This window comes from Pseudomonas sp. BS3782 TE3695 (genome assembly GCF_050435305.1).
Taxonomy (GTDB): domain Bacteria; phylum Pseudomonadota; class Gammaproteobacteria; order Pseudomonadales; family Pseudomonadaceae; genus Aquipseudomonas.
Map to the genome: position 1 here is coordinate 5,471,256 of NZ_JBNDKB010000001.1, position 115,343 is coordinate 5,586,598.

At 55.4% G+C, this 115,343-nt stretch carries 85 protein-coding genes, 4 tRNA genes, 5 pseudogenes and 1 riboswitch (1 of these 95 only partly in view); of the genes and pseudogenes, 38 read left to right on the plus strand and 56 right to left on the minus strand.

What is annotated here, in order from left to right:
* Positions 1–404 precede the first annotated feature (404 nt).
* The gene (locus ABH909_RS24700) at positions 405–3,299 is read left to right on the plus strand and encodes a ribonucleoside-diphosphate reductase subunit alpha (RefSeq protein ID WP_429438108.1); all 2,895 of its coding nucleotides are present in this window, start codon (positions 405–407) and stop codon (positions 3,297–3,299) included.
* A 280-nt stretch (positions 3,300–3,579) separates the two neighbouring features.
* On the opposite strand, the gene flgE is transcribed toward ABH909_RS24700, so the two are convergent.
* The 6 genes from flgE to ABH909_RS24730 all read right to left on the minus strand — a co-directional run bounded on the left by flgE (position 3,580) and on the right by ABH909_RS24730 (position 8,656).
* Entirely contained in the window at positions 3,580–4,893 is a 1,314-nt protein-coding gene (gene flgE, locus ABH909_RS24705) for a flagellar hook protein FlgE (RefSeq protein ID WP_429438110.1), read from the minus strand.
* 29 nt (positions 4,894–4,922) lie between these two features.
* Positions 4,923–5,612: a flagellar hook assembly protein FlgD gene (gene flgD / locus ABH909_RS24710; RefSeq protein ID WP_429438113.1), complete on the minus strand. Its 690-nt coding sequence runs from the start codon at positions 5,610–5,612 to the stop codon at positions 4,923–4,925.
* 15 nt (positions 5,613–5,627) lie between these two features.
* Positions 5,628–6,071 carry a flagellar basal body rod protein FlgC gene (gene flgC, locus ABH909_RS24715; RefSeq protein ID WP_008071781.1) on the minus strand — a complete coding sequence of 148 codons (444 nt, stop codon included), beginning with the start codon at positions 6,069–6,071 and terminating at the stop codon, positions 5,628–5,630.
* Positions 6,072–6,074: 3 nt separating this feature from the next.
* A complete protein-coding gene (gene flgB, locus ABH909_RS24720; protein WP_429438116.1) occupies positions 6,075–6,482 on the minus strand; it encodes a flagellar basal body rod protein FlgB in 408 nt (135 codons plus the stop codon).
* A gap of 367 nt (positions 6,483–6,849) precedes the next feature.
* Complete coding sequence (gene cheR, locus ABH909_RS24725) at positions 6,850–7,677, minus strand: protein-glutamate O-methyltransferase CheR (RefSeq protein ID WP_008071786.1); 828 nt, start codon at positions 7,675–7,677, stop codon at positions 6,850–6,852.
* 46 nt (positions 7,678–7,723) lie between these two features.
* Positions 7,724–8,656 (minus strand): chemotaxis protein CheV, encoded by a 933-nt coding sequence (locus ABH909_RS24730; RefSeq protein ID WP_429438119.1) that lies wholly within the window; start codon positions 8,654–8,656, stop codon positions 7,724–7,726.
* A gap of 81 nt (positions 8,657–8,737) precedes the next feature.
* Here ABH909_RS24730 and flgA point away from each other — a divergent pair, with 81 nt between their 5' ends.
* The 4 genes from flgA to ABH909_RS24750 all read left to right on the plus strand — a co-directional run bounded on the left by flgA (position 8,738) and on the right by ABH909_RS24750 (position 11,345).
* The gene (gene flgA, locus ABH909_RS24735; RefSeq protein ID WP_429438122.1) at positions 8,738–9,499 is read left to right on the plus strand and encodes a flagellar basal body P-ring formation chaperone FlgA; all 762 of its coding nucleotides are present in this window, start codon (positions 8,738–8,740) and stop codon (positions 9,497–9,499) included.
* Between the two features lie 169 nt (positions 9,500–9,668).
* A complete protein-coding gene (gene flgM, locus ABH909_RS24740; protein WP_008071796.1) occupies positions 9,669–9,995 on the plus strand; it encodes a flagellar biosynthesis anti-sigma factor FlgM in 327 nt (108 codons plus the stop codon).
* 47 nt (positions 9,996–10,042) lie between these two features.
* A complete protein-coding gene (locus ABH909_RS24745) occupies positions 10,043–10,510 on the plus strand; it encodes a flagella synthesis protein FlgN (protein ID WP_429438124.1) in 468 nt (155 codons plus the stop codon).
* An 88-nt stretch (positions 10,511–10,598) separates the two neighbouring features.
* A complete protein-coding gene (locus tag ABH909_RS24750) occupies positions 10,599–11,345 on the plus strand; it encodes a flagellar brake protein (protein WP_429438127.1) in 747 nt (248 codons plus the stop codon).
* Positions 11,346–11,552: 207 nt separating this feature from the next.
* Here ABH909_RS24750 and ABH909_RS24755 read toward each other — a convergent pair whose 3' ends face one another.
* From ABH909_RS24755 to ABH909_RS24770, 4 genes are all read right to left on the minus strand, one after another.
* On the minus strand, positions 11,553–12,947 hold the full coding sequence (locus ABH909_RS24755) for an MFS transporter (RefSeq protein WP_429438130.1): 1,395 nt from the start codon (positions 12,945–12,947) through the stop codon (positions 11,553–11,555).
* 71 nt (positions 12,948–13,018) lie between these two features.
* The gene (locus tag ABH909_RS24760; RefSeq protein ID WP_429440091.1) at positions 13,019–14,260 is read right to left on the minus strand and encodes a glutamine synthetase family protein; all 1,242 of its coding nucleotides are present in this window, start codon (positions 14,258–14,260) and stop codon (positions 13,019–13,021) included.
* A gap of 410 nt (positions 14,261–14,670) precedes the next feature.
* Positions 14,671–15,363, minus strand: coding sequence for a sensor histidine kinase (locus ABH909_RS24765; protein ID WP_429438133.1), 693 nt, complete (start codon positions 15,361–15,363; stop codon positions 14,671–14,673).
* Entirely contained in the window at positions 15,360–16,964 is a 1,605-nt protein-coding gene (locus ABH909_RS24770; RefSeq protein WP_429438136.1) for a response regulator, read from the minus strand. The genes ABH909_RS24765 and ABH909_RS24770 overlap by 4 nt, the downstream gene beginning before the upstream one ends.
* 384 nt (positions 16,965–17,348) lie before the next feature.
* On the opposite strand from ABH909_RS24770, the gene ABH909_RS24775 reads away from it, so the two are divergent.
* Entirely contained in the window at positions 17,349–21,485 is a 4,137-nt protein-coding gene (locus ABH909_RS24775; protein WP_429438139.1) for a CheR family methyltransferase, read from the plus strand.
* Positions 21,486–21,498: 13 nt separating this feature from the next.
* Here ABH909_RS24775 and ABH909_RS24780 read toward each other — a convergent pair whose 3' ends face one another.
* A complete protein-coding gene (locus tag ABH909_RS24780; RefSeq protein ID WP_429438142.1) occupies positions 21,499–22,038 on the minus strand; it encodes a hypothetical protein in 540 nt (179 codons plus the stop codon).
* 509 nt (positions 22,039–22,547) lie between these two features.
* Here ABH909_RS24780 and ABH909_RS24785 point away from each other — a divergent pair.
* Both ABH909_RS24785 and ABH909_RS24790 read left to right on the plus strand, forming a co-directional pair.
* Complete coding sequence (locus tag ABH909_RS24785; RefSeq protein WP_429438145.1) at positions 22,548–28,826, plus strand: VCBS domain-containing protein; 6,279 nt, start codon at positions 22,548–22,550, stop codon at positions 28,824–28,826.
* A 154-nt stretch (positions 28,827–28,980) separates the two neighbouring features.
* The gene (locus tag ABH909_RS24790; protein ID WP_429438147.1) at positions 28,981–30,348 is read left to right on the plus strand and encodes a lysozyme inhibitor LprI family protein; all 1,368 of its coding nucleotides are present in this window, start codon (positions 28,981–28,983) and stop codon (positions 30,346–30,348) included.
* Positions 30,349–30,382: 34 nt separating this feature from the next.
* On the opposite strand, the pseudogene ABH909_RS24795 reads toward ABH909_RS24790, so the two are convergent.
* A pseudogene (locus tag ABH909_RS24795) lies at positions 30,383–30,627 on the minus strand (transposase); the annotation flags it as partial.
* 202 nt (positions 30,628–30,829) lie between these two features.
* On the opposite strand from ABH909_RS24795, the gene ABH909_RS24800 reads away from it, so the two are divergent.
* On the plus strand, positions 30,830–31,864 hold the full coding sequence (locus tag ABH909_RS24800) for a hypothetical protein (protein WP_429438150.1): 1,035 nt from the start codon (positions 30,830–30,832) through the stop codon (positions 31,862–31,864).
* Positions 31,865–33,535: 1,671 nt separating this feature from the next.
* Here ABH909_RS24800 and ABH909_RS24805 read toward each other — a convergent pair.
* The 4 genes from ABH909_RS24805 to ABH909_RS24820 all read right to left on the minus strand — a co-directional run bounded on the left by ABH909_RS24805 (position 33,536) and on the right by ABH909_RS24820 (position 40,685).
* On the minus strand, positions 33,536–34,138 hold the full coding sequence (locus tag ABH909_RS24805; RefSeq protein WP_429438152.1) for a hypothetical protein: 603 nt from the start codon (positions 34,136–34,138) through the stop codon (positions 33,536–33,538).
* Between the two features lie 9 nt (positions 34,139–34,147).
* Positions 34,148–37,465, minus strand: a complete 3,318-nt coding sequence (locus tag ABH909_RS24810) for a hypothetical protein (protein WP_429438154.1) — start codon at positions 37,463–37,465, stop codon at positions 34,148–34,150.
* The gene (locus tag ABH909_RS24815; RefSeq protein WP_429438157.1) at positions 37,462–38,850 is read right to left on the minus strand and encodes a tyrosine-type recombinase/integrase; all 1,389 of its coding nucleotides are present in this window, start codon (positions 38,848–38,850) and stop codon (positions 37,462–37,464) included. Before ABH909_RS24815 ends, ABH909_RS24810 begins: the two co-directional genes overlap by 4 nt.
* Before the next feature lie 1,424 nt (positions 38,851–40,274).
* Positions 40,275–40,685: an antitoxin Xre-like helix-turn-helix domain-containing protein gene (locus ABH909_RS24820; RefSeq protein WP_429438159.1), complete on the minus strand. Its 411-nt coding sequence runs from the start codon at positions 40,683–40,685 to the stop codon at positions 40,275–40,277.
* A gap of 157 nt (positions 40,686–40,842) precedes the next feature.
* Between ABH909_RS24820 and ABH909_RS24825 the strand changes: the two genes are divergently transcribed.
* The 3 genes from ABH909_RS24825 to ABH909_RS24835 all read left to right on the plus strand — a co-directional run bounded on the left by ABH909_RS24825 (position 40,843) and on the right by ABH909_RS24835 (position 46,788).
* Positions 40,843–41,085 (plus strand): type II toxin-antitoxin system PrlF family antitoxin, encoded by a 243-nt coding sequence (locus ABH909_RS24825; protein ID WP_429438161.1) that lies wholly within the window; start codon positions 40,843–40,845, stop codon positions 41,083–41,085.
* Between the two features lie 311 nt (positions 41,086–41,396).
* Positions 41,397–45,947, plus strand: a complete 4,551-nt coding sequence (locus tag ABH909_RS24830) for an ATP-binding protein (protein ID WP_429438164.1) — start codon at positions 41,397–41,399, stop codon at positions 45,945–45,947.
* A gap of 478 nt (positions 45,948–46,425) precedes the next feature.
* Positions 46,426–46,788 (plus strand): hypothetical protein, encoded by a 363-nt coding sequence (locus ABH909_RS24835; RefSeq protein WP_429438167.1) that lies wholly within the window; start codon positions 46,426–46,428, stop codon positions 46,786–46,788.
* Positions 46,789–47,553: 765 nt separating this feature from the next.
* On the opposite strand, the gene ABH909_RS24840 is transcribed toward ABH909_RS24835, so the two are convergent.
* Positions 47,554–48,372 carry a hypothetical protein gene (locus ABH909_RS24840; RefSeq protein WP_429438169.1) on the minus strand — a complete coding sequence of 273 codons (819 nt, stop codon included), beginning with the start codon at positions 48,370–48,372 and terminating at the stop codon, positions 47,554–47,556.
* Between the two features lie 340 nt (positions 48,373–48,712).
* Here ABH909_RS24840 and ABH909_RS24845 point away from each other — a divergent pair, with 340 nt between their 5' ends.
* The 6 genes from ABH909_RS24845 to ABH909_RS24870 all read left to right on the plus strand — a co-directional run bounded on the left by ABH909_RS24845 (position 48,713) and on the right by ABH909_RS24870 (position 55,881).
* The gene (locus ABH909_RS24845; RefSeq protein ID WP_429438171.1) at positions 48,713–49,141 is read left to right on the plus strand and encodes a hypothetical protein; all 429 of its coding nucleotides are present in this window, start codon (positions 48,713–48,715) and stop codon (positions 49,139–49,141) included.
* 327 nt (positions 49,142–49,468) lie between these two features.
* On the plus strand, positions 49,469–51,031 hold the full coding sequence (locus tag ABH909_RS24850; RefSeq protein WP_429438173.1) for an ATP-dependent nuclease: 1,563 nt from the start codon (positions 49,469–49,471) through the stop codon (positions 51,029–51,031).
* Positions 51,016–52,050: a DNA helicase UvrD gene (locus tag ABH909_RS24855; protein ID WP_429438175.1), complete on the plus strand. Its 1,035-nt coding sequence runs from the start codon at positions 51,016–51,018 to the stop codon at positions 52,048–52,050. Before ABH909_RS24850 ends, ABH909_RS24855 begins: the two co-directional genes overlap by 16 nt.
* A 429-nt stretch (positions 52,051–52,479) precedes the next feature.
* Entirely contained in the window at positions 52,480–53,739 is a 1,260-nt protein-coding gene (locus ABH909_RS24860) for a phosphoribosyltransferase-like protein (protein WP_429438177.1), read from the plus strand.
* Between the two features lie 162 nt (positions 53,740–53,901).
* Positions 53,902–55,068, plus strand: coding sequence for a reverse transcriptase family protein (locus tag ABH909_RS24865; protein WP_429438179.1), 1,167 nt, complete (start codon positions 53,902–53,904; stop codon positions 55,066–55,068).
* A gap of 189 nt (positions 55,069–55,257) precedes the next feature.
* On the plus strand, positions 55,258–55,881 hold the full coding sequence (locus ABH909_RS24870; RefSeq protein ID WP_429440094.1) for an exonuclease domain-containing protein: 624 nt from the start codon (positions 55,258–55,260) through the stop codon (positions 55,879–55,881).
* A 206-nt stretch (positions 55,882–56,087) separates the two neighbouring features.
* Here the strand turns inward: ABH909_RS24870 and ABH909_RS24875 are convergent, their stop codons facing one another.
* The 9 genes and pseudogenes from ABH909_RS24875 to ABH909_RS24915 form a co-directional block, all read right to left on the minus strand.
* Positions 56,088–56,849: an SDR family NAD(P)-dependent oxidoreductase gene (locus ABH909_RS24875; RefSeq protein WP_429438181.1), complete on the minus strand. Its 762-nt coding sequence runs from the start codon at positions 56,847–56,849 to the stop codon at positions 56,088–56,090.
* Positions 56,850–57,078: 229 nt separating this feature from the next.
* Positions 57,079–57,882 (minus strand): hypothetical protein, encoded by an 804-nt coding sequence (locus ABH909_RS24880; protein ID WP_429438183.1) that lies wholly within the window; start codon positions 57,880–57,882, stop codon positions 57,079–57,081.
* A 101-nt stretch (positions 57,883–57,983) separates the two neighbouring features.
* Positions 57,984–58,157 (minus strand): annotated as a pseudogene (locus ABH909_RS24885) (transposase domain-containing protein); the annotation flags it as partial.
* 82 nt (positions 58,158–58,239) lie between these two features.
* The gene (ltrA, locus tag ABH909_RS24890) at positions 58,240–59,469 is read right to left on the minus strand and encodes a group II intron reverse transcriptase/maturase (RefSeq protein ID WP_429438185.1); all 1,230 of its coding nucleotides are present in this window, start codon (positions 59,467–59,469) and stop codon (positions 58,240–58,242) included.
* Positions 59,470–59,982: 513 nt separating this feature from the next.
* Positions 59,983–61,350, minus strand: a pseudogene (tnpC, locus tag ABH909_RS24895) (IS66 family transposase); the annotation flags it as partial.
* Positions 61,351–61,411: 61 nt separating this feature from the next.
* A complete protein-coding gene (tnpB, locus tag ABH909_RS24900) occupies positions 61,412–61,747 on the minus strand; it encodes an IS66 family insertion sequence element accessory protein TnpB (RefSeq protein ID WP_429438187.1) in 336 nt (111 codons plus the stop codon).
* Complete coding sequence (gene tnpA, locus ABH909_RS24905; protein ID WP_429438189.1) at positions 61,744–62,076, minus strand: IS66-like element accessory protein TnpA; 333 nt, start codon at positions 62,074–62,076, stop codon at positions 61,744–61,746. The genes tnpB (ABH909_RS24900) and tnpA (ABH909_RS24905) overlap by 4 nt, the downstream gene beginning before the upstream one ends.
* A gap of 153 nt (positions 62,077–62,229) precedes the next feature.
* On the minus strand, positions 62,230–63,300 hold the full coding sequence (locus tag ABH909_RS24910; protein WP_429438191.1) for a nucleotidyl transferase AbiEii/AbiGii toxin family protein: 1,071 nt from the start codon (positions 63,298–63,300) through the stop codon (positions 62,230–62,232).
* On the minus strand, positions 63,269–63,688 hold the full coding sequence (locus ABH909_RS24915) for a DUF6088 family protein (RefSeq protein ID WP_429438193.1): 420 nt from the start codon (positions 63,686–63,688) through the stop codon (positions 63,269–63,271). Before ABH909_RS24915 ends, ABH909_RS24910 begins: the two co-directional genes overlap by 32 nt.
* Before the next feature lie 345 nt (positions 63,689–64,033).
* Here ABH909_RS24915 and ABH909_RS24920 point away from each other — a divergent pair, with 345 nt between their 5' ends.
* Positions 64,034–64,867 (plus strand): DUF6602 domain-containing protein, encoded by an 834-nt coding sequence (locus ABH909_RS24920; RefSeq protein ID WP_429438195.1) that lies wholly within the window; start codon positions 64,034–64,036, stop codon positions 64,865–64,867.
* A gap of 299 nt (positions 64,868–65,166) precedes the next feature.
* On the opposite strand, the gene ABH909_RS24925 is transcribed toward ABH909_RS24920, so the two are convergent.
* Positions 65,167–65,940 carry a ParA family protein gene (locus ABH909_RS24925; RefSeq protein WP_429438198.1) on the minus strand — a complete coding sequence of 258 codons (774 nt, stop codon included), beginning with the start codon at positions 65,938–65,940 and terminating at the stop codon, positions 65,167–65,169.
* A 318-nt stretch (positions 65,941–66,258) separates the two neighbouring features.
* Positions 66,259–67,479, minus strand: a complete 1,221-nt coding sequence (locus ABH909_RS24930; RefSeq protein WP_429438200.1) for an alpha/beta hydrolase — start codon at positions 67,477–67,479, stop codon at positions 66,259–66,261.
* A 387-nt stretch (positions 67,480–67,866) separates the two neighbouring features.
* On the opposite strand from ABH909_RS24930, the gene ABH909_RS24935 reads away from it, so the two are divergent.
* The gene (locus tag ABH909_RS24935; RefSeq protein ID WP_429440096.1) at positions 67,867–68,184 is read left to right on the plus strand and encodes a DUF7693 family protein; all 318 of its coding nucleotides are present in this window, start codon (positions 67,867–67,869) and stop codon (positions 68,182–68,184) included.
* A gap of 78 nt (positions 68,185–68,262) precedes the next feature.
* Entirely contained in the window at positions 68,263–68,472 is a 210-nt protein-coding gene (locus ABH909_RS24940) for a hypothetical protein (protein ID WP_192351914.1), read from the plus strand.
* 183 nt (positions 68,473–68,655) lie between these two features.
* On the opposite strand, the gene ABH909_RS24945 is transcribed toward ABH909_RS24940, so the two are convergent.
* The gene (locus ABH909_RS24945; protein WP_429438204.1) at positions 68,656–68,871 is read right to left on the minus strand and encodes a hypothetical protein; all 216 of its coding nucleotides are present in this window, start codon (positions 68,869–68,871) and stop codon (positions 68,656–68,658) included.
* A gap of 413 nt (positions 68,872–69,284) precedes the next feature.
* Here ABH909_RS24945 and ABH909_RS24950 point away from each other — a divergent pair.
* Positions 69,285–70,251: pseudogene (locus ABH909_RS24950) on the plus strand (NAD-dependent epimerase/dehydratase family protein).
* Here the strand turns inward: ABH909_RS24950 and ABH909_RS24955 are convergent.
* Positions 70,237–70,629 carry a MerR family transcriptional regulator gene (locus ABH909_RS24955; protein WP_429438206.1) on the minus strand — a complete coding sequence of 131 codons (393 nt, stop codon included), beginning with the start codon at positions 70,627–70,629 and terminating at the stop codon, positions 70,237–70,239. The pseudogene ABH909_RS24950 and the gene ABH909_RS24955 overlap by 15 nt on opposite strands.
* A gap of 380 nt (positions 70,630–71,009) precedes the next feature.
* Here ABH909_RS24955 and ABH909_RS24960 point away from each other — a divergent pair, with 380 nt between their 5' ends.
* The 3 genes from ABH909_RS24960 (at position 71,010) to ABH909_RS24970 (ending at position 73,179) form a co-directional block, all read left to right on the plus strand.
* Positions 71,010–71,465 carry a VOC family protein gene (locus tag ABH909_RS24960; protein ID WP_429438208.1) on the plus strand — a complete coding sequence of 152 codons (456 nt, stop codon included), beginning with the start codon at positions 71,010–71,012 and terminating at the stop codon, positions 71,463–71,465.
* Between the two features lie 68 nt (positions 71,466–71,533).
* On the plus strand, positions 71,534–72,499 hold the full coding sequence (locus ABH909_RS24965; protein ID WP_429438211.1) for an endonuclease: 966 nt from the start codon (positions 71,534–71,536) through the stop codon (positions 72,497–72,499).
* Positions 72,500–72,573: 74 nt separating this feature from the next.
* A complete protein-coding gene (locus ABH909_RS24970; RefSeq protein ID WP_429438214.1) occupies positions 72,574–73,179 on the plus strand; it encodes an exonuclease domain-containing protein in 606 nt (201 codons plus the stop codon).
* A 134-nt stretch (positions 73,180–73,313) separates the two neighbouring features.
* Here ABH909_RS24970 and ABH909_RS24975 read toward each other — a convergent pair whose 3' ends face one another.
* Positions 73,314–73,904: a TetR/AcrR family transcriptional regulator gene (locus ABH909_RS24975; RefSeq protein ID WP_429438217.1), complete on the minus strand. Its 591-nt coding sequence runs from the start codon at positions 73,902–73,904 to the stop codon at positions 73,314–73,316.
* 108 nt (positions 73,905–74,012) lie between these two features.
* Between ABH909_RS24975 and ABH909_RS24980 the strand changes: the two genes are divergently transcribed.
* The 5 genes from ABH909_RS24980 (at position 74,013) to tnpC (ABH909_RS25000) (ending at position 78,605) form a co-directional block, all read left to right on the plus strand.
* A complete protein-coding gene (locus tag ABH909_RS24980) occupies positions 74,013–75,092 on the plus strand; it encodes a sugar phosphate isomerase/epimerase family protein (RefSeq protein WP_429438220.1) in 1,080 nt (359 codons plus the stop codon).
* A complete protein-coding gene (locus ABH909_RS24985; RefSeq protein WP_429438223.1) occupies positions 75,093–75,983 on the plus strand; it encodes an alpha/beta fold hydrolase in 891 nt (296 codons plus the stop codon).
* A 345-nt stretch (positions 75,984–76,328) separates the two neighbouring features.
* Positions 76,329–76,646, plus strand: a complete 318-nt coding sequence (gene tnpA / locus ABH909_RS24990; RefSeq protein ID WP_429438226.1) for an IS66-like element accessory protein TnpA — start codon at positions 76,329–76,331, stop codon at positions 76,644–76,646.
* Positions 76,643–76,978 carry an IS66 family insertion sequence element accessory protein TnpB gene (tnpB, locus tag ABH909_RS24995; protein ID WP_429438229.1) on the plus strand — a complete coding sequence of 112 codons (336 nt, stop codon included), beginning with the start codon at positions 76,643–76,645 and terminating at the stop codon, positions 76,976–76,978. Before tnpA (ABH909_RS24990) ends, tnpB (ABH909_RS24995) begins: the two co-directional genes overlap by 4 nt.
* A gap of 61 nt (positions 76,979–77,039) precedes the next feature.
* Positions 77,040–78,605, plus strand: a complete 1,566-nt coding sequence (tnpC, locus tag ABH909_RS25000) for an IS66 family transposase (protein ID WP_429438232.1) — start codon at positions 77,040–77,042, stop codon at positions 78,603–78,605.
* On the opposite strand, the gene lgt is transcribed toward tnpC (ABH909_RS25000), so the two are convergent.
* Positions 78,602–79,411, minus strand: a complete 810-nt coding sequence (lgt, locus tag ABH909_RS25005) for a prolipoprotein diacylglyceryl transferase (RefSeq protein WP_429438234.1) — start codon at positions 79,409–79,411, stop codon at positions 78,602–78,604. The two genes, tnpC (ABH909_RS25000) and lgt, sit on opposite strands and share 4 nt — an antisense overlap.
* Before the next feature lie 690 nt (positions 79,412–80,101).
* On the opposite strand from lgt, the gene istA reads away from it, so the two are divergent.
* Positions 80,102–81,601 carry an IS21-like element ISPpu27 family transposase gene (gene istA / locus ABH909_RS25010; protein ID WP_429438236.1) on the plus strand — a complete coding sequence of 500 codons (1,500 nt, stop codon included), beginning with the start codon at positions 80,102–80,104 and terminating at the stop codon, positions 81,599–81,601.
* The gene (gene istB, locus ABH909_RS25015; protein WP_429438237.1) at positions 81,594–82,391 is read left to right on the plus strand and encodes an IS21-like element helper ATPase IstB; all 798 of its coding nucleotides are present in this window, start codon (positions 81,594–81,596) and stop codon (positions 82,389–82,391) included. The genes istA and istB overlap by 8 nt, the downstream gene beginning before the upstream one ends.
* 572 nt (positions 82,392–82,963) lie before the next feature.
* Here the strand turns inward: istB and ABH909_RS25020 are convergent.
* Positions 82,964–83,035 (minus strand) — tRNA-Arg (locus ABH909_RS25020).
* 587 nt (positions 83,036–83,622) lie between these two features.
* Here ABH909_RS25020 and ABH909_RS25025 point away from each other — a divergent pair.
* Positions 83,623–83,856, plus strand: coding sequence for a hypothetical protein (locus tag ABH909_RS25025; protein ID WP_429440098.1), 234 nt, complete (start codon positions 83,623–83,625; stop codon positions 83,854–83,856).
* A gap of 25 nt (positions 83,857–83,881) precedes the next feature.
* Positions 83,882–84,061, plus strand: coding sequence for a PA3371 family protein (locus ABH909_RS25030; protein ID WP_052966533.1), 180 nt, complete (start codon positions 83,882–83,884; stop codon positions 84,059–84,061).
* Here ABH909_RS25030 and phnN read toward each other — a convergent pair.
* Positions 84,036–84,609, minus strand: a pseudogene (gene phnN, locus ABH909_RS25035) (phosphonate metabolism protein/1,5-bisphosphokinase (PRPP-forming) PhnN). The gene ABH909_RS25030 and the pseudogene phnN sit on opposite strands and share 26 nt — an antisense overlap.
* 388 nt (positions 84,610–84,997) lie before the next feature.
* Here phnN and ABH909_RS25040 point away from each other — a divergent pair.
* The gene (locus ABH909_RS25040) at positions 84,998–85,324 is read left to right on the plus strand and encodes an Arc family DNA-binding protein (protein ID WP_003178899.1); all 327 of its coding nucleotides are present in this window, start codon (positions 84,998–85,000) and stop codon (positions 85,322–85,324) included.
* A gap of 105 nt (positions 85,325–85,429) precedes the next feature.
* Here the strand turns inward: ABH909_RS25040 and mgtE are convergent, their stop codons facing one another.
* Positions 85,430–86,872, minus strand: a complete 1,443-nt coding sequence (gene mgtE, locus ABH909_RS25045; protein WP_095630443.1) for a magnesium transporter — start codon at positions 86,870–86,872, stop codon at positions 85,430–85,432.
* Between the two features lie 321 nt (positions 86,873–87,193).
* Between mgtE and ABH909_RS25050 the strand changes: the two genes are divergently transcribed.
* Positions 87,194–87,709, plus strand: a complete 516-nt coding sequence (locus ABH909_RS25050) for a cell envelope protein SmpA (protein WP_429438241.1) — start codon at positions 87,194–87,196, stop codon at positions 87,707–87,709.
* Between the two features lie 19 nt (positions 87,710–87,728).
* Here ABH909_RS25050 and ABH909_RS25055 read toward each other — a convergent pair.
* The 7 genes from ABH909_RS25055 to ltaE form a co-directional block, all read right to left on the minus strand.
* A tRNA-Arg gene (locus ABH909_RS25055) sits at positions 87,729–87,805 on the minus strand.
* A gap of 71 nt (positions 87,806–87,876) precedes the next feature.
* Positions 87,877–87,953: transfer RNA gene (locus tag ABH909_RS25060), tRNA-Arg, on the minus strand.
* Between the two features lie 108 nt (positions 87,954–88,061).
* Positions 88,062–88,152 (minus strand) — tRNA-Ser (locus tag ABH909_RS25065).
* A 62-nt stretch (positions 88,153–88,214) separates the two neighbouring features.
* A complete protein-coding gene (csrA, locus tag ABH909_RS25070) occupies positions 88,215–88,403 on the minus strand; it encodes a carbon storage regulator CsrA (protein ID WP_002554426.1) in 189 nt (62 codons plus the stop codon).
* A gap of 186 nt (positions 88,404–88,589) precedes the next feature.
* A complete protein-coding gene (locus tag ABH909_RS25075; protein WP_008071826.1) occupies positions 88,590–89,831 on the minus strand; it encodes an aspartate kinase in 1,242 nt (413 codons plus the stop codon).
* A 90-nt stretch (positions 89,832–89,921) separates the two neighbouring features.
* Entirely contained in the window at positions 89,922–92,543 is a 2,622-nt protein-coding gene (gene alaS / locus ABH909_RS25080; RefSeq protein ID WP_429438244.1) for an alanine--tRNA ligase, read from the minus strand.
* Positions 92,544–92,689: 146 nt separating this feature from the next.
* Positions 92,690–93,694 carry a low-specificity L-threonine aldolase gene (ltaE, locus tag ABH909_RS25085; RefSeq protein WP_429438247.1) on the minus strand — a complete coding sequence of 335 codons (1,005 nt, stop codon included), beginning with the start codon at positions 93,692–93,694 and terminating at the stop codon, positions 92,690–92,692.
* Positions 93,695–93,987: 293 nt separating this feature from the next.
* A riboswitch (FMN riboswitch) is annotated at positions 93,988–94,157 on the plus strand.
* Between the two features lie 115 nt (positions 94,158–94,272).
* Here ltaE and ABH909_RS25090 point away from each other — a divergent pair.
* Positions 94,273–94,782 (plus strand): 6,7-dimethyl-8-ribityllumazine synthase, encoded by a 510-nt coding sequence (locus ABH909_RS25090; RefSeq protein ID WP_429438250.1) that lies wholly within the window; start codon positions 94,273–94,275, stop codon positions 94,780–94,782.
* A 138-nt stretch (positions 94,783–94,920) separates the two neighbouring features.
* On the opposite strand, the gene astE is transcribed toward ABH909_RS25090, so the two are convergent.
* From astE to ABH909_RS25125, 7 genes are all read right to left on the minus strand, one after another.
* The gene (gene astE, locus ABH909_RS25095; protein WP_429438252.1) at positions 94,921–95,931 is read right to left on the minus strand and encodes a succinylglutamate desuccinylase; all 1,011 of its coding nucleotides are present in this window, start codon (positions 95,929–95,931) and stop codon (positions 94,921–94,923) included.
* 12 nt (positions 95,932–95,943) lie between these two features.
* On the minus strand, positions 95,944–96,234 hold the full coding sequence (locus tag ABH909_RS25100) for a hypothetical protein (protein WP_007904718.1): 291 nt from the start codon (positions 96,232–96,234) through the stop codon (positions 95,944–95,946).
* Between the two features lie 54 nt (positions 96,235–96,288).
* Positions 96,289–97,635 (minus strand): N-succinylarginine dihydrolase, encoded by a 1,347-nt coding sequence (gene astB / locus ABH909_RS25105; protein ID WP_429438254.1) that lies wholly within the window; start codon positions 97,633–97,635, stop codon positions 96,289–96,291.
* Between the two features lie 167 nt (positions 97,636–97,802).
* Entirely contained in the window at positions 97,803–99,272 is a 1,470-nt protein-coding gene (astD, locus tag ABH909_RS25110; RefSeq protein ID WP_429440101.1) for a succinylglutamate-semialdehyde dehydrogenase, read from the minus strand.
* On the minus strand, positions 99,269–100,294 hold the full coding sequence (astA, locus tag ABH909_RS25115) for an arginine N-succinyltransferase (RefSeq protein ID WP_123495822.1): 1,026 nt from the start codon (positions 100,292–100,294) through the stop codon (positions 99,269–99,271). Before astA ends, astD begins: the two co-directional genes overlap by 4 nt.
* An 87-nt stretch (positions 100,295–100,381) precedes the next feature.
* Positions 100,382–101,401, minus strand: a complete 1,020-nt coding sequence (aruF, locus tag ABH909_RS25120; RefSeq protein ID WP_095634598.1) for an arginine/ornithine succinyltransferase subunit alpha — start codon at positions 101,399–101,401, stop codon at positions 100,382–100,384.
* 224 nt (positions 101,402–101,625) lie between these two features.
* Positions 101,626–102,846, minus strand: a complete 1,221-nt coding sequence (locus tag ABH909_RS25125; protein ID WP_007904683.1) for an aspartate aminotransferase family protein — start codon at positions 102,844–102,846, stop codon at positions 101,626–101,628.
* A 305-nt stretch (positions 102,847–103,151) separates the two neighbouring features.
* Here ABH909_RS25125 and ABH909_RS25130 point away from each other — a divergent pair, with 305 nt between their 5' ends.
* Entirely contained in the window at positions 103,152–108,197 is a 5,046-nt protein-coding gene (locus tag ABH909_RS25130) for a dermonecrotic toxin domain-containing protein (protein ID WP_429438257.1), read from the plus strand.
* Between the two features lie 24 nt (positions 108,198–108,221).
* Here the strand turns inward: ABH909_RS25130 and ABH909_RS25135 are convergent, their stop codons facing one another.
* The 7 genes from ABH909_RS25135 to acs form a co-directional block, all read right to left on the minus strand.
* Positions 108,222–109,202, minus strand: coding sequence for a GlxA family transcriptional regulator (locus ABH909_RS25135; protein ID WP_095634595.1), 981 nt, complete (start codon positions 109,200–109,202; stop codon positions 108,222–108,224).
* 237 nt (positions 109,203–109,439) lie between these two features.
* Positions 109,440–110,204 carry an ABC transporter ATP-binding protein gene (locus ABH909_RS25140; RefSeq protein ID WP_007904680.1) on the minus strand — a complete coding sequence of 255 codons (765 nt, stop codon included), beginning with the start codon at positions 110,202–110,204 and terminating at the stop codon, positions 109,440–109,442.
* Positions 110,205–110,231: 27 nt separating this feature from the next.
* Complete coding sequence (locus tag ABH909_RS25145; protein WP_429438260.1) at positions 110,232–111,344, minus strand: M14 family metallopeptidase; 1,113 nt, start codon at positions 111,342–111,344, stop codon at positions 110,232–110,234.
* A 1-nt stretch (position 111,345) separates the two neighbouring features.
* The gene (locus tag ABH909_RS25150; RefSeq protein WP_429438263.1) at positions 111,346–112,044 is read right to left on the minus strand and encodes an ABC transporter permease; all 699 of its coding nucleotides are present in this window, start codon (positions 112,042–112,044) and stop codon (positions 111,346–111,348) included.
* Complete coding sequence (locus ABH909_RS25155) at positions 112,041–112,730, minus strand: ABC transporter permease (RefSeq protein WP_007904805.1); 690 nt, start codon at positions 112,728–112,730, stop codon at positions 112,041–112,043. The genes ABH909_RS25150 and ABH909_RS25155 overlap by 4 nt, the downstream gene beginning before the upstream one ends.
* A gap of 90 nt (positions 112,731–112,820) precedes the next feature.
* Complete coding sequence (locus ABH909_RS25160; protein ID WP_008009943.1) at positions 112,821–113,594, minus strand: ABC transporter substrate-binding protein; 774 nt, start codon at positions 113,592–113,594, stop codon at positions 112,821–112,823.
* A 644-nt stretch (positions 113,595–114,238) separates the two neighbouring features.
* Positions 114,239–115,343, minus strand: the 3' portion of a protein-coding gene (acs, locus tag ABH909_RS25165; protein ID WP_429438266.1) for an acetate--CoA ligase. It continues 851 nt past the right edge of the window; the window shows 1,105 of its 1,956 coding nt (coding positions 852–1,956); the start codon falls outside the window, past its right edge; it ends in the stop codon at positions 114,239–114,241.

Below are 115,343 nucleotides of genomic sequence, written 5' to 3' on the forward strand. Positions count from 1 at the left end.
ATCTTGTACCTCGGCGCTAAAAAAACCCTACATGTAGGGTTTTAGCTTAAAAGCCCAACCACATTTCAGACCAGAAACTCAAGCGCTTTATTGCCTGTTTATGGTTGAACCAAGCACGATTTTACAAGCCCAAACCGCATGCGCGGATGGCACCGTTTTTTCAGGCCAGAACAGCCAGAACGGTACGGGTGTTGCAGTCAAAACTGGCACCCCCAGAAAGGAATCCGGTTTCGAGCCCAGGCTCGCGGCCAAAGACTTCGGCAAGGAAGCGGCATCATTAGCCTTTTTCCTACTGTCCCGAAGTTGTTATGCCCGACGCCACGTCGGTTGTAGTGCTTCAGGACAGAACGGTGGGCACCGTGATGGTGCCCAAACAAACATAGAGAATGTGGAGACAACCCCCCATGCAAACCGACACAACTCGCGAGAACCCGCAGGGCACCTTGCCGCAGGCCGCCGATTCGACTTCGGATCTGTCCGCCACCGCGCCTGGCCAGCTGCGCGTGATCAAGCGAAACGGGACTGTCGTTCCTTACACCGATGACAAAATCACCGTCGCCATCACCAAAGCGTTTCTTGCAGTTGAAGGCGGCACCGCTGCCGCTTCGTCGCGCATCCACGACACCGTTGCCCGCCTGACCGAACAAGTCACCGCCACCTTCAAGCGTCGCATGCCATCGGGCGGCACCATCCACATCGAAGAAATCCAGGACCAGGTCGAACTGGCCCTGATGCGTGCCGGCGAGCAGAAAGTGGCCCGCGACTACGTGATCTACCGCGACGCCCGTTCCAAGGAGCGCGCTGTACGTGCCCCTGCCGAGGATGCGGTACAGGCTCACCCGTCGATCCGCATCACCCGCGCCGATGGCAGCCTTGCACCTCTGGACATGGGTCGTCTGAACACCATCGTCACCGAAGCGTGCGAAGGCCTGGAAGAAGTCGACGGCGACCTGATCCAGCGCGAAACCCTGAAGAACCTGTACGACGGCGTGGCCCTGACCGACGTCAACACCGCTCTGGTGATGACCGCCCGTACGCTGGTCGAGCGCGAGCCGAACTACTCGTTCGTGACCGCCCGCCTGCTGATGGACACCCTGCGTGCCGAAGGCCTGAACTTCCTGGGCGTCGCCGAGAGCGCGACTCACCACGAAATGGTCGACCTGTATGCCAAGGCGCTGCCGGCGTACATCGCCAAAGGTATCGAATTCGAATTGCTGAACCCGGTTCTGGCGTCCTTCGACCTGGAAAAACTCGGCAAGGCAATCAACCACGAACGCGATCAGCAGTTCACATACCTGGGCCTGCAAACCCTGTACGACCGTTACTTCATCCACAAGGATGGCGTGCGTTTCGAACTGCCGCAGATTTTCTTCATGCGCGTGGCCATGGGCCTGGCAATCGAAGAGAAGAACAAAGAAGACCGTGCGATCGAGTTCTACAACCTGTTGTCGTCCTTCGACTACATGTCGTCGACCCCGACCCTGTTCAACGCCGGTACTTTGCGTCCACAGCTGTCGAGCTGCTACCTGACCACCGTGCCGGATGACCTGTCGGGCATCTACCACGCGATCCACGACAACGCCATGCTGTCGAAATTCGCTGGCGGCCTGGGCAATGACTGGACGCCGGTTCGTGCGCTGGGCTCGTACATTAAGGGCACCAACGGCAAATCCCAGGGCGTTGTTCCGTTCCTGAAAGTGGTGAACGACACCGCCGTCGCCGTTAACCAGGGTGGCAAGCGCAAAGGCGCTGTGTGTGCCTACCTGGAAACCTGGCACATGGACATCGAAGAGTTCATCGAACTGCGCAAGAACACCGGTGATGACCGTCGTCGTACCCACGACATGAACACCGCCAACTGGATCCCTGACCTGTTCATGAAGCGCGTCTTCGATGACGGCAAGTGGACCCTGTTCTCGCCGTCCGAAGTGCCGGACCTGCACGACCTGACCGGCAAGGCCTTCGAAGAGCGTTACGAGTACTACGAAGCACTGACCGAGTACCCAGGCAAGGTCAAGCTGTTCAAGACCATCCAGGCCAAAGACCTGTGGCGCAAAATGCTGTCCATGCTGTTTGAAACCGGCCACCCATGGCTGACCTTCAAAGACCCGTGCAACCTGCGCAGCCCGCAGCAGCACGTAGGCGTGGTTCACAGCTCGAACCTGTGCACCGAGATCACCTTGAACACCAACAAGGACGAGATCGCCGTTTGCAACCTGGGCTCGATCAACCTGCCGAACCACATCACCAACGGCAAGCTGGACACCGCCAAGCTGGAACGCACCGTGAACACCGCCGTTCGCATGCTCGATAACGTTATCGACATCAACTACTACTCGGTGCCACAAGCGAAGAACTCCAACTTCAAGCACCGTCCGGTCGGTCTGGGCATCATGGGCTTCCAGGACGCTTTGTACCTGCAGCACATCCCTTACGGTTCCGACGCTGCCGTCGAGTTCGCCGACAAGTCGATGGAAGCGGTCAGCTACTACGCGATCCAGGCGTCCTGCGACCTGGCCGACGAGCGCGGCGCCTACGAGACGTTCCAGGGTTCACTGTGGTCCAAAGGCATCCTGCCGCTGGATTCGCAACAGATCCTGATCGAACAGCGTGGCCAGCAGTACATCGACGTTGACCTGAACGAAACCCTGGACTGGGCACCGGTTCGTGCCCGTGTGCAGAAAGGTATTCGTAACTCCAACATCATGGCCATCGCACCGACCGCGACCATCGCCAACATCACTGGCGTATCGCAGTCGATCGAACCGACTTACCAGAACCTCTACGTGAAATCGAACCTGTCGGGCGAATTCACCGTGATCAACCCGTACCTGGTTCGCGACCTGAAAGCTCGCGGCCTGTGGGACTCGGTCATGATCAACGACCTGAAGTACTACGACGGTTCGGTACAGCAGATCGAGCGCATCCCGCAAGAACTCAAAGAGCTCTACGCGACTGCGTTCGAAGTGGACACCAAGTGGATCGTTGACGCGGCCAGCCGTCGTCAGAAGTGGATCGACCAGGCCCAATCGCTGAACCTGTACATCGCCGGCGCTTCGGGCAAGAAGCTGGACGTGACCTACCGCATGGCCTGGTACCGTGGGCTGAAAACCACTTATTACCTCCGTGCCCTGGCCGCGACCAGCACCGAGAAGTCGACCATCAACACCGGTAAGCTGAACGCTGTTTCCAGCGGCGGCAACCACGGCGACGACTCGGTCCTGGCAGCCCCTGCCGGCCCTGCTCCTGTGCCGAAGGCGTGCGCCATCGACGAGCCGGATTGCGAAGCTTGCCAATAAGCTGAGCCGGTGAGCGCTGAGAGGCGCTTACCTCGATAACCCCCGATCAGTCCTCTGGATTGGTCGGGGGTTTTCTTTTGCCTGCTTTAATCAAAAGATCGCAGCCTCTTAAGATCAAAAGATCGCAGCCTCGCTTCGCTCGACAGCTCCTACGTTAGTCCCTGTAGGAGCTGTCGAGCGAAGCGAGGCTGCGATCTTTTGATCTTGAACTGTATCTACCATCCATAAAAAAGCCCCTTTTGCGAGGGGCCCTTTGTGAAACGCTATTCGCTCACCAACATCAGGTCATCTGAATGATGGTCTGCATGATGGTGCTCTGGGTGGAGATGGTCTTGGCGTTTGCCTGGTAGTTACTCTGGGCCTTGATCAGCTCGACCAATTCATTGGTCAGGTTGACGTTGGACTCTTCCAGGGAGTTAGACACGACCGAACCCAGCGTGCCGGTCGTCGGCGCATCGACACCCGCCACGCCCGAGGCGAAGGTTTCTTTCCAACGAGTACCACCGATCGGTTGCAAGCCTTGCTCGTTAGCGAAGCTGGCGACTCCAACCTGGCCGATGGCCTTGGTTTGCTGGTTGCTGAAGTTGGCGGTCATGACGCCAGTGGCGTCGATCGTCAGGCTGGAGATCTGGCCGGTGGCGTAACCATCTTGGAATTGGGCGGTACGAGCGGTTGGCGAGTTGTAAGAGGTGGTCAGCGCCATGTTGAACGCGATACCGCCAGCGGCAGCGACGGAACCGTTCGGGCCCCAGGTCACAGGAGTCGTTGCGGCGTTGGTAATGGTACCTGGCACCCAACCGGTCATGGTCAACGTGTTGCCAGTCTGGGTCCAGCCAGCACCCGCCGTCAGCGTATTGATGCTGCCATTGGAGTTGAATGTGATGTCGGCAGTGATCGCCACTGGTGGCGTGGTCGCGGGGTTGGCCGGGGAACGACCATCCATGTAGGTGTGGACACGCCAGGCGTTGGTACCCGTTTTCACGTAGTACTGATCCATGGTGTGCTCGTTACCCTGGCTATCGTAGACCTTGGTGGAAATGGTCTTGTTATAGCTGTTGGTATCGGTCGGGCTGAACGTGGCCACGGTCGGTAATGTTTCCGCCGAGTTCAGGTTCATCGTCTGATCAACCTTGGTAGTCGGGTTCGGCTTCAGGCTCGAGGTATCGATCTTCAAATCCGTCAACACACCGTTGATGATCTTGCCGTTGGCATCAACGCCATAACCCTGCAAACGGTTGCCGTTGTTATCAATCACATAGTTTTCAGCATCCGTCTTGAACGCACCGGCACGGGTGTAGCTCAGGGAGCCGTTGTCGCTGAGAATGAAGAAGCCGTTGCCCTGGATGCCCATGTCCAGCACGTTGCCGGTGTTGTTCACGTCGCCCTGGCCGAACTGCTGGGACACGTTGGCCAGACGCACGCCGTTGCCGACGGTCTTGCTGCCGGTACCCAGGCGAGTGGCCGAGTACACGTCTTCGAATTCTGCACGGGAGGATTTGAAACCGGTGGTCGCGACGTTGGCGATGTTGTTGCCCGTCACGTCCAGTTGTTTGTTGGCTGCATAGAGACCGCTAAGGCCGATATTGAAAGACATATTCCACTCCTTGTGCCGTGTAGTCGGCTCTATATACCAATGGTTTGTACTTTGGACAGGGCAACGCTGCCCATGCCTGCCAGGTTCAGCATCAACTCACCGCCGGTCTGGCTGATGGTCACGCTGTTAACGGTGGCTGGCAGATAAGTAATCAGTGATGTCGCCTTGCTGTCGATGGTGGTCGTTGCGCCGAAGGTGTAGGTACCCGCCGGTGCCACCGCGCCCGCATCGTCCTTGCCGTCCCAGATGAAACTGGCGTTACCGGCACTTTGACTGCCCAATTCGAGCGTACGGATGGTCTTGCCTTCCGAGTTGGTGATCTTGACGGTGGCGGCGGAAACCGAGGTAGGCACCACGACGGTTCCGTTAAGGCTCTTGGAAGTGTCGACCAGGGTTTTGTCGGTCTGCGCAATGACGGAGCGCCCCACCAGCGAAGAAGCCTGCAAGGCTTGCGAGGAGCTGTAGCTGCTGGCAAGGCCGCTGACCGTATCGTTCAGCGTGGTGATACCTTCCAGGCTACTGAACTGCGCCAGCTGTGCCACGAACTCGCTGTTATCCTGAGGATCGAGCGGGTTCTGGTTTTTCAGCTGAGTCACCAACAGTTGCAGGAACGCGTCCTTGCCCAGCGCCTGGCCGCCGGTAGCGGCGGAAGTCAGGCTGTCTTTGTTGGTCGGTGTCTGGACCGAAGAATTGGCCAGAACATCGCTGATAACGCTCATATGAATCGCCCCTTATCACTGACCCAGGGTCAGGACCTTCTGCATCATGGTTTTGGCGGTGTTCATCATTTCGGCGTTGGTCTGGAACGAACGGCTCGCGGAAATCATGTCGGCCATTTCTTCGACGACGTTGACGTTCGGGTAGTAGACGTAGCCCTTGCCATCGGCAGCCGGATGGTTCGGTTCGTAGCGCGCTTCAAGGTTGCTCTGGTCTTCGACCACGCCCAGCACTTGCACGCCTTGACCGGCAGCGTCCTGGTTCTGGAACAGCGAATCGCTGCCGCCGCTCTGGCCGCCCTGGAACATGGTGGCGAATACCGGGTGACGGGCACGGTAGGTCTGGTCGATGCTCGACGAGACGGTCTCGGCGTTGGCAATGTTCGAGGCGACGGTGTTCAGACGAGTGGTCTGGGCACTCATGCCGCTACCGGCAATGTTGAAAACACTGGCAAGGGACATGACTTACTCTCCACGCAGGGCTGATACCAGCCCTTTGAATTTACTGTTGAGCAGGGTGAAGCTGGCCTGGAAGTTGACCGCGTTTTCCGCGTAATTCGACTGTTCCAGCTGGGCGTCCACGGTGTTCTGGTCGATCGACGGTTGCATCGGCGTGCGATACATCAGCGACTCGTTGCCATTGCCCATGCCTTCAGCTTCGATGTGACGGCTGTTGGTCATGTTCAAGGCGAACTTGCCGTTTTTGGTTTTCTCGTTCTGCTCGGCGAGCACTTTCGAGAAGTCCAGATCCCGAGCCTTGTAGTTCGGGGTGTCGGCGTTGGTGATGTTGTTGGCCAGGACTTCGGCACGCTGAGCGCGGAAGCCCAGGGCTTGTTCATGGATACCGAGCGCTTTATCGAAGCTGATGCTCATGTCGGGAAACCTTCGGGTGACCTGATTTTTCGTAACAGGGAGATAGCAAGCGCCGTGCCAATTCAAAAAAGCCCGTAAACCGGGGCTTTGCGCGCGGTGGCAAGCCGGCAATGCCAGAAAAGCGGCAACCGATTTCCGCCGCCTGCCGCTTTTCTGCCGCTTATCACAGTAGAAAGAACACCACCTGACCCTGTGGGAGCGGGCTTGCTCGCGAAAGCGGTGGGCCAGTCAAAGCTGATGTCGACTGACACGACGCCTTCGCGAGCAAGCCCGCTCCCACATTAGATCGTGGTGATGCCGGAAAATCATCAGGCACAAAAAAACGGGAGCCCCCTGAGGACTCCCGTTTTTTTATGCCATCAACGAATCACTTCGCCTGGTAAATGATCCCCGGGCTGCACTGGACCATCTGGTAATGGTCCGGCAAACCGTTCAGCGCCTCGGACGCGCCAAGGAACAGATAACCGCCCGGCTTCAGCGTGCTGTGGATGCGCAACAGGATGTCTTTCTTCACCTCGGCGGAGAAGTAGATCAGCACGTTGCGGCAGAACACGATGTCGAACTTGCCCAGGCTCGCGTAGCTGTCCAGCAGGTTGAACGAGCGAAATTCCACCCGACTCTTGATCGGCGCCTTGATCGCCCAACGTCCCGGCCCTTTCGGGTCGAAGTAACGCTGAAGCCGCTCGGGCGACAGACCGCGGCCGATGGCCAGGCTGTCGTACTCGCCGGTCTTGCAGTTGGTCAGCATGGTGCCGGACAGGTCAGTGGCAACGATCTGCACCCCCATCTTCAACTGACCCATGTTGACCCGCTCGAACTCATCGATGGACATCGACAGCGAATACGGTTCCTGACCCGACGAACATGCCGCCGACCAGATCCGCAGGCGCTGGCCGGGGCTTGCCTTGATCGCTGCCGGCAAGACCTTGTTCTTCAAGACTTCAAACGGATAGGTATCACGAAACCACAGGGTTTCGTTGGTGGTCATGGCATCCACCACCATCTCGCGCAAACCGCTGCGCGGCTGGGTCTGGATGCGCTGGACCAGCTCACCCAGCGATTTGATGCCCTGCTGTTCCATCAGTTTGTTGAGACGGCTCGAGACCAGGTATTGCTTGTTTTCACCGAGCAAAATGCCACAGGCTTTTTCCAGGAAGACCCGGAACTGTTCGAAATCCAAATTACCCGTAGACAAAGATGCCGCCTCTTAAATCGTGTTGACCGCCAGGGGCAGAAGGCCCCTAGCTGTTATCTGCTGCTTTGATCCGGTCGACTACCCGGGATGCCAGGTCATCAGGACGGAATTTGGCCAGGAAGTCATCGGCACCGACTTTCTTGACCATCGCCTGATTGAACACACCCGACAACGAAGTATGCAGGATGATATGCAGCTTTTGCATGCGTGGGTCGTTGCGGATCTCGGCCGTCAGGGTGTACCCGTCCATCTCCGGCATCTCGATGTCGGAGATCATCATCAGGAACTCTTCTTCCGGCTTCTTGCCCTCGTCGACCAGCTTGCGCAGGTAATCCAGCGCTTGCCGACCGTCGTTCAACGCCACCACTTCGACGCCGATGGTTTGCAGGCAACGGGTCACCTGCTTGCGCGCCACCGATGAGTCATCGACCGTCAGCACGCGCAAGGACAATGCCTTGTGCTGAGTCTCGACATCCACCACGCCCACCGAAATCGCTTCCGGTGTCGGTGCCACTTCCGCCAGCACCTTCTCGACGTCGATGATTTCGACCAACTGATTATCGACCCGAGTCACCGCCGTCAGGTAGTGATCGCGCCCGGTGCCCTTGGGTGGCGGATGAATCTCCTCCCAGTTCATGTTGACGATGCGCTCCACCGACCGAACCAGGAAACCCTGGGTCTTGGTGTTGTACTCCGTGATGATCACGAAGGGATTGCTTTGATCTTTAAGCGCTCCGGAACCGGTCGCCATCGCCAGATCCAGAATCGGAATGGTCGCCCCCCGAATATTCGCCACACCGCACACGACAGGACTGGACTTGGGCATCAGGGTCAGTTTGGGGCATTGCAGCACCTCACGAACCTTGAACACGTTGATCCCATACAGCTGCTGGCCGTCGAGACGGAACAACAACAGCTCAAGACGATTCTGCCCCACCAGTTGCGTGCGCTGGTTCACCGAATCCATTACACCAGCCATGCCCAGACTCCTACACCAACGCTAAGTGTGTTGCGACGCACATTCTTCACTAAACGGCACGGCGCTTGCTTTTTAACTCTTATGAACACAGAACCGACATTTTCCCGACGCTTGACATTAACGTATCGCAGATTGCTCTGCGCGATGTCGGCCGTTTGCCTGTTCAACGCTGGCAGCCCTGCCCTTGCTGACGCGGTTACCTTGCCTGACATGCTTATCGGCGTCACTCAGGGCTTTCTTGAATTCACCGTAGAAGACTATCTGGCCACCAGCCAAACGCAAGGACGCTACGAGATCGAGGTCAACCAGCTCGATCCGCGCCTGCGCATGCCGATGTGCGACAAGGAATTGACAGCCACCCTTGAGAGCCCCGCGAGGCCTCTGGGCCGGGTTACGGTCAAGGTTCGCTGCGACAGCGCTTCGCCCTGGACAGTCTTCGTACCCGCTCAAGTACGGCTGTTTCGCGACATCGTGACCACCACCCGTCCGCTCAAGCGCACAGGGATTATCGAACCTCAGGACGTAACCCTGCGAGAGCGCGATATCAGCCTGATAAATCAGGGTTTTCTGACTTCCGTCGATCAAGCGATCGGACAAAAACTGACCCGACCAATGGTCGCTGATCAGGTGATTACCTTGGTGCATCTCGAACAGGCGGAAGTCATTCGCAAGGGCGATCAGGTGGTGATCACCGCCCGCAGTGGTACGCTCAGCGTACGCATGCCGGGTGAAGCGCTGTCCAATGGCGGCATGAGCGAACAGATTCGCGTGAAAAACCTGAACTCCCAGCGGGTCATCAAGGCGCAAGTCACCGCACCCGGCCAGGTGGAAGTTTCCATGTAAGCGGCCATGTAGTTTGTGAAGAGATGGCGCGCCACTGGGCTGTTGCCTAAACTGTGCCGCATGCAGGACACACGCTGGCGCATGCACGCTCATTGATAAATGGGCCTAAAGTTTTCACAGCAAGGGCCGAAAACATGGCAAGCGTCCAAATACCCAGAGGTTTTTTGTCATGGTCATCGATTTCAGTCGTTTAAACAGCTCCTCGTCACTTACGGGCAGTACACGTACCAGCGCCGCGAAGGAAACCGCCGAAGCCGGCCAATCCACGCCGCTGAATACCCCGGCCGAACAGGCCAGTACCACCAAAAGCGGGGAGTCGGTACACCTCAGCAATGAGGCTCAACAGTTGCAGAAGGTCACTGACAAGCTGCGCGATCAGCCTGCCGTCGACAACGCCCGCGTGGCCGAGTTGAAAGCAGCGATTGCCGATGGCAGCTATAAAGTCGACAGCAACCGTGTAGCCAGCAAACTGCTCAACTTCGAAGCCCAGCGCTAGGCCACGGCCGCGCCAGGCTTTTGGACGCTTAAAACCCAAGGCCAGCCATGCACGACACTAATTTACTGCAACTGATCATCGACGACTTTGCCCCGGCGCAACACTTGCTGGAGCTGCTGCAAACCGAGTCCCTCGCGCTGCACGGTCGCGACATGCCATTGCTCGAAGAGATTCTGGCGCAGAAACAGGCATTGATCATTTTGCTTGAGCAGCATGGCCGCAAGCGCAGTGAAATCCTCGCCGCTCTCAACCTGCCGACCAATCGCCAGGGCCTGGAGCAACTTGCCAGCCATTCGAGCATTGGCGATCAGTTGCTGGCGCAGAGCGATGTGCTGACCGACCTCCTGGCCCAGTGCCAGGCCGCCAACGTCAACAACGGCCAGTCGATTCTGGTGCAGCAGGCCGCCACGGCCAACCAGTTGAAAATCCTTACCGGCGGCGAGCCGCCAGCGCTCTATGATGCCCGCGGTTCAACCTCCATGCTCGCAAAGCCACGCCCGCTCAGTCAGGCTTGAGCCTTTCAATGAGCCCGCTCTATCAAGACGCGAAACATGCTGGCAGAATGCTAGCCAGTAGTCATATTTGTCTGGAGATTGATGCCCCGTGTTCAATGCCTTAAACGCGGAAGATGCTCCGCAGCCACCCAAGGTGCTCACTACGCCCCTGGAAATCTCCGGCAATCTGCGTCAGCTGCAAGACAGCCATGACCCGCTGATCATCACGTTCCATGAGCGCAGCCAGCGCTTCCAGAGTTATCTGGTGGACATCGATCGTGACAGCAACATGATCGCCCTGGACGAAATGATCCCGCGCGATGGCGAACGTTTTCTGCTGGCTGGCGAACCGTTCAAGGTTGAAGGTTTCCACGACGGCGTGCGCATCGCCTGGGAAAGCAATGGCCCGCTGACCATCGACGACTCCGGCGATGGCCGCTGCTACCGTGGCGCGCTGCCCGATGAGGTGGTTTATCACCAGCGCCGCAATGCTTTCCGCGCCGCGTTGAAGCTGGCTCAACTGGTCGATGTCGACTTGGGTGGCGACAAACTCAAATCGGCCATCAGCGGCAAACTGCTGGACATCTCCGCCACCGGCTGCAAGTTGCGCTTCGAGGGCGACATCACCGCCAGGCTGCAACTGGGCCAGGTCTACGACCGTTTCGTCGCTGCCCTGCCCTTCGGCAGCATGACGGCACCGGTCGAACTGCGTTACCTGCACTTCGAAGAAAAGATCAACACCACCTTCGCCGGCGTGCGTTTTCACAACATGAGCGGGCTGGTGCAGCGCCAGGTCGAGCGGTTCGTCTATCAGCTTCAGCGCGAAGCGCGGCGTTTCGATAAAGACGACTTCTGATACGCCACGTCCATTAAAAACGGGCAGTCCCTTGCGGTGACTGCCCGTTTTTTTGGGTGCTGCAAACTGCTTTTGTAGGAGCTGCCGCAGGCTGCGATCTTTTGATCTTAAAAGATCGCAGCCTGCGGCAGCTCCTACAGGGAGATTAGTGTCCGGTCATAAAAAATGCCCTCGCTCGTGGAAGCAAGGGCGTTGTCCATGCCTTGGTCAAGGCCGCGCTTCGGTAAAGCTTTGCTCGCGACCTGTGTCAGGGTCTTCTGATTCCGTTTCTGTTTCAGCTTCCGTTTCAGCGGCTGACTCGGGCTCGGCCTCCGGATTGAAATCACCCTCCGGATTGACCGGGTTCTGCATCTGCTCCTGCACTACCTGTTCATCGACTCGTGGGTCCAGGCAAGCGACCAATGGCGAACTCGACATACTGTCCGGCATGGCCACGTGATGCAGAGGAGCATCGTCCACCTGATGCAGGTTGGTGACCGCTTTCGGGCGAATTCGCCACACCAGCACCAGCGCGAAGAAACTGAAGAAAGCATAGAGCATCTGACTGCCGAACAGCTTCATCAATACCCCGGCTACCAACGGTCCGATACTCGCGCCGACACCGTAGGTCACCAGCAGCATCGCCGTCAGCGACACGCGACGATCACCCTCGACATGGTCGTTGGAGAACGCCACCGCCAACGGGTACAGGCAGAACTGCACCAACGAACAGAAAAAACCGGCGATGAACAGTACCTCCAGCGGCACTTTCTGCATGATTGCCAGCGGCAACGCAGCCAGCGCCAGGCTGAATGCGAAACAGCGGATCAACAGCGCCCGGTCATAGCGGTCCGACAGCCAACCCAACGGCCACTGCACCACCAGACCGGCAAAAATGCAGCTACCCATGAACAGACCGACCTGTTCGGTGGACAGCCCTTGCTGCGAGGCATACAGCGGCGCCAGACCGTAGAACGAACCGACGATCAAACCCGACCCCAACACCGTGCTCAACGACTGCGGCACGCGCTTGAGGAAGAAGCGTGGTTCCATCGGTGCCGGGTGCAAAGGCGCCGGGTGAATCCGCCGCGTCAGGGCCACCGGCACCAGGCACAGGGCGAAACACAGGGCGACCAGCATCAGCAATTCCAGACCCAGGCCCGGGTGCATGACCAGAATCAGCTGACCCAGCACCAGCCCCAGGTACGAAGCGATCATGTAGCCGCTGAATACCACGCCACGCTTATTGGCTTCCGCCTGCTCATTGAGCCAGCTTTCGATCACCATGTACTGGCACATCATGCCCAGGCCGACGATCACCCGCAGAAATAACCATGCGGGCAGCCAGTCCACCAGACCATGGCCCAGCACTGCCGCGCCGACGATCCCGGCGCAGGCTGAATAGGCTCGAATATGCCCGACCCGGGCAATCAGCCGATGGCCGATCTTGCCGCCCAGCACCAGGCCGAAATAGTTGGCCGCCATCAACGCACCGACCCACAGGCTGTCGACTTTATCGGCCGCCAGGCGCAAGGCAAGGTAAGTACTCAACAAGCCCGAGCCGATCAACATCATCAGCGAGGCGAAATACAGCCCCCGAAAAGATTTCAAGATTTGGCGCATCGGCGTTCCGAGCGGCTCCTTGCAGTGAGTATCGGGCTATCGACAAACGATAGCCCGACGGCGACGGGTCGTCAGGCCTGGGCTGCTAGAACACGCCGTTCCCAGGGAGTAATTTCATCGAAGAAGCTGGTCAACTCCATGGTCTTCGAAGCGATGTAGCCTTCGATGAACTCCTTGCCGAACAGTTCCTTCGCCAATTGGCTACGTTTCAGACGTTCAAGAGCGGCATGCAAGGTACACGGCAACGAAAGATTATCCGGCACAACGAACTCACCCTGGATCGGCTCGCTCGGCTCCAGTTTGTTCTCGATACCGTACAACCCCGCGGCCAGGCTCGCGGCGATCGCCAGATACGGATTGGCATCAGCCCCCGGCAAGCGGTTTTCGACCCGACGGGCGACCGGTGAACTGGCCGGAATGCGCAGCCCGGCCGCGCGATTGTCGTGGGACCAGCAGGCATTATTTGGCGATGCGAAAGGATGGCACAGGCGCTGATAAGAGTTCACGTTCGGCGCAAACAGCGCAGTGAAATCCGCCAGACCGGCCTGCAGGCCACCGATGAAATGACGGAAGATCGCGGTCGGCTCGCCGGCCTTGTCGCTGAACACATTACGCCCGGTGCCGATCTCAACGATGCTCTGGTGAATATGCATCGAACTGCCCGGCGTATGCGCCAACGGCTTGGCCATGCAGACCACGGTCAGGCCATGCTTGAGCGCCACTTCCTTGAGCAGATGCTTGAACAGCAAGGTCTGGTCGGCCAACAGTAGCGGATCGCCGTGCAGCAGGTTGATCTCGAACTGGCTGACACCCATCTCGTGCATGAAGGTATCGCGTGGCAAGCCCAACGCCGCCATGCATTCATAGACTTCATTGAAGAACGGCCGCAAGCCGTTATTGGAGCTGACGCTGAACGCCGAATGACCGTCCTCGCGACGACCGTCCAGGCCCAGGGGTGGCTGGAAGGGTTGCGTCGGGTCAGGGTTGGGCGCGAAGACGAAGAACTCCAGCTCGGTCGCCACCACCGGTGCCAGACCGAGGGCGGCATATCGAGCGATCACTGCCTTGAGTTGACCGCGGGTCGACAATGGCGAGCTCTCGCCAGTCAGCTCGTGCGCATCGCAAATGGCCAGCGCCCGAGGCTGCGAGCTCCACGGCAAGCGGTGGATCTGCGCGGGATCAGGCACCAGCGCCAGGTCGCCATCATCGCTGCCATAAAAACGCGCCGGCGGATAACCGCCCATGATGCATTGCAGCAGCACGCCTCGCGCCATCTGCAGACGCCGCCCTTCAAGAAATCCATCGGCGGTCATCACCTTGCCGCGGGGTACGCCGTTCAGGTCCGGCGTGACACATTCAATCTCATCAATGCCCGTCAATCGCTGCGCGAGTGAACGATGGCCATCGGTTGTCATGACGCAATCCTTGTTGTTGTACGAGCCGCGAACGGCGACCCGTACAAAATAGGCTTCGGCTGTTCGGAATATCAAGCAGCGTCAAACAAAAAGGTGGAGGAACCGCAGAAGGCTGCGTTCCTGGCCTGAACAGCATGGTCCCCGTAATCACGCCCTGACAACACCGTCCCTGGCCTGAACAACACCGTTTCTTGCCTGACAACACCGTCCCTGTAGGAGCTGCCGAAGGCTGCGATCTTTTGACTTTGCTTTTTAAAGGCAAGATCAAAAGATCGCAGCCTTCGGCAGCTCCTACGGGGGAGTGTTGTTCAGGGGAGATAGAGGCTGAACACGCCACCGCCCAACGGGCCGCCATTGCTGATTTCTGTGCGTCCGCCCACGCCGTTGCGCTGATGCAAGGCGGCAATCCGTCCGGCAAAGTACAGGCCAAGGCCGGTGCTGCCACTGCTGTGGTTGATGCCCTGCACGTAATCGGCCTGACGCTCGATCATCTCGGGCGGATAACCCTCGCCATCGTCGTTGATGGTCAGCACCAATTGCCCGGCTTCATCGCTGACGCTGATCAACAAGGCATGGCGGGCGTAACGCATGGCATTGTTGATGCAGTTGGCGAGTACCGAGGCAATCAATTCCCGGTCGAAGAAACCCAGCGGGCTCAACGGATCCACTTCATAGCTCGCGATAATGCCGCGGCTGGCAAATACTTCCTGATGAGCCGCGAGTTGCGCCTCGATGAAATCATCCAGCTCATGGTAGGCCGGCTGCAACGGCATCTGGTTGACGCCGAGTTTGTACAGCCCCAGCAATTGCACCAGCATGCCATTGAGGTGGGCGAACTCGAAGTCGATCACGCCCTGCTCCGGGGTGTGTTGCTCGGGATCGGGCAAGCGCGCCAGCCATTGGCTGTGCGCCTGCATCAGCATGGCCAGGGAGTTCTTCATGTCATGCACGGTGGAGGCAATCACCGTGGAAAAGTCGAGTGACGGTTCGCTGTCGATCATTCGCCGAACGCCTTGATTTTCAGTTTTTGGTAGCGCGGATAACGCGCGTCGGTATCGGGCATCAGGCCGACGGTTTTCAGGCAGGCCCGGCATTCTTCCAGTTCGGCCGACGGCACGCTGGTGTCAGTGCCATGCAACAGCGACTGCGCCATGTTCAGGGCAATACTGATGTTCTTCGGCTGCAACGCCAGGGCTTTGCGGAATACATCCCGGGCTTCCACCAGGTTGCCGGTCTTGTACACCCGCACGCCCTGACGGTTAAGGTCGGCGGCCGCGTTACCGGAGTTGAGGATGGTCGGGTCGTCGGTCAGTTTGGCGATGCCTTTCATCACGGTCGGATCGTCGCCGTAGATTTCCGCACAGTTTTTCAGCATCGAAGCGCCGGCACTCGCCTGCCCCAACATTTGCAGCTGCTTGGCCACCAGCAGCGCCGCGTCGGCGCTCATGAACTGCTCCATGCCATCGAGGCGCATCATCGCCTGCTCGGTGAGCTTCTCGGCGGTTTCGGCATCGTTGAGCAGCAGACTGGTGGCTTTCATCAGGCGCGCACGAATCTGCAGGCCGGGGTCGGAAGGGTTCTCCTTCGCCACCGCACTCAGCGTGGTATTGATTTCGAGGCGGGTCCGGGTGTCCAGGCCTTTCTCACTGCCCTTGCTGATCAAGGCATGGGCCAGGCCGAGGTTGCTTTCCGCATCCTTGAAACGTGACTGCGCCCCTTGGGCCACCGCCTGGCGATAGGCTTTGGAAGCGGTATCGAAATCCTCGTTGGCCATTGCCAGCTTGCCCAGCAACGCTTGCCGGCGCACCGCCAGCGGCGACAGGCGAATAGCCTCTTCCAGAACTCTCTGCGCGCTCTTGGTGTCGCCTTCGGCGACCAGCACATCGGCCATGCCGTCGTAGAGAGCCGGCATCATCGGGAAAACTTTCAGAGCCTTCTCATAAATGCCTTTGGCCTGGCTGACCTGGCCGCGCTTGAACAGCAACTGGCCCAACCCGGCAAACGCCCAAGGCAAAGGCCGATCAGCGATGATGCTGTCGTACAGCCGCTCCAGCGCTTCGTTCTGGTTCAAATCGCGCAACGCATCGGCGCGGTAACGCAGGCACAGCGGCGAATACCGAATGTCCTGTTTGCACAGGGCGATACAGGCATTGAGCACTTCAACCGGTTTGCCCCGATCAAGGGCTTGCAGGATTGGTTTGAGCAACGTCTTGCGCTGCTCCAGCCGTTCCAGGCGCTGGGCCAGGCCGGAACGGTTGAACGGCTTGGTCAGGTAAGCATCAGGCTCGTGCTCCAGTGCGCTGAGCACCATGGCCTGGCTGGTTTCGGCAGTGACCATGACAAACACGCTTTCATGGCTGATCAGTTTCTCGATCATCAGGTCTTCGAGTACCTGCTGACCGTTCTTCTTGCCGTCGCCCAGGTGGAAATCCTGCAGGATGAAATCGTAGGATTTCTGCGAGCACATACGCAGCGCCTGCTCACCGGTGTCGGCGGTGTCCACGTCCTTGACGCCCAGCTCCCGCAGCATGGACCTGACGGAACTGCGGAAATCCGAGAAATCATCGACGATCAGGAAGCTTTTTTGGTGATACGACAGCATCGAAGATTTCCAGGCAATTTAAGAAGAACAACCTAAAGGCAGTGACTCGGGTGAACTCAGCGTCGCAGCCGTTTTTCGGGCGCGCAGATGATAGCGAGAGGCCATAGGCTATCAAGCGATTTCGCACAATTGCGTGATTACACTTGCCGGCCGTCAGCGACGAAACTCACACGCCCGATCGGGTTATCGGCCAGTAGTCGCGTTCCCTTGAAGCGACGGGAATGCAATCGTACGTTTGGTGGTCAAAAACTTATATAACCCTACAAATGCGCGCTAAATAATTGAAGGCCTTATTGAAAAACGGGATTATTCTGATTTTATGAAGCGCGTTTTTATATCCGCTTGAACTCAGTGCGCTTTACATCGCCAGCAAAGGCAGAAGAAATGACCACCAACCCCAAGCACTCGGCCACCGCTTCTGAGCAAAAGGCCCTGAGCCCCAGCACCCTGGACTTTCCGGTGGTGGGCATTGGCGCGTCGGCGGGCGGGCTGCAAGCCATTAAATTGTTCTTCGAGAACATGCCTAATGATAATGGCATGGCGTTTGTGATCATTCTTCATCTGTCGCCCGACCACCAGAGCATCGCAGACAAGATCATTCAGGAATCGACCCGGATGCCGGTCCTGCAGGTCACCGAAACTGTGCCAATCGAAAAAAACCGGGTGTACGTCATCTCACCCGCGCAGCGGCTGACTATGAATGACGGCAACCTTGAGGTCAGCGAAAACGATCCGCAGTTGGGACGCCACGCCTCCATCGATCTGTTTTTTCGTGACCTGGCCGAAGTCCATAAGGAACGCGCCTTTTGCCTGGTGCTCTCCGGCAGCGGTTCCGATGGCGCGGTCGGCTTGTCACGTATCAAGGAACACGGCGGCATCACCATGGCCCAGGTGCCGGAAGACGCCGAATTTGACGGTATGCCACGCGCAGCCATCGAGACCGGCATGGTCGATCTCGTATTGCCAGTGGTCGAAATGCCGCAAAAATTGCTGGATCTATGGCATAACTCCCAGGAAATCAGCTTGCCAATCGCCAACGACCCGGAACTGCAAACCATCGCCTCGGTGTCCGAGCGTGATGCAGCGCTCGCCGAACAAATGCTGCATGACGTGCTGATCCAGTTGCGCACTGGCACTGGTCATGATTTCAAGCACTATAAACGCGCGACGGTATTGCGCCGGATCGAGCGCCGGATGCAGGTCACGGCCCAACCAGACCTGGTGGCTTACTACCGCTACCTGCAAAGCAATCCCGAAGAAACCAAGGCGCTGCTGGGGGACATGCTGATCGGCGTGACCAACTTCTTCCGCGATCGCGAAGCCTTCGAAGCGCTGGAGCGCGATATCGTGCCGCAACTGGTCAGCGCCGCGGTCTCGGCGCAGCCTGAGAAAGAAGAAATTCGAGTGTGGTCAGCTGGCTGCTCCACCGGCGAAGAAGCCTACAGCCTGGCGATGCTGGTCAGCGATCAGCTGCAACTGGAGTCCAGCAAGGCCTCGCTGCAAGTTTTCGCCACCGACATCGACGAGCGCGCCATCAGCTTCGGCCGGGCCGGCCTGTACCCGCAAGCGATTATCACGGATGTGCCGCCAACACGGCTGCGGCATTACTTCATCAAGGAAGATGACCACTATCGGATTCGCAAGGAAATCCGCGAGAAAGTGCTGTTCGCCAAGCACAGCCTGTTGTCCGACCCACCCTTTTCGCAAATCGACCTTATCGTTTGCCGTAACCTGCTGATCTATCTGGATCGCAGCGTGCAACGCGAAATTCTGCAGATGTTCCACTTTGCATTGCGGCCCGGCGGCTTCCTGTTTCTGGGGTCTTCCGAAAGCGCGGACGCTTGCCATGAGCTGTTCACGCCCGTAGACAAACGCAACCGGATCTTCCGCGCCAAGACCGGCACCGCCAATAGCCGACGCATGCCGACCGTGCCGCGCGGTGGTTATGTGCGCAGCAACGTTTCCCGGCAGACACCGCAAAATGCAGCACCGCGCAAGCTGTCCTTCGCCGACATCCACCAGCGCGCCCTCGAGCGCGCCGCCCCGCCGAGCATGATTGTCGATGCCAACGCGGATATCTTGCACATGAGCGAAAGTGCCGGGCGCTTCCTGCGGCATGTGGGCGGTGAGCTGTCACGCAACTTGCTGACGCTGATCCTTCCGGAGCTGCGCCTGGAGATCCGCACCACGCTGTTCCAGGTCCAGCAAAGTGGCCTGGCCGTCAAATCCCGCGAGGTGCCGATCAAGCGCGAAGATCGGCGTTACAAGGTCAGCCTGGAGGCGCAGCCTTACAAGGATGAAGAATCGGACGGCGAGTTCGTCCTGGTGATTTTCGAGGAAGTCGAAGTCGACCCTTCGCAGGTGACGACCACGACCCTGCTGCAAACCGAGAGCCAGGTACTGTCCAACCTGGAGCGTGAACTGCAACGCACCAAGCTGCACTTGCAGGACACCATTGAGCAATCGGAAATTTCCAGTGAAGAACTGAAAGCCTCCAACGAAGAAATGCAGGCGATCAACGAAGAATTGCGCTCGGCCACCGAAGAGCTGGAAACCAGCAAGGAAGAGCTGCAATCGATCAACGAAGAGTTGCTGACGGTCAACTACGAGCTGAAAACCAAAGTCGAAGAAACCGACAAGATCAACGACTACCTGACCAACCTGATCGCCTCCACCGACATTGCCACGGTCTTTGTCGACCGCAGCATGCGGATCAAATGGTTCACCCCGCGCGCCACCGACATTTTCAGCATGTTGCCGATGGATACCGGCCGTTCACTGCTCGACATTACTCATCGCCTGTACTACGACGAGCTGGCCAGTGATGCCGCCCAAGTGTTCGAATCATTGAACATGATCGAGCGCGAAGTCAGCAGCACCGACAAGCGCTGGTACATCGCGCGCCTGCTGCCCTACCGCTCCAGCGAAGACCATATCGACGGCACGGTATTGACCTTCATCGACATCACCAAACGCCGCGCGGCCGAAGAAGAACTGCGCCTGGGCGAAGAGCGCATGCGCCTGGTGGCCGAAAGCACCCGCGACTACGCGATCATTACCCTCGATGAGCAAGGCGTGATCACCAGCTGGAACAAAGGCGCCGAGCTGATCTTCGGCTACAGCAAGGCCGAAGCCGAAGGCGCTTACTACGACTTCATCTTTTCGGCCGAAGACCGCGCCTCCGGCGTGCCCGAAACCGAGCTGCAAGGAGCACGTACCCATGGTCGTTCCGAAGATGAACGCTGGCACCTGCGCAAGGACGGCAGCCGTTTCTATTGCAGCGGCGAGGTAACCCTGCTCAGCGGTGACAACCTGCGAGGTTACGTGAAAATCGCCCGTGACCTGACCGGCCACAAACGCCAGCATGAGGAACAGAGCCAACAACTGGCCGAGACACTGAACACCAATTACCTCAAGGATGAGTTCTTCGCGGTCATGTCCCACGAACTCAAGCATCCACTGAACCTGATCCAGCTCAATGCCGAACTGCTGCGGCGCTTGCCGGTAACCAAGTCTGTTGCACCGGCCGCCAAAGCCGTCAGCACCATCTGCGATGCCGTCAGCAGCCAGTCACGGATCATCGATGACCTGCTGGACGTCGCCCGCGTCCGTACCGGCAAGCTCAAGCTGAAACCGGAGGCCGTGGACCTGGCCACTGTGCTGCGCGATATCCACACGGTCGTGCTCAATGATCGGCACAGCACCACCGTCGAGTTGCAAATACCGTCGGAGCCGTTGATGGTCTGCGCCGATCCGACGCGCCTGGAGCAGATCATCTGGAATCTGGTGAACAACGCACTGAAATTCACCCCACCCAACGGCCACGTGCAACTGATCGCCCGGCAGGCCGGAAATATGGCGCGCCTGGACGTCAAGGATGATGGCATTGGTATCGCCCCTGAGCACCTCGAACACGTATTCGACCTGTTTGGCCAGGCAGAAACCCAGCACGCCAACCACCAACGCGAGGGGCTGGGCATCGGTTTATCACTGGTCCGCCAATTGACCGAGGCCCAACGGGGTACGGTAGAGGTGAGTTCGCCGGGGGTCGGGGAAGGCTGTACCTTCAGTGTCTACTTGCCACTGGCCAGCACCAAAGGCAAAACCCAAACCGAGGCTCAAATCGACGATGTGTCAGGAAAACTGAGCGGCTTGACGATTCTGCTGGTCGACGACTCTGCCGAGGTACTGGAAACCCTGAAAATGCTGCTGGAAATGGAAGACGCGGAAGTCATAGCTTTCGATCGTCCGGTGGCCGCTCTGGACGCAGCGAAGAGCACTCGTTTCGACCTGATCATTTCGGACCTGGGCATGCCGGTCATGAACGGTCATGAGCTGATGAATGCATTGCGTCAGTTGCCGCTTGCCAAGGATGTGCCCGCCATCGCCTTGACCGGCTATGGCGCCAGCAGCGATATTCAGAAGGCCCGCCAATCGGGTTTTGACCAGCACATTGGAAAACCGGTGTCCTACGATGACCTGATCGCAACCATCGAAAATCTACGGCAATCCCAGCCCTGAGGGCCTTGATCACTCAGCGTAAATAGCTGCGTTGCACACAGACGCGCCGGTCAATCGCCTGTCTCAGACGCTCCTTGTGGTCTGCCCAGATCTTTGGATCGACTTTAGGCGCGCGCATGAGGTTCAACATGGCCGCTTTGGCGGCCAGGTATTCCGACCAGGCGTCTTCGCAACTGACCTTGAAACGCTCACGCTCGCTCATTTCCATGCGCCGCAGCGCCAGCACCGACTCATCGGTGATGACCGGGCTTAGCGTCAATTGCACCCGATGCGGTGCGACGAACCCTTGCGCGTCCGCCATAATATCCCTAGCGCGCTGAGCGCCCCATTTCAACGCCGCGCAGTAAGACTCATCGCGATCCCTGTCGTGAAACTCCTCGCACAGCATGATCCCATGGTCATCGTAAATACCGATGAACACTTGGGTGACACCTTCGGGATTCACCCGCGCACGAACCTCCACTTGCACCCCATCGCTGAGCACTTCTTCATGGATGTGCAGAGATAACCGATTGTCGGTCCATAACCAGAACTGCGCGCCTCTGTGTCGCATGGCTTGGCTCCTTGTGGAATGAGCAGTAAGGCACAGCAATGACTGACTTTCCATGTAGGTCGTCGGCTGGTTCGAGCGTAATAAAATCGCCAGAGCACAGGCGCTGGCGGAGGTTTTCTAACAGGTGAGCACAGATATTTAATCCGTAGCTCAACACCATATGACGCAGCCGGCCCAAGCCCCACGGGGGTTTCAGCTCATTCGGGCCAAGTCACTATTGAGTGCCCATGGCCTCTTCGCCAAAAACAAATCGACATAATATTGACACCGAAATACCCGCCTGTCGGAATATTGGCACATCGTACTGTTAGCTGCGGTTAACACCTTTACAAAGCCTGCCCCCACAACTAAACACACATCAAACTGATATCAGGAAAGGCCGTATCCCTGAGTCGGTGCTCTCTCAAAACACGTCCTGAACAATCTGAACGGTGCAAGGACAGGATTTCGTCCTGTCAGCAATTCCTGGCAACTCCAAAAATAAAAAACCGCCCTCTCGGGAGACAGACATGACTACCACCACAACGACCAGCGGCGGCACCGTTACTTCGCTTTCCAACACTCCGCAGGCGCAGGATGACATTTTCACGACCGGTGTGATTGGCACGAGCACCACTGCCATCACTGAAGACTTGCTGGGGGTCGTGTACCTGAACGTCATGTCCAATGACCTCGGCGGCAGCGCAACGACACTGTGGTCACTCGATGATGCGACCAGCCTTTCGACGGCCACCAAGGTGTATGCGCCGGCCGACCTCCTGATACAGGACACCGGCAGAATTGAGGCGACGAGTACTGACACCAGTTTCAATGGGGCAAAGATCTGGATTACCTCGGATGGCAAAGTCGGCTACGACGCCGCAACGTTGTCGACGGCTTTCAAGGCACAACTTCAGTCGCTGGCGGGTGGAGGAACCCTGACGGACACCTTTACCTATGCGATTCGTCTCGGCAACGGCACGCTCAGTTGGGCCACTGCGCAGGTGCAGTTCGCTGGCATGAATGACAGTGTGACTATGAGCATCGGCGTTCAGGCGGGCACGGTAACCGAAGATGCGACCACGACATCGAGCCCGACCGACTCGCTGAGCGCGACGGGGGTGATTGCGTTTAGCGACGTAGATCTGAGCGACACGCATACCGCCTCTTTCGTCCCTGCGGCAGGCAATGCCACCGCGCTGGGCAACTTCACCCTTGCATCGGTAACTGAAGCCGCCAACGCTGCCGACGGCACGGTTAACTGGACTTACACCCTGAACAATGCGGCTGCCCAATCCCTGGCCCAGGGACAGACAGTGACTGAAACCTATGTGGTCACCATCAGTGACGGGCATGGTTCGTCGACCACGCAGAATGTGACGATCACCATCGCCGGCACCAACGACCAGGTGCAGATCACCAGTGGCGTGCAGGCCGGCGATGCCGGAGAAGACAGCGGCGACTACGCAGCCAGCGGCAACATCACCTTCACCGACGTCGACCTGATCGACATCCATAGCGTCAGCGTCACACCGGGTGCTTCCGGCTATCTGGGCAATTTCACCACCGATCCCCTAAGCGACAGCACCGGCACGGGCAGCGGTTCGCTGGGCTGGAACTTCGCGGTAAACAACGCCGCGCTGCAGTTCCTCGGCGAAGGCCAGATCGTCACCCAAACCTACAACGTGGCGATTGGTGACGGCGCGGTGCAGACCGTCACCATCACGATTACCGGCACCAACGACCAGCCGACGCTGACGATTACCGACACCACCGGCACGATGAACGAAGGCAACGGCACGGCCACCCTGAGCGACAGCGGCGCACTGAGCTTTGCCGATCTGGACAGTACCGACACGGTGATCGTGTCGCAGACCGCCAATGGCGACATCGCCTGGAGCGGCGGCGCGCTCAATGTCGGTGTGGCCTCGGCACTGGTGGCTGGTTTTTCGGTCGACCAGAACAGCTGGGACTACAGCAGCAATCAGAACCTCGACTTCCTCGGTGCGGATGAAACCATCACCTTCTCGTACGCGGTGGTCGCCACCGACGACAGCGACGCGGCTAACGCTGTCTCGGCGACGCAGACCGTCACCATCAGTATCACCGGCACTAACGATGCGCCCGTGCTCAGCTTCGTGACCGGCAATGATGCCGGCGCGGTAAAGGAAGACACCACGCTCAGCGTGAGTGGCCAGTTCAGCTCGTCCGACATCGATCACGATGCCACGACCAGTTGGAGCATTGTCGGTAGCAATACCGGCAGCTACGGCTCGATCGCCGTCGACAGCACCGGCCAGTGGACGTACACCCTGGCCAATGGCACCGACGGTGTCGCCAGTGCCGTGCAATCGTTGAAGGCCGGCGAGAGTCACAATGAAGTGTTCACCGTGCAGGTCAGCGATGGCCTCGGCGGCATCGATACTCAGCTGGTGACCGTTACCGTCAGCGGCACTAACGATGCGCCCGTACTCAGCTTCGTGACGGGTAACGATGCCGGCGCGGTAAAGGAAGACACCACGCTCAGCGTGAGTGGCCAGTTCAGTTCGGCCGACATCGATCACGACGCCACGACCAGCTGGAGCATTGTCGGTAGCAATACCGGCAGCTACGGCTCGATCGCCGTCGACAGCACTGGCCAGTGGACGTACACCCTGGCCAATGGCACCGACGGTGTCGCCAGTGCCGTGCAATCGTTGAAGGCCGGCGAGAGTCACAATGAAGTGTTCACCGTGCAGGTCAGCGATGGCCTCGGCGGTGTCGATACTCAGCTGGTGACCGTCACTGTTACCGGTAGCAACGACGCCCCGGTACTCAGTTTCGTGACGGGCAACGATGCCGGCGCGGTAAAGGAAGACACCACGCTCAGCGTGAGTGGCCAGTTCAGCTCGACCGACATCGATCATGCTGCTACGGCCACCTGGAGCATCGCGGGTACGAATACCGGCACCTATGGTTCGATCGCGGTGGATAGCACTGGCAAATGGACTTACACCCTCGCCAATGGCATCGATGGCATTGCCAGCGCGGTGCAATCGCTGGGGGCTGGCGAAAGTCATAATGAAGTGTTCACCGTGCAGGTAAGCGATGGCCTTGGCGGCGTGGACACTCAGCTGGTGACCGTTACTGTCACCGGTACTAACGATGCCGCCGTGTTGTCCGCCGACATCGCCAATCTGACCGAAACCAATGCCCCACTGACCACCAACGGCACGCTGACCATCAGCGATGTCGACAGCGCCGCGACCTTCGTCGCCCAATCCAACACCGCCGGCAGCTATGGCCAATTCTCCATCGGCACCAATGGTGCCTGGAGCTATGTCGCCAATAGCGCCCACAACGAGTTCGTCGCCGGCACCACCTACACCGACACTTTCTCAGTCAGTAGTGCCGACGGCACCCTCACTTCGGTCACCGTGCATATCCTCGGCACCAACGATGCCGCCGTGTTGTCCGCCGACATCGCCAACCTGACCGAGACCAATGCCCCACTGACCACCAACGGCACGCTGACCATCAGCGATGTCGACAGCGCCGCGACCTTCGTCGCCCAATCCAACACCGCCGGCAGCTATGGCCAATTCTCCATCGGCACTAATGGTGCCTGGAGTTATGTCGCCAATAGCGCCCACAACGAGTTCGTCGCCGGCACCACCTACACCGACACTTTCTCAGTGAGCAGTGCCGATGGCACCCTCACTTCGGTCACCGTCCATATCCTCGGCACCAACGATGCCGCCGTGTTGTCCGCCGACATCGCCAATCTGACCGAAACCAATGCCCCACTGACCACCAACGGCACCTTGACCATCAGCGACATCGACAGCGCCGCGACCTTCGTCGCCCAACCCAACACCGCCGGCAGTTACGGCCAGTTCTCCATCGGCACTAATGGTGCCTGGAGTTATGTCGCCAATAGCGCCCACAACGAGTTCGTCGCCGGCACCACCTACACCGACACTTTCTCAGTGAGCAGTGCCGATGGCACCCTCACTTCGGTCACCGTGCATATCCTCGGCACCAACGATGCCGCCGTGCTGTCCTCAGCCAGCGTCACGCTGACCGAAACCAATGCCCCGCTGACCACGACTGGCACTCTCACCATCAGCGATGTCGACAGCCCGGAAATCTTCCAGGCCCAATCCGGTACCGCCGGCGCCAACGGAACCTTCGCCATCGATGCCGCAGGTAACTGGAGCTATACCGCCAACTCGGCCTTCGACGCACTTAATGTCGGCGACAACCTGAACGACACCTTCACGGTACTCAGTGCCGACGGCACCGCGACTGCGGTGACGGTGACCATCAATGGCAGCAACGACTCGCCAATAATCACCTCCAACAGCGGTGGTGCGACGGCTTCGGTCAACGTGGCGGAGAACACCACGGCGGTCACGACAGTAACGGCGACCGATGCTGATCTGCCGGCACAAACCTTGAGCTACTCGATCCTGAATACGGCCGGGACGGACTTCAGCAAGTTCTCGATCAGTTCAAGCGGGGTGCTGACGTTCAATTCGGCGCCGGATTACGAGAGTGCCCAGGATGTCGGTGGTGCTGACGGTGACAATGCCTATGTTGTGGACGTTCAGGTGGCGGACGGTAATGGCGGAACCGACACGCAGACAATTACGGTGAATGTGCAGAACGTAGTTGAGACTCCGGTTGATATCATGGCACCGACGGTGGTAGTGACGGGGACCGCGTTAGGGAATGCGATCGGCTCAGTGTCGACAGTCACTTTCCAGTTCAGTGAGGCAGTAAGCGGTTTCAACCTTTCGGACGTCACGGTAAGCGCATCGGGGCCAACCCCTCGCGGAACCTGGAGTAACTTCACGCAGGTAGACGGCGATACCTACACGGCGACGCTGACCAGAACGCTGATCGGTAGCGTAAAAGTCGACGTTACAGCGAACAGCTACGCCGATCTGGCGGGTAATACTGGCGCTGCCGGGAGCAGTGCAAACCTTCCGGCAGGCGTTGCCGGCGAACCTATCAATCTAGCCCTCGCTACTCCGTCGAGCGATATCAGCGGCCCGATAACGGTTTCAATCAGCGGTGTTCCCTCGGGATGGATATTCAATGCGGGAACCGACAACGGCGACGGCACCTGGACCGTGCAGACCAGCGATCCCGGCGCATTGACGGTGACAACCCCAAGCGACTTCGCGGGAGCGTTGGTACTTGATGTCAACATGTACTGGAGCAATAGTGACGGCAGCGACGGTAGCGCTTATGTGTTCAACAACATCGAAGTCTATGCCCCCGACGCACCAATCTTCGCCTTGTCCGCTGACGACAACCTGACTGGCTCGTCGGGTGCCGACACTTTCATCTTCGCCCAGCCGATCGGCAACAACCAGATCTACAGCTTTGACGCCACGGCGGACAAGATCGACTTGATCGGCTTCCCGGGCATCAACAGCTTTGCTGACTTGAACATCACTAACGACGCCAACGGCAATGCGCTGGTCAGCATCGGCGCCGGCCAGTCGGTCACTCTGAAAGGTGTCGATGCGACTGACTTGAGCGAAGCGAACTTCCAGTTCGATGTGGACCCGGTCATGACCAATACCGGCACCCTCACCATTGCCGACGGTGCGATCATGCCGTTCGGTGGCAGCATTCATAACAGCGGCACCATCGAACTCGGCTCCATCGGCAGCGAAACCGAGCTGGAAATTCTTTTCCGCGGTGCGACCTTGACCGGTGGCGGCCAGGTACTGCTATCCGACAGCGCGCAAAACGTGATTTTCGGTGGCAGCGCCGACACCGTCCTGACCAACGTCGACAACCGCATTTCCGGCGCTGGCCAGTTGGGCGCCGGGCAGCTGGTGCTGGTCAATGCGGGGTTGATCCTGGCCAGTGGACTGAACAGCCTGGTGCTCGACACCGGCACCCACATCATCACCAACAGCGGCGTGCTGGAATCCACGGGCGCAGGCGGTATGACGGTCGCCAGTGCGGTCGAAAACTCCGGTCACTTATGGGCTAACGGCGGCGACATGCGCCTGCTGGCCGACGTGATGGGCAACGGCAGCGCCACCATCGACGGCGACGCGACCCTGACCTTTTCCGGCGCCGCCCACGGCTCCGTTGCCTTCCACGGCGACGGTGCGGGCACGCTGGTGATCGCACAGGCCGAAGCGGCGGGCTCCTTGGTCGGCATCCTCGGTCTGGAAAGCGATGACATGCTGACCTTCGGCGATCTCGCCTTCGGCGCCAACACCCAGCTCAGCTACAGCGCCAACGCCTCTGGCAGCGGCGGCCTGCTGACGGTGGACGACGGCATGCACCGGGCCGAGGTGAACCTGCTTGGGCACTACACAGTAGAGGACTTCCAGGTCACCGACGGCGAGGCCGGTACCCAAGTCAGTTACAACGGCGCATCCAGCGGCACACTGGTGGGCAGCATGGCGGCAGATACACTCAGTGGCGGCGACGGCAACGACATCCTCGCAGGTCGTGGTGGGGAGGACACGCTCAGCGGCGGCGCAGGAGCCGATATGTTCGCCTACCTCAACGCGGCGGAAGGCGGGGACACCATCCTCGACTACAACTTCGCCGAAGGCGACGCGCTCGACCTCTCCGCACTGCTCAGCGCCAACTTCGTTAGCGGTATCAGCCAGGCGTCCGACTTCGTCCAACTGGCGCAATCAGGCAGCGACATCACCGTGAAGGTGGATGCCGATGGGGCAGCCAATGGTACGAACTTCGCCGATGTGGCGGTCCTTGCCAACACGGGCACAAGCGGTACCGATCTGGTGCGTACCTGGTTTGGGGAGGCTGACCATACGCTGACGGCTTGAGGTGTTGGGCTCGCGTTGAGTAGTTAATGATAGTGGTGCCTCAGGGCTGGTCGAACCATTATCTGGCTACTCAACTCCTTCGCTCAGGGTTGATGCGAACATCTGGACGGCATCTCGTAGTTTAATATGCACCTCCCTGGAAAAGGATTTCATCGTGTACATCAAAGGACGCTACATCGTGTCCGCCTGCGCGCTGCTGTTTCTCCAGCACGCACTGGCGGCCGGAATGGACTGCACAAAAGCGGCAAACGCTGTCGAAAACACAATTTGCGCGAACAAAGGGTTGTATGAACTGGATACGCAAATGGGTTCGGCCTATCGAACGCTGATGAACACCGCTTCACAGGCGCAGGTTGAACTGAAGAGATCCCAGCGCCAGTGGTTGAAAGTGCGCAATGAATGCGTCGAAAACGTCGTCTGTCTGGACCAACACTATCGCGAACGCTTGCAGGCATTGCACGCGCAATGGGTCGACACCGCTGCCTATCAACCCGACGACGTCGATAAACAGGTGATGGCCGATTTGCAACAACGCATCCAGGACCTGAGCAAAGACAATCCGGAGTTTGCGCTGGAGCGAGCACTCGACTCTATGGCGTTCGACAGCGGCGCAACGTCATTCTCTGGCGACTTGGGTGAGGATGAGCAGCCCCTCTTTCCCAAGACCATTCCCCAAGACGTCACGGAGGACGAGTGGAAGGCACTGAAAGCGTCCAACATCGACGGCGCCGCTGAATCCGGGCAGACCACATACACGCTGATGGATATGGATGGCGACGGACAGCGTGATCTCATCGTTGAAACCTATTCCGGCGGCACCGGGATGTTTCGTTACACAGAAACCTACCGTCGCAGTGAAGATCGGTTCATCAGCACAACATCGGGGCCAGCCCATGAATCCGGCTCACTTTTCTATACCAATGATCGCGGCGCCAACCAATCCGTGAACTGGATCAAGGTTCGCGGAAAAATGTACTTCGCCTACCGAAACGGTAGTTACGGCGTTGACCAGGTCTTTCTTCTCAATCCCCTGAAGATCAATAACAAAGTGCCCACACTGACCGTTCGTTACGGCTACCAACTGACAGTGCCTCACACTCAATATCTGGAGGACGGCACCACCCCTTTCGAACTGGAGCCTGCCCTGCAAAAGGTACTCGCGAAAGCCTTGATCAAAGTGAATGCAAATGAAGCTCTGGAAACTGGCCAGCAGAAAACCCCGATCTGCCCCATCCCCTCCTCAGTACAAGGCAGTGATGACTATTACAGCTTCGGGGCGAGTTATTACGCGGTCGAACCCGTCGCCGATATGCCGGTGGTCATCGACAACGAGTGCTTCATTGCAAGACTGATTAATTGGTACGGGAGCTACGGCGAAAAGGACGGACTGTTTGCACTACTAGCGTTGCGCAAACCGGGATCTGAAGACCAGACACGCAGTTATTCGGTCAACGGACGTCGACACATCACACGAGTGAGCACATCGATTGGCAAGGCCGAAGGTGGGGCTGAATATTTTTAGTCCACCCGCTACAGACAGCCAAAAAAAAGGTTCATCACGGATTGCCGGGAAAGACGCTCTTGATCTTCATGAAAAAAATTCGCTATCCCGGTAACCGTACGCCATCCGCTTGATGACCTTTATTCGATTGTTTATTCCTTCCAACTGACCGGTGTGCATCGGCCAGCGAACCCGGTTCACGATGCCCCGCCAGTAACCCTTTAGCCGTTTGGCGAACTGGATCAGAGCTGGTATTTCGCTTTCATGCGCATGACACAGCCATTGCTTCCAGGCCGACCGGAAGCAGCCCTCGTCAAACGTTTGCGACTACTGCCAGGGGCCCCGGCAGGTTTGGGAGGGAGCTGCCCACCTGACCAAGTGGAAAAACCCGAAGGCACTCGTTCACCATGCCAGACAACATATGGACGAAGCATATAGCCATGCATCATTCTCAGCTTTGGCTTGTTGCCCATTCGTCCTCGGCCATAGGTGCCCTCAACAAATGTCCAAACATCTGCTGACTCCAATGCTGGTCCAATACTTGGTAGGTCTTTGCTGCCTTAAATGGGACCCAGATGCCGTTGATGTCACTATCGGCGACATGGTGTACGACCCTGCTGCTGATAAAGAACGAGACGTCGATATAACTGTCACCGTTGTTGAACCGGGTGGATCAGTTCACGCTTTCAAGGCGTACGAGGTGAAGCGCGAAAGGAAGCCGCTTGATGTGGCGGATGTGGAACAGCTTTGCATCAAGCTGATTGATATGCCGTCGGTAACTCACCGGGCGATCGTTTCGGCCTCAGGCTACACCGCAGCAGCCCAACGAAAGGCTGCACGCCACGGGATAAACCTGTACGAAATCCGACCTTGGACGCGACCTCTTCAAGAGCAATTTCCAGCACTCACCATGAATGGCACTCCTGAAGAATGTTTCCCTATGAGTTCCACGCTGCTTTGTTGGGTGCATCAACAACTGGCAGTAGTTGCACCAGAAGCGAAAGCGGCATTTCCAATTCAACCAGACACTCCGCTGCTTGATGCATCAAGTAATCCACACAGCAAATACGCCACGTTCGGTCAGTATGAGCAACAGCTGCTTTTGAGATCGACACAGATACTTTTGCCATTAGAGCCAGCTGTCACCGTTTTTCGCACCTTCCCGATTCCACATCATGTACCCAATGGTGGAGTGCCTGCTGGACCTGCATGGCCACATACTCATACGCTCGATACCGTCAGCGACAGCGTGCATATTGATACCGGACACGGTGTCCACCGTATAGATCAAGTCACGATTTCGGGTCACCTCCAATATCAACGTAGCGATGACAACCCACTCTACTATGTTATTGATCAAGTCCCTGGGGGAGAGGCTTTCGCTGGGGCCCTGATTGCACAGGGGAAAAGCGAGGACAACATGACTGCTCTCGTGTTTTCACCTATGACCCGGGACATCGGTATTCACTTCGTACAACTCGCTGACAAACATCTGAATTGCATTCGAAGGTTCAAACTGGAGGTTCCATCCCTGTGATCTCAGCCAAGGCCAAAAGGCGGGGCTCAAAAGTTTGTATCCCCATCTGAACCCCTTTCAACCACACGTCTCACACAGATCAATTTTTACGGCCTACAAAGCTTTCAGTTCAAACGCCCCCCATCGCTAGCCTGAAAATCGACGTTACGGGTGTTACACGCGTTACAAAAAGTCGCATCATACTGATATCTATAGGTTTTATTTATGTAACGAATGTTAATCAATCCCGGCTGGTAGGATGTTACGCTTCCGATAGGTGTTACAAAGGTCCACTGCGACGCAGCTAAGTCGCGGGCTTAGCTGCTCGGAAGGGGCAAGGGGAGCAGTGAATTATCCTGGGATGAGCCTAAATAGGCACTTGAGACGGCAAGTGACCGCATGTGACCGCATGTGACCGCATGTGACCGCATGTGACCGCAAAAGCGTCGAGCCAACGAAGTGAATTTGTAAGAGCGGAAATGAGCGTTCGCACATTCCTGAGCGCGACCTGCTCAAAGGCTCGATGCCTGAGAGCAGTAAAACGCCAGATGACAACTGCAAACGGCCAATTTACAAAGCTCGTTGCTGTCACCATGCTGTCACAGCTTTCTTCCCATAAAGACGGATCAGGCTGTAAGCATTGAATTATATGGTGTCCCAGGGCAGGTTCGAACTGGTATCTGGCCCCCCCTAGTGATAGACCCATCATTCAAGCCGCTAAGCGCCTGTATAGTAAAGTTTTTTGCAAACAAGAAGACAACCTAAAGCATGCACCTAGGTGCGCATTTGGAAAAACCTTGGCCCCAAGCTTGGAAAGAGAGTCAGTTTCGTATCAAAAAGCCTATAATCAAGCTGTTAGCCCTTCAGGATGAGCCAACTACCATCCGCCGTTGCGGCGGTGAGACAAAAATTTCCGTGCCCCAGGAGCGCTCATCGCTCCTTTGAGTCGCCTCTGGTTTCGTTGAGGTCTCCGAGACTCATATTAGGAGGTGCCATGAGTTGTCATGCTACAACCCGAAAATTCAGCTCGACTCGGTCAAGCAAGCGACTGAGCGCAATCCTCTCGTTGCCGGTGTAGCTGAACGTCTGGGAATGTGGGTGTACAGTCTATAAGATTGAATCACCTCTACAGCAAGCCTCAGCAACAGCGGCAGCAAAACGATGGTCAGCAGGTTGAGCTGCGCGGGCCGAACTCAAGCGGGTCACTGAAGAGCGGAACATCCCACAACCCGCCACTTACTTGCTAGGGAGCGTGGCTGAAGTGCGCCTTCATCAATCAGTTTCTGCGGAGCGCTCCATCCGACGGCTGTGACAGACCGTTGGAGTCCATCCTATTGGCTACTACGCATGTTTGGCAGAAGCAAAATCTATGCGCACCAAGGACGACCGGGAGCAGCACGGGCTAATCAAGCATACTTGGCTGGGAAGTGACGGAGTTTTGGCTAGCGCAAAATATACGACAACCTACGAGCGGTGAGAGAGAGCTCGCTCCGCATGACGCTACCAGAATGATGCGTATTAAAGGTCTGCGGCCTAAGACCGGGCATCGGCATCACCCTGGAAGGCATGGTGGTAAATATGCCTTGGCCTCTACGAACTTACCGAGCGACAGCTCGATGTAATTTTAACTTATAGCGAGCATGTCGTAATTTTTCGGGTGTTTATGCCAACGTATGGCACGCCCGACTTTTTTCAAGATATAAGCTTGGAGCGCCACTTCAAATATGACGAATACAATGAGCCATTAACAATGACAGGTCTCATAGCACTCGGCTCGACCAGAGCACCATTTTCCACAATATAAAAACTCCTAAAATGTTTTAGGAGACTATCAACTATCATAAAACCTGCCTCAGATTCATAAAGAGCCTTAGAATTTTTACTATCAGCAGCCTCATCGGAGTCTGAGAGCGCCATGAGCTCCAGATATTTTCTCTCTAGCAGATCATACTTGTTCGACAGCACTAGCAACTCAAAACGTAATTTCCTCTCGACCGCACGCTCATGCTTCGCATCCAACTCAGCGCCAAACCAGCTGTCTAAATATGGCCTATACACCCTAGAACGCAACAAAGTTGACGAATGACAACGCCTGGACAATTGGACACGGCTCAATGGGTTAAGAGCCTGCATATTTTGTTTTTCAATCGCTGTAATATCCTCAGCAACAGATCTAGCCAAATAAGTAACCTTATCAAATTTAAGCTTTCTACGACGATAGCTAGCAAGTATTCTTTCTATCGTGTCACACCTTTCGCTTAAAGAAGCAGTTTTCCAAGAGGATGGATCATCCATACTAGCCCCCTACTCCATTTCAATTTCATTAATAATCTCAATATTACCTTCATGCGATACCGCAAAATGTAGTCGCCATTCGTCTTGCCCCATATTAATTAGTGAAACAAACTCCTCAACATCGAACTCGGTAAAGCCTATCCTCGCTCTAAGCATGGATGCTAGCCTCGTGGCGGTCGAAAATTGTGCTGGCATCAACGCGGCCTCTAAGAGCTTTTTATCCTGGACTAAAAGTAACCTTGTAGCCTTTTCAATTTTATATTGAAACTCAACACTAGAGGAGTCCTCGTACATACAAACTTCCGCCAATCGACTAAAAAAGAACTCAGCCGAATCCACAGCCACCTCATAACGCTCAATTTGCTCTAACGCTATTCTGCGATCAATTGCAATCAAATCAGACTGTTTTTCCGTATCCCTACGAATGATTTGGATTTGAGCCCAAAGCGACTCTTCCAGAGCGAGCCAAGCCACAGCAAGCTTGGCTTGTTGATTTAGATGTAGAATTAATGCATCTAGATCTTCAGTAGTGAAACCACTTTTCATCCGACGCTTTTCTAATGCATCAGATAAACTAGAAAAATCTTCAACTGCCTTCTGTCTTGCTGCTGATACCTCTGGTAAGTGAAATATCGAAAACAATGCATACGGGCATGCGGGACAAATTTTTGTACCGCTAAAAGCTTTCAAAATTTCCGATGGGCAAATAAAACCCTTTGTGCAAATGTGGCTAAAGCATGATTTGATATTTGATTTAGCATCAGATGCAATAATGTCAGGCGCGAAACTCTTACCACCATCTAGATAGCTAAAACTAGGAGACAATAAGCCATAATACTGTAGATCGAGTGGTTCATTAGATAAAAGCTCTTTACGAATATCATCCATCATCTTGCCAAGGCTAATATTTTTTGTGCCGCCAGCAAGTGCACCGAGCATGTCTTTTCCATTGAATGCACCCTGAATTTTTCGTCGTAGCAAGTAATCTCCCTTGTTATATTTGCGGACAGTTCCAGCTGTTTGCCCAGTCAACAACACCATAGCCTCGGGACAAAGAGCAACACTCATAGAGGTGACAAATGAGGCCCTCGCACCATGCGGTGTGACCTTACAACGAAAGGAAATTGGGCAATAATCCCCGGCGTAAATTTTTGCGTTCGCAGCGCCCTTTTTGACTTTGACATCAGAATCAGAAACCCCTAGTAAAAATTCATCCCATGTAAAAAAACCTCCATTTTTCTTTAGAGGTAAATACGCAACAATATTTGGCATCGTAACGCCCAACCCCCTAACCCAACTCTGAAAACTGAAACATTGATAGGCCCAGAACTCATAATACGTATAATCAGAGAAGGGTGCCCCTGTTCGGGGGTCATGCGCAAATATAGGCGAAATCAAGCCCCATTTCGATTTATGATTTCGTTCGTAGAAAACTTTTTTTCCAAACCCCGAAACACCTAAGCACTTTAGATTGTCGCGCCACTCAACTTGCGCATCAAGCAACCACAACATTTGCATAACGGTTATGACAACTAATGGAACCTTGGATATTTTATCCGTATTTAACCAAAGGCTAACCAACTGAAGTGGATGCTTCGATCCCATGTAAGCGACCAAATTATAAGTTGTTGAGCAAAGCCATTGAGCTGTTTGAGCTCTAACACCAACCTCCAGCATAAAAATACTGAATCTCGTAGCGCCCGGATTAAAATACGACCTTCCGCCATGATCGAAAAATATGAACATTATCGGATGAACACACTCAACAGGCCTAAACCGATCATCAACTAGTAAAACAGGGATATAGCCGACATTAGAAAAACTAAATAAACGATTTTCTTTTTTTGCGCATTCAAATTCTTTTCTAAAAGCCACCTCATTCATAGCAGCCCAGTCGGATACCGACTCTATAGCAAATAAAAAATCTACAAACAGTAACAATTGCTCACCTGGAAAAATTTGTTTTACCACTCGAGAATATGATTTGCTTTTCGGAAGCCAGTAAATAGGCTGAACTATACCATCACAACCAGGCATCATCGGCAGAGCTATCATTACCTTAAAAAAAACCCTAAGCGGGTTAAGCATAGCGTATGATTTTGGCCACCCCATTGCGTCATAAAACTCAATAAGTGAAAGAGCCCGACTCTCATTCCCTCTCAACTCGCATCGATAGTGTACAAACCCTCTAAATAGGTTCGGCGCGCTTGGGTACAAAAAACTTGTTGCAGGATTTGCCTTCATCCAAAGAGGCAAATATATAAACAAGTATAAATTCAATCTACCAAATGTTGTCTGATAAGCTTTACTATTCTCGAGCCCTTTGTGAAGTAAAAAAAAATCAAAAGCTTCCGCCCAACGCTTTATTGCCAACGCAACATCAATGGCAGGATTTACCAAACCTGAAATATTATCGATACTGAACGCAGAAATATTATTAAAAAAGAATAAAGAATCAGATATTTTATTGTTGGATACAATTTTTCTCACCACAGAAAGAGGATCCTTGCACTCAATAATTGCACTCTCTACAATATTGATCAGATCGTTGGTTCGCAATCTTTCTCTGAGCAATAATTGATCTGAGTTTTTCCAATTCTTTACATCCTCAGAGATCCCATTAGGGAAGAACTCCACTAAACTATTTAAGATGGCTTGAACGGGAAGCCTAGCAGAGCCGGTTTCTTTGTGCTTTACCGCTTGAAAGATAACCCACTCGTCAAGATCCTCACAATTTATGCATTCTGGGGAGTACCATGCTGATGCTAAAATCAATCGGCGCCCCGTCTGAAACAATCTATTATTGCTATTTTTCAATGAATCAGAACGATGCTGGTAGTTAAGAGTTTGACTTCGTAGTAATTGGAACCGCTCTATCAGCGGACTATACAATCCACCGTTGGCCGCATAGTCCTCTAACCACCCTGCAAGAGGGAGAGAAAACTCTACAGGCAATAGAACTGCCTTATATTTATGCATCAAAATAAATAATAACTTCAACAGAACTCGCTGGGCTCTAATATGACCAATCCCTGCTAGTCGATTGCTCACTTCAAAACCTTCAATAACAGGAAATTTCATATCCTCTTTCTCTGCGACGCGTGAACAAAACAGCAACCATAATTCCATAACCTCTTCTACGTTCCGCCCCTTACCTAAACAGCACTTCATATCCTCCGCTGCGGTTTTGAAACTCGTACGTCGTTTTACGCTGGGGGCGGTGCAGTTCACGCAGATCTCAATTGCTTTTGATAAACACTTATCAAAAAGCAAAGCAAGTTCGCGCCCAACTTTCAGGAAAACCAAACTTCCAGTTTTATTTATCATAATAACTTACTCCGATCTAAGCTAGCGCGAAAATCAGCCAACCGCTCTTCCAAATACTTTATTCTCAACCCAAGTTCTGATTCCGGATTATTATTTCTCCGAGAGATATTTGCGAAGTAGATTTTTTCGAGCAATTTCTCATAATCGGTTACAGCGTATACGCGTAATGCCTCAACACTTGTGTGACCTGTAAGAGCCATCAACTCAAAATCATCTAAGCCTATCCCTGATGCGTGCTCTACATAGTTTTTCATAAAATATATATAACTGTGTCGTAAGCTGTGGGGAGCCAAACTTGAATAATCGATACCATACCCTTTACATGTAATCTTCGCCGCTCTGACAAATGGCCTATAAATCTCAGAGCAATAATCCGACAAGAATAGAGGTTTACCTGAATCAGACTGAAATACAAAGTCATGACTTACACCCGCTTTTGCCTCATGCTTTTGATATTGCTCTAAATGTTCAAAGAACAATCTTCCATAAGGCTCGAGGAATACTGTCAAAGGAGTATTTCTACCTTTCCACTCTAATTTTTTTACTTCTCTTTCTGACAACCCAACGTAGCAAGATCTCTCTCTAGATCTAGGATCAATAATTAGTACAGTCCGCCGACTGAAGTCAATATCCGCCTGTAGTATCTGATCAGCTTCTGACTCTCTTATTCCAACCCCTGCAAGTAGTGCCCACAGAGCTGCATCACGGTGACAACTCGCTGTATCTATGAGTGCGCTGATACATTCCAGCGGGAAAAACTTTGGCGGAATAATTAAACTAGATTTAACGCCCATATGAGCAGTCAAGCTTGCTTTATTTTTCAACTTCTCACTAAAACTCCCCGTATCTGCAGTAGGAGCTTTTTTTACCCCGATAGTTTTTAGCTCAACCAAACTACTTAACCAGACAACTACTTCATGCTGACTCGTATCCTCAACATCTATTCCAGACTCTGAATACTCAGCAAACTTTAACTTTTGCCTGGCTGCAACGTCCACTAGTACTTTTACTGCGTCGTGATAGGCAATTGCGCTATTTCGGCTAATCATGGGGGAACACTTTACATCATTAATTTTGATTACTATGCTTGTCGTGGATTTACCTCCATAGATGAGATAGTCCCCATAACAAAGATACAGAGTTTTTACCGACAGTTCGCTCGCGCCTAAAATTTTTAACCCCGTAAAAATATAATCCAGAAAAGTCATCACTCGATATATGTAATCACCGATTGTATTTCCACTATAATTGGAATCAACTAATTGCTTGCAAAACACATTAAAGAATACAAACTGTGCGCCCACCATTCCAGACCTTAGAAAATATAACTCAACGATATCTTTTCCTCTGTATAAGCTTCTTATAGAGATGAAATTGCGCAACATTTCCTTACTCCCTTAATAGGCTATAACTTCATTTCACCACGAAGAACCTTCGGCTTGCTATTAGCTATAGAACAACCGTCAAAAGAAGCCAAAGGAAAATATTATGATTAAAATAATTACTAAATATTGACACTTTCATCACTCCATTAAGGGGTGTGCACATATCGGTAAAATTGACGAAATAATGATCTTAAATTGACACGTCAATTTATATAAATCATTCAATACATTTCATATAAATTGACTAAGAGTGGGCACCCTCATCACCACAAGAACAATTAATAGATATTGACGCTCCAGCGTTTATTACTAACCATCAGCCATAAGCATGCTCTCCCGACGCGACAGCACCACCACAAAAAATCATCATCAATTACGCTTGACAGAAACACAGTGCTGAACTTTATTTATGCAACACACAACCATCTTTACTTTAACCAACTCAACTCAAGCAAAATGAACAAGCTGTATTCGATACATCAAATTACAAACTGTCATAGCTGAACGCATTCGTCACCAGCACCGACCTTAGAGACAACTAACATGACAAATATAAAGACAATTAAACATATATTCCGGAACCCAGGGCCTTCTGATATCCCCTGCTCACAACTACCGACAATGTACCCGTCTTTTTTTGAAGTTGGCTTTCACGACTTTCACTGCGGATTCGGATGGACATCCTTAATTCATCATATGCTCTTGATACTTAAGAAAAATAATTCAAACTTGAGAATCACTTACATCAAAGAAAAATATCGATTTTTACATATTTCCTATACAGGAGATGATGACTTCGGCGAGCAGGTTATCAGGCTCGCCGAATCAGCATCGGCTTATATTTGTGAGTCATGTGGGAAGGCAGGACGCGAGAAAGACCTCGACGGTTGGTACAAAACCCTATGTGACGATCCTCAATGTCATAGCTACGATTAACCTTTCTTCAAGCAAGGCCGTGGGTATAAATCTGCAAAGTCTGAGAAATGCGTATCGGTGCAGGATAATCTGCAAAAATACTTATCCGTCGAATGAGAGGACACGCACTCAAGGAGTAGTGTTTTTTTACTGGTAAGTGCTTAGGTAAACTGAAATGACAAGCCCTATCGACAATTGAACACTCCCCTTTCTTTCCTTAGCTCGCGAGGATAGCCAAATGCTAATGGAGGAAGCTCTCGGCACACGCCTCATGAAACAGAGCTCCATCAGTCATGGAATGAGATCTATCACAAGCGCACACCTTGGGATTGCTGGCTGCAGCAGGGGACTTTAAGCGAGAGATTGTCGCCTTTTTTACGACTCTGGATCGCCAAGATGCAGAACATCGCATAGGGTTATACGTTTAGTGCCTGATGGAGCTGTTTGTGAGTTCAGGATCGTCTGCGGGTTCCAGACTACTGAAGACGATGAAATAGGCCATCCCGATCTCACACAAGAATTCCCAGTTCCAGTTGGCCAATAACATCGAAGACAGCTTTCGTCTCCACCCTCGTCCCGAGCATGTCGATAGGACGCTTTGACCCGAGCCCTCGCACCGGTGAGGTCATCCATTCCACTGCTCCGGCCTTATCGTAATCGAAGAGGGCAAGGGCCTCGCCAAAGAGAGCTACCAATGCAACCAAGCAGTCGCTTTCTACCGTGTTAAATCGCCCTGCCTTCGCTCTACGCGCCAACGTTGTGGGTGACAAGCCAATGGCTCTGGAGATCACTCCTCGCTGCATTTGAATTAGGGTCGCAATCTGATCAAGGTGCTCGAAAGGCAGGCCCTGGTGAATGAGCTCATGAAGTCTTGTACCGCGCGAAGGCAGCCCTAAAGCAGACCAAATGCAATCAGACATGGGAGGGCCAGGCTGGTATCCCTTGATCGATGGCAGCACTTTCACCACCCTCTGACAGACCTCAGGCTAGTCGGGCTACACTCGGCGGTAGGCACCACTTTGTGACTTCCGAAAGCAGCGCACGACAAGCACTTCACCTACGGATAATGTCTGTGCCATGAACGACTCAAATCCTACTCCACCTATTTCCAGGATCCACTCCGGCTCTGAGCCAGAGCGCTCGGACGCATCAAATAACGACCGGGAGATCTGCGAGTTTCTGACGTTACTGGAAGACGACATCCGGAGTCACCCTGAGAAACTGGTCGCCCTCGATTCAACTCTCCTGGCTCGCCTCAATTCTTTGATCGGCGGTATCGACGTAGACATCAACGCTCGGCTTTCAGCGGATGATGAGTGAAGCAATGCCCTGCTACAGACACTCATGCTGATGACTGAGCGCTGACTTCTCCCCCACCGGAATCCTGTGTACGCCGACCGGAATTTGGTGTACGGCCTGGTTTACGTGGCCTGCAGCCGAGCAGACTCGAATATCGGAGGTTTTATCTCCCACCCCCTGAGATAGGGCACCGGAAGTACAAAACACTCCAAAAACCTAGATCCAGCTCACCATAGTCTTAACCGCCACCGACCTCGAAGGGTATATAAACTATCCAAGCACCAACATGCGTCGCAGCTCCCCCGAAAACCAAGCCGTCAGATGGACAATTAATGGACTATTCAAAAATCAGCGGAAAAGACTGTGGTCAGCGGCTAGCGTTTGAGGAGCTCACCTGCCAGCTTGGGAGGCGCGAGTATCCATCAACCTCCGGGGAATTTAGGAGAATCGAAGGGGCTGGAGGCGATGGCGGTATCGAAGGCTATTGGTTGTTCGAAGATGGCAGCGAGGTCGGTTACCAAGCCAAGTATTACCTTAAGGTTCGGGACATAGCCTGGGAGAAGATTGACGACTCTGTAGAGCGAGCCTTGAAATCCCACCCCAGCCTCAAGAAATATGTCGTGGCCATCCCTTGTGATCTAACTGATCGAAGTGGTCTGCAAGGCGCCGGCAAAACGGGTTGGACACACTGGGAAAATCATAAATCAGCGTGGGAAAAACTCTGCGCCGACAGCGGTCGACCGCCCATTGAATTCGTTGCTTGGACAGCGTCCGACGTGTCTGACAGATTGATGCACCCGAACGCTGAGGGTTTACGTACCTATTGGTTTGGGGATGTAGAATTTTCACAGCGGTGGCTTCGTGATCTTGTGGAGCTCGCCGTAGAGTCACTCGATGAACGATATCATCCGGAAGACCACGTTGAGGTCGGGATTGAACGCCTCTTTAAAGTCATCCTCCGAGATGAGGAAATTCTGTCTGAGCTCAAAGTCGCTTTCTCCGATCTCGTACAATCATCGCGGCTAGGACGGCTCATCAACAAGGAGATCCACGCGGAGATCTCATCCGATATACAAAAAATAGAATCAGAAACGTCGAAGGCCACGGCGCTGAGCGATAAATTCAATAGCGACTATTCGAAGCCTTGGCCTGTTGCCGAATGCCTCAGCTGTATGGTGGAGGCATCAGGTGCACTCCACAAATTGAGATCGTCAATTTGGCGAAATAAGCAGAACTCCCCCTCCGAAACCAGCCACACGTCCAGCGATCTCGACTACATCATTCACAAGCTGGACAAGCTCGGGGAAGCGGTGTATCGCCTCAGCTCAGTGCTTGAGAGTCGGTACTTTCCAGCTGAGCAGTCTCGTTGCGCTCTTCTTGAAGGAAAAGCCGGCACGGGTAAATCACATACGCTCGGAACCATCGCTCAAAAAGCAATCTCGGATGGGCGTCCGGTGCTGTTAATTCTCGGCCAACAATTGGGCAGTCAAAACTTTTGGGGCCAGCTCACCAACAAACTTGGTTTGGGCAGCCTCTCTCCCGAAGCCTTTTTGCAGGCTTTCAGCGTCGCCGCTGAAACAGCCGGAAAGCGTGGCTTGATCTTGATTGATGCAATAAACGAAGGGGCTGGGGCGACGCTGTGGCGAAATGAACTTCCTGAGCTGATGGCTAGAGTAAAAAACTACGAGAACATCGCCCTTGTTATCAGTTGCCGTACGGAATACACCCCATATGTCATTCCGCCGAAGGTACGAGGAAACCTCCAGTCATTCAGCATTCGTGGATTCGAAACGGATGAAGAGCAGTCAAGGGCGGCACAGATTTACTTGGGACGCAGAGGCATATCTCAACCTAACACGCCATGGCTTTCAGCCGAGTTTGTGAATCCATTATTCCTGCGAAGCGCCTGTACAGCACTGGCCCGTGATGGGATTAAGCAGTTTCCGAAAGGGCTGCACGGAACCAAGGTTGTCTTTGCTTTCTACATCCGCAGTGTTGCCCGCAATTTAGGCGTTGGAAGAGATGGTAGCGAAGAATTAGTAAAACCTACGATAGCCGCTGTCTCAGCAATCGCTGCACTCATGGCAAGCAATCGCACAGACTACATCAGCCTTGCAGAGGCTGGGCGCATAGCGTCTGATAAATTCAGCCTGTATCCAGCGTCGCCTTCCATGACGTGGTTCGAAGTACTTCAAAAAAACGGCATCTTTCGACTTGATCCGCCCCCACGTCAAGGTGAGACCGACCCGTTCTCCCCAGTGGAAGATATCGTAAGGTTCAGTTTTCAACGATTGCAAGATCATCTCATGGCGAGTGTTTTGCTGGATGGCGTGACAGATCCACGCCAAGCCCTTGATGGCGGCACGTTGAGCTTCATCCACGGAGGTGACGGACTTAAATGGAAGTGGGCAGGTTTGGCCGAAGCACTATCTATCCAAATACCGGAAAATTTCAGGGTAGAGCTCATCGATGCGATGCCGGGCGAAGCAAATGCCTGGGCGAATGACTATTCAATAAGAAATGCCTTTTTAGAAAGCTTGCGCTGGCGAAACGCAGTGGGGTTCACAGATCGCACACTGCAGATCTACAACGCCTTCTTATCATCTGATGATGACCAGTTTTATATAGTCATTGAGCTTAGCGCTAGCACCGACCATCCCTGGAATGCTGAGTTCTTGCATAAAGTATTGATTAACAAAAAACTGCCAAATCGTGATGCTTTCTGGACATCGAGAATCAATGTTTTATCAATGAGTGAAGGCAGTACCTTACGTCGACTGCTGGACTGGTGCGCGTCGAGCCAGAACGAAAACACAGACCCTCAGGTTCAGACTCTTTGCGGGCTGACGGTTGCTTGGCTGACAGCTTCTTCGCACAGAGAAATCAGAGACAAAGCAACCAAGGCTCTTTCCTCACTGCTACTGTCGAACATCCCGCTATATAACGATCTGTGCGCAAAACTCTCCGACCTCGATGACCTGTATGTGCTGGAGAGACTGCATGCTGCCGCTTACGGGGCGTGCTGTATAGCCCCGTCCCCACGTAGATTGGAGCTGTACTCCACAACAGCTTACAACTGCGTTTTCGGCCAAAAAAGCGTGCCGTTGTCGATAATGCTGAGGGACTACGCCTTGGGGATTATCGAGTTGGCGGCGTCGCGTGCCTGCTTACCGGATACCATCGATATTGAAGTATGTCGGCCTCCCTATAAATCCAAGGCAGTAAGACTCTCTGTTTCAAAGGACATGCTCGATGAGACGGCTAACAAGGCGGGTGGTGAGGAAATAAAACGCTCCTGCACTGGCGGAATCAGTGATTTCGCCGATGAGATCAAATCGCGTATTGGGGCGTTCTCGAACGTTCCGCTGTCTTCCCCGATGCCGTATACGCAAAACGAAAAATATGATCGGTTCCAAATGGAGGTTATTGACCCACACCCTGATCGTAGCGAGATCGTGGAGAAGATGCGTAGCCTGTTTTTTAACCCGTTCCTTGCGTTACGGCTTTCAAAGGCAATCAAGGAGATTCGAGATAATACTGAGGAGCTGGAAAAGTGCGAGACGGCCCTTTTCGACCTTCTGAGCCCCAAGGAAAAGCTTAGATTCAAGGAGGAGTTTAAAGGTAGGTTTACCAGTTCCAACAAAAGCGCGCCCCAGTTGCCACACATCGATATCGGCGCAGCCCAACGCTGGGTGGCCAAGCGTGCTTACGATTTCGGGTGGACAGGACAGCTCTTTCCTGGTGATAGCTCTCATCGCCATGGTTATTCACGTGATAGACCACTATTCGAGCGCATTGGTGCCAAATATGAATGGCTGGCCCTGGACGAATTGCTTTGCCGTCTGGCTGATAGCAAATGGATGACCGAGATTGGATTCGATGGCTCCCGCCGCTACCGCACGACGTTGAACCTGGATTTTCACAGAGACATTGATCCCACCATACTCACTGATCTTACTGGTGTAGAACAGTGCTCTGTAGACACGAAGCCTGTTGCGCTAGAAGAGGTAGCAGAGAACGATCTGCAAAAGTGGCCGTTTGAACAAGATCCAAGCTCAGGTATGGAAAGTATTGTTTGCCGGACTGACCAAGCTGGAGATGAATGGCTTGTGCTGTACGAACACCGCTCTGCGATGGATCGCTATGAGGATCAAGAAGGTCGTGAACATGGGCTACGCCAACAGGAATGGCGATATCTGTTGCCGGTGGTGGTAAGGAAAAAAGATCGTAAACGACTGGTTGACTACCTATATAGCCAATGCTCGATAGACGTTTCAACCTGGTCGGGCAGCCGCTCCACCGATGCCGGTTACCTACTTGAAGCACCATGGCGGTCTACGTGGGAGCAGAAAATGTGGACACCACAACACTTCCACCAACAAGGGGAAGTAGAAGTCGCGTTCCCTTGTTTCAGCTACTGCTGGGAATCACACCTTGATGCCTCACTACCAGAGGGCGCCGCTGCACTCTTACCTGCCCCGTGGTTGGCGATGGAGCTATCGCTTACACCTCTGGCGTCCGACTCGCAAAGCTACGCTGACTCTTCAGGTAGGCGTCAATTTGTCAGTAGACAGGGCAGAGACGACGGGGCACACGCCTATGTTCGTCGGGAACTCTTCGAAAACCTCTTAAAAAAAGATGATCTGGAGTGCGTCTGGATTTTTGTTGCTGAGAGAGGCGTATGGCCGGGCGGGAGCAATACTTACGCAGCATGGCGAAGATCAGAAGGCGTTGTCTGGTTTGAACGAGGTAAGTCAAAAATGAAGGCGTGGAAGGACGATCATCGCAATGGAATTCCCAAGGCGCTTCCGGTTTACCTCGAATCATCCATGATTAGTATTGATGTCGACCTCAACACACCGTTGTTGGCGGATGATGAATGAAAAAATGTCCTTTTACAGATAGCTACCCAGATGACCATTGATCAATGGCTTATTCCGCCCCTCTCCGATTCGATCACTCCGTCGATTCTGGCGAGAGCAGGCTTGCTTGTAACGAAGACAGCCTTTCTCGCCGGCATGGCCGCGCCTGAAACGGCAGCGTGCTTAAGCAAACTGCTGATGGTCTCTGAAGCCCAATACTCAATAATTATTGAGGGGCACCACACCGAGCCAGGAGTTCAGAAGGATGCCCTGAAATCAGCGGACAAGTATTCCACGTTGCGGAAGACGCCTGAGCTACGTCGTTGCGGCGTTAGTTCATCACTACTGCGTACTACAAACGCGACCACTTCCAGATGGAAATGGCGTTGTGGCGAGGATGAGCCTTCACCAGCATTATTTGGCTCAGCTCGGGCTACATCCTCAGCTTTGGTCGCTTTCTCGCGGCTTGGCCCGAAGACATGGAGAATATCACGCTCCCATGAACACGACTGATAGCACTCAAAATGTTCCGCTTGCAGGTGGTGCGCAACGATCTGACAAAGCCCTTCTTGGCTTCATTGAGCTCGGGCTTGATGTCTGTCATGAGGAAGTGGATTACATGACTGCTGCCCTGAATCGTCGCAGGCTTCGTGAGTCCGTCACTCGTGCGTACAAAACAAACTCGCGTTTGAAGGAGTCAGGCATTCGACCAGAAACGATGCCGGCGTTGTTAGCGCTGCTGATCCAAGGCGCATTGCCTCGCAACGAGTTCCTAAACTTTACCGGTCTTCCAGCTGAAGCAGTGAGCGACCAGCTCAACCGGCTGCTCCAACCTCGGCATAGTGGTGAGCCCGCCATCTAACCTTCATAGGCTGGAGGTAGGCTTACCGGCCTGGTTTGCACTCGATCTCCTTCCTGATTTCCATTTTGCATAGCAGGCGGAGCGCGCGGGAATCTCAACCAGATTAACTTCCCCAAACCCTTGATCAGGTGGGGCGACCATCTGCGTTTACTTCTGCAGTTTACTTTAGCTACGAAACAGCTCATCCAACTCGACAAATGCAGCGCCGGTTTCTGCAGCAGCTCTAACTTTACGCTCCAGCACGTCACGGATGGGGTTACGTCGCCCCAATGCCTTGCAGACATCCTCACCCGACATACAGATAACTTTCTTCCCCCTGGCAAAGGTGTCGTTGGCAGGTATCCACTACCCAGACACCACCGACTTTTTTGGCGGAGCCGGAGTTTTCGACGTGACCGACCAACTCACGAAGCGCGGCTGTTATGCGGTGGGTCGCAGGCTCTTCATGGCGGATCACTATAAGAGGGCTACAGCGGACAACATTGCGAAATGGGCACTTGGCGACTCGAAGCATTGCAGCGTTGAAATTGACGAGTGGTTTCCGACTTCAAACGATAAAAAGCGGTTCGTAGACCTCGTTACTACTGGGAGTGCCTAAGATCGACCAGTATGCAAAGTCGGCGAAAGTTGAATATGGTTGAGCTCGCAAACAAGTTGTTCAATTAACAGATGAGCCTGGCATCGTCAGCAGCCCACTGACGCATTGCCTCAAGCTGAATTTCCTTTTCAGGTAGCGCGTGAAGCGGGGAGTCTGGCAAGGACAAATCATCCGCTAAAACTCACAGTGCTTACAGGGCCTACAGTGCCTACAGGTAGTTGATTATTCGATTGAGGTTCTGTCAGCGGCGCCCAGCGTAACCCCAGCCCCTTGATCAAATAGCGATTAGTCCGGTCAAAGTCCTGGTCGTCCGAGACGGTAAAGCTGCCTGAGCGAAAGGAGACAAGATTCATCTCCAACAAAAGGGTTATGGCCGGGCTTATGGCCGACCGAGGCACACCTGTCAAATCCATAATCCTGTCGTAGCTGACGATTGTCAGCCCATCGCGTCCTGTTAAATCTCCTTCGGTACGCCGATCTTTGTTCCGAAGAGCAAGAAGGAGAATGTAGATTTTCAGTGCCATTAGGGACAGCAAGCTGTTGAGCTTGAAAGCTCGGAGCTTGAAAAGATGTTTTTTGCTAACAGCAGGGGCATCTCCCTCCTTTCCTCTTACACGGTACAGCCAGCTCTTCGGAATCTTTGCGTAGCCTTCATCCTCCAGCCAACGGCAGACGTAAAGCTGCGAGCCGTCACGAGCCTTTGCGCTGTCACTCCGGATGAGCCCATTGGCCAGAAGAATCCGCAGAGACCTGGCGATCACCAGCCGGGAATGCCCCAGCAAAACTCCGAGCTCTTCATAAGTGGTCTTCGCGAGACCTGAACGAAAGTCAGTACGCGTGCAAATAGCTAGATAGGTCTTGAGCGCAGCAATCGATGTATTCGTATGCAGCGCGCTAACCATATTTCGAGCGTCCCTGTGCTTGAACTCTCGCAATCCCCCGGCCATTGCCCAGCGATTTGGCATTTTGGCCCAGCTCATCTTCATTTCGACCTCCTCAGCAAAGCGAAGCTGAGTACAAGGGCAATACACAAGGCAAGATTCAGCGGGTCTGCCATCAGTGCCTGCTGAACCATCAAGATCATGTCATTCATCTGGAAACCACTCCTTCGAGAATTAGTGGTTCGAAAATACGATCTTCGTAAATAGCGTATCTAGATATAGGCGCATTCGCTATACACCTGAGAGAACCCCCATATCTATTGGATCATATGCCTTCAGGTCTCAAATTCATCAGTTCATCTGACAGGTACAAAATCAAATCAAATTTGACTTTTTGATACTCAAAATATTAATAATGATCAGGGTGCTTTTGGGATATGAACGAATGATTCCGGTAACAGCGTTGCAGCTGCCTTTTCATCTAGGCATCCCTGGTGTCAGGGTTCAGCTAGTCGAGCAAGCTGATGGGTTTGCCATGAAGATCTATCACAGTGGTATGACCCACATACTGCACGCCCAGCGCCAGCACGTGCGGCTGTTCATATCTTTGACCAGGGCGGCGGCTTTCCTCAATCGTCAAAATATCCATATTTTTTCCGTCGCCACATTAGGTGCAACGCCCGTTGCCATTGAGAGCGACCTGGTACGCGAACTCGCTGTAGCAACCACTTCGATGTCACCAACGACAAGCAAGCCTGACCCACACCAAATCAAAAACGCGAACTCCATTCTTAAAAGCGCTCCCTCGGCCTTAGACGACGATCTTGCGGATCACTTCCTCCAAGAGCTTGAGGACTACAAAAACTCTCTGTAGCTCCACGCCGGCCATCGGAGGCAAAGGTAATTCGTCATCGTAACTCACACGCAGGACGACTTGGCCTGACCAAGCTTTCAGATTCATGCTCCCCCTCAGCTGCGCAATGAGCCGAGCCTTTGGGCTGTTGGGAGCAGGCGACGGTCTCAAATGTCGCCAACTGCCGCCGCTGTATCGACGGGCAAAAGAAACTGGTAGACGGGCCCATCTGGTGACTATAGGTTCGTTGCAAATAGTCCGGTTTCGGCTTACGGAACCGTGACGAGCCTGACTCTATAAGTCAGGCAGTTTTCCATCATTCTGATTTTTCTCAGCTCGGGGCTAGACATGCACACCATAAGGAAAGTGGTAATTCAGAACTTCAAAAAATTCAAAACTCTCACGCTCGATTTCGAGCCTGGGAAGAATGTGCTGATCGGCAACAATGAGGCAGGAAAAAGCAGCATTTTGCTCGCTCTAGACCTCGCGCTCGGCGGGAGTCGCAACCGCATTGAGGCTCTGGGTGCAGAAACACTGCTCAACAAGGATTCGGTCAACACCTTCCTTGCCGGTGAGAAGAGCCTGGAGAAACTACCCGAGCTGATAGTCGACGTTTTCCTAGAGGAAGGTGATGATGAAAGCCTCTATGGAACCAACAATGCCCACCAGCGCCAGACTGACGGTCTGCGCATGATCCTTGCGGTTATGACCGAGTATGGCGAAGCGGTGCAAGCCATCTTGGCTGACGCTCAACCGAACTTCCCATTCGAATATTACGCGGTGCGGTTTGAAACGTTCGCCGGCAGGCCCTACGCAGCATTCAACCGGCCCATCAAGCACATGATGTTAGACGGTTCACGTATCGATGGCGACTACGCATCTCGTGAATACACCCGGGCCGTGTACGCTTTCAACGCCCCCGTAGAAGACCGCTATAAGCTTGAAAACCTGTATCGTCAGGGCAAGCATGCGTTTACAGGAGAGCATCTGGCAGCGCTCAACGCTGACCTTCCCGCGTACCAGTTTGACGTACGTACCAGCGTCCGGTCGAATCTGGAAACCGACCTAATCATCACTGAAGACAATATTCCGCTTGAAAACCACGGGAAAGGAAGGCAGTGCTTCATCAAGACCGAATTTGCACTGAGCAAGCACAAGCAAGGAGGCTTAGATGTAATGCTATTGGAGGAGCCTGAAAACCATCTCAGCCATTCCTCCATGAAAGCACTCGTCGCCAAGCTAGCGGAGAACGAGAGCACACAGCTTTTCATCGCAACCCACAGCAGCCATATTTGCTCAAGGCTTGATCTTCGGCATGCCCTTTTGATCGGCCCGAATGCAGCTGCTGGCTCGCTTAAAGCTCTATCAACTGAGACCGCAGAATTCTTCATGAAGGCCCCGGACAACAATGTTTTGGAGTTCGCGCTTTCGAAGAAGGTGATCTTGGTTGAAGGTGATGCCGAATTCATCCTAGTGGAGGAGTTCTATAAGCAATGTACAAATGGGCGTCTACCGCATGTCGATGACGTTCACATAATCTCTATTGGCGGTACCAGCTTCAAAAGGTACATGGAGCTCGCTAACCTGCTTGGAATTCGAGTCGCAGCCATACGGGACAACGACAAGAATTATCAGAAAAACTGCGTAGAAAACTACGTCGACTTCGCTTCGGACAATGCCAAAGTCTTTGCCGACAGAGACGATGACCGTTCAACCTTCGAAATAGGGTTGCACAACGATAACGTGGAAACCTGCAAGACTGTTTTCGGCCCTGGACGAAAAACCCTTTCTCCCTTGGAGTACATGCTAGCCAACAAGGCAGAAGCTGCATTTGAGTTGCTCAAGGGCAAGCCCGGTGAACTCACCGTCCCAGCCTACATTGTGGAGGCAATCCAATGGATAAACGAGTGATGTTCGCCGTGGCAGGATCAGGCAAGACAACCCTGCTGGTGAACCGCCTGAGCTTGGAGAAGCGCGCACTGATCGTCACCTACACGGACAACAACTATCGCCACTTGCGCGATAGCATCATTAAACGGTTCGGTCATGTGCCCAAGAACATAAACCTCCTAAGTTATTTCACATTCCTCCACAGCTTCTGCTATCGCCCGTTGCTGCAGGTGCACTTGGAGACTCGAGGGATCAGTTTCCGAACACCACACCCCCGTACATTGAAACTCAAGCGCGACGATATGGCTTTCTACGCTAGTAAAAGCGGAAACCTATATCACAACCGCCTAGCAAAGCTTGTTGAGACCGCAGGGGCGATTCCTGACGTGATGGCGCGAATGGAGCGCTTTTACGATGAATTTTATGTCGACGAGGTTCAAGACCTAGCAGGCCATGACTTCAATCTGCTGATGGCATTGACGAAAGCCAAGGTTGAAATGCTGCTTGTAGGCGACTTCTACCAGCATACCTTCGACACCAGCCGTGATGGGAACGTGAACAGCTCTCTTCACGCTGATATCGGTAAGTACGAAAAGCTTTTTCAAAAGGCGGGTGTCACCGTCGACAAGGAGACATTGAGTCGAAGCTGGAGATGTGGCGTGACCGTATGCGATTTTATTCGTGCACATCTGCAGATTGATATGCAGTCACAGCATACCTATGAAACCGACATCATACCGCTGGCCAATCAAGCGGATGCGAACGCCGTGCACGCGGACGCCAGCGTCGTAAAGCTGTTCTACCAGGAGCATTACAAATATGGATGCGTGTCTAACAACTGGGGTGCCAGTAAGGGACTAGATCACTATAACGATGTGTGCGTTGTGCTAGGTGCTACTCACTGGAAGAGCTACGAAAAATCCTCGCTTGATGCACTCCCCCCACAGACCAAAAACAAACTCTATGTTGCCTTCTCACGGACGCGCGGGAGGTTGTACCTAGCACCCGAAAAGCTTTTCAAACCTTTCAAAGCTATTTAAGCCGGAATCAGGATTGCCAGCGTCACGTGTAAGGCTTGCTTGGCGAGCATGCTTTTGTTGATGGCATGCCGTTCGAAGAGCTTACGCTGGGCAAAACCTGGCCGGACGGTTAGAAAAAACGAAACCCCGGAGGTTCGCGGCTCCAGGGCTTCTATTTTCCAGCGTCGCTTTGGTATTTCACTACGACTTTGGATAAACGTGCTCGATCAGCGAGGTGCACGGCGCGGCCGAGGGTTGGCCATGCCCCCTGCGTAGCACCTAATTGCTGGACTGCACAAACGACCCAACCCCATTATGCTGACCGAGGCCTATCCGAAATGCAGCGCATCTGTCTGCGATCAGAATGCTCCATGGGTAGCCAGGCCACCAAGTTGGTAAGTGCACCCAGAAAGCCTATTAGCTACTAGCGAGACCAAAGGGACTAGCGCCGTGCAGCCATTGAAGGAACAAGAAAAAACAAAACTTTGGCTAAGCCAGTTCGATAACCGGCTCGCCGATCGCCTGCTAGCGGAAAAGCTACTGAATTCAGTCAACTACTGCCCTTTGAATGAATTCAAACACAGCCTTTTCAATTTAATCAAAAGCAAACTCCCACTAAGATCTACTTCAGCCTTATTTATTGAACGAGAACTGCAATCTACAACCGCCGATCTCCCACCACCCATCTACAAAGCAGTCAAGACTTACAACCCCAGATCAAAAAAGAAACACATGCGGGCTTACGGCGCAGCGATGCATGCAGTCCAGTCGCTCACCTATAAAACACAAGACATAGGGAGCGAAGCACTAGTAGCATCAATAGCCAACACGCTGTGTCGCTCCAACCCTACGCGTTTTTTGCTGCAACCAGCTGCGGATAACGTCAGAGATTCAAAGATCAGGAATTTCGTAATTCTAACTGACTTCATTGGCAGTGGAGATCGAGCTTCAGATATGCTTGATGCTATGTGGAATGTGGCTTCTATTAGAAGTTGGCACTCCGGAAAATTTATCAATTTTTGGGTGTTGGCATACAGCGGTTCTAAGCAAGGCATCGAGAAAATTCGGCGTCACAGGTTCTCTCCCAGAGTTCGTGTCGTGACAGAGTGCCCTACTCTGCACAACAGCTTTGGTGAAGACCTAGATGACATGGTCGAGCTATGCAAGAAATATGGCGTGCACAGCAAAGACCCATTGGGCTGGAAAAACACAGCAGCCCTGTTGGCCTTCGAGCATGGAGCGCCGAATAACATGCCGGCCATTTTTGTTTCAGAGAAATCCAAAGGGTCAAAGAAATGGGCACCACTCTTCCCTAAGCGTGTCACTGAAAGTCTTTGGCAGTCGACCCAGGTCGACGTGACCAAGGTGACCCTCAATGCACTAGACGAGCTAAATCTATCGGAAATCTCTAAGTCGCCCCGTTTCCAGAAATCAAGCGATCAGAACAAATCCGCAATCATCATTCTCCTCGCCCACTCGCAGGGAAGACGACGCGTTGCGGAGCTCCGCCGAGTGCTGCCGCTGTCTTTAGACACACTCATCAGCGCAAAAGACCGTGCCGTCAGCAGGGGTTGGCTCACTAAAACGGGAGCGTTGACCCTAGCGGGGCATAAGGCCATACGACTTCTGCGCCGGGAAGGACGAAAAGTTTTTGTGGCCCCCGACCCCTTCGCTTCGTATTATCCAGAGCAGCTGAGGGCTCCGCAGTAGCGGAATCTAGTATCCCGTGCGTTGCGCGGGGCGTTTTGGGAGCAAACTATGCTTGCCGTCGAACGATCTCACGCCTACTGGAGGGTGGCAGCCTTCATGGTGTTCGCTATCGAAGTCTGGCGCCAGAAGGCTTCCATCCGCCAGGGCGGAATCTAAAGGTAGATGAGTCGCTGGAGCTCTCAGCCCTATTTAAGAAGAGGCCGCCAGGACGGCGTCCGTGAGGACATTCTGCAAAATGTCGTGAAGACGGCAAAGCAGATGAAGCACGGCTGCCCACCCATCCTTACCCTGAATCACCTCGCCCATCTGGCAGGTGTTCCCTATCCTTTTTTACATCGAACGATCAGCCGAACCTATAAGACAGAGGCGTATAACGTCTTCAAGCTTAGAAAGCCGAATGCGGGACACAGCTTGGATCGGTTCAGATGGATATGTGCACCCAGTGAGGACTTACTCCGGGTTCAGCGATGGATCAACGCCCACATCCTGTCCAGAGTGGAGCCGCACGAAGCCAGCTACGCCTATGACAACCGCCACGGGGTATTGGAGGCAGCCGAACTTCATTGCGGGGCGCACTGGCTGATCAAGCTCGATCTCACTAACTTCTTCGAGTCGATCTTGGAGCCTCAGGTTTACGAGCTCTTCAGGTCATTCGGGTACCAACCGCTGGTGTCGTTTGAGCTTTCGAGGCTCTGCACCCGAGTCCGGTTCAAAGGCAACCCAGACCGTAGATTCGGCAACAAAAGCCTCCCTGCGGGGCTTCCGTATCCAGCTGACCCGCGCATAGGCCATCTGCCTCAAGGGGCTGCCACCTCTCCGAGAATCGCCAATCTGATCATGCAGTCCCTGGACGAAAATCTGCAGGACTATGCGTCGGAGAATGGTCTGGTGTACTCCCGGTATGCCGACGACCTCGTATTTTCCTCAAAAAATGCATTTGAACGGTCACAGGCGACCCAGCACATCAATGCGATCAACGAGTGCCTAGCTGAGCAAGGGTTCTGGCTAAATACCGCCAAGACGAAAATCGTCACGCCGGGCACCCGCAAGATTGTATTGGGCCTGCTAGTCGACGGCGCAAAGCCCCGGCTTCCGAAATCCTACAAGAAGTATGTCAGCGATCACCTCTACTACCTGGCCCACCCCGTGATAGATGCCATGGCCCATGCGGAGTGTCGTGGATTTCAATCACTCCAGGGGCTGATCAACCATGTCAGCGGAAAAATCGCCTACGGTTTCAGCATCGAGCCGGATTGGGGCAAGAAACAAGGCAACCGGCTCAAAGGTATCTGCAAGACGCTTGAGCTTGACCATGTCATCTTTCCCTAGGCATCCCTTCCGTCCTCTTCAAGCTTCGCCCCCCTTCATCATCGATGATCTGCGTTGAAACCCCACCACCCGTGTAGCGCTGTCAAGATGAGCGCATCCGGTGGACAATGCGCATTGGCATCGGATAATTTTCCTAATGGCCAACAAGACGTTGGGCATTTTTCATCAATCCAAAGGTTAGAGCTGAGCATGGTACCTGTTCGTAAGCCCCAGCATTTAGGAGCCCTAAGGGAGGTTTTACACCCTTACCATTACCTACTATGCATCGATCTTGAGGCTACGTGCGATGAGGACGCCAAGCCGGGAGAACCACCACGCCAGTTGATCGTGCAGCGTGAGGATATGGAAACTATTGAAATTGGCTTGGCTGTGATCGACCTGTCATCGCTCCAGGTGGTCGACCAATTTCAGAGCTTTGTCCGGCCCACCCTGCACCCGGTACTTACTGACTTCTGCCGAAAGCTAACGACGATCAAGCAAAGCGACGTTGACGCTGCTCCTAGTTATGCCAGGGTTGCTCAGATGCTTGATGCATTTCTAGAAGCCTACCCAAATTCAATCTGGTGTTCGTGGGGCGATTACGACTACAAGCAGCTTCAGAAAGATGCCTCACGTTTACATTGCGAACCGATGCTGAAAGGGATGCTGCACACCAATTTAAAGAAATGGCACTGGAAGGTATTCAACTGCCGTACGCTCGGTCTGCAGCCGGCAGTGGAGATGCTAGGGCTTGAATGGGAAGGCACCTACCACCGTGGCATCGATGACGCCCGCAACGTGGCAAACGTGGCAATCCACATGCTTGGTCGGTAATGGGCAAAATGCATAGAGGGCCCAGCGCCGATCTACTTGCGATCGAGCCATGAGCCAGTAAGCCACAGCACAGCCACATGGCCGTATCCGTCCGGCAAAGTCATCTAGCCCGCCCTGCAAAACTATCGTATCCGTCCGGCGTTTGAGCCCGTCGGCAAAGCAAAGTAACTCGTCTTCTCGCGCCGCCCCTGCGGAGAGCGCTAAACCTAGGTCAGATTTAATCCGCCGTCTGACAGGAGTATCTCACCGGTTAAGTAGTCCGAATCAACCAACATTGCAACAGCGTTTGCAATGTCGTCTGGGCTAGCGGCCCTGCGCATTGGGGCGCGATCTCGCCACAACTCTTGGGCATCTGTCCACTCTGCGGTCAGAGGCGTGTCGACCAAGCCAGGCGCCACAGCATTTACGCGAATGTCTGGCCCAAGTGACACCGCGAGCAAGCGGGTCATGTGATTGAGCGCAGCTTTGCTCACCGCGTAGGGAATGGATGCGCCCTTAGGACGGACACCAGCATGCGAACTGATGTTTACGACGCTACCTGCTCGACGGTAACGGGCGGCATCGCGCAATGCCGATTCGGCCAATGCGACTAGGTGGAACGGCGCCACGACATTAATTTCGTTAAGTTCGTGCCACACCGCCGAAGTGGCAGAGGCAAGGTCGCTATGCGGAATAACTCTGCTGATGCCGGCGTTATTGACCAATACGTCGAGCTGACCCCACGCGGCGATCGCCTCGTTAACAAGCCTGACCCTGTCAGCTTCAAAAGCAAGATCAGCTTGCACGTAGATAGCCTGTTTCATTTCGGCAGCCATAGCGCGACCCGTATCCGCAGAATTTCGCGAATGGAGAACCACCGCATAGCCTGCCCCGCTTAATACACGTGCAATGGCCGCGCCGATACCGGATGTGGATCCTGTAACCAACGCGACGCGTAGTGCGTTATCGATTGGCGGATTGGGTTTCATATAGAAATCTCGAATTGGTTGCTAGAGAACCACCACCGCAGCACCATAGGACGTCGTAGGTGGGAATTGTTTCCTATCTGCTGGTAGTTGCCGACCCTGAATTTCGTGCTGTTGGCAGTCATATTCGTGCAGCTGGTTCTTAAATGCAGTCTGGATATCTCAGTGTGCACCCGTTTGTAAGCGTTCCGAGAACACACCTTGCCAATTCCAGCATTCAGGCGGTCAGCGGCTAGGTAAGGCATGCACTCATGGCGTATTCCATGATTGCGCGCTGAACCTGAAGCAGTGCTGCCTTCTGCTCGTATCCAGCGAAACCGCTGTAGTCGACAGGATCAAATCCAACCTCTTCACCGATAAAAAAGGGCGGTGTTGGTAACAAGATCGGGTTGCCTAGCTTTGCCAGATGTTCTTTTGTGAGCGACCACTCAGTGTCGGTGAAGTTGGCTGGCCACGAATCGGTAATCAAGATATCCACTTGCCGATTTGCAACGTCGGAAAAGGCAATATGAGGATTTGAATGATGAAGGTCTTGGCTACAGAAATGCCTGATCGTTATTCCTAGCACTTCCGCCAGCTCGTGCCATGAGCGCAGCACATTTGTGGTTGGGCCCCACAGTCCTATCTTTGCCTTACGGATCTCACCAAATTTAGAGTGGATGTAGAAGGCATCGGAAAGAACCTCGCAGGGATGCCCCTGAGCCGACATGGCATTTATGACGGGCCTTCCACTCGCCGAAGCAAATTCCTTCAGCTTTTCGTGGCTCGACTCCCTGATGACATAAATAGAATAAAAATGATCAAGGTAGCCCGCTAGATCTTCTACACGCTCCTTCGACTTGAGAAGATTCGGAAGCTCTATGAATTGCAAACCAAGCTGTCCAAAAGCTTGTATGAACGTGGTACGGGTGCGAATACCATTCCCTTCGAATGACCAACCCACGGTGCCCTTGACGGATTTGGGAGGCTGCTTTGCCTGCTCCCATATCTCCAAGACATGCCGCGCAGTCAAATCTTTGAGGCTGATTATATTCAATTAATGCTCCTTCCCTAGATAGCGGCGGTTGCTGGTCTGGCTGCCGAACTCATAGTTTTCGCTTTCTAACAGCGAGCGTCCGCTGAGCGCGCTTTCCGAGGTTACACTGGCGCCCACTTATGCGGCAGCAACTCCGTAATTTCACTCGCCCGCTGTGTCGGCAAACGAGTCAGTACGTCCTTCAGATACGCATACGGATCATGCCCGTTCATGCGCGCAGACTGGATCAAGCTCATGATCGCCGCCGCCCGTTTGCCACTGCGTAACGACCCGGCGAGTCGAGTCAGCCGAAGGGAATTTCACCCCTCGGCTGCTCACAGAACCGTACGTGACAGTCTCCCGTCATACGGCTCTTGATCACACATTCGATGCACGTAGTAAATACCAATGCGCGAACAGCTCCGGATTCTCTCTTCGAACAAGACGCAGCCGATGCTCCGCTTGACGTATAGAGATTCGGTACTTGCTCTTCATCCATTTGAGCAGGCGCGATTGCAACGCGCCCCACAATCGATAGCTGAAGTTTCTGTACCAAAATTTACCGTAGTATTCGATCCATCCTCGAATCACAGCGTTGTACCTGCGAGAAAAATCCCTCAGGTCATCCGTAGTGGATCGATGGATGCGCCAGTGTTTGATCGTGTCTACCATCCTGCGCATCGCCTTCATCGACGCTCCCGGCATGCACTTACGAAAGAGTTCACCCTTGGAGTTCCTCAGGGTTCGCACCTTGAAGTCATATCCAAGAAAGGTGAAGCTCGTCGCGACATTGTGCCGCTCGAATGTGTCGATGTAGACAATCTTCGACTTTTCTTCGTTGATGGTCAGACCCACTTCACTCATCCGTCGTGTCAGGCTCTCCCTGATTCGAACAGCCTCGCTCATCCTTGTGCAGTGAATAACAATATCGTCGGCATACCGTTCAAACGGCACGCCGCGATGCGCCCTGTCCATCCAACGATCAAAGGCGTAATGCAGGAATAAATTGGCTAACAAGGGCGAGATCACACCCCCTTGAGGTGTCCCTCGTCCCCGTTCCTGAAGCAACCCCATCTCACTCTGCATCGGCGCTTGCAGCCAGCGTCGACAGTACAAGATCACCCATTTCGGCATCTGGTGATGTTCCAGAGCCTTGATGATCAGGTCGTGCCCAACGTGGTCGAAGAACGCGCTGATATCCACTTCCAGTACCCAGTTCTTACGACGGCACCGAATGGAACATTGACGCAAAGCATCGTGGGCCGATCTTCCGGGCCTGTACCCATACGAGTCAGGATGGAAAATCGGATCGATCACAGCCTCCACATATCTTTTCACTGCGCCTTGGGCTACCCGATCAGAGACCGTTGGGATGCCAAGGATGCGCTCCTTGCCATTGTCTTTCGGAATGCGCTTTTCCCGTACAGGTGGCGGGAAATACGACCCTGAGCACAACCGGTTCCAGATGCGGTAGAGGTTATGATCGCGCTGCCGATCAAAGTCCGTGAGCGTCTGACCATCACAGCCCGGCGCGCCACGGTTGCGGCGTACATCCTGATACGCCATCCACACCAGCGACTTCGGTATCTCGAATGCTTTTCGCTGCACTAAAACGTCATCCTCGTTTGAGTTGTGTCCCGCACAACGAAAGTGATCCCCACCCCTTCGCTCCAGCCCCATTACAGGTCTTTCATCACTACTACGGGTGAGTCCGTCCCTATCCCCACGATACGTGCCGAGGATAGGTTCTCACGTTCCCCAAAATGGCCTGACTCAGGTTCTTGCTGCCTTAACAACGGGTGCCGTGCAGTCGGTAGACAGGTGTCCTCTGCACTTCTCGGGGCCCGGCTATACAAGCCCGTTTTGACACCAGTGGAGATTTCGTCGCTTCATCAGTCAGTTCACTTTCGTTCAACTACCTGAGCCTTACGTGACAGTAGTTACTCTGCCTTTTCCCGAATCGCTCACCACCAACATGCTGAACATGTTCGCAGCATCGGGTCGTTTGATCAGTACGCCTGCACGCCCTGACCGGAGGGCCTACCTCCATCCATCTTGGAACATGGAGTGTCATGCCGCCGTTTTCATCTCGTCGTCATGACGATTCCTTCGTGACACACAGAGCCAGTTCTTGCGACCGAGTGCCCACGGGCGGATCTGGTTCTCTGCCCAGTTATTGTCAATGGGTACGGCCCCATCATTTAGGTAGCGCGATAGCGCTGCCCAGCGTTTAAGGCTGTAATCGAGTGCTCTGCTGATAGCCGAACCTTCGGGCACAAGATCACGCTGGGCGATCATCCAGGCATGAAGCCTATCCATAACCGGCATGGCTTTTTCTTGCCGTATTCGGCACCGTAAATCCGGCTCCAAGTCACGCACTTCGCTCTCGATTTCGTACAACAACTGGATGTAGCGCAAGGCCTGCTCGGCGATCTGGCTCTTGTTCGTAGCGTGCAGTTCGAAGAACTTGCGCCGGGCATGGGCCATGCAGCCGATCTCGGTCACGCCGAGTTCGAAACTGGCCTTGTAACCGCCAAAATCGTCGCAAACCAACTTACCTTTCCAGCCTTGCAGGAAGTTGCGAGCATGCTCACCGGCGCGGCTGGGGCTGAAGTCGTAGACGACTGCGGCTGTCTCGCAGAACTGGCTGGTGGCGTAGGCCCAAACATAAGAACGGTGAGTTTTCTTTGAGCCCGGAGCGAGCATCTGCACCGGTGTTTCATCGGCGTGGATGACCTGCTGCCCGAGCACTACGTCGCGCAGCGCATCTACCAGAGGCTGCAACTGCACGCCAGTCACGCCAACCCATTGAGCCAAAGTGGAACGAGGGATCGCCAGGCCTGCCCGACCAAAAATCGATTCCTGACGGTAAAGAGGCAGATGGTCGGCAAACTTGGCAATCATGACGTGGGCCAGCAACCCAGCGGTTGGAATACCTTTGTCGATGACCTGCGCCGGAACTGGCGCCTGGATCAGCGTTTCGCAGTCATCACAGACCCACTTGCCACGGACATGGCGCTCGACGGTAAACACGCCGGGCGTGTAATCCAGCTTCTCGCTGACGTCTTCACCGATGCGCTTGAGTGCGCAACCACATGGGCAATGAGTATTGTCAGGCTCGTGATGGATCAACGTGCGTGGAAACTCTGCCGGCAACGCAGTGCGCTTGGGCTTTTGCTTTTTCTCAGGTGGAGTCGGAGCGGTTTGCAAGACCTGAAGCTCTGCTTCAATCGCCGCGATATCGGTATCGATCAGGTCATCGAGCAAGCTGGCCTGCTGCGGATTCAATTGCTCGCTGCGCTTGGCAAACTTCAAACGCTTGAGTTGCGCGATCTCGTGAGTCAGCTTCTCGATAACCGTTTGGTCGCGGTTGATCTTTTGGCCCATGGTCTCGACTGTCTTGCCCATCGTCTCGACACGCTGTATCAACTGCGCCGCTAACGCACGCAGTTGTTCAGGATTCAGGTGGTCGAGGTTGGGGAGAGTCATGGTGCCGATTTTGCCAGGCCAGGCAATTCGCGGCGATAGATCGATGGGCTAATGGCAGCCGTTAAAGCAGCGTGATCGCGCCGCCGCTACCCACGCGTTGCCATGGCAAGCCCAATACCAGAGCCTGAAGTTGCTCGGTATCCAACTCTATTTCAGAGCCCTGGCGAATGCCTGGCCAGTGAAACTTGCCTTGGTTCAACCGGCGAGCAGCCAGCCAAATGCCAAGACCGTCATGCACCAGAACTTTCATCCGAGTAGCGCGGCGGTTGGCGAACAGATACGCACAGTGCGGCTTCGCCGCACCGAACACCGCAATCACTCTGGCCAATGCAGTCTCGGTACCCGCGCGCATGTCCATCGGCTCCGTGGCGAGCCAGATGGAGTCGATGCGGATCATCGCAGCAAGTCTCGAAGAAAGGTCGCGCAAGCAGCAGCACTTTCAATTGGCCAGCTCACGTTGACGGTGCCGCGTGGGTGCAGGATTTCGACGCAGATATTCGGCGATCCAGCTTGCGAATTCACTTCGGCCAGCTGCATGGGTACCGGAATGAATGCAGGTTGCAGCGCCGTGTTTTGCCGTGTGTGTACCCGAATCCATTTGTGGACGAGGTTCGCGTTGAGGCTATGGCTGAGCGCGATGCTGGCAATCGAAGCGCCTGGCTGGACACACTCTTGGATGACCTGGGCTTTGAAGGATTTTGAATAGGAACGGCGTGTTGGCTGCATGAAATACCCGCTTAAAAGGCTAGAACTGGTGCCCACTTAAATTTAAGTGCACACCATGTCTTGGCCTCTCGGGGTTGGGTAGATGACTTGGCCGGACGGATACACATGGCCATGGCTCACGCCAATTACACTCAGTGGGTCACGCATGTAGCCTTAAGCACCACCGCTAGCTGCACCGTGATCCAGCAAATGCCGTGCAACATCGGCAAACGTTGCGAAGCAGGTTTCGTAGTCAGGCTTCTCATGAGCGTAAAGCAAAGGCTTGAGCCGCTGTTCAAAATTAGCCTTTAAGCCATCATGGGTCGCGGCAACCTCAAGAGTGCGTCGCAAGACCCCGAACGGATCCGCAGCGAATTCAGGGTGCTGCCTGCCGAACTCAAGTACGTCCTTGTTCACTGATGAGGAAAATACTCGTGAAGCAGGCTCTAACGCTTCGGGGTGGCTCGTCGCGATCCGCCACACATCGTAAACATGGCGAACCAGCGCCGTATCGAATTCACCGAGCTGACGCCCGTCCCAGTTCCATGCACAGCGACGGAGCAGCGAGAGTACTTTCTCCGCAAGGGTCTCTGCTACGGTGATGCACTCCATGGAGAACAGAAAGGGGTCGTTACTCCCACTCAGCTTCTCCAGCATGTAACCCAGGTTCTGCGTCTCCGAGGGAAGCATGGGTGGCCGGCAAATGAGCTCAATCTTTAATTGCGGGCGAAGGGTACCTGCCGCGTCCTGAAAAAGTGCTTCGTAAGATACCAACAGACAATAGTAGCGACTGCCGTCCCTGCGGATTGGATTATCCTTGTCTTCCTGAACAACATACTGGAATCCAAGCCCCGTCAAAGCATCCTCGACCTCTTTGTGCAGGGTCTTTAGCCGCCCACGATCACCAAGCGTGTTCGGAAAAGCGTAGCCTTTAGGTGGTGCGTGCAACTCTACCTTGATGTCAATGTCTTCGGACATCCTTTCGATAAGACCATAGGCTTTCGAAAGACAGGTACCGCCAGCGAAAATCATTCGCGTTGCAACATTGACCGTTGCAGGCCTTGGGTCACCCTTTTTCCGGTTTAGCTGACCGGCGACGTGCGTGACTTGGATTTGCGAAAGCGCATGAAGAGCATCAGTGATGTGCTGATCTTTCTCTGCGACAGCGGCTGGCATGCTTTTCAGAATGCCAGCCGTCGACGCATCTTCAATGTTAACCCGCAGCTGCTTTGAAAGAGTTTTCATAGACTACAGTGTTGTTTCCTACAATCACTTTACGAGAAATACGTCGGCTCCCAGTATTGACGACCGTCCCCATAGGGATCTGAGTCGACTTACCGCTGTTGTACTCGGCAACAAGGGTACTGGGTGCGATCGAAATGTTCAGCTTGCGGAATAGCTCAGCAGCAATCATTTCCAACGTGCCTGCGGGGGTTGGCTTGCCCGTGTACTGGTTAATGCGAGCTTTCGCGAACGCGCCCTTACTGACGCGCACAAGCATACCGTTCGCAACAAACCGGGCCAAAACACGACCGACTTGCGAATCGCTCCCCATGCTTGAAAACTCCGAGCGCAACACGACTAGGCTCGCACGCTGCTTGATTGAACGGCTCATGCGGTCTTCGAGTTTCATATAACAGCTCCTAAGACTAGCTATTTACCTTAAGGTCACTATAGGCCTTAACCGCAGATCTAGCCAGTAAAACCAAGCCTCTGAGCTAGCAAAACCTGCGCATCCGTGCGCGAGATTCTACTGCAAAAAAAAATGGCGACGTAGACGTTTTTTCGTCGGTGATCCGACTTCGCTTAGCAGGGCCGCGGCCCCTCACCGCCGATTGGTACCTCAAGGCTGGTGTACCCTACGCTCGCGCTGCCGCTTGCTCTGGGCAATGGAGCGTTTCGACTGATGACCGCAACAGAAAACTGATGGCCCTGCCAGAGGCTAGGGCCCGAGCTCACATGACGTGGTGAAGATCGCATGGGATTGTACGGCGGGTACATCGAGAGGTTGGCCAGGAAGGTCGAGGCGCGCCTGCAGGACATCGAGGCGATCTACAACTTTGACTTGGGTGATGAGTTCGAGCTCGCCCTTTGCGCCCTGTTGGAGGATGTGCTTCCGGCCAAGTACGGTGTCTGCCGGGGCTTCGTCGTCGCTGAAGATGGCACAAAGGCAGGGGACGACCTCATCATCTACGACAAGATGGCCAGCCCTACCCTGCGCTCCAGCTTGAGCCGCCAGTTTCCCGTCAAGGAACAGATCCCGGTTGACGCTGTGTACGCCTACATCGAATGCAAGCACTCCATTTCGGATGCAGGCGTTTTGGAAAAGGCGATCGGACAGGCCGAGGCAGTGAAAAAGCTCGTGCTCACGCGCCGCGCCCTCGCAAACCCTGACTATGAAGCAGATGGGCCGATCTACAACGGGAAAGTCAGGGACTGGCCGCGAACCTTCCCACCACTTAAGAACCAGCCTTTCTGTGCAGTATTTGCACGAAAATTTTCACCGGACGTTTTACTCCCATCCACCAGTAATGAACTCACCCCAGATCTGCTCGTTCTCGGGAATGACCACATCGCCACTCAAACTGTGAATCTGGGCCCAGACGGTCTCAAATCGTCGCTTTTCTTCGACAGCAAGTATGGGGCAGGTCTTTGCGTTGAGTCAGCCCCGACGAATGCCTATGGACTGGGTCTGGTGACGCTGCTTCAGGCGTTAAGCTGGACTGAGCTACTACCTATGGACTGGGCAGCAACGCTCAACGCTACCTTCTTCGACAATCTGGGAAGGAAGATCTCCGACGCTAAGTCGTGATAGCCCTCAGCCGGTGCCGCCGCGCATCAGCGCTAAATGGAAAACATGCCTCACGGTTGAGGACTGGACGGGCGGTTCAGTATTGGCGTTTTGAACGCATAGAAGACTTTGAACGTTTTATCGAGTGGTACGCGTGATGTAGTACCGCCTGGTAGGGGGCGGCAGTACCCTCTCTCTCATATGCTGGTTCAAACCAGCTTGGACGGCTCCCGGCAAATTGGGGAGCCGTTTTTTGCTAAGCACTCCGGCGGATCTTAGTAAAGTGCATGTCACTTAGTGCGAAAGATACGAGATCAGCGTCAAGCGGCCCGCTCCAACGCATCCAGCAAGCCAAAAAACTCCAGTGAAAGTTTATGCCGAGGAGCCAAGTGGACGATGGGTACTGAAACCTCGTGAGACTCGCGCATCTTGATGGAACTGCTCAGGTAAACCGGCAGCACGGGCAAACCTTCGGCCAACAGCTCATCAACAAAATTTTGGTGCAGGCTGGTATGCCCGGTGAACTGATTGACCACCACCCCTTCCACTATCAGCGACTCATTGTGATCAAGACGTAGCTCCTCTACCTGCGCTATCACGCGATACAGCGCCTGGCGAGAAAAGCTGTCGCAATCGAATGGGATCAACAGACTATCCGCTGCCACCAGGGCACTGAATGTGTAGAAATTCAGTGACGGGGGTGTATCGATATAGATGCGCTCATAATCCTCGGATAGTTCAACGAGCAGCTTACGCAGCTTGTTGATCTTGTATCTGGACTCGAGCTTTGACTGGAGGTCAGCTAGTTCGGAGCTGGCAGTCACCAAGTGAAGGTTGTCGTAAGAGGTCTCGGTGATGGCCACTCGATTCCTTCTACCTTCGAAGCCGCCGGACAATGTTTGTTTGAAAAAATCGGCGATGCCCGTTGGAATGCTTTCGTTGATCAGGCCTGTCAGATAGTGAGTTGAATTGGCCTGGGGATCGAGGTCAACCAATAGTGTTCGGTAGCCTTCGGCGGCACTCGCAGCGGCAAGGTTGCAGGTAATGCTGGATTTTCCAACGCCGCCTTTCTGGTTGAACACAACACGACGCATGGGGTTTTCTCATCCATGAAAAGGCCGAAGGCCGAGTGAGGGGAAATGTGAAAAGTCGTGTCAATTCTATGACCGATATATTTCAATTTTACGACATAGCCTGACGTAAGCACTGGTCTAGAGGGGTTGCCTGCCAATACAGCCTGGTAGCAATGCAAAGGTGCAATCCGAATACCGATCTGTAAGCGACATTGAAAAGGTGTGGTTACCCAATCAGCACAACGCTCCATTGCAGCCGTCGTCCCCATCCGACCGGTTATAGAACAGCTCAACTCGGTAAAAGGCCAGCATTGTGGAAAGACGAGCTCCCCCTAGCTTCTATGGTTCGCAAAGGCCAGGCTTGAATTTCCAGTAAGCGCCTTCAGCGCTACTAATTGTCTTCATATTGAAACGGTGTTCAGGTCGCAAATCAGTTCTGAATAGGTAAAACATATCAGAGACAACGGAGCCATTTTCCGCAAAATAAGAATGGCCCAAAAAATCGGTACTTACGTCGCTAGCATCAATCGTTTCGATCCCCTTAACGACCGTTACTACCTGGTTGGTATCGCCGATTCTCTGCGCTGTGTTGACTAATTTAGAAGCTAATAGAGCCTTGTCTTTGGATGATGCATACAAGGTAACCGGTGCACCGGCATTGACTAACGCCGTACTAATACCCTTGAACTCATCCACACCGATATCTGGAGCGGTCAGAATGAGCTGCTTCAATCGAAGCCGTATGGCTGGTTTTTCATTTAGCAATTCAGAGATAGCAACAGCCATCCCCCGATTTCCCATGCTATGAGCCACCAGATAGATGTTTTGTGCATCTGTTTCTTGGAAAATGTCGCTGAGAAATTTTTTGATCTTCGGGGTCGCTCGCTCGATTATTTTTTCGTCGTCTCTATACGCTGGCATCGCCTCTTGTGAGGGCCAGCTATAGAAAATTGGAGCCCCGTCGAAACCCAAGTCATAACTCATTTGAGCAGTACGTCTTGCAGCATCTTCAAAGGACGCGGTGTAACCATGTATGAAAACAAGTGCACTCTTCCCTTTACTCTCTCTGATTTTCTCGTGTATAGCAGCGAGGAGTTGATCCCTTGTCACGGCCTGGATGCCCAGAAGCATAAGATCGTTTCTTGGACTCTCTAGTGCTTTCAGGCCTAGGAACGGTGCCTCCATCCTACCCAGACGATGATCACGCGGAATACTGATGTCCGCTACGCCATAACTCAGAGGGCCCTCTTCGCGACCGTATGCATCATAAGCTTGTAGGGAGCCGGTCGCATTTCGATTAGTTGCGTAGAAAGTTCGAATAATGACGTTTTCGTAAGAACTTGTCGGCGGTTTAGCAATACCGTCCTCTAGAGGCTGCTTAGGGGCAGTAATCAGCTTGATGTCCGTCTCAATCTGCTCGTCTGGGGGCGGGGCCGGAGCTGGAACAGGGGCCGGCACTGGAGCGTGCATACTCTCAGTGGAACAACCTGCCAGTAGAAGCGAAATGGCGAAAAGACTGCCCTTAGTAGCAGTAATCAGCATCTGATATTTCAGCCTCATAGCTTCCTCTCCCTGGTTGATATTGGATAACCCTAGACTGATCCGAGCAAAGTGCCACAACTGAAAATAGGAGCCGTAGACACGAGTAGAGGTACAGACTGATTACCTGCAATAACCCAAAATTTGTCTTTTCCAGATGGTGCTAGGCTCAACACCCTTGAGCGCCTCTACAACAACCAGCCTTGAATACGAGCGACCGAAACCAGGATTAGTCTCTTGTTTGCAGGTATGGTGATGCTTTGACTCAAAGATGACTGACGGTGGGGACGCACTCGCCCGCGTAGTTCGTAAGGAGTGAGGCGCGAAGTCCTCGCTCTTCGGGCGCTACCATTGCCGACTCCACGATCTATGCCCATGCGCGATTATCCTTCCGTAGGACGGCAAATTTTGAACACAAACTCCCCTCTCACCGCCCGTGATGTCTACCAGGTACTGAAGGACGTCGCGCTCGGCACACGCACCATGACAAGAACCAGCAGCCAGTCTTTGAGCGAAATCTACAACGGCCTCATGCCTGTTGAGATCGATGGCTGGTGTCTCACGCTTTTCAATGACGGTGGCACCTTAGATTACTGCGAGGATTGCAGAGCGCCTGATGGTCGCGTCAGGACTATTGAAGACTGGCAACGCTATGGCACAGATCCAGTCGAACTATTAAGTGGCTGGGAACGAGAACAGCTTGAGCGTCTGCTGAACGCGAGCTGACTCTGCGCGCCATCAATAGCCGAGCGCCTACCAAATTCTCCTACTGCTACGCTGTCCTTTTTTCATGGAGGAATCGCGATGCCAAACTCAGATCTGCTCCCTTCCCTGCTATTCAAGATCAACGAAAACCAGCAAGCCCTTGAGGCTGCCATCATGGAACTGACGCTCTGGGTCGAGCAGCGTGGGTCGGGTGAGGTGGGAGGCAACGTGCGCGGTGCGTTGGACACGATCAGAACAAATGAAGAGTTCATCAACATGACGCTTGCGGTGCTCATGGCACCCGAGTGATCTGTTCGACCACCACTGTGAATGATGCTAGGCACTCCAGAAGATAAATCAGTCGAGGCTCAACTGAGGTCTTAGTGCTTCAAGTAGAGTCGAGATGAAGCGTCCTCTGGATTGAGATAAAGCTGTCATCACGCCACCCAATGCCTGGCTTAGACGAGCGAGATTAAAAGTGGTGGACGCGAGTCATGCGAGCTTGATGGCTCCGCCTTGGATATCGTCCCGTGCCATTCGCAAGTCATTGGCGTCTTGGTTGAGCCGATGAATCAAGTTCAGCAATCGTTGGCGCAACACCTCATCTTGGAGCTGCTCAGCAACACGCATCACATCAAGCGCCGCTGCCTCATTGTTGGTGGCAACGGCGTCGAGCAGTTTGCGCATGCTTCTTGATGGCCGATTCATCTCCAACCCTCCTAGGTTTCGGTGACGCGAATCATATGGCCGAAATGTTTCGTCAGTGTTTCAGCTGCACGGACTGGTTTTGAATCACCGGCTCCGGCTGGTTTGACACTAGCTGGAGGGGCGACCCCCTGAGGGGTCGATTACGCTTCAACCCATCCGTGATGAAGCTAGGTTGAGGGAAGAAAATGGTGGATTAGTCTCAGTACTTGGTCGCTCCCCGACCTCTGCAGCATCAATATCGTGGTCTGCCCCCTTTTGTTCAATTCTGGCGCTCCTCGAGCCGGTGAAGACCCTGTGTCGCCACCAACGACAAGGCCTGATTCCAGCGCTTGACTCTGTCCCTAAGGACAACCCGCACCCTGCCTTATCTGTTTCAGATTCAGCGGATAAGGTATTCCATGAACACGCTATCAATGGTCACAGGTGCCAACGGGCATTTGGGCAACACCTTGGTTCGGGCGCTGCTAGCCCGAGGGCAACAAGTACGCGCCGGCGTCCGTGACCCGGCCCGAAGCGCTGCCTTGAACGGGCTCGACTGCCAGTTGGTACGCGCAGAACTACAAGACCTTGACTCACTGCGCCAGGCCATGCAAGGAGTGGACGTGCTGTACCAGGTAGCGGCAGTGTTCAAACACTGGGCGAGGAATCCACACGCCGAGATCATCGACGTCAACGTGCAAGGTACGCGTAATGTGTTGCGGGCCGCCGCCGAAGCCGGAGTCCGCCGTGTGGTCTATGTCAGCTCCGTGGCAGCGGTTGGGCACAACGGCCAACGCCTAAATGAAAACAGTTGGAACACCGATCAGAACAACCCGTACTACCTCTCAAAAATCCTTTCTGAACGTGCTGCGTGGGAGACCGCCCAATCCTATGGCCTGCCAATGGGTCGCGGTGTTGCCCTCCGCAATCATCGGCCCCCATGCCACGCGGCTGACCGACACTATGGGATTTCTTGCGGCAGTGCTGGCGCGCAAACTGATGCTTGACCCGAACTTTTATTTTAACTTTGTCGATGTGCGCGACGTGGCCGATGGCCTGATCCGCGCGGCTGAAAAAGGCCGCCCCGGCCAGCGCTATATACTAGCTAATCAGCGGGCTTCATCACTGGCTGAGGTGATCGAGGTGCTCAATACGCTTTGCCCCGGCTATCGTTCGCCGCGCAGCGCACCAAAAGCCTTGTTGATGCTGATTGCCTGGCTGCAAGAACAAAGGGCACGGTACACCGGTCAACCAGCCCAATTGCTGCTCAGTCAGGTGCAGATGTTTTATGGGGTGCGTCAGGTTTACTGCATCGACAAAGCCATCAATGAGCTGGGCTACCGGCCGCGCTCGCCGCAGAACGCCCTCAAGCAAGCGTTTGCGCACCTATTGGCGCGCTGATACCAGCGCAGCGCTTGGAACTGATGTAGGGGCGAATTGCTGGTTGATCTGTTGTTGCAACAGCGTTAGTTGCTGCTCCCGATTCTGCAAGGCCAGGATCTGCGCTTGCAGCTCTAAGCGCTTGACCTCGATGCCCTGATTGGCCAGCGCAAGGGGAAACGGTGCCTGATGTTGCTTGGCTGCCAGCAGCTCGCTCATCTCCCCCAGTTTGAACCCTACCACCTGGGCGGTGCGGATCATCTGCACCAGCGTCAAGTGATGGGCCGAATACAGCCGATAACTGCCAAGGCGTTGTGGGGTCAGCAGGCCCAACTGCTCATACAAACGAATGGCTTTGGGAGTGCACCCCGACAACTTGGCAAGTTCACCTATGTACATACAACCCCTTCCCCCTCACCCAGCTCCAGCCCGCAGTTTAGTGGCTGTGGCTGGATGTTGTCTTGGTGCAACCGGCGTTCGTACAGATTCTGTTGGCGACACCGTCTTGTTGGATAAGAGGGAAGATTTGTTTTCCATCCATGGATCGACCACTCTTGACCGATATCTGCAGGTCTTTATCGGCTACTTTGGGTCGGTTGCCGCCCTTCGCGGCAGACAGCAAACGGCCCCCGAAGCAATCATTCGTTTACTACATAACCAGACTTTTCTGATATCACTGGATTGGCGCGCGTATACATCAACAAGGATAGCTTTATGAAATCCATCGAATTCTGAGCGTGTCGTGCTGAACATGGACGCTGGTTCACCGGAGGGTTGCAATGGATCTGAAGTTCAGTCACGTAGACGTACTGGTCAAGAATCTCGACGAAGCCTGTGCTTACTACGCCCAGATACTTAACGCCAGGATCTCCAAAACGCTCGTCTGGGAACGAGGTGATCTGCATGTGCGATACGCGATTGCGCTGATCGGCCAAGAGCGTTTCATTCTGGTACAGCCGTTGGCGGGGAACCTGAGGGAGCTATTGGACTCCTCGGGCGAAGGGATGATTTATCGCCACTGCTACTCGACACCGGACATCGAGAAAGCTTATGACGAATTGATGGTCGCCGGTGTTCAGCCAGAAGACGAAAATGGAGAGCCATTGGCTCGCTCGAACCTGCAATCCCCGTCCGGGGCACGCATCATCTGGTTGCCCAAGCGCTTCGGGCACTTCTCTATCGAAATCCTGGAAGAGAAGGCGCTGGAAGCATTTGTCGAGGCTGCGTTTACCTGAGAAAATACTGCAGTGGGCGTGGGCGTCGTGCGTACAATGCGCCCCCCCTAAATTGCTAATGTTTTCCAATGAAAAAACTGCTGTCCGTAGTAGCGCTTGCCCTCTCGGTAATCACCCCCGCCTTCTCAAGCCCTCCATCGACCTTTTCCGAAGCCAAGGTCATCGCAAAGCAAAAGATCTACCTCGACCAGGCGAACAGTGCCTTTGGCGAGTTGTATTGTGGCTGCAAGTGGAAATGGGTAGGTAAATCGGGTGGCCGGATTGACGCCGAATCCTGTGGCTATCAAACCAGGAAACAACAAAGCCGTGCAGAGCGGACTGAGTGGGAACACATCGTCCCTGCCTGGACATTCGGTCACCAACGCCAATGTTGGCAGAACGGTGGTCGAGAGCATTGCGTGGATGATGATCCCGTTTTTCGAGCGATGGAGGCAGACCTGTTCAACCTCTATCCATCAGTTGGGGAGGTGAATGGTGACCGCAGCAATTTCAACTACGGTATGGCTTCCGGGGTGGCGCCGCAGTATGGGCAGTGCAAGACGCGAGTCGATTTCACTCAACGAGCGGCGGAACCGCGTGATGAGGTTAAAGGGCTGGTCGCTAGGACAACCTTTTACATGTTCGACAGATACGATCTGAACATGTCTCGTCAGCAGCAACAGCTCCTGATGGCCTGGGACAAACAGCACCCGGTTTCGCCTTGGGAGAAAGAGCGAGATCGACGCATTGCAGCAATCATGGGGCACTCCAATCCTTTCGTAACTGGCGACCGTCAATGGACGCAAGGGTACAAGGCGGTTAGTGATGGGGTGGTTAGCGCCATTCCAGTTAATCCTCCGCGGGCACCAGTCCAGCCACCCCTAGCGAGCGCTAGCGGAGTAGGAGCGATCATTGGCAACCGGAAAAGCCAGGTCTACCACCTCGCCTTGGGATGCCCTGGCTATGGTCAGGTGTCTGAAAAAAATCAGGTCTCCTTCACATCAGAATCTGAGGCCCAGGCGGCAGGATATCGAAAGGCAGGTAACTGCAAATAGTTGCTGCTTGTTGAAAGTCGGTCTCGCGAAAGCGAGGCCGATCCTTAACATTGGCTGAGACAGGCAACCATGTCATGAGCATCGAAGCAAAACGCCTTCATCTCCAAGCTATCCCAAACCTCCTCGCGCCATACCGCTATCTATATTGCGTAGACCTTGAGGCAACCTGTGACGAGGTTGAAAAATCGGAATCACCTAGACCGCTTACAGTCGTCCCCAATCAGATGGAAACGATTGAGATTGGCCTAGTGGTGATTGATTTGGAGTCACTTGAGATCGTCGATGAACTCCAGCGTTTCGTCCGGCCTCTGATCAACCCCACCCTTACCGATTTCTGCATAAAGCTGACATCCATTCAACAACCCGACGTGGACGGTGCCCGAACCTATCAAGAGGTTGGCGACGAGCTACGAACATTTGCTGCGAGTTATCCAAACGCGGCTTGGGCATCTTGGGGTGACTATGACGCAAGACAGCTTGAGCGCGATGCTGGCTTAGCTGGGTGCCCTTCCCTGCTCGAAGGCTTGCCACATTTCAATGCCAGGAAATGGCATGCCGGCTTATATGACATTCGACCGAAAGGGCTTAAGCAAACGGTAGAGTCGATGGACTTGGTTTGGCAGGGTACCTATCACCGAGGGATAGACGACGCGAGAAATGTGACCTCCATAGTGAAGTAAATGCTTAGCTAATTGATGAGCCGGGCCCATCGGCCCGAAGGATCGCGGCGCTGACGGCACCGGAATAAATCACTCATATGTCGAAAGAAGCGTGTTGGGTAGCTGCAGTTTATGCCCTCGTAGACTTGTTCCCCCTAGGCCTTCACTGGCAGTAAGCCCACTGCGCAATCAACAGCTTCGAGCAATTCATCTCTTGATACGCCATCACGCGCTTGGACTGAAATCCCATGCAAAAATGTTGCATAGAAATTTCCTAGTGCCTGAACATTTGCCATGCTGCTCAACTGCCCATCTCTGCTGGCCGCTTCCAGGCGAAGGATGATCGATTCCGTCCGGTGGCGCCGATGTTCCGAGAGCCAAGAGAGTACCGGCGTATTTTCGGGTGCTACGCTATTGGCCGCGCTGACCACCAGGCACCCCCAAGGCCTACGCTGGGAGGTGTAGGTGTTGACGGCGTCACACAGCATTTGCCGGATTGACTGACTAATATCAGCTAGCTTCAGGGCGCGCTCTGCAAATCCTCCCTCCCCAGCCTCATAAAGCCTGACAGCCTCTTCAAACAGCCGTTGCTTGCTACCGAATGCCGCATAAATGCGGGCAGACGCAATGCCTAACGCATCGACAAGCGCTGACATGGAGGTACCTTCGTAGCCGTGCTCCCAAAAAAGAAGCATGGCCTTTGTCAACGCCTGTTCTTTATCGAATTCCCGTGGTCGCCCTGCCATACCGTTATGCCCAAAAAACCCAGATGGAGCATTTTAGCGCAAATCAACTTGACCGATATCGCTCAGTAAACCTATTCTTTGTCGATCAACAAAGAATAGGTTTCCACGATGAAAACACTAAAAGGCCCAAGCCTACATCTGGCTCAGTTCAGCACCTCCCAAGCCCCTTTCGATAACTTGGCCCACATCAGCAAGTGGGCAGCGGGCCATGGGTTCAAAGCATTGCAGATTCCTGCTTGGGATGAGCGTTTGTTTGATGTCGCCCAAGCTGCACAAAGTCAGGCCTACTGTGATCAGATCAAAGGCACACTGGCAGAGCACGGATTACAGATCAGCGAGTTGACGACCCACATCTATGGTCAACTTGTCGCGGTGCATCCAGCCTATGATGCTATGTGGGATACCTTTACACCGGCCTGCCTGCATGGTCGCCCCCAAGTTCGCACCGAGTGGGCAGTAGAGAAAATGAAGTTGGCTGCACGTGCATCTGCTCGACTTGGCTTGAGCGAGATGGGTACATTTTCCGGGTCGTTGGCCTGGCCGTATCTCTTCCCCTTCCCGCAGCGTCCAGAAGGATTGATAGACGCCGCTTTCAGCGAGCTTGCAAAGCGCTGGCGCCCTATCTTGAATCTGTGTGATGAGGTGGGCATCAATCTCTGCTACGAAATCCACCCCGCCGAAGATCTGCATGACGGTACCAGCTTCGAACGTTTCTACACGCTGGTGGATGAACATCCACGGTGCAACATCCTGTTTGACCCCAGTCACTTCGTACTCCAGCAGCTCGATTATCTGAGCTACCTAGACATCTACCACGAGCGCATCCGCATGTTCCACGTCAAGGATGCCGAGTTCAATCCAACGGGACGCCAGGGTATTTACGGCGGCTACAGCAACTGGAACGATCGTGCAGGCAGGTTTCGCTCCCTGGGCGATGGTCAGGTGGACTTCAAAGGGATTTTTTCCAAGCTAGCCCAGTTTGACTATCCGGGATGGGCGACTCTTGAATGGGAGTGTTGCCTCAAGAATCAGGAAGACGGTGCACGAGAAGGCGTAGCATTTATCAATCAACACATAATCCATGTGACTGACCGTGTGTTCGATGACTTCGCTGGTGCACCCGTCAACTCTCAGCAAATTCAGTCAATGCTAGGTATGGCCACTGCGCCCATGGAAGGAATAGCGTAAATGAACAAGGCCGTCGATCTCCCCTCCCCCATTGAAGCTCACTTCACTCACCGCTATGTGCGGATCCAGGGAATCCGTATTCATTGCGCAGTTGCTGGAACCGGTGATCCTGTTCTATTAGTGCCTGGCTGGCCACAAACCTGGTATGCGTGGCGTCATGTGATGCAGGCATTAGCCACTCAAGGGTATATGGCGATCGCCGTGGATCCGCCTGGACTGGGTGATTCCGACCGCCCTGAACATGGGTATGACACCGGTAGCGTGGCGCAAATACTGCACCAAACGATGGAACAATTGGGGTTCGGTCGTTACCACTTGGTCGGGCATGATGTCGGCATGTGGATTGCTTATGCCCTTGCCAGTGACTACCCGGAGGCGGTACGGACATTAGCGGTAACGGAAGCCGTCATACCCGGGTTAGCCGAAGCCCCGCCTATCTTCGTGGCCCCGGAGGAAAATATCTTTCTGTGGCATTTTTTGTTCAATCAGGTCAGGGATTTGCCCGAGCTGTTGATCACAGGAAGGGAGGCCGCCTATCTTAACTTCATGTTTGATCGCTGGGCATTCAAGCGCAATGCGGTCGCCTCCGAAATATACATTCAGGCCTACTCCTCACCTGGCGGGCTGCGGGGAGGGTTTGCTTATTACCGTGCGATCCCCGAAACAATTCGTCAGAACAAGCAACGCTCCCTACGACCGCTGACGATGCCGGTGCTGGCGATAGGTGCCGAGTATGCCACGAAGGATGCCCCATTGCTCACGCTCAAAGACCATGCTAGTAACTTGCGTGGCGCGATTATCGCCGATTGCGGCCACTTCATAATGGAAGAAGCATCTGATGATTTTATCCACCATCTAATGACGTTTCTTGAAGACCATGTCGGAATATAAACTTTCGCAATGAATAGGAGCAAACCGCGTCCATGTCTATCGTCGGTTTCGTTAGCCAAGCAGACACTTAAAAGGTAACGAAGCGTTCGCGTCCGCGTATTTAAAGCGGACGCGATAGCCCTTAACGTTAGGGTTTCCATGCGCCAACGAAGCTCTTATCCGAAACTCTTCAAGGCCTAGGTTGTTTCCAGGAATGCCTGCAACCGGGCGCAACCCTATCTAGCGTTGCCATCCGCCACGGCATCGTAAGGGGCCGGCGAACACACCTTCCGAACTCCAGCATTAAGGGCGATGGTGTCCGCGTATTTTTAAGCGGACGCGATCGCCCTTAACGTCAGGATTTCCATGCGCCAACGAAGCTCTTACCCGAAACAGTTCAAAGCCCAGGTTGTTCAGGAATGTCTGCAACCGGGCGCAACGCTATCCAGCGTTGCCATCAGCCACGGCATTAATGCCAACGTTATCCGCAAGTGGCTACCGCTTTATCGAGATCAGCTACCAGCGGCGTTGCCGGCTTTCGTTCCGTTGAAAGCTACGCCTAAACGGCAGGTGGAAGCGTTGGCGACCATTGAGCTGCCGCTTGGTGAGCAATCGATCACAGTGAAATGGCCAGCGTCCGATCCTGAAGGTTGCGCCTGCTTTGTCCGTGGACTTACTCAATGATTCGCATCGACGCCATCTGGCTCGCCACCGAGCCCATGGACATGCGTGCCGGCACTGAAACGGCGCTGGCCAGGGTGATCGCGGTGTTCGGTGCGGCGAAGCCGCACTGTGCTTATCTGTTCGCCAACCGCCGCGCCACTCGTATGAAAGTGCTGGTGCATGACGGGATTGGCGTCTGGCTGGCTGCTCGCCGGTTGAACCAAGGCAAGTTTCATTGGCCCGGTATTCGGAATGGCTGCGAGATGGCGCTGGATACCGAGCAACTTCAGGCCTTGGTGCTCGGTCTGCCCTGGCAACGCGTTGGGGCTGGCGGTGCAATCACACTGCTTTAACGCCTGCCATTAGCCCATTGGTCTATCGCCGCAAACGGCCTGCTCTGGCAAAATTCGCGGCATGACTTCATCGCCCAATCTCGACCAAATGTCCCCTGACCAACTGCGTGCCCTCGCGGCGCAGTTGCTGTCCCAGGTTGATTCTCTCGGGCAGCAAGTCGACCGGATGGGCAAGAAGAACGACCGCGACCAAACCATCATCGAGCAGCTCACCCACGAAATCGCTTGGTTCAAACGTAACAAGTTTGCCAAGCGCAGTGAGCAATTGAGCCCTGCCCAAGGCAGCCTGCTCGACACCGACATCGCGGCCATCGAAGCCGAGCTGAAGGCGTTGAATCCGCCGGCTGCGCCGGCCGAACCACGCAAGCAGCCTAAGCGTGTTTCCTTGCCAGCGCAGTTTCCGCGTACCGTGATTTATCACGAACCCGACACCACCCAATGCGCCTGCGGCTGCCAGCTCCAGCGCATCGGCGAAGACGTCAGCGAGAAGCTGGATTACATCCCGGGCGTGTTCACCGTCGAGCAGCATGTGCGCGGGAAATGGGTCTGCCGCAAATGTGAAACGCTGACTCAGGCTCCGGTTCCGGCCCAGGTAATCGACAAGGGCATCCCGACCGCTGGGCTGCTGGCTCACGTGATGGTGGCCAAGTTCGCCGACCATTTGCCGCTGTATCGGCAAGAGAAAATCTTTGGCCGCGCCGGCCTGGTTATCGCCCGCTCGACCCTGGCGCAGTGGGTCGGCCAAACTGGCGTGCAGCTCCAACCCTTGGTCGACGCACTGCGCGAAACAGTGCTTGCTCAAGGTGTGATCCACGCTGACGAAACGCCGGTACAGATGCTCGCGCCGGGCGAAAAGAAAACCCATCGCGCTTATGTCTGGGCCTACTGCACTACGCCTTTTTCGGCGCTCAAGGCAGTGGTGTACGACTTCAGCCCAAGCCGTGCGGGCGAACATGCACGCAACTTTCTTGGCCAGTGGAATGGCAAGCTGGTTTGCGATGATTTTGCCGGCTACAAAGCCAGCTTCCAGCAAGGCATCACCGAAATCGGCTGCCTGGCCCACGCCCGCCGCAAGTTTTTCGATTTGCACGCGACGAATAAAAGCCAACTGGCTGAGCAGGCGCTGCACTCAATTGGCGGGTTGTACGAAATTGAACGGCAAGCGCGGGAAATGACCGACGAAAATCGCTGGCGAATACGCCAGGAAAAAGCGGCCCCCCTTATCGACGCACTGCATACCTGGATGTTGGCCCAGCGCGACCTTGTGCCCGAAGGGTCGGCTATCGCCAAAGCTCTGGATTACAGCCTTAAGCGCTGGACGGCACTGACTCGATATATCGAGGACGGGGCTGTGCCCATCGATAATAACGCGGTCGAAAATCAGATAAGGCCGTGGGCACTTGGACGCTCGAACTGGTTGTTCGCCGGGTCGCTACGCAGCGGTAAGCGGGCAGCTGCGATCATGAGCTTGATCCAGTCGGCACGCATGAATGGGCATGATCCATATGCCTATCTCAAAGATGTGCTGACGCGGCTGCCGACGCAGCGGGCGAATGAGATTGAGCAGCTGCTGCCGCACCGGTGGCAAAGCTTCACCCTTCTTGCCCACAGCGGGCCTATTGCCTAACTCGTTTGCTCGCATAGCAATTTTCTACCACTCCGTTTGGCTAGAAACATGAGCATCAGCCCGACGAGAATAGGCGGAATGCTCAACAGTTGGCCAACGTTTAGTGGCAAGGAATAGTCATAGCTGGCTTGGTGCATCTTGGTGAATTCAAGCAGGAATCTCGCCGAGAAGACTGCTGACAAAAACAACCCGCTCAGGAACCCCGGTTCCAGGGAGAGGCGGCGTTTCTGGTACAGCAAGAACATCAGCAAAAACATTGCTAGATAGGCGCATGCTTCATAGAGTTGTGTGGGATGCCTAGGCAGCGTATCAATTCGGGAGAATACAATTGCCCACGGAATATCGGTCGGATTACCGGCGATCTCAGAATTGAAGAAATTGCCCACTCTGATCAGGCAGCCGCCCAAAAGAGCTACTATGGCAATTCTGTCCAGCAGCCAGAGATAGCCAATGTCGGAACGACGTCGGCAGAATAGATAGAGGCTAAGGGCGAGTCCAATAGCGCCGCCGTGGCTTGCTAGCCCGCCTTTCCAGATGGCTAGGATTTCCGCAGGATTGCTGAAGTAAAACGCTGGATCATAAAACAGCACGTGCCCAAGTCGGGCGCCGAGCACTGTACCCAAGCCGAGATAGATCAACAGAGCGTCCAGGTCACCCTCAGGCTTATCTTCTCGTCTGAAGATAAACCTCATGATCGCCATACCGAAGCCAAACGCGGCTGCGAACAGGACACCGTACCAATGGATATCGAGCACTCCGAACCGCATCAGTACAGGGTCGGTGTTCCATACAAAATACTGCTCCATCGCGCAATCTCTCCTTGTCTAGCAGACGCTTCCACTTGCAGTTATCCCTTTCCCTGTAAATCAATGCGCTACAGATGAAGCCTCATGGGCCGCAAGCTCTGTCACAGGAATCAGTTCGCAACCATATCAGTTCATCGGCCATGGAGCACTTAGCCGCAGGAATCAGGGCATATGGCATAGAGGTGATTGATAGCTCTGAGTCACGCGATGCGAGTTGGGCGGACGATACGTTTTTTCGAAACGGTTTTACCAGATAACGTCAGTTTGCAGCCCGGAGCCTAGCAATAGGTAATGGAAGTGACGACAGCGATGCCTGACAGCAAAGGCATCGCTGTCTCTTGCCTGCTCTGGCAGTCCGTCGGGGTCAACTCATCTCTGGAACGAGGTGACTCATGAACGTCAGGTTTTCAATAGCGTACATATACTCGGAGAATCTCGGATCTCCATCGTTGAACGCCTTTGCCACTTTCTGTGCGTTCTCAAGACTGTCCCACATTGCCAAATCCGCGAAGATTCGGTCGTCGCTCATAGGGCAGTACGCGTGGTACTCAATCAAACCCGGAAAGGTCTTTAACTGTTGCCGCTGACCGAAAACTGACCCAGTAAAGGCTGTTCTGCCGACTGAAAACTGACCCAGGTGTTCAACTGCTTCTGCTCACTTTTCGAGCAGGAGAACACAGGGTGATCAGCATGGAAATGTTGGGAAAAATCCGGCGGATGTACTTCCGCGACAAGCTCTCGCTGCACCAGATAGCCAAGCGTACCGGGCTGTCGAGAAACACCATTCGAAAATGGGTCAGAGCACCCGAAGCCACTCAGCCGGCGTACCAGCGGTGTGCAACCTTCAATAAACTCAGCCCATTCCACGACACGCTGGAACAGGCGCTCAAGGCCGATTCGTTCCGGGCAAAGCACAACCGCAGAAGCGCCAAAGCACTTTTCGAGCAGATCAAAGCCGAGGGTTATGACGGCGGCTACAGCCAGCTCACGGCGTTTGTACGCGCGTGGCGCGGTGAGCAAGGCAAGTCTTTACGCGCTTTCGTACCGCTGACCTTTGCACTCGGCGAGGCCTTTCAATTCGACTGGAGCGAAGAAGGTCTGCTGATCGGCGGCCTGTTCCGACGCATCCAGGTCTCCCACATGAAGCTGTGCGCCAGTCGCGCATTTTGGTTGGTTGCGTATCCCAGCCAAGGCCACGAGATGTTGTTCGATGCCCATACCCGCTCGTTTGGCGCACTAGGTGGGGTACCGCGTCGCGGCATCTACGACAACATGAAAACCGCTGTCGACAAGGTCAACAAGGGTAAGGGCCGCACGGTCAATGCCCGGTTTGCCGTGATGTGTGCCCACTACCTGTTCGACCCGGACTTCTGCAACGTGGCCTCCGGCTGGGAAAAAGGCATCGTTGAAAAGAACGTCCAAGACAGCCGACGGCGCATCTGGCTCGATGCTCAAAACTGCATGTTCCACACCTTCGAGGAACTGAATGCCTGGCTCGGCCAACGCTGCCGTGCGCTCTGGGGTGAGCTGCTGCACCCGCAGTACAACGGGCTGACAGTGGCGGACGTCCTGGAGCTGGAACGCGCTGAATTGATGCCGATGCCGACCGCCTTTGATGGTTATGTTGAACGTACGGTAAGGGTTTCCAGCACCTGTTTGATCAGCGTGGCGCGAAATCGCTACTCGGTGCCGTGTGAGCGGGTCGGCCAGTGGGTCAGCAGCCGTCTGTATCCTTCACGGATTGTAGTCATCGCCGATGAAACGACGATTGCCAGTCACGAGCGCCTCTTTGATCGAGACCAGGTCAGCTTCGACTGGCAGCACTACATCCCGCTTATCGAGCGCAAGCCCGGAGCGCTGCGTAATGGCGCTCCGTTTGCTGATCTGCCGAAGCCGTTGCAACTGCTAAAACGCGGTCTGAGGCGTCACACCAACGGTGATCGAATCATGACGCAGGTACTGGCGGCTGTTCCCATCGCCGGGCTCGATGCCGTGTTGGTGGCGGTGGAGTTGGTACTTGAATCAGGCAGCTTGAGCGCCGACCACATCCTGAATGTCCTGGCTCGACTGACATCGACAGCAGCCCCTCCGTCCGCCGAAACCAGCCTTCAACTCAAGATAGCGCCTGTCGCCAATACGGCGCGCTACGACCGGCTCCGTACCACCGATGAGGAGACTCGCAATGCGTGATCTTATGGTGGAACTCAAAGAACTGCGTCTGCATGGCATGGCCAACGCCTGGGAAGAACTGGCTTCCCAAGGAGAAGCTTCGACGGCGTCGTCGAAATGGCTGCTCGAACATCTGCTTCAACAGGAACATGCAGATCGCGCCGTACGGTCTGTGAATCATCAGATGAACATGGCCAAACTCCCCATGCATCGTGATTTGGCAGGCTTCGACTTCAGCGCTTCCAGCGCAGACGCTCGCTTGGTCAGGGATCTGTCCAACCTGGAGTTCACAGATACCGCGCAGAATGTCGTGTTCATCGGCGGGCCTGGAACGGGCAAGACACACCTGGCCACTGCCTTGGCCGTGTCCGGGATCACGACGCATAACAAACGCGTGCGCTTCTACTCCACGGTGGATTTGGTCAACTTGCTGGAGCGCGAAAAATACGATGGAAAGGCAGGCCGAATCACCCAAGGACTGCTTCGCACAGACCTGGTGATACTCGACGAACTGGGGTATTTGCCCTTCAGCCAGAGCGGTGGCGCCCTGTTATTTCACCTGCTATCCAAGCTGTACGAGCACACCAGCGTGGTTATCACCACCAACCTCAGCTTCTCGGAATGGTCGAGTGTGTTTGGCGACGCCAAGATGACCACTGCGTTGCTGGATCGGCTGACACACCACTGCCACATCGTCGAAACGGGCAACGAGTCCTACCGACTGCAAAACAGCAGCCTGGCCACTCAGACGAAGATCAAGTCACGTGAACGAAAGCGAAAGGACGGTATCGAGGACGACGAGCCGTTTTGATCTGCACCGTAAACACCCTGCCGCATGCCGTTATGCGGTGGGGCTTGATGCCTCTTCTCACTGGGACACTGCTGCTAAGCTTATCCACAATTGCTGGGGCAAAAATCAGCAATCCGCCCTGGGTCAATTTTCAATCGGCAGGGTGGGTCAGTTTTCAATCAGCGCCGACAAACTGAAAGCTTTAGGATTGAGTCAGGCTGAGGTGGCGCGGAAGCTTGGATTGGCCAGCTCCACGGTGTATCGGTACTGGCAGAAGGACTAGCGGCGATCAGTGCGATGCCGAGAGCTTTGCGTCGAGGGGTGAGTTATGTATCGCAGAAGATCTGTAGCCTTGTGCTTTGCGCCGGCTTATGGGATCCCGTGGAAATCAGTTCAGGGTTAGCGCCCTGTCAATGGCAAAACCGTGCAGCAGTAACGTGCGCTATGGCAGCAATCAGAAGAATGTGGATCGGATGAACGAATGCAGCAAGGTAAGCGTAGGGTTTGAAGCTTGCCAGGAGCAGCTAGAAAAGGCCCAAGGTCGAAATCCATCCGTAAGGTGCCCATACGAAGGCAGAACCGCTGAAAGGATGTGTCCCCTGCAGGAATCGAACCTGCATCTAGCCCTTAGGAGGGGCTCGTTCTATCCGTTGAACTAAGAGGACGTAACGTGTACATCTTGGATTTTTTTGCGGCTGGATTCAAGTAAAGAACTGGAAAAACAAGGCGTTAACTCGTAAAGCATACACCTCTACATCTTCGCCCGCGCACCATAGACCGTTTTCAGTCAGTCAGATCTCTTGATATCACTCCCAGTCAACTGCTGAGTCCTTCTCCTTTAAAAGGAAGCTAGGGAGCATTCCAGTTAAACTCTTTCTGATGCACCCAGACGCAATGCAAGATAAGAACTGCCAACCTTCCCCTTAGGAGGGGGATGCTCTATCCAATTGAGCTACTGAGACACAAGTCGCCCGCAAAGGAATGCGCAGCGATGGACGGCGTGCATGTTAACGGGCAGGCCCGCTTTTGTCATGTCGTCCGTAGGCTTTTTAAGTGTAGGCAGATGCCTCACGGGAGCGCGGCTTTGTTTGCCGTGCAAATTGCATCACCGCAAAATGCCATCATTGCAAAATGCAATGTGGGCTTTTTGCAAAAATATCTTAATTCATTGTTTTTAAAGGATTTAATAGCCGTTAGACTTTTGGCATGCGGGCTGCTTCGGCTGTTCTCACAGAACACAGGAGGTCAGCCCATGAACAGCGCTCTGTTAGTTGCGAACGCGGTCGCTTTGGCGGTTCTGATGGGTTTTCATTTCTTCCCCGAAAACGACGCGACAACAATTACTCAACGCATCCCTCATTACCTGCAACTGCAAAAAACGCCTCAATTGGCAGTCACGAACGATCAACGCAGTGTTGTCGGCCAAGAGGTGAGCCAAGAAATTATTCAGCTGCGCACACAGTCTTTCGAACGCTTGGTATTTTGAATCACCCCATCAGGAGCACAGCAGCATGTCTAAATCAGCCGCAGGATTTTTCGTCCTCGCCTTACTGAGTGGCATCCTTCATTTGTCATTGGTCGAGGACACGGTCGTTACCCTGCCCCTGATTGCTTGCGGCGTGTTTGGTGCTCTGTTCGTGCTGGCGCTGATCGCCGGGCGCAAGATCAAGTTCGATCCGGTTCTGCGCTGAGGCTCAGCAGCTTCAGAAGATTGGCGACCGTGCCAGCAAGGTCGCCGGAGTTATCGAGTCGGCGGATCTGCGAATCACCGATTGACTCATCAGCCGTAAACAGCGCATTACGGCGCAGTCTTGCTTCAATTTCTGCCGGGCTCTCACGCCCCCGCCGTAAAAGGCGCTCGCGCAGGGCTTCACCCTTGACCGTCAATAGCACCGGCAATAGCGTGGGATAGCGCTGTTGTGCTTCTGCCAGGTGCCCGCGTGAACCGTTGACCAACACATCACGACCGTCCGCGAGCCATTGGTCGATGCACACAGGAATACCGTAACTCAGCCCATTGGCCTGCCACGACAGCGCAAAATCCCCGTTGGCTCTGCGTTGTTCGAACTCTTCGCTGGACACCTCGATGGCGTCTTCACCCACCGATTCCGCCGAGCGTGTAATAACGCGACGCACGACTTCACAATTATGTGCGCGCAACGGCTCGCGAGCGGGCTTCGATGAGGCTGTCCTTGCCGGATCCCGAAGGCCCCATTAAATAAATTAGCCTGCCACCCATCCTGAAATCATCCCGCGCCATACGCCCAGACTAGTAAATCGGCCATTTGCCACTATCCTGTATAAGGTAAGGAACAAGGATCGAATCCGCATAGCATGCACCTTCAGGCGTCTTCGGGCATCACCTGTCGGGCAAGAGGACGCGGTTCAGCGATACGGACTCATGGATTATTTTCAAACCAGTCCGCATTTCTGATAATAGGTGCTGGCATTAAGCCTTTACCCAGATCAATATTTGTCACAGAATTGACGCCAATGATCTGGCTAATTTGAGGCATGATGCGCGCCTCTACCAATTCAGGTTGAACATTTGGCCAGAGTGCTTGTCCTATCTGACATCCTGCGGCCAATCCCCGAGAACCGCTCCCCTGAACTAACCGGTTAAATATATGCGCCCATTGAAACAGGCAATTTATTCCAGCCGTACGGCTGACAAGTTTGTCGTACGTCTGCCAGACGGAATGCGTGAACGCATTGCCGAGGTGGCTCGCAATCATCATCGCAGCATGAATTCCGAAATCATCGCGCGCCTTGAGCAAAGCCTTATTCAGGAAGGCGCGTTGGGTGAAGAATTGAGCATGCGCCTGGACAGCCCCGAACTGTCTCTGCATGAACGCGAACTGCTGCAGCGCTTCCGCCAGCTCTCCCACCGCCAGCAAAACGCTCTGGTTTCGCTGATCGCCCACGACGCCGAAATGGCCGCAGACGCTTCCTGATTCATCCCGAAAGCTCGAGCCAGCGTAATCGCTGGCTTTTTTTTGCCTGAAATTTGCCTAAAAAAAACCCGCCGGATTTTGGCGGGTTCTTTTAGAACAAGTACATCAAAGCAGGAAAATCGTCGCCAGTCCGAGGAAGATGAAAAAGCCGCCACTGTCAGTCATGGCGGTGATCATCACACTGGCGCCCATTGCCGGGTCGCGCCCAAGCCGCGCCAGGGTCATCGGAATCAAAACCCCCATCAATGCCGCAAGCAACAGATTAAGCGTCATGGCGGCTGTCATCACCACGCCCAGGGACCAACTGCCATAAAGCAGATAGGCCACCACGCCAATCACGCCACCCCAGACCAAACCATTGATCAAGCCAACCGCCAATTCCTTGCGCATCAGTCGCGACGTATTACCGGTACTGACCTGGTCCAGCGCCATGGCCCGAACGATCATGGTGATCGTCTGGTTACCCGAGTTGCCGCCGATACCGGCGACGATCGGCATCAATGCCGCGAGGGCTACCAGTTTCTCGATCGAGCCTTCGAACAGGCCGATCACCCGCGATGCAATGAACGCGGTAATCAGGTTCACCGCCAGCCAGGCCCAACGGTTGCGCAGGGATTTCCAGACTGACGCGAAAATATCTTCTTCTTCACGCAGACCCGCCATGTTGAGAACTTCGTTTTCGCTCTCTTCACGAATCAGGTCGACCATTTCATCGATGGTCAGACGACCGATCAGCTTGCCGTTCTTGTCGACTACCGGTGCCGAGATCAAGTCGTAACGTTCGAACGCCTGAGCCGCCTCATAAGCGTCTTCGTCCGGATGAAAACTCACCGGGTCGCTGGCCATGACTTCCGACACCTGCTTTTCCGGGTCGTTGACCAGCAGACGCTTGATCGGCAATACGCCCTTGAGCACGCCGTCGTAATCGACCACGAACAATTTGTCGGTGTGGCTTGGCAGCTCTTTGAGACGGCGCAGGTAACGCAAAACCACTTCGAGACTGACATCCTCACGGATAGTCACCATCTCGAAGTCCATCAGCGCACCGACCTGCTCCTCGTCATAGGACAACGCGGAGCGGACGCGCTCACGCTGTTGATTATCGAGGGTTTCCATCAGCTCGTGGACGACATCTCGCGGCAGCTCGGAGGCCAGGTCAGCGAGTTCGTCGGCATCCATGTCCTTGGCCGCCGCCAGGAGCTCGTGATCGTCCATGTCGGCGATCAGGGTTTCACGAACCGAATCGGATACTTCGAGCAGAATGTCGCCGTCGCGATCAGCCTTGACCAATTGCCAGACCGTCAGGCGATCGTCCAGCGGCAAGGCTTCAAGGATGTAGGCAACGTCGGCGGAGTGCAGGTCATCGAGCTTGCGTTGCAACTCGACGAGGTTTTGCCGGTGAACCAGGTTCTCGACCCGGTCGTGATGCGGACCTTCCTGGCGATGAGTCAGGTCTTCGACCACTCGCTGGCGCTGCAACAGCTCAACGACTTGAGCGAGGCGGTCCTGCAAGCTTTCCTGCGTTTTCTTTACTTCAACTTCAGACATAGGCGAACTCCACTCCCAGCAGCGGGGCACGCCGGAAGGATCAATCAGTCAATTCATGATTGTAAAAACGGGATACTGAGTAACTACTGGGTAAGTCCATGGAGGTATTCCACAAGCCCCGGCGGGGCTGACGGGCGCAATGATAACACCGCATGACGGTTTTAAACGTTAAAAAATCGCGGCTGAAACAAGTGCTTGCGAGATAAACCTGAGCGCCATCCTGATCCATGAAATTGCGACGACTCATCCTGAAAAGAAAACACACCGCCACCTGAAAATGTAATGACTACCCTTGATGAAGACCGTCATGGAGGACGCCGAATGCCATCGATTGCTCAATATTTGCTAGCCGCCCTGCTCTGCCTACCGCCTCAAGTGCTCGCCACGACCGTTCACCGGTGCGAAGCCGTCAATGGGCATATCACCTTCACAACCTTGAGCTGTACGGCTGGAGAAAGCCTCTCAGCACACGACGTACGCACATTTCTGCCAGGCAGCGTGATGCCTCTGATGCCGGAGGCCGAGTCTCGCGAAATACCAAGTAAGAAATTGCAAAGGAGAGAGCCGACGGTCGTTGGTCAATCCGAAGGCAAATGTGGAGATCTGCTCAGCGCGAAGGAACGCCGCATAGCAATCATCAATCAGCGGGTCGTCGCTGGCATGAGTCAGCAGGACGTCGAAAGTGCGCTCGGCAAACCCGACAAGATCACCACCCGCAATTCAGCCACAAGCTATCGCTACGACAACAAGCGAGGGCGCAGTGCTCATATAGAGTTTGATGAGAAAGGTTGTACTAAAGGAAAAGCCAAATCGCAGACGGCAAAAAGCCCGCGTTAAACGCGGGCTTTTTGTTGTTTGGTGCACTCGACAGGATTCGAACCTGTGACCGCTCGGTTCGTAGCCGAGTACTCTATCCAGCTGAGCTACGAGTGCATTTGTGTTTTTATACCAGATCACAACTGGTTGAAGCCAAGTTATTCACATTACTGCAAACAACTCTTAAATGGTGCACTCGACAGGATTCGAACCTGTGACCGCTCGGTTCGTAGCCGAGTACTCTATCCAGCTGAGCTACGAGTGCATTTGTTGCCGCGCATTATAGGCCGTTGAATCTTTTTGTAAAGCGCTTTTTTCTAGTAATTTCAACAACTTACCGAAGAAGCCAGATTACAACGTACTACGCAAATAATGGCGGAGAACGGGGGATTCGAACCCCCGACACCCTTTTGAGGTGTACTCCCTTAGCAGGGGAGCGCCTTCGGCCACTCGGCCAGCTCTCCGCAACACGGGGCGTATCTTAACCAACCTTTTCCCCGTTTGCAAACATAAAAAACGATAAAAATTAATGGCTTGGTTCTTCGTCCTTCTCTTTCTTTATACGCAGGTAAATTTCTTCACGATGCACAGCAACCTCTTTCGGGGCGTTGACACCGATACGCACTTGATTTCCTTTTACGCCGAGCACGGTCACAGTGATTTCGCCATCACCAATAATCAGGCTTTCTGCGCACCGACGAGTCAGAATCAGCATACCTTTCTCCTCACGCATTTCATTTCAGGGACAACAGTCTGCAAAAAAAAGGCATTCGACCTACAACCGGAACGATCGCAGCCCTACATGCCTGAGTATTGACTAGCGCGAGCAAAAGAACAGTTTTGGTACGCGCCATTCAAAAAAACGAAGGGCGCGGTCAGACCGCGCCCTTGGGGGAACGTATTACTCGCCCTGTCGGGCTGGCGCATCCAGTTCGAAAGCCGTGTGCAGAGCGCGCACAGCCAGTTCCAGGTACTTCTCTTCGATCACCACGGACACCTTGATTTCCGAGGTCGAGATCATCTGGATGTTGATGCTCTCTTTCGCCAGGGATTCGAACATACGGCTGGCCACACCTGCGTGGGAGCGCATGCCGACGCCGACGATCGAGACCTTGGCGATTTTGGTGTCGCCAACGACTTCACGGGCACCGATCTCACGAGCGGTGTTTTCCAGCACGGTTTGCGCAGCCTGGTAGTCGTTGCGGTGCACGGTGAAGGTGAAGTCGGTGGTGTTATCGTGCGCAACGTTCTGCACGATCATGTCGACTTCGATGTTCGCGGCACTGATCGGGCCGAGAATCTTGAACGCCACGCCCGGGGTGTCTGGCACGCCACGGATGGTCAGCTTGGCTTCATCGCGGTTGAAAGCGATGCCGGAAATGATCGGCTGTTCCATGGTTTCCTCTTCATCAATAGTAATGAGGGTGCCCGGACCCTCCTTGAAGCTGTGCAGTACGCGCAGCGGAACGTTGTACTTGCCGGCGAATTCCACCGCACGGATCTGCAACACCTTGGAACCGAGGCTGGCCATTTCCAGCATCTCTTCGAAGGTGATCTTGTCCAGGCGCTGAGCCACGGACACCACACGCGGATCGGTGGTGTAGACGCCGTCGACATCGGTGTAGATCTGGCATTCGTCAGCCTTCAGGGCTGCCGCCAGCGCCACGCCGGTGGTGTCGGAACCGCCACGACCGAGGGTGGTGATATTGCCGTGCTCGTCGACGCCCTGGAAACCGGCGACAACCACCACACGACCGGCCTTCAGGTCACCGCGAATCTTCTGGTCATCAATCTGCAAGATACGCGCTTTATTGTGCGCGCTATCCGTCAGAATCCGTACCTGATTGCCGGTGTATGACACCGCTGGCACGCCACGCTTGATCAGCGCCATGGCCAACAGTGCAATCGTCACCTGCTCACCGGTGGATACGATCACATCCAGCTCACGAGGAACCGGCTGGCCGTCGCCACTGATTTGCTTGGCCAGATCGATCAGACGGTTGGTCTCGCCGCTCATTGCAGACAGCACAACCACCAGGTCATCGCCCGCTTCGCGGAATTTCTTAACCTTGTCGGCGACCTGCTCGATTCTCTCGACAGTGCCGACTGAGGTGCCTCCAAATTTCTGTACGATCAAAGCCATTTCAAAGCCGCCTCTGCCCATGAAGGGCGCCCAATAATCACTCAAACAACGTTCTGGCCCGCCACTAGACCGCGGGCCAGACACATTGCCTTATAAACCCTGCTCTACAAATGGAACGGTCAGGGCCAATGCGGCATCCAGTGCGCCAGCGTCAACACCGCCGCCCTGCGCCATGTCTGGACGACCACCGCCCTTCCCGCCCACTGCCGCAGCAGCCTGTTTCATCAAATCACCGGCTTTGAGTTGGCCAGTCAGGTCTTTGGTCACGCCTGCAACCAGCACGACCTTTTCCTCATGGACACTGCCGAGCAGGATCACTGCGCGGCCGAGTTTGTTTTTCAGTTGATCGACCAGCGCCAACAGCGCCTTGCCATCCTGACCGTCCAAACGCACGGCCAGCACTTTCACGCCTTTGACGTCCAGGGCAGAAGCCGACAGATCGTCGCCCGCCGCACTGGCCGCCTTGGCCTGCAACTGCTCGAGTTGCTTCTCCAGCAGACGGTTGCGCTCCAGCACAGCCGACAGCTTGTCGATCAGGTTATCGCGGCTACCTTTGACCAGGTTGGCCGCGTCCTTGAGTTGTTCTTCAGCCGCGTTCAAGTAGGCCAGCGCTGCTGCGCCGGTCAATGCCTCGATACGACGCACACCGGAGGCCACACCGCCTTCGCTGATGATTTTCAGCAGGCCGATGTCGCCGGTACGGGTGGCGTGAATACCGCCACACAACTCGACAGAGAAATCGCCCATGCTCAGCACGCGTACGCTGTCGCCGTACTTCTCGCCGAACAGCGCCATGGCGCCTTTTTGCTTGGCGGTTTCGATGTCGGTTTCTTCGGTTTCAACCAGGGAATTCTTGCGAATCTCGGCGTTGACGATGTCTTCCAGCGCCTTCAACTGCTCAGGCTTGATCGCCTCGAAGTGGCTGAAGTCAAAGCGTAGACGCTGACTGTCGACCAGCGAGCCTTTCTGCTGAACATGTTCGCCCAGCACTTGGCGCAACGCGGCGTGCAGCAAGTGGGTGGCGGAGTGGTTCAGCGACGTCGCATGACGCACGTCGGCATCGACATGAGTCTCGACCGGAGCACCAACGATCAGGCTGCCCGAATCCAGCACACCGTGATGCAGGAACGCGCCGCCGGTCTTGGTGGTGTCGCGCACGTCGAAACGCGCAGCGCCAGCCTGGAGGAAGCCGCAATCACCAATCTGACCACCGGATTCGGCATAGAACGGCGTCTGATCGAGAACGACCACGCCCTCTTCGCCTTCGCTCAGCACGTCAACTGATTGCCCGTCTTTATAGAGGGCAACGATTTTGGCGGAACCGCTGTGGGCGGTGTAACCGGTGAATTCGGTGGCCACATCAACCTTGACCAGGCTGTTGTAGTCCATGCCGAAGGAACTGGCGGAACGGGCACGGACGCGCTGGGCTTCCATTTCGCGCTCGAAACCTTCTTCGTCGATGGTCAGGTTACGCTCACGGGCGATGTCGCCGGTCAGGTCCATCGGGAAGCCGTACGTGTCGTAAAGCTTGAACACTACATCGCCCGGCACCACGTCGCCTTTGAGTTCGGCCAGATCCTGCTCGAGGATCTTCAGGCCCTGTTCCAGGGTCTTGGCGAATTGCTCTTCTTCGGCCTTCAGCACGCGCTCGATGTGCGCCTGTTGCGATTTCAGCTCAGGGAACGCTTCGCCCATCTCGGCGACCAGGGCCGCAACGATCTGGTAGAAGAAGCTGCCCTTGGCGCCCAGTTTGTTGCCGTGACGGCAAGCGCGACGAATGATCCGGCGCAGCACATAACCGCGACCTTCGTTGGACGGCAGCACGCCGTCGGCAATCAGGAAGCCGCAGGAACGGATGTGGTCAGCCACGACTTTCAGCGACGCCTGAGCATCGTTGGTGCAACCGATGGCCTTGGCCGATGCGCTCAGCAGGCTCTGGAACAGGTCGATTTCATAGTTCGAGTGAACGTGCTGCAGCACGGCACTGATCCGCTCCAGGCCCATGCCGGTGTCCACCGACGGCGCTGGCAACGGGTGCAACACGCCATCGGCGGTGCGGTTGAACTGCATGAACACGTTGTTCCAGATTTCGATGTAACGGTCGCCGTCTTCTTCCGGCGAGCCCGGTGGGCCACCCCAGATGTCGGCGCCGTGATCATAGAAAATCTCGGTGCAAGGACCACACGGGCCGGTATCGCCCATGGTCCAGAAGTTGTCGGACGCGTACGGGGCGCCCTTGTTGTCGCCGATACGAACCATGCGCTCGGCCGGCACGCCGATGTCCTTGGTCCAGATGTCGTACGCCTCATCATCGCTGGCGTAGACGGTGACCCAGAGCTTTTCTTTCGGCAGGTTCAGCCACTTTTCGGAGGTCAGGAAGTTCCAGGCGTAGGTGATGGCGTCACGCTTGAAATAATCACCGAAACTGAAGTTACCCAGCATTTCGAAGAAGGTGTGGTGACGGGCGGTATAACCGACGTTTTCCAGGTCGTTGTGCTTGCCGCCGGCGCGCACGCATTTCTGGCTGCTTACAGCGCGGGTGTACGCGCGCTTTTCCTGGCCCAGAAAGCAGTCCTTGAACTGGTTCATCCCCGCGTTAGTGAACAGCAGGGTTGGGTCGTTGCCCGGAATCAAAGAGCTGGAGGCTACACGGGTGTGGCCTTGCTCTTCGAAGAAGCGAAGGAAGGCTTCACGGATTTCTGCGCTTTTCATTAGGTTCTTCCACGGAGGCTGCGGCCAAAGGCCTGTGCGAAACGTCAACAGACGAAGCGACGGCAAAGGGCCGCATTATATCGGCGTTAGTGACCAGGTACAGTGTGTTTGTACGATACAAACAGTCAATTGGACGGCTAACACGGTCAGTTGTGAGAAAAGTCGGCAAATGTAGCGACGACTTGCTCGATTTGCGCACGATTGACGTCCATGTGCGTGACCATTCGCAGACGACCGGCAGCGCTGAGTTTGATCCCGCGTGTCGCGGCGAAGGCCCTGATCGCTTCGGCCTTCTCGCCCATCTGCACGTAAACCATATTGGTCTGCACCGGCTCGACCTCATAACCCGCTGCTCGCAGGCCGTCGGCCAGCATTTGTGCGTTGGCATGGTCGTCGGCCAGGCGTTGAATATTGTTATCCAGCGCATAAAGCCCCGCCGCAGCGAGAATCCCGGCCTGACGCATGCCGCCGCCAACCATCTTGCGCAGACCCCGCGCCTTGGCGATCAACTCGACCGAGCCGCAGAGCACCGAACCGATCGGCGCCCCCAGACCTTTGGACAGGCAGACCGAAACCGAATCGAAATGCTGAGTGATCTCCCGCGCATCGACACCGAGTTTGACTGCCGCGTTGTAGAGCCGCGCGCCATCCAGATGCAGCGCCAGGCCATTTTCATGAGTGAAACGGCGCGCCCGGGCCAGATACTCCAGCGGCAAAACCTTGCCCTGCATGGTGTTTTCCAATGCCAGCAAACGGGTGCGGGCGAAATGGAAGTCATCCGGTTTAATCGCAGCGGCGACCTGCGCCAGGTCCAGCGAACCATCAGCCTGCACTTCCAGCGGCTGGGGCTGGATCGAACCGAGCACTGCCGCGCCACCTCCTTCGTACTTATAGGTGTGAGCCTGTTGTCCGACAATGTATTCGTCACCGCGATCGCAGTGGGCCATCAGGCCGAGCAAGTTGCTCATGGTGCCCGTCGGGACAAACAGGGCCTGGGCAAAGCCTAGTCGTTTTGCCAGTTCGGCTTCCAGACGGTTGACCGTCGGATCTTCGCCATAAACGTCGTCACCGGTGGCTGCATTCGCCATCGCGTCGAGCATCCCTGCGGTCGGTTGGGTGACGGTGTCGCTGCGAAGATCGATAACGCTCATGAATCTGGCCTCGGTAAGCAGGGGGAAATCCCTTTCAGGAAGGAATTACTGCGGTCATGCCGACAAATAATCAAGCCTTGCGCGAGGAAAAGACTGATTATGCCTTCGAAAAAACGCAATCCATGTGGGAGCGGGCTTGCTCGCGAATGCGGTGTGTCAGGCAACATCATTGTCGACTGGCAGTCCGTATTCGCGAGCAAGCCCGCTCCCACAGGTTTCGTGACAGGCATTGGCTATGCGCGCGCCGGAAATCTGTGTTAAAAACGCTTCGCCGCCAAACAATCTGGCGGCAAAAACGTTCTCAGGGCGGGGTGCAACTCCCCACCGGCGGTAATTGCGCGCAATGCGCATAGCCCGCGAGCGCTTGGCGGCAGCACGGCAATGGCTGTGATGGCGGCAAGGTCAGCAGACCCGGTGTGATCCCGGGGCCGACGGTCATAGTCCGGATGAAGAGAGAACGGGATTGGCGTCGCCCAGGTTCTGTACCAAAGCGCCGTCCGCAGGCACTTGTGCCTGCGTATCCTTAAATCCCATTCGATTCATAACGCCCTGTTTTTCACACAAACAGGAGTCAGAACATGCAACCCACCGCAATCGATAGCAAAAGCAAAAACCATCAGGGCGAGCGCGTCGCGTTCATCCAGGCCTGCTGGCACAAGGAAATCGTCGACCAGAGCCGTAAAGGCTTCGTCGCCGAAATGATTGCTCAGGGTTATCAGGAGTCGGACATCGATTTCTTCGAAGTCGGCGGCGCCTTTGAAATTCCGCTGCATGCCAAACTGCTGGCCAAGTCGGGTCGTTATGCCGGCATCGTCGCAGCGGGCCTGGTGGTCGACGGCGGCATCTATCGCCACGAATTCGTCGCCCAGTCAGTAATCAGCGGCCTGATGCAGGTGCAGCTGGAAACCGAAGTGCCGATGTTCTCGGTGGTTTTGACCCCTCATCACTTCCATGCCGGCGAAGAACATCAGAAGTTCTTCTTCGAGCATTTCGTGCATAAAGGCCAGGAAGCGGCGAAGACGTGCGCGGATACGCTGCACAAGATGCGGGCGTTGCGTCGTAGTGAGTCTCGCGCGGTAGCCGTCTGATTCATCCTTGAACCTGTAGGAGCTGTCGAGTGAAACGAGGCTGCGATCTTTTGATTTTTAAACAACAAGATCAAAAGATCGCAGCCTCGTTTCACTCGACAGCTCCTACAGGGATCCAGGTCGGGTCCGATATTTGAATCAGGCGAGGTTTTCGGCGGTGGTCGGCACAATCAGGATGCCGGCGCGCAGGCCGTTCTTGACCTTGGGGTTCGGGAAGATGATCCGGGCGCCCTGCTCTTCGATGATCCAGCGGGTATTGGCGATATCCTCGGCCAGCACATAACCCACATCCAGCTCCGAAAAGTTTTCGATATCCGCCGGCAGGTTCAGGCGGAAGTTATCGCTGTGCTTGATCACTTCCCGCGCGACGCTGAACAACTGCAAGCCATCCAGCCCGTCCTCGGAGATTGGCGGCTCGTTGCCTTCGATGATCTGCTTCAGACGGGTTTCAAGAAGGTCGACGTTGACCCCATCGTTCTGCCCGAACGGCCGGGCCTTGCCGAGTTCCAGGGTGAAGGACTCGGCATCGAGCTTGTCGTAGGTATAGGAGCTGAAGACGATGGAAGGTTTGTTCTGCAACAGCACCGCCTCCATGCCGGCTGCGCGCAGGCGAGCCAGTTCCTGGCGTGAATGCTGACGACCTTCTTTCCAGGGATACAGGGCGAACTGCTCAATTTTCGAGCCACGGATCGCCGTGTGCAGGTCGTAATGCAGGCGATCGCGATCCGGCAGGCTGAAGAAAGTTGCCGCCAGCCGCTCCAGCTCACATGCGCGCAAGGCTTCGGAACCACTGGTTTGTTCGTGACGGCCGTTGAACAGCCGATTGACGTCCTGCTCGATGAAACGCTCACCCCGGCGGATGGCCTCGGGGTTGCCGAACAGAAACAGAATACGTGCGCGCGGCTTCAAGTCACCACGGGCGATGTCATGCAACAGGCGATCGAGCAACTCGATCGGCGCTGTTTCGTTGCCATGGATGCCGGCCGATAGCAGCAGGTCCAGGCCATTGTCGCGAGCTTCAGGTGGCCGGACTTCCAGCGCACCTTCGCTCAACCAGCGCATGCGCACGCCTTCGACAGTCAGTTGAGTCTTCTCCGCCGGTTCGCGGCCGGCGAGGGTCAGTTCAAGCAGTTTGCCGAGGGCGAGCATAGAGCGGTTTCCTTAGTGGTCGTGATTGCAATCCGGGCCGTGTACGTGGTCCTCATCATCGCCGACGTCGGCCGGTTCCATCTCCAGTTGCAAACTTACCAGATTAGTCGCCAATGGGCGCAGCAGCAGATTGGCGTATTCAGCGTCACCTTCTTCGACGTCCACGCCGATCAGCAGCTGGCCGCGGCCGTCCTGCTGGATCCACAGCTCTTTGCCTTGCCACATGACCGCGACGCGGGTGCAGGAAGTTTCCAGTTGCGTGCCGTCGGTGTCTTCAAGGATCAGCTGCAGGGTATCGCTCATGTTTTACGCTCTCGTCTGGAGATAGCGCGGCGCATTCAATTCATGCGCCGACTTTCAATTGATCTGGAATGGATAAACCGCGCCCAGTTTAAGGATTTGCGTCAGTTCATCCAGTGCCGTCCGGCACTCAAGCAGCAATTGCGGGTCCGCGAGATCGTTTTCGGTCATGCGGTCGCGGTAGTGCTTGTCGACCCATTCGGTCAATGTGCCGTACAACGGTGCCGTCATGATAACCCCTTGGTTGACGGCCGCCAGTTCGGTTTCGTTAAGTGCGACGCGCAACCGCAGGCAAGCCGGGCCACCGCCGTTCTGCATGCTCTGCTTGAGATCGAAAACTTTCACTTCGCGGATCAAGCCGCCCGAGCTGGTCAGGCCTTGCAGGTATTGCCAGACACGCTCGTTGCCACGGCATTCTTCGGGCACGATCAATAGCATGGAGCCGTCAGGACGCGACAGCAGCTGACTATTGAACAGGTAGGAACGTACCGCGTCTTCCACGGTGACCGCGGAACGCGGTACGCAGATCGACTGAAATTTCCCACCGACTTTTGCGAGTTTGCCTTGCAGTTCAGCCAGCATCTGCTCGGTGTCGAGGAAGGCGTCCTCGTGATAGAACAACACCTCGCCGTTACCCACCGCGATCACGTCGTTGTGGAACACGCCCTGATCGATCACCGAAGGATTCTGCTGGGCATAGACCACGCCGTCATCGCTCAGGCCGTGCAGACGCGCGACAGCCTGGGACGCTTCGAGCGTCTGGCGTGCCGGGTACTTCTGCGGATTCGGGTAACGGGTGTCGAACGCGCTGCGACCGAACACGAAAAACTCGACGCCGGCTTCACCGTAGTCTCGGCAGAAACGGGTGTGGTTGGCCGCGCCTTCATCACCGAACTGCGCCACGGCTGGCAAAGCGGAGTGGTGAGCAAAGTGCTTCTGATCGGCGAACATCGCCCCCAGTACGCGGCTGGTGGTCGGGTGTTCGATGCTGCGGTGGTATTTGCAGTTCAGGTTGGCGGCGGTGAAATGCACGCGGCCATCGGCGGTGTCTGCGCTCGGGCTGACCGTGGCGGCGTTCGCCACCCACATGCTCGACGCCGAGCAACTGGCAACCAGCAGCGGCATGGCCTCTTTGGCGGCGCGCTCGATCACCTGAGCATCGGTACCGCTGAAACCCAGTCGGCGCAATGCGGCGACGTCCGGACGTTCCTGGGGCGCCAAGACGCCTTGCTGAAAGCCCATTTCCATTAGCGCTTTCATCTTCGCCAAGCCCTGTAGCGCGGCTTCCTTCGGGTTCGAAGACTGCTGGCTGTTGCTCTGGGATGCGACGTTGCCGTAGGACAGGCCGCCGTAGTTATGGGTCGGCCCCACTAGACCGTCAAAATTGACTTCATAGGATTTCATCAGCGAGGCTCCACGAGAATCTGTTGTTATAGGCTTCAGTAACTAACTGTTCAGTGCGACCGAGTCGCGGCCATCGCGGCAAGCCCGGCTCCCACAGGTTCGGAGGTGTTCACACATGTTGTGACCGACGCAAATCCTGTGGGAGCGGGCTTGCCCGCGATTGGGCGTTAGACCATCTTCACGCCTGGCGTGAGGGTGGCTGGCAACACCAGGCTCGGGGTTTCCAGCGAGGCCACCGGGTACGCGCAATAATCCGCGGCGTAGTAGGCGCTGGCGCGATGGTTGCCCGAGGCGCCGACACCGCCGAATGGCGCGCTGCTCGCCGCACCGGTCAGTTGCTTGTTCCAGTTAACGATACCAGCCCGGCTTTCCAGCCAGAACTGCTGATAGCGCGCTTCGGAATCCGACAGCAAACCAGCCGCCAAGCCATAGTCGGTGTCGTTGGCTTCAGCGATCGCCGCTTCAAAATCAGCGTAGCGGATCACTTGCAGCAGCGGACCGAACAGCTCTTCGTCCGGGCGATCGGCAACCGCCGTTACGTCCAGAATGCCCGGGGTCAGCAAGGCTGCCTGAGCCTGGGGCTGAGTCATTTCCAACAGCGCCACGGCGCCATTGGCCAGCAGATGTTCTTGCGCATCCATCAGGGCTTTCGCAGCGCCAAGGGAAATCACCGAGCCCATGAATGGCGCCGGTTGCTGATCGAACGCACCGACTTCAATCGTCGAGCTGACTGCCACCAGACGCGCCAGCAGCGTATCGCCCCACGCGCCTTGCGGCACCAGCAAGCGGCGGGCGCAGGTGCATCGCTGACCGGCAGAAATGAAGGCCGACTGAATGATGGTGTAAACAGCGGCATCGAGGTCCGCGACCTGATCCACCACCAGCGGGTTGTTACCGCCCATTTCCAGCGCGAGGATCTTGTCCGGACGACCGGCAAACTGCTGGTGCAGGTGATTGCCGGTGCGGCTGGAACCGGTGAAGAACAGACCGTCGATGCCCGGGTTCGCCGCCAGGGCGATACCGGTTTCGCGGGCGCCTTGCAGCAGGTTCAGCACGCCGGCCGGAAGACCGGCTTCGATCCAGCATTTGACCGTCAGCTCGGCCACTTTCGGGGTCAGCTCACTCGGCTTGAACAGCACACTGTTACCGGCCAGCAGCGCCGGCACGATGTGACCGTTCGGCAAGTGACCGGGGAAGTTGTAAGGACCAAACACCGCCACCACGCCGTGCGGTTTGTGGCGCAATACCGCAGTGGCGTCGCCCAACGGGCCGCTCTTCTCGCCGGTACGTTCGCGATAGCTCTGCACCGAGATGGCAATTTTGTTGACCATGCTGGTGACTTCAGTCGCCGCTTCCCACAGGGGTTTACCGGTTTCTTCACCGATGGTGCGAGCCAGCTCGTCAGCGTGATTCTTCAACGCTGCGGCAAAGGCTTCCAGCACGCTGATGCGCTCTTCCAGGGTACGACGGGCCCAACCCGGGAACGCTTGACGCGCAGCCTGCACAGCCGATTCGACCTGACCGGCCGTGGCGCCTTCGCCGGCCCACAGCACTTGCTGGGTCACCGGGTTTACCGATTGAAAGCTTTCACCCTGACCGGCCAGCCATTCACCGGCGATGTATAGCGAATTCATTATTTCGACTCCCGAGCAGCAGACAACGGAACGGCGCGCACTTGATCGCCGGCGTTGAGTTGAAGACGTTTGGCGGTCAGCGGATCGACCACCAGCGTGCCGGCGGCGAAGCGTGCTGGTGCGGCAGTGATCCGGCAATCTTCGCGCTTGCGGTTATGAATCAGGAACGGCGTGGCATCGTCACCCGGGGTGCCGATGGCCAGCACCAGCGCCTGGCTGTCGCGCACCGCGCGGATCTTGGTGGTTTCGCATTCCACCGCAGGGCCGGCATCAAAGATATCGACGTAGCCTTGATAGCTGAAACCTTCGCTCTTGAGCATCGACAGCGCCGGCTCGGTGTCCGGGTGAACCTGGCCGATTACGTTACGCGCATCCGGCGACAGGAAGCAGGTGTACAGCGGGAATTTCGGCATCAGTTCGGCGATGAACGCCTTGTTGCCCACGCCGGTGAGGTAATCGGCCTGGCTGAATTCCATCTTGAAGAAGTGCCGACCTAGGCTTTCCCAGAACGGCGAACGCCCGGCCTCATCAGACACACCGCGCATTTCGGCGATGATCTTGTTGCCGAATAGCTGCGGGAACTCGGCGATGAACAGCATCCGCGCCTTGGCCAACATGCGGCCGTTGAGGCCACTGCGGAAATCGGCGTGCAGGAACAACGAGCACAACTCGGAATTGCCAGTCAGGTCGTTGGCCAGGAACAGCGTCGGAATTTCACGGTAGATGTTCAGCTCTTGGGAGGCGCTGACCGTCAGGCCGACCCGGAAGTTGTACCAGGGCTCACGCAGGCCGACGGCGCCGGCAATGGCGGAAATGCCCACCACGCGGCCATTATCGTCTTCGAGTACGAACAGGTAGTCCGCATCGCCCCGCCCGGCTTCGCCGCGAAAGGTCTTCTCGGCCCAGCCGACCCGATGGGCCAGACGTTCTTCGTTGGCCGGCAAGGTGGTCAGGCCGGTGCCGGTGCTGCGGGCCAGGTCGATCAGAGCGGGTAAATCGCTGCTGCGTACGGGACGAACAATCATGCTATCTCCTCAAACGGGCCGCTTGAGCCACCCGTGAAACTCGCTGCTTTACTTAGCATTCATTCTTTATAGGCATCGCAGCAGGCGTTAAACCGCCACCAGGCGCACGCTGGCACCTTCACCGACGCCCAGGGCTTCGGCCGCTTCAAGATCCAGGGTGACGGGTTTGCCCGGCGCGTAATCGAGCTCAAGCAAAACGGCGCGGTAATCCTGCAACTGAGCATTGGCCACCAGATATTGACGACCCGCGCCTTTGACCGGCTCGCCGATTTTCACCGGCACGACACGGCTCTGGGCGATCGAACGGATCCCCGAGACACGGGCATGCAGCGTCGGGCCACCGTCGAATATGTCGATGTAGTGATCGGTCTCGAAGCCTTCGCGCATCAGAATGTCGAAAGTGATCTGCGCCCGTGGGTGCACCTGGCCCATCGCCTCTTGAGCGGAATCCGGCAGCAACGGCACGTAGATCGGGTAATGCGGCATCAGCTCGGCCAGGAACGTGCGGCTTTTCAGGCCACACAGACGCTCGGCTTCGGCGTAGTTGAGGTCGAAGAAGTTGCGACCGATGGCATCCCAGAACGGCGAGTCGCCATTTTCGTCGCTGTAACCGACGATCTCGGTCACAACCGAATCGGCAAAGCGCTCTGGATGACTGGCCACGAACAACAGGCGACCACGGGAGTTGAGCTCAGCCCAAGGCGAACCCACCAACTCCGGCTTCACGTAGAAACTGGTCAGCAAACTGTTGCCAGTCAGGTCGTGGCACTGGGAGAGCACGTGGATCTTGTTGTGAATCTTCAGCTCACGGGAGGCGTGCACGAACGTTTCGTTACGAAAGCTGTAGAACGGCTCGGAATAACCGGCCGAGGCAACGATGGCCGAACAGCCGACCAGCTTGCCGGTGGCCGTGTCTTCGAGGACGAAGAAATAGCTCTCTTCGCCGTTGAAGCTGACTTCAGCAGCGAACGAAGCTTCGCTTGCGGCAATCTTGTCGCTCAGGCGTTCAACGTCATCCGGCAGGGAAGTGACACCAATCGGGCTGTCCGCAGCCAGACGCTGTACCTCGCCCAGATCAGCCATTTGCGCGGGGCGCATCACCAGCATGGTGTCACTCCTTTTCTCGAAAAACTCTATGAGGAAAATAACCGGGAAGTCATTGCAGACACAGAGATCAGTGTGGGAGCGGGCTTGCTCGCGAAAGCGGTGCATCAGTCAACATCGTTGCTGTCTGACCCACCGCTTTCGCGAGCAAGCCCGCTCCCACATTTGATCCGGCCCGGTACAAAAATTCGGTACGACGCCTGAACAGTCAGGCGTCGAAAGGTCTATCAGGCTTGCGTCAGCTTCGCCGCGGCACGCTCGAAACGGTCCAGGCCGGCATCGATATCGGCGTCTTCAACCACCAGGCTTGGGGCGAAACGAATCACGTCCGGACCGGCTTGCAGAATCATCAGGCCTTCACGCTCGGCGGCGTTGAAGATGTCTTTGGCCTTGCCTTTCCAGGCATCGCTCAGCACGCAACCGAGCAGCAAACCCAGACCGCGGACTTCAGTGAACAGGCCATACTTCTCGCCGATCTGCTCAAGACGGGTCTTGAACTTGTCGTGCTTGGCATTGACGCCATTCAGCACTTCGGGCGTGTTGATCACATCGATCACCGCTTCAGCGACCGCGCACGCCAGCGGGTTGCCGCCATACGTGGTGCCGTGGGTGCCGACGACCAGGTGTTTGGCCAGGTCTTCAGTGGTCAGCATCGCCGCGATCGGGAAACCGCCGCCCAGGCTCTTGGCGCTGGTCAGGATGTCCGGGGTCACGCCGTAATGCTGGTAGGCGAACAGCTTGCCGCTGCGGCCCATACCGGTCTGGACTTCGTCGAACACCAGCAGCGCGTTATGCGCATCGCACAGCTCACGGGCGCCTTGCAGGTAAGACAGCTCGGCGGGCAGTACGCCGCCTTCGCCCTGGATCGGCTCCAGAACCACCGCGCAGGTCTTGTCGGAAACAGCGGCTTTGAGCGCGGCCAGATCGTTGTAAGGCACGTGGGTGATGCCGGTGATCTTCGGACCGAAGCCATCGGAGTACTTCGACTGGCCACCGACGTTCACGGTGAACAGGGTACGGCCGTGGAAGCTGTTGAGCGCGGCAACGATTTCGTACTTCTCGGTACCGAAACGGTCATGGGCCACGCGACGGGCCAGTTTGAAAGCGGCCTCGTTGGCTTCGGCGCCAGAGTTGCAGAAGAACACGCGCTCGGCAAACGTGGCGTCGACCAGCTTATGGGCCAGGCGCAAGGCCGGCTCATTGGTGAACACGTTGGACACGTGCCACAGCTTGTTCGCTTGCTCGGTCAATGCAGCGACCAGCGCCGGATGCGCATGGCCCAATACGTTAACGGCAATCCCGCCGGCGAAGTCGATCAGCTCGCGGCCAGACTGGTCCCAAACACGGGAACCGGCACCACGCACAGGAATGAAAGCGGCTGGCGCATAGTTGGGAACCATTACCTGGTCGAAATCGGCGCGTTCTACCGCAGCGTGCTCAACGGACATCGGAGTCTCCTGAAAAGGAACACTCGCCTGAAACTGGCGAGCGATGAGGGGATTGTAAGGACAGTTTTCAGCCCGGCCTTGCCGCCAAGCGACAACTTCTTATAGCGCAAACACAGGTTTTGCCCGGGTTTACGGCAATGCGACAAATACCGTCGCAAAGGCGCAGTTTAAACTGCCTGCGGGGGTTTGCGGCAGGTTGCGAGGATCTTACTCATCCGGATTTTATGGTGGCGGTATATATGTACCGCACGTCGCTGGCGCTCGTGGTGTTTTCTGAAGCCTTCTTAACGCCAACGGCAACCTTCATGAACCTTACCAACGAAAATCCGGATGCTATCTATCTCGATCCGGTGCCACCCTTTAACAGGGACACCCATTACCAGCCTCTGATGAGCGTCATTCCCCGCTGGCTGACACAGGCGACTGCGCAAAAGCGCGAAGCCTTGAGCAAGGCAAAGCCTCGCCTGCCGGCCGGCCTCATTAACGCCTCCCGCAGCCAGCACGCCGAATTACGCACACTCAATGCCTTGCACTGGCAAGCACAGAATCGCGTCGATCAGTCCCTGGCCAAGCTGAAAAATGCCAGCGACTTTGCCGAACCGTTACTGATTGCAGCGCTGAAAAAGCGCTTCGGCCTGGAGCTGGACGTCCATCAAACTTTTTTGCGTCTTTATATTCCCGACCATATCCCATGGCTGCGGCTGAAGTCGGGCGCGGCACGCATCTGGACGGTGTCGTTGCTGGACGCCGCGCTGCACAACTTCGAAAGCAGCGAGACTGAAGGCGACGCCTTTGAGGCCGCTTCGACCTACATCAGTGCGCCTTCCCCTGCTGGGCAGTTCAATGAGCTGCCGCACATCCGGCTAAAAATGCCCATCGCGGCATTCACTCAACTGTGCCGGGAACTGAATATTGGCGAACGCTACAAAACCTACCTCGAAGAAAACCTGGGTATCAGCAACCCGGTGGTCGCGGCGACCTTGCAAGCCAGAATCCGCGACAGCCAGAAAACGGCCCTCAACACCGCTCTGCAAATGGCTTACATGCAAAACCGGCTTGGTGGCGATGTCCATCGCCTGATCCTTGGTTTACTCGACGGCCTGCAGCATTTACGCCTGCACGGGCAGGCGTGGGGCTGTCATGAACTGACCATCATGAACGCGCGCCTGACTGGCATCGTGGTGTTTTCCCCGGACCTGGAACGTGCGCGTGAAGCGGCCCGAGTGGTGGCCTATATCCCCGACGATCCTGAACACCCGATCAAGGAATATCCCTCCAGCGGCGCCTTCGCCCAGGAGCTGACCCAGCGCTTGCGCAATCATGACTATCAACAGTTCTTCAGTCGCTTTATCGACCATGAGGATCGCGGGCACTTCTTCGCTCAGTTGAACAACCGTCTCACCCCCATCACCTGGCAACCGGTTCAACCTGGCGATCCGCGCCCCACCTGGAGAGAAAATCCCGCCCAGCGCGTAAATCTGCAAATGGCTGCAACGGCGATCAAAGCGGATCTGTGGGCTCATCTCTACCAGCGCAAGCTCGACAAGATTCTCAACGATGCACGTGTTGTCGCGGTGTCGACGGCAATGGTCGACCAGAAAGCGCGCTGGGCGCTATGGGACTCGTTCAGTGAAATCGCCTCGGCCCTGATCAACATCGTCGCGTTCGTGGCGCTGCCGTTCGTGCCATTTCTAGGCGAGCTGATGCTGGCCTACATGGCCTACCAGTTACTCGACGAAACCTTCGAAGGCATTATCGACTGGGCAGAAGGCCTGTCCCTTGAAGCCTTCGAGCACTTCATGGGCGTGGTTGAGTCGGCCGTGCAACTGGGCACATTTGCCGCGGGCGGTGTTATTGCAGCGGGCGAGTTCCGTGCGGTTCTGCCCCGGGAAGTCGTGCAGTTCATCGACCGTTTCAATCCGGTAAAAACGCCCACTGGCGACACCCGCTACTGGAAGCCCGACCTGACCCCCTACGAACAACCCATCGCGCTCCCTGACGACGTTAAACCCGATGAACTTGGGCTGCACCCTTACGCGGGTAAAACCTTGCTGACGCTGGAAAACAAACACTACAACGTGTCCCTGGATTCAGTGAGCGGCGAGTATCGCATCGAACACCCGACTCGCCCCCAAGCCTACAAACCGGCGCTCAAGCACAACGGCAATGGCACGTGGCAGACCGAGGTCGACCAGCCTCTGAGCTGGGACCAGGCCACTGTGTTGCGCCGTATCGGCCCCGACATGCAACGGTTTTCACCGTCCATGCGCGAGCGCATGGTCAGCATCAGCCACTGCCATGAGAACGCCCTGCGCAAGATGCATGTGGAGGCCGGACAACTGCCGCCATTGCTGGCCGACACGCTCGAACGCTTCAAGATCGATCAAGACATCCAGACCTTTATCGATCTGATCGGCAGCGTGCAGCCGATTGACTACCTGAAGGCCGACCCCATCACACAACTGGAACTGCTCTGTGACTACAACTACTGGCCGGCTGACAAAGGATTGCGCCTGGTCGACGCAAAAGCGCGAACCCTTTGGGAACGCAATACCGATCACCAAGCCGTGGTGCAGATCAATCAAACGCAACTGAGCAACGGCGACCTGATCAGAACGCTGTTCCTCAAGCTTGGGGAAAGCGAAACCAGAACACTGATGGGTGAAAGTTTCGGCACGCCGGCTCCAAGCCTCGACACCCGCGCCCGCACCTTACGCGCAACACTGGAAGCGCTCGCTGAGAGCAAACGAGAAATCCTCTTCGACAATCGATACCGCAGGCTCGAACGCGCCACCTTCCCGCGGGTGCAAAAATTCATCGATGCCGAACCCGGCTTGCCAACCAGAATGGCGCAAGCGCTGCTGCAAACGGCCAGCGATCAAGAGCTGCAACAACTTGGGCGCGGCAGCTTGTCCAAACGCCTGGTACTGCTCACCCGTGAAGCCCAATTGCAAGTCAGGGTGACCAGGGCTTATGAAGGCCTGGAGATCCGCTCAACCGCCAACAACCCCGATACCGATCGACTGGCCCTGCACACCTTGAAGCAACTGCCTGGCTGGTCAGGGCAACTGCGTCTGGAGATTCGCGAATACGCCCATGGCGGACGCTTGCTCGACAGCGTCGGCAATACCGATGCGCCGATCCGCAAAGTGGTCGTTCTAAATGCAGATGGCCGTTATCAGGCCTTTGACGATAGCGGCCTTGAGCTCAGCGGCGCGAGCACGTTTTATCTGGAACTATTGCAGGCGCTACCGGACAGCGAGCGCTCGGCAATCGGCATCCACATTGGCGAAGGTGAAAAACTCAAACAGCTGATTCGCACCCATGCCTTGAATCGCGATGAACTGGGTTCGGTACTGGCGCAACATCCGGTGTTGAAACCCACCTACGACCCGACTGTCATGCGTTTGCTCGGTGGCGCGGAGGGCTACCATCGGGCGCCGTTCGGTACGCCAACCCTGCAGGCCCGCGCCCACCAGCTGTTTCCCCAGCTATCGCGCGAAGCACTGCAAGCCTTTGTCGAACGCTTGCAACGGCATCCGACCGGCCCACGGGCAGAGCTGACCCGGCTCATGGCCGAACATGCGCGACTCAGCGATGCCCTGCGCCTCTGGCGTGACAAAGTCCCGCTGTTCATGCCGGACACCGAGATCAGAATCACCCCTGAACAATTCAGCATCCAGCAGCGAAATCGCCGAGACCTGACACTAGAACTACTCGACTGCTGGCGACAACAAGCCTCATTGCCCGACGGCGAGGATCATAGTGTCGACTTCCGCTTCTCCCAACCGATACTGGGCGAGCTGCCAGTCCTCAGCGCGGGCTTCGACCACGTGACAAACCTGTCGCTGGACGGCCATATCGCCACACGAGGCGTGCATGAATTCATACGCGGGTTTTCCGGCTTGCGTCGCCTGGCCTTGCGTGGTTTGCGCCTCAATCGCGTGCCGGAGGCGGTTGAGCAATGGCCGAACCTCAACGAACTGATTCTGAGCGACTGCGCTATCACCCTGACGCAACAAAGCCATGCGACCCTGTCGGCGCTGGATAAACTGGTGATTCTGGACTTGTACAAAAACCCCCTGGGAATGCCCCCCAACGTCGAAAACTTGCCGCACCTGAACTACATCGACGTCTCGGACACCGGCATTTCCAACTTCCCCTCCGGTTTATTGACTCGCCCACACCTTCGAACCGCTCTACTCAACGACAACCGCATCCAGGAGCTGCCCGACGCGCTCTTCAATCTTCCCAACGCTACCCGGGAAGGCTTCGATCTAGGCGCAAATCCGCTTTCAGTCGCTGCCCGCGAACGCATAAAAATCCATTTCCGCCGCACGCGTCAGGACTTCGCAGTGTTTGCCGAACAGGCTGATGTCGATCGGGTGCAAGCGCTGTACCCAGGCATGGATCAGGAGGAAGCCAGTGAATTGATTTATTTGCTGCCCGGCACGCTGGCCGACGGTAAAGTGGCGATCACCCGCCTGGAAACCGAATTCAGCACCCTCAGCAACGACCTCTCAGCCTGGACAGCAGATGTACCGGCGGTGCACCCGGTAAGCGGCGCACCGTTCACCGCCCAGGAGCTGCTGGAAGAACATTCGATCCGCGATGAGTTCAAACGGATCGTAGAACGTTGCTGGCGCCGGCAAACCGGGCTGGACGACTTCAATCAGCACCTTCAGCCCACCTACCAGCTGACCCTGCCCACCATCATTACCGGCGACCTGCCGACAATGCGTGCAGACTTCAATCACGTTTCGTTGCTGTATCTGCACAGTAATGAAGGACTGACCACAGGGGCCGGGCGTTTTCTGGAGAGCTTCCCCCGCCTCAAAGGGCTGACCATCCGCAACTACCGACTCGAGAGCCTCCCCGAGCCAATTGTCAAAATGGGCGATCTGACCGCACTGTCGATGACCGATTGCCAACTCACCCTGACGGCGCAAAGTACGCTGGAACTGGCACAGATGGAGCGCCTGGACTACCTGGACCTGAGCGATAACCCGCTGGGCGCCACACCCGATGTGAGCCAGATGCCCCGCCTCACGACCCTGCTGCTGAACAACACTGGCATCACCGAATTGCCGCCAGGCCTGTTACAACTCAAATCCCTGGAAAGCGCGGACCTAAGCGCAAATGCGATCACCCATATACCCGCCGAAATTCTGGAATTGCCGCTGGACGTCGGCGAAAGCATCAATCTGAGAGGCAACCCGCTGTCTGAAGAAAGCGTGCAGCGGCTGATCAGTTATTTCCAGCAGACAGGCGTCGACTTCGGCGTCGATGGGGTCATTGATCACGCGGAAATGGAGGTGTCATCGTCCGAAGGCTCTGACGTCGATGAGTGATCGACGCCAGACTTAACGTCGGGGTCAACCGCGTTCGGACGGCACCGACGACAACTCGAACGGGCTACTGCTGCGCCGCTGGTTGCGATCTTCCCGCGGCGTGGCGCCGAAGAAGTTGCGGTAGGCACTGGAGAAGTGCGGCCCCGAAGAGAAGCCACACGACAGGCCGATCTGGATGATCGACTTGCTGGTTTGCATCAACATCTGCCGGGCCTTGTTCAGGCGCAATTCCAGGTAGTACTGGCTCGGCACACGGTTGAGGTATTGCTTGAAGATCCTCTCCAGCTGCCGACGGGATACGCACACGTGCTGGGCGATTTCGTCGGTGGTCAGTGGTTCTTCGATGTTGGCTTCCATCAGCAACACCGCTTGGGTGAGCTTCGGATGACTGGAACCCAAGCGGTTCTGCAACGGAATGCGCTGGCGCTCGCCACCTTCACGGATGCGTTCGACCACCAGTTCTTCCGACACCGCACCGGCCAGTTCGGCGCCGTGATCGCGGGCCAGCACCGCCAGCAACAGGTCAAGCACCGACAGGCCGCCGCATGCGGTCAGGCGATCACGATCCCAGTCAAACAGGTGACTGGTGGCAATCACCTTCGGGAAACGCTCGGCGAAATCGTCTTGCCAACGCCAATGCACGGCCGCGCGATAACCGTCGAGCAAACCCAACTGCGCCAACGGGTAAACACCGGCCGACAATCCGCCGATTACACACCCGGCGCGCACCAGTTGTTTCAGCCCACTGCTGAGCGCCGGCGCAAGCGAGGTCGGCGGCTCGTCGGCGAGCAGGAACAGCTTCTGGAAGTTTTCGAGCTTGCCGGCCCAGGGTTCGCCCGGCAATTGCCAAGCGCCTTCGGTCGATGGTTCGGCCTGCAAAAACGACAGTTCGTAAACGACGTCCGGGTGCACACGCTGGGCAACACGCAAGGCCTCCTCAGCCAGCGCAAGCGTCAGAGCTTTTGTGCTGGGCCAAATCAGGAAACCAATTCGATGGGCAGTCATGGCGGGCAATCCGAAGCAAAGAACAGAATGAAGGCATGGGCCAAGGCTAGCCTGTAAATGAACACAAATCTTGAAACCGGCAAAGATCAAAGGTGGGAACTGGCTTGCCGCCCCCACCCCGTAGGAGCTGTCGAGTGAAACGAGGCTGCGATCTTTTGATCCTGGCTTTTCTAAAAGATCAAAAGATCGCAGCCTCGTTTCACTCGACAGCTCCTACGTGCACAACGGCAGTCCTGATTATTTCAAGCTGCCGGACAAAAATTGCTGCAAACGCTCGGACTGCGGATTGACCAGCACTTCACGCGGGTTGCCGCTTTCTTCGACAACGCCTTTGTGCAGGAACACCAACTGGTTCGACACTTCACGGGCAAAGCCCATTTCGTGCGTCACCACCACCATGGTCCGGCCTTCCTGTGCCAGGGCCTGCATGACTTTCAGCACGTCACCGACCAACTCAGGGTCGAGGGCGGAAGTCGGTTCGTCGAACAACATCACCTCAGGCTCCATCGCCAGCGCACGGGCAATCGCCACACGCTGCTGCTCGCCGCCGGACATGTGGCCCGGGTAAGCATCTTTGCGATGAGCAACACCGACCTTGTTCAGGTAGTGCTCGGCCTTCTCACGGGCTTCGGTCTTGGACATGCCGAGCACGTGAACCGGCGCTTCCATGATGTTTTCCATCGCGGTCATGTGCGACCACAGGTTGAAATGCTGGAACACCATCGACAGGCGCGAACGCATGCGTTGCAGCTGTTTCGGGTCGGCGGCTTTCAGCGCGCCGTCCTTGTTGGCGACCAGTTTCAGCTCTTCGTTGTTGAGCAGAATCTTGCCGGCGTGCGGTTGCTCGAGCAGGTTGATGCAGCGCAGGAAAGTACTTTTGCCGGAGCCACTGGAGCCGATGATGCTAATCACATCGCCAGCCGCCGCTTTCAGGGACACGCCCTTGAGCACTTCGTGACTGCCATAGCGTTTATGCAGGTCTTGGACTTCAAGTTTGTACATGCGGTCGGTTCTCACAAAAACAGTCAGTCAGTCGTTGAGCAAGCGCCCGTGACGCAGCGCTTCGCGCCCCGCCACCTTGGCCAGCCAGAAACCGGGTTGGGCATAACGCAGCCGTTCAATGGCAAACAGCACCCCGGACGTACCAGCACACACCGTGCTGACCCGATCCGATAACGGATCGATCACTTCGAAAATCTCGTCGCCCGCTTCAACCCACTCACCGGGTTTACGCAGAAAACTCACCACGCCCGGATGCGGCGCGAACAGCAATTCAGTGCCTTCAAACGGCAGGCCTTCGCAAGCCTCTTGCGCAGGTTTTGGCCATTCGCCGCTGATCAAGCCTTGTTCCGCGAGGAACGCCAGAATGCCTTCGGCGTAAGCCACCGCCTCTTCGCGACCGGTATCGGATTGGCCACCCAATTCGATGGTCGTCGCCAGGCAGGCGAGCGGAATCTGCGCATCCGGAAACAGACGCGACAGACGCAGCCAAGGCAGCGAACACGCTTCATCAAAGGAGCTGCCGCCGGAATCTTCCGCCAGCAGACCGACCTTGACGTTCAAGTGTGCAGCCAGCGAACGCCAATGCGGCCAGTGTTGCGGCAAGGCGTACATGTGCAGCGCCGCTTCGCAATCGCAATGCAGGTCCAGCACCACATCGGCAGTGCAGGCATGGCTGAGCAAGATGCGCTGCATCCCTTGCAACTGACTCGCGGCCGGCGGCAATGCGGCCAGCACATCGCTCATGGTTTCACGGATCAAACGGACATTGGCGTGAGGATCGTCACCCAGATGCCCTTGCAACTCAGCGGCCACGGGCTCGCTCAGCTCGACGAAATCGCGGTTGAAATTCTTGCCGCTACCCGCCTCGAATCGCCCCTGATGATTACCCTGAAGCAGTTGACCCAGGCCCAGTGGATTGGCCACCGGCACCAGTTCGATCACTCCGTTGAGCAAGCCTTGGGCTTCGAGTTCGGTCAGGCGCTTTTTCAGCTCCCAGGCCGTGCGCATCCCCGGCAGTTCATCGGCGTGCAGGCTGGCCTGGATGTAGGCCTTGCGCTCGCCAGCGCCGAAGCGGAACACCGAAATCCGCCGTTCGCTGCCCAGGTGACTCCATGGCAAAGCATGATCGATGCGTTCCATATCAGTGCTTCCGTGGGGCCAGATAGCCCAGCCAGCGCAGCTCGGCCATTTTGAACAGGCGCACCAGAATGAAGGTCAGGCACAGGTAGAACACGCCGGCGGTGATGTAGGCTTCGAACGGCAAGTAGAACTGAGCGTTGACCGTGCGCGCGGCACCGGTGATGTCGATCAGGGTCACGATGGACGCCAGACTGGTGGTCTGCAGCATCATGATCACTTCGTTGCTGTACTGCGGCAGTGCCCGGCGCAGAGCCGATGGCAGCAGAATCCGCTTGTACATTTTGACCCGCGACATGCCCATGGCCTTGGCCGCTTCGATCTCGCCGTTCGGCGTGGCGCGCAGGCTGCCGGCGATGATTTCAGCGGTGTAGGCGCTGGTGTTGATGGCGAAGGCCAGGCATGCACAGAACGTGGCGCTGGACAGCCATGGCCAGAGGAAGCTTTCACGCACCGCTTCGAATTGCGCCAGGCCGTAGTAGATCAAAAACAGCTGCACCAGCATCGGCGTGCCGCGGATCACGTAGGTGAACAGCCAGGCACTCATGTTGACGATCGGCTGCTTGGAGACGCGCATCAGCCCCAGCGGCAGTGCCGCCAGCAGACCGAAAAACAGCGACAGCGCGAGCAATTTAAGGGTGGTCACCAGGCCGCCGAGGTACAGCGGCAAGGCCTCCCAAATGACGTTGTAGTCGAAGATCATAGATCAGCCGCCCTTACGCCTACCGAGTAGCGCTTCTCAAGGTGACGCAATGCCAGCAACGAGACGCTGGTGATCACCAGGTACATCGCCGCCACTGCGAGGAAGAAGGTGAAAGGCTCGCGGGTAGCGTCTGCCGCCTGCTTGGCCTTGAACATCATGTCTTGCAGACCGACCACCGAAATCAGCGCGGTCGCCTTGGTCAATACCAGCCAGTTGTTGGTGAAACCCGGAATCGCCAGACGAATCATCTGCGGTACCAACACCCGGAAGAACACCTGAAAACTGCTCATGCCGTACGCCATGCCGGCTTCTGCCTGCCCCTTCGGGATTGCCATGAAGGCACCACGGAAAGTTTCCGACAGGTACGCACCGAAGATGAAACCCAGGGTGCCGATACCGGCGGCCAACGGGTTCAGGTCGATGTAGTCGTCATAACCCAGCATCGGCGCAACACGGTTGAGCAAGTCCTGGCCGCCGTAGAAAATCAGCAGGATCAGCACCAGATCGGGAATACCGCGGATCACCGTGGAGTACAGGTCGCCCAGCCAGGCCAGCCAGCGTATCGGGGACAGACGCAGCGCAACGCCGATCAGACCCAGAACAATGGCCAGGACCATGGACGACAAGGCGAGCTGAAGCGTCAGCCATGCGCCATCGAGGATGACAGCCCCGTAGCCTTTCAACATGATTCAGGTCCTCGAAAGTTGGGATGAAAAAATGGCGCAAACCTCAGAGATCCTGTTGCTTGCGCCATTTCGCAGGTGTTGCGGGGACGATTACTTGCCGTAGATATCGAAGGCGAAGTACTTGTCCTGGATTTGCTTGTACTTGCCGTTTTCGCGAATGGCCGCGATCGCGGTGTTGATCTTGTCTTTCAACGCGTCGCCCTTGCGAACCGCGATACCCACGCCGTCGCCGAAGTATTTGACGTCGGTGAAGGCCGGGCCAACGAAGGCGAAACCTTTGCCGGCGTCGGTTTTCAGGAAACCGTCATCCAGCAGGGTAGCGTCTGCCACGGTGCCGTCGAGGCGACCGGCGGCCACGTCGAGGTAGATTTCGTTCTGCGAACCGTAAGGCTTGATCTCGGCACCCAATGGAGCCAGGACTTCGCGGGCGAAACGCTCGTGGATCGAACCACGTTGCACGCCGATGTTCTTGCCCTTCAGCTCAGCCAGGTTTTCGCTGACCTGAGTGCCGGCCTTCATGACCAGGCGAGCCGGGGTGTTGTAATACTTGTTGGTGAAGTCCACGGACTTCTTGCGGTCTTCGGTGATGGACATGGACGACAGGATCGCGTCGATCTTGCGTACCTTGAGTGCCGGGATCAGGCCGTCGAACTCTTGCTCGACCCACACGCACTTGACCTTCATCTCTTCGCACAGGGCGTTGCCGATGTCGTAGTCAAAACCCACGATGCTGCCGTCCGGCGCCTTGGAGGCGAACGGAGGGTAAGCTGCTTCGATACCGATTTTTACGGGCTTGTCATCGGCGAAGGTCGGCAGGGACAGCACGGACAGCGCCAGGGCGCCAAGCAGCACAAGTTTCTTCATCTTGGGACTCCATCGGTAAAGGGCAAAAACGGCAGAGTGAGCAACAGCCCAATATGCGAATGGGTTAAACCGCAAAGCGGTGCTGCGTCCTACGAACCGTGCGCTGATTTCAACACAGGCAACGACGAGCGAGTGATCGGCATTCTAACGACAGGCCCGAAGCCGATATTTCTTCAATGCGACAACAAATTACAGATGCACCGAGAAAGCCGCTTGAACGCGTTGACAGCCTTGCAATTTCATGCAAGAGCAAAAGACGGGGAACCGATCTATATTGCAAATTGCGGGCCTATTATTGGCAAACCCTTCTAATCCGGCAAGCGCAGCGTAGGGTCTTATTTTCAGGGCTGGATTGAAGGGCCCTGAAACGGGGCTTTGCGTTTCCCAATGCCTCGTTATCGGGCGGTCGGTTACACATTCAGTAACTTGAAAGGCGATTGGTAACAGTGGGAATGGGCCTACAGGTGAACCGATAAATATTGGCTGAAGATCAACGTCAAAGGATCGCAGCCTGCGGCAGCTCCTACAGTTGGAATGCGATCTCTGTAGGAGGGGCCGAAGGCTGCGATCCTTTGATCTTCAACAACAAAAAGCCCCACCAGGCTCAACACCTGGAGGGGCTTCGATGACTCAGGAATCGGCGCTTACGCGACGTTCATGGTCTTGTGCGTATCAATCAGATGCTGCACCACACCCGGATCGGCCAGGGTCGAAATATCCCCCAACCCATCGTATTCGGCCGTCGCAATCTTGCGCAGAATCCGGCGCATGATCTTGCCCGAACGGGTTTTCGGCAGGCCCGGCGCCCACTGGATGACATCCGGCGAAGCAATCGGACCGATCTCCTTGCGCACCCAGTTTTTCAGCTCCAGGCGCAGCTGCTCGCTCGGCTCTTCACCAGCATTCAACGTGACGTAGACATAAATGCCCTGCCCCTTGATGTCATGCGGCACACCGACCACGGCCGCTTCGGCGACTTTCGGGTGCGCGACCATCGCGCTTTCGATCTCGGCGGTGCCCATGCGGTGACCGGATACGTTGAGCACGTCATCCACGCGACCAGTGATCCAGTAGTAACCATCTGCGTCACGACGTGCACCGTCACCGGTGAAGTACATGCCACGGAACGTCTTGAAGTAGGTGTCAACGAAACGGTCATGGTCGCCAAACAGCGTACGCGCCTGGCCTGGCCATGAATCGAGAATCACCAGGTTGCCTTCGGCCTCGCCTTCGACGATGTTGCCCAGGTTATCCACCAGAGCTGGCACTACGCCGAAGAACGGACGCGCCGCGGAACCCGGCTTGAGGGCGTGAGCGCCTGGCAGCGGGCTCATCATGTTGCCGCCGGTTTCGGTCTGCCACCAGGTATCGACGATCGGGCAACGGGATTGGCCGACATTTTTGTAGTACCAGTCCCAGGCTTCCGGGTTGATCGGCTCGCCCACCGAACCCAACAGGCGCAGGCTGCTGCCATCGGCGCCTTCAACGGCGGCGGTGCCCGAGGCCATCATCGCGCGGATCGCGGTCGGTGCAGTGTAGAGAATGTTGACCTTGTGCTTGTCGACGATCTTCGCCACCCGGGTGATGTCCGGGTAGTTCGGCACGCCTTCGAACAGCAGCGTGGTCGCGCCGTTGGCCAGCGGGCCGTAGACGATATACGAGTGGCCAGTGACCCAGCCGACGTCGGCGGTGCACCAGTAGATTTCACCCGGACGGTAGTCGAACACGCGCTCGTGGGTCATCGCCGCA

What these genes read in the sequence shown, in the direction of transcription:
- ABH909_RS24700 (WP_429438108.1), top strand. Translation starts at nt 405, where the DNA reads ATGCAAACCGACACAACTCGCGAGAACCCGCAGGGCACCTTGCCGCAG.
- flgE (WP_429438110.1), bottom strand. Translation starts at nt 4,893, where the DNA reads ATGTCTTTCAATATCGGCCTTAGCGGTCTCTATGCAGCCAACAAACAA.
- flgD (WP_429438113.1), bottom strand. Translation starts at nt 5,612, where the DNA reads ATGAGCGTTATCAGCGATGTTCTGGCCAATTCTTCGGTCCAGACACCG.
- flgC (WP_008071781.1), bottom strand. Translation starts at nt 6,071, where the DNA reads ATGTCCCTTGCCAGTGTTTTCAACATTGCCGGTAGCGGCATGAGTGCC.
- flgB (WP_429438116.1), bottom strand. Translation starts at nt 6,482, where the DNA reads ATGAGCATCAGCTTCGATAAAGCGCTCGGTATCCATGAACAAGCCCTG.
- ABH909_RS24730 (WP_429438119.1), bottom strand. Translation starts at nt 8,656, where the DNA reads ATGGCTGGTGTAATGGATTCGGTGAACCAGCGCACGCAACTGGTGGGG.
- flgA (WP_429438122.1), top strand. Translation starts at nt 8,738, where the DNA reads ATGAACACAGAACCGACATTTTCCCGACGCTTGACATTAACGTATCGC.
- flgM (WP_008071796.1), top strand. Translation starts at nt 9,669, where the DNA reads ATGGTCATCGATTTCAGTCGTTTAAACAGCTCCTCGTCACTTACGGGC.
- ABH909_RS24745 (WP_429438124.1), top strand. Translation starts at nt 10,043, where the DNA reads ATGCACGACACTAATTTACTGCAACTGATCATCGACGACTTTGCCCCG.
- ABH909_RS24755 (WP_429438130.1), bottom strand. Translation starts at nt 12,947, where the DNA reads ATGCGCCAAATCTTGAAATCTTTTCGGGGGCTGTATTTCGCCTCGCTG.
- ABH909_RS24760 (WP_429440091.1), bottom strand. Translation starts at nt 14,260, where the DNA reads ATGACCGCCGATGGATTTCTTGAAGGGCGGCGTCTGCAGATGGCGCGA.
- ABH909_RS24765 (WP_429438133.1), bottom strand. Translation starts at nt 15,363, where the DNA reads ATGATCGACAGCGAACCGTCACTCGACTTTTCCACGGTGATTGCCTCC.
- ABH909_RS24770 (WP_429438136.1), bottom strand. Translation starts at nt 16,964, where the DNA reads ATGCTGTCGTATCACCAAAAAAGCTTCCTGATCGTCGATGATTTCTCG.
- ABH909_RS24775 (WP_429438139.1), top strand. Translation starts at nt 17,349, where the DNA reads ATGACCACCAACCCCAAGCACTCGGCCACCGCTTCTGAGCAAAAGGCC.
- ABH909_RS24780 (WP_429438142.1), bottom strand. Translation starts at nt 22,038, where the DNA reads ATGCGACACAGAGGCGCGCAGTTCTGGTTATGGACCGACAATCGGTTA.
- ABH909_RS24785 (WP_429438145.1), top strand. Translation starts at nt 22,548, where the DNA reads ATGACTACCACCACAACGACCAGCGGCGGCACCGTTACTTCGCTTTCC.
- ABH909_RS24800 (WP_429438150.1), top strand. Translation starts at nt 30,830, where the DNA reads ATGTCCAAACATCTGCTGACTCCAATGCTGGTCCAATACTTGGTAGGT.
- ABH909_RS24805 (WP_429438152.1), bottom strand. Translation starts at nt 34,138, where the DNA reads ATGGATGATCCATCCTCTTGGAAAACTGCTTCTTTAAGCGAAAGGTGT.
- ABH909_RS24810 (WP_429438154.1), bottom strand. Translation starts at nt 37,465, where the DNA reads ATGATAAATAAAACTGGAAGTTTGGTTTTCCTGAAAGTTGGGCGCGAA.
- ABH909_RS24815 (WP_429438157.1), bottom strand. Translation starts at nt 38,850, where the DNA reads ATGTTGCGCAATTTCATCTCTATAAGAAGCTTATACAGAGGAAAAGAT.
- ABH909_RS24820 (WP_429438159.1), bottom strand. Translation starts at nt 40,685, where the DNA reads ATGTCTGATTGCATTTGGTCTGCTTTAGGGCTGCCTTCGCGCGGTACA.
- ABH909_RS24825 (WP_429438161.1), top strand. Translation starts at nt 40,843, where the DNA reads ATGAACGACTCAAATCCTACTCCACCTATTTCCAGGATCCACTCCGGC.
- ABH909_RS24830 (WP_429438164.1), top strand. Translation starts at nt 41,397, where the DNA reads ATGGACTATTCAAAAATCAGCGGAAAAGACTGTGGTCAGCGGCTAGCG.
- ABH909_RS24835 (WP_429438167.1), top strand. Translation starts at nt 46,426, where the DNA reads ATGAACACGACTGATAGCACTCAAAATGTTCCGCTTGCAGGTGGTGCG.
- ABH909_RS24840 (WP_429438169.1), bottom strand. Translation starts at nt 48,372, where the DNA reads ATGAAGATGAGCTGGGCCAAAATGCCAAATCGCTGGGCAATGGCCGGG.
- ABH909_RS24845 (WP_429438171.1), top strand. Translation starts at nt 48,713, where the DNA reads ATGATTCCGGTAACAGCGTTGCAGCTGCCTTTTCATCTAGGCATCCCT.
- ABH909_RS24850 (WP_429438173.1), top strand. Translation starts at nt 49,469, where the DNA reads ATGCACACCATAAGGAAAGTGGTAATTCAGAACTTCAAAAAATTCAAA.
- ABH909_RS24855 (WP_429438175.1), top strand. Translation starts at nt 51,016, where the DNA reads ATGGATAAACGAGTGATGTTCGCCGTGGCAGGATCAGGCAAGACAACC.
- ABH909_RS24865 (WP_429438179.1), top strand. Translation starts at nt 53,902, where the DNA reads ATGAGTCGCTGGAGCTCTCAGCCCTATTTAAGAAGAGGCCGCCAGGAC.
- ABH909_RS24870 (WP_429440094.1), top strand. Translation starts at nt 55,258, where the DNA reads ATGGTACCTGTTCGTAAGCCCCAGCATTTAGGAGCCCTAAGGGAGGTT.
- ABH909_RS24875 (WP_429438181.1), bottom strand. Translation starts at nt 56,849, where the DNA reads ATGAAACCCAATCCGCCAATCGATAACGCACTACGCGTCGCGTTGGTT.
- tnpB (WP_429438187.1), bottom strand. Translation starts at nt 61,747, where the DNA reads ATGATCCGCATCGACTCCATCTGGCTCGCCACGGAGCCGATGGACATG.
- tnpA (WP_429438189.1), bottom strand. Translation starts at nt 62,076, where the DNA reads ATGCAGCCAACACGCCGTTCCTATTCAAAATCCTTCAAAGCCCAGGTC.
- ABH909_RS24910 (WP_429438191.1), bottom strand. Translation starts at nt 63,300, where the DNA reads ATGAAAACTCTTTCAAAGCAGCTGCGGGTTAACATTGAAGATGCGTCG.
- ABH909_RS24915 (WP_429438193.1), bottom strand. Translation starts at nt 63,688, where the DNA reads ATGAAACTCGAAGACCGCATGAGCCGTTCAATCAAGCAGCGTGCGAGC.
- ABH909_RS24920 (WP_429438195.1), top strand. Translation starts at nt 64,034, where the DNA reads ATGGGATTGTACGGCGGGTACATCGAGAGGTTGGCCAGGAAGGTCGAG.
- ABH909_RS24925 (WP_429438198.1), bottom strand. Translation starts at nt 65,940, where the DNA reads ATGCGTCGTGTTGTGTTCAACCAGAAAGGCGGCGTTGGAAAATCCAGC.
- ABH909_RS24930 (WP_429438200.1), bottom strand. Translation starts at nt 67,479, where the DNA reads ATGAGGCTGAAATATCAGATGCTGATTACTGCTACTAAGGGCAGTCTT.
- ABH909_RS24940 (WP_192351914.1), top strand. Translation starts at nt 68,263, where the DNA reads ATGCCAAACTCAGATCTGCTCCCTTCCCTGCTATTCAAGATCAACGAA.
- ABH909_RS24945 (WP_429438204.1), bottom strand. Translation starts at nt 68,871, where the DNA reads ATGAATCGGCCATCAAGAAGCATGCGCAAACTGCTCGACGCCGTTGCC.
- ABH909_RS24955 (WP_429438206.1), bottom strand. Translation starts at nt 70,629, where the DNA reads ATGTACATAGGTGAACTTGCCAAGTTGTCGGGGTGCACTCCCAAAGCC.
- ABH909_RS24960 (WP_429438208.1), top strand. Translation starts at nt 71,010, where the DNA reads ATGGATCTGAAGTTCAGTCACGTAGACGTACTGGTCAAGAATCTCGAC.
- ABH909_RS24965 (WP_429438211.1), top strand. Translation starts at nt 71,534, where the DNA reads ATGAAAAAACTGCTGTCCGTAGTAGCGCTTGCCCTCTCGGTAATCACC.
- ABH909_RS24970 (WP_429438214.1), top strand. Translation starts at nt 72,574, where the DNA reads ATGAGCATCGAAGCAAAACGCCTTCATCTCCAAGCTATCCCAAACCTC.
- ABH909_RS24975 (WP_429438217.1), bottom strand. Translation starts at nt 73,904, where the DNA reads ATGGCAGGGCGACCACGGGAATTCGATAAAGAACAGGCGTTGACAAAG.
- ABH909_RS24980 (WP_429438220.1), top strand. Translation starts at nt 74,013, where the DNA reads ATGAAAACACTAAAAGGCCCAAGCCTACATCTGGCTCAGTTCAGCACC.
- ABH909_RS24985 (WP_429438223.1), top strand. Translation starts at nt 75,093, where the DNA reads ATGAACAAGGCCGTCGATCTCCCCTCCCCCATTGAAGCTCACTTCACT.
- tnpA (WP_429438226.1), top strand. Translation starts at nt 76,329, where the DNA reads ATGCGCCAACGAAGCTCTTACCCGAAACAGTTCAAAGCCCAGGTTGTT.
- tnpB (WP_429438229.1), top strand. Translation starts at nt 76,643, where the DNA reads ATGATTCGCATCGACGCCATCTGGCTCGCCACCGAGCCCATGGACATG.
- tnpC (WP_429438232.1), top strand. Translation starts at nt 77,040, where the DNA reads ATGACTTCATCGCCCAATCTCGACCAAATGTCCCCTGACCAACTGCGT.
- lgt (WP_429438234.1), bottom strand. Translation starts at nt 79,411, where the DNA reads ATGGAGCAGTATTTTGTATGGAACACCGACCCTGTACTGATGCGGTTC.
- istA (WP_429438236.1), top strand. Translation starts at nt 80,102, where the DNA reads ATGGAAATGTTGGGAAAAATCCGGCGGATGTACTTCCGCGACAAGCTC.
- istB (WP_429438237.1), top strand. Translation starts at nt 81,594, where the DNA reads ATGCGTGATCTTATGGTGGAACTCAAAGAACTGCGTCTGCATGGCATG.
- ABH909_RS25025 (WP_429440098.1), top strand. Translation starts at nt 83,623, where the DNA reads ATGAACAGCGCTCTGTTAGTTGCGAACGCGGTCGCTTTGGCGGTTCTG.
- ABH909_RS25030 (WP_052966533.1), top strand. Translation starts at nt 83,882, where the DNA reads ATGTCTAAATCAGCCGCAGGATTTTTCGTCCTCGCCTTACTGAGTGGC.
- ABH909_RS25040 (WP_003178899.1), top strand. Translation starts at nt 84,998, where the DNA reads ATGCGCCCATTGAAACAGGCAATTTATTCCAGCCGTACGGCTGACAAG.
- mgtE (WP_095630443.1), bottom strand. Translation starts at nt 86,872, where the DNA reads ATGTCTGAAGTTGAAGTAAAGAAAACGCAGGAAAGCTTGCAGGACCGC.
- ABH909_RS25050 (WP_429438241.1), top strand. Translation starts at nt 87,194, where the DNA reads ATGCCATCGATTGCTCAATATTTGCTAGCCGCCCTGCTCTGCCTACCG.
- csrA (WP_002554426.1), bottom strand. Translation starts at nt 88,403, where the DNA reads ATGCTGATTCTGACTCGTCGGTGCGCAGAAAGCCTGATTATTGGTGAT.
- ABH909_RS25075 (WP_008071826.1), bottom strand. Translation starts at nt 89,831, where the DNA reads ATGGCTTTGATCGTACAGAAATTTGGAGGCACCTCAGTCGGCACTGTC.
- alaS (WP_429438244.1), bottom strand. Translation starts at nt 92,543, where the DNA reads ATGAAAAGCGCAGAAATCCGTGAAGCCTTCCTTCGCTTCTTCGAAGAG.
- ltaE (WP_429438247.1), bottom strand. Translation starts at nt 93,694, where the DNA reads ATGAGCGTTATCGATCTTCGCAGCGACACCGTCACCCAACCGACCGCA.
- ABH909_RS25090 (WP_429438250.1), top strand. Translation starts at nt 94,273, where the DNA reads ATGCAACCCACCGCAATCGATAGCAAAAGCAAAAACCATCAGGGCGAG.
- astE (WP_429438252.1), bottom strand. Translation starts at nt 95,931, where the DNA reads ATGCTCGCCCTCGGCAAACTGCTTGAACTGACCCTCGCCGGCCGCGAA.
- ABH909_RS25100 (WP_007904718.1), bottom strand. Translation starts at nt 96,234, where the DNA reads ATGAGCGATACCCTGCAGCTGATCCTTGAAGACACCGACGGCACGCAA.
- astB (WP_429438254.1), bottom strand. Translation starts at nt 97,635, where the DNA reads ATGAAATCCTATGAAGTCAATTTTGACGGTCTAGTGGGGCCGACCCAT.
- astA (WP_123495822.1), bottom strand. Translation starts at nt 100,294, where the DNA reads ATGATTGTTCGTCCCGTACGCAGCAGCGATTTACCCGCTCTGATCGAC.
- aruF (WP_095634598.1), bottom strand. Translation starts at nt 101,401, where the DNA reads ATGCTGGTGATGCGCCCCGCGCAAATGGCTGATCTGGGCGAGGTACAG.
- ABH909_RS25125 (WP_007904683.1), bottom strand. Translation starts at nt 102,846, where the DNA reads ATGTCCGTTGAGCACGCTGCGGTAGAACGCGCCGATTTCGACCAGGTA.
- ABH909_RS25130 (WP_429438257.1), top strand. Translation starts at nt 103,152, where the DNA reads ATGAACCTTACCAACGAAAATCCGGATGCTATCTATCTCGATCCGGTG.
- ABH909_RS25135 (WP_095634595.1), bottom strand. Translation starts at nt 109,202, where the DNA reads ATGACTGCCCATCGAATTGGTTTCCTGATTTGGCCCAGCACAAAAGCT.
- ABH909_RS25140 (WP_007904680.1), bottom strand. Translation starts at nt 110,204, where the DNA reads ATGTACAAACTTGAAGTCCAAGACCTGCATAAACGCTATGGCAGTCAC.
- ABH909_RS25145 (WP_429438260.1), bottom strand. Translation starts at nt 111,344, where the DNA reads ATGGAACGCATCGATCATGCTTTGCCATGGAGTCACCTGGGCAGCGAA.
- ABH909_RS25150 (WP_429438263.1), bottom strand. Translation starts at nt 112,044, where the DNA reads ATGATCTTCGACTACAACGTCATTTGGGAGGCCTTGCCGCTGTACCTC.
- ABH909_RS25155 (WP_007904805.1), bottom strand. Translation starts at nt 112,730, where the DNA reads ATGTTGAAAGGCTACGGGGCTGTCATCCTCGATGGCGCATGGCTGACG.
- ABH909_RS25160 (WP_008009943.1), bottom strand. Translation starts at nt 113,594, where the DNA reads ATGAAGAAACTTGTGCTGCTTGGCGCCCTGGCGCTGTCCGTGCTGTCC.